102 protein-coding genes and 3 pseudogenes (2 of these 105 running past the window's edge) are annotated in these 115,343 nt (G+C 63.1%); 61 read left to right on the forward strand and 44 right to left on the reverse strand.

Translation table 11 applies throughout. The features are described 5' to 3' along the window. The 5 genes from V1288_RS14580 to V1288_RS14600 all read left to right on the forward strand — a co-directional run. On the forward strand, window positions 1-374 hold the 3' portion of the coding sequence (locus V1288_RS14580; RefSeq protein ID WP_334357691.1) for a DEAD/DEAH box helicase. The gene continues 1,498 nt to the left of window position 1, outside the view; the window shows 374 of its 1,872 coding nt (coding positions 1,499-1,872); its start codon lies off the left edge, out of view; it ends in the stop codon at window positions 372-374. A gap of 50 nt (window positions 375-424) precedes the next feature. After that, window positions 425-715, forward strand: a complete 291-nt coding sequence (locus V1288_RS14585) for a DUF1330 domain-containing protein (RefSeq protein ID WP_334357692.1) — start codon at window positions 425-427, stop codon at window positions 713-715. A 608-nt stretch (window positions 716-1,323) separates the two neighbouring features. After that, on the forward strand, window positions 1,324-1,461 hold the full coding sequence (locus V1288_RS14590; protein WP_334357693.1) for a hypothetical protein: 138 nt from the start codon (window positions 1,324-1,326) through the stop codon (window positions 1,459-1,461). A 53-nt stretch (window positions 1,462-1,514) separates the two neighbouring features. Continuing rightward, window positions 1,515-1,709: a hypothetical protein gene (locus tag V1288_RS14595; RefSeq protein ID WP_334357694.1), complete on the forward strand. Its 195-nt coding sequence runs from the start codon at window positions 1,515-1,517 to the stop codon at window positions 1,707-1,709. A gap of 62 nt (window positions 1,710-1,771) precedes the next feature. Next, complete coding sequence (locus V1288_RS14600; RefSeq protein WP_334357695.1) at window positions 1,772-3,028, forward strand: aminopeptidase; 1,257 nt, start codon at window positions 1,772-1,774, stop codon at window positions 3,026-3,028. On the opposite strand, the gene V1288_RS14605 is transcribed toward V1288_RS14600, so the two are convergent. From V1288_RS14605 to V1288_RS14615, 3 genes and pseudogenes are all read right to left on the reverse strand, one after another. Next, on the reverse strand, window positions 3,029-4,081 hold the full coding sequence (locus V1288_RS14605; protein WP_334357696.1) for an amidohydrolase family protein: 1,053 nt from the start codon (window positions 4,079-4,081) through the stop codon (window positions 3,029-3,031). A 157-nt stretch (window positions 4,082-4,238) separates the two neighbouring features. After that, window positions 4,239-4,481: pseudogene (locus V1288_RS14610) on the reverse strand (alpha/beta fold hydrolase); the annotation flags it as partial. Between the two features lie 27 nt (window positions 4,482-4,508). Continuing rightward, window positions 4,509-5,339 carry an MBL fold metallo-hydrolase gene (locus V1288_RS14615; RefSeq protein WP_334357698.1) on the reverse strand — a complete coding sequence of 277 codons (831 nt, stop codon included), beginning with the start codon at window positions 5,337-5,339 and terminating at the stop codon, window positions 4,509-4,511. A gap of 210 nt (window positions 5,340-5,549) precedes the next feature. On the opposite strand from V1288_RS14615, the gene V1288_RS14620 reads away from it, so the two are divergent. After that, window positions 5,550-6,434, forward strand: a complete 885-nt coding sequence (locus tag V1288_RS14620; protein ID WP_442894024.1) for an alpha/beta fold hydrolase — start codon at window positions 5,550-5,552, stop codon at window positions 6,432-6,434. A gap of 75 nt (window positions 6,435-6,509) precedes the next feature. On the opposite strand, the gene V1288_RS14625 is transcribed toward V1288_RS14620, so the two are convergent. Together V1288_RS14625 and V1288_RS14630 are read right to left on the reverse strand one after the other, a co-directional pair. Further along, window positions 6,510-8,033, reverse strand: coding sequence for a permease (locus tag V1288_RS14625; protein ID WP_334357700.1), 1,524 nt, complete (start codon window positions 8,031-8,033; stop codon window positions 6,510-6,512). Beyond that, entirely contained in the window at window positions 8,030-8,782 is a 753-nt protein-coding gene (locus V1288_RS14630; RefSeq protein WP_334357701.1) for an ABC transporter ATP-binding protein, read from the reverse strand. The genes V1288_RS14625 and V1288_RS14630 overlap by 4 nt, the downstream gene beginning before the upstream one ends. A gap of 289 nt (window positions 8,783-9,071) precedes the next feature. On the opposite strand from V1288_RS14630, the gene V1288_RS14635 reads away from it, so the two are divergent. The 6 genes from V1288_RS14635 to V1288_RS14660 all read left to right on the forward strand — a co-directional run bounded on the left by V1288_RS14635 (window position 9,072) and on the right by V1288_RS14660 (window position 15,944). Beyond that, a complete protein-coding gene (locus tag V1288_RS14635) occupies window positions 9,072-9,947 on the forward strand; it encodes a branched-chain amino acid ABC transporter permease (protein ID WP_334357702.1) in 876 nt (291 codons plus the stop codon). Further along, window positions 9,947-11,098: a branched-chain amino acid ABC transporter permease gene (locus V1288_RS14640; protein ID WP_334357703.1), complete on the forward strand. Its 1,152-nt coding sequence runs from the start codon at window positions 9,947-9,949 to the stop codon at window positions 11,096-11,098. Before V1288_RS14635 ends, V1288_RS14640 begins: the two co-directional genes overlap by 1 nt. Further along, complete coding sequence (locus tag V1288_RS14645) at window positions 11,095-11,853, forward strand: ABC transporter ATP-binding protein (RefSeq protein ID WP_334357704.1); 759 nt, start codon at window positions 11,095-11,097, stop codon at window positions 11,851-11,853. Before V1288_RS14640 ends, V1288_RS14645 begins: the two co-directional genes overlap by 4 nt. Before the next feature lie 10 nt (window positions 11,854-11,863). Beyond that, window positions 11,864-12,643 carry an ABC transporter ATP-binding protein gene (locus V1288_RS14650; protein WP_334357705.1) on the forward strand — a complete coding sequence of 260 codons (780 nt, stop codon included), beginning with the start codon at window positions 11,864-11,866 and terminating at the stop codon, window positions 12,641-12,643. 168 nt (window positions 12,644-12,811) lie between these two features. Continuing rightward, window positions 12,812-14,650, forward strand: a complete 1,839-nt coding sequence (locus V1288_RS14655) for an AMP-dependent synthetase/ligase (protein WP_334357706.1) — start codon at window positions 12,812-12,814, stop codon at window positions 14,648-14,650. A 94-nt stretch (window positions 14,651-14,744) separates the two neighbouring features. Next, the gene (locus V1288_RS14660; RefSeq protein WP_334357707.1) at window positions 14,745-15,944 is read left to right on the forward strand and encodes an ABC transporter substrate-binding protein; all 1,200 of its coding nucleotides are present in this window, start codon (window positions 14,745-14,747) and stop codon (window positions 15,942-15,944) included. Window positions 15,945-16,300: 356 nt separating this feature from the next. On the opposite strand, the gene V1288_RS14665 is transcribed toward V1288_RS14660, so the two are convergent. Together V1288_RS14665 and V1288_RS14670 are read right to left on the reverse strand one after the other, a co-directional pair. Then, entirely contained in the window at window positions 16,301-18,481 is a 2,181-nt protein-coding gene (locus V1288_RS14665) for a PQQ-dependent dehydrogenase, methanol/ethanol family (RefSeq protein WP_334357708.1), read from the reverse strand. Between the two features lie 243 nt (window positions 18,482-18,724). Next, entirely contained in the window at window positions 18,725-19,528 is an 804-nt protein-coding gene (locus V1288_RS14670) for a transglutaminase-like cysteine peptidase (protein ID WP_334357709.1), read from the reverse strand. Window positions 19,529-20,196: 668 nt separating this feature from the next. Here V1288_RS14670 and V1288_RS14675 point away from each other — a divergent pair. Then, entirely contained in the window at window positions 20,197-25,167 is a 4,971-nt protein-coding gene (locus V1288_RS14675; RefSeq protein ID WP_334357710.1) for a VCBS domain-containing protein, read from the forward strand. Window positions 25,168-25,259: 92 nt separating this feature from the next. Next, the gene (locus V1288_RS14680; RefSeq protein WP_334357711.1) at window positions 25,260-27,488 is read left to right on the forward strand and encodes a CHASE2 domain-containing protein; all 2,229 of its coding nucleotides are present in this window, start codon (window positions 25,260-25,262) and stop codon (window positions 27,486-27,488) included. A gap of 110 nt (window positions 27,489-27,598) precedes the next feature. Here the strand turns inward: V1288_RS14680 and V1288_RS14685 are convergent, their stop codons facing one another. Beyond that, entirely contained in the window at window positions 27,599-29,212 is a 1,614-nt protein-coding gene (locus tag V1288_RS14685) for an ABC transporter substrate-binding protein (protein ID WP_334357712.1), read from the reverse strand. Between the two features lie 208 nt (window positions 29,213-29,420). Between V1288_RS14685 and V1288_RS14690 the strand changes: the two genes are divergently transcribed. From V1288_RS14690 to V1288_RS14720, 7 genes are all read left to right on the forward strand, one after another. After that, a complete protein-coding gene (locus V1288_RS14690; RefSeq protein ID WP_334357713.1) occupies window positions 29,421-31,079 on the forward strand; it encodes an ABC transporter substrate-binding protein in 1,659 nt (552 codons plus the stop codon). 201 nt (window positions 31,080-31,280) lie between these two features. Further along, window positions 31,281-32,234, forward strand: a complete 954-nt coding sequence (locus tag V1288_RS14695) for an ABC transporter permease (protein WP_334357714.1) — start codon at window positions 31,281-31,283, stop codon at window positions 32,232-32,234. A gap of 12 nt (window positions 32,235-32,246) precedes the next feature. After that, the gene (locus V1288_RS14700; protein WP_442894025.1) at window positions 32,247-33,125 is read left to right on the forward strand and encodes an ABC transporter permease; all 879 of its coding nucleotides are present in this window, start codon (window positions 32,247-32,249) and stop codon (window positions 33,123-33,125) included. A gap of 4 nt (window positions 33,126-33,129) precedes the next feature. Beyond that, window positions 33,130-34,209, forward strand: coding sequence for an ABC transporter ATP-binding protein (locus V1288_RS14705; protein ID WP_334357716.1), 1,080 nt, complete (start codon window positions 33,130-33,132; stop codon window positions 34,207-34,209). Beyond that, window positions 34,206-34,403: a hypothetical protein gene (locus V1288_RS14710; protein ID WP_334357717.1), complete on the forward strand. Its 198-nt coding sequence runs from the start codon at window positions 34,206-34,208 to the stop codon at window positions 34,401-34,403. The genes V1288_RS14705 and V1288_RS14710 overlap by 4 nt, the downstream gene beginning before the upstream one ends. Beyond that, entirely contained in the window at window positions 34,400-35,812 is a 1,413-nt protein-coding gene (locus tag V1288_RS14715; RefSeq protein ID WP_334357718.1) for an amidase, read from the forward strand. The genes V1288_RS14710 and V1288_RS14715 overlap by 4 nt, the downstream gene beginning before the upstream one ends. Next, complete coding sequence (locus V1288_RS14720) at window positions 35,809-36,789, forward strand: ABC transporter ATP-binding protein (RefSeq protein ID WP_334357719.1); 981 nt, start codon at window positions 35,809-35,811, stop codon at window positions 36,787-36,789. Before V1288_RS14715 ends, V1288_RS14720 begins: the two co-directional genes overlap by 4 nt. 180 nt (window positions 36,790-36,969) lie before the next feature. On the opposite strand, the gene V1288_RS14725 is transcribed toward V1288_RS14720, so the two are convergent. Further along, window positions 36,970-37,185 carry a hypothetical protein gene (locus V1288_RS14725; protein ID WP_334357720.1) on the reverse strand — a complete coding sequence of 72 codons (216 nt, stop codon included), beginning with the start codon at window positions 37,183-37,185 and terminating at the stop codon, window positions 36,970-36,972. A gap of 165 nt (window positions 37,186-37,350) precedes the next feature. Here V1288_RS14725 and V1288_RS14730 point away from each other — a divergent pair, with 165 nt between their 5' ends. Next, window positions 37,351-37,620: a GlsB/YeaQ/YmgE family stress response membrane protein gene (locus V1288_RS14730; protein WP_334357721.1), complete on the forward strand. Its 270-nt coding sequence runs from the start codon at window positions 37,351-37,353 to the stop codon at window positions 37,618-37,620. An 8-nt stretch (window positions 37,621-37,628) separates the two neighbouring features. Here the strand turns inward: V1288_RS14730 and V1288_RS14735 are convergent, their stop codons facing one another. After that, entirely contained in the window at window positions 37,629-38,561 is a 933-nt protein-coding gene (locus V1288_RS14735) for a LysR substrate-binding domain-containing protein (protein ID WP_334357722.1), read from the reverse strand. Window positions 38,562-38,650: 89 nt separating this feature from the next. Between V1288_RS14735 and V1288_RS14740 the strand changes: the two genes are divergently transcribed. The 3 genes from V1288_RS14740 to V1288_RS14750 all read left to right on the forward strand — a co-directional run bounded on the left by V1288_RS14740 (window position 38,651) and on the right by V1288_RS14750 (window position 42,680). Continuing rightward, on the forward strand, window positions 38,651-39,466 hold the full coding sequence (locus tag V1288_RS14740) for a hypothetical protein (protein ID WP_334357723.1): 816 nt from the start codon (window positions 38,651-38,653) through the stop codon (window positions 39,464-39,466). A 161-nt stretch (window positions 39,467-39,627) separates the two neighbouring features. Next, on the forward strand, window positions 39,628-41,376 hold the full coding sequence (locus V1288_RS14745) for a type I secretion system permease/ATPase (RefSeq protein WP_334357724.1): 1,749 nt from the start codon (window positions 39,628-39,630) through the stop codon (window positions 41,374-41,376). Beyond that, window positions 41,373-42,680, forward strand: coding sequence for an HlyD family type I secretion periplasmic adaptor subunit (locus tag V1288_RS14750; protein WP_334357725.1), 1,308 nt, complete (start codon window positions 41,373-41,375; stop codon window positions 42,678-42,680). The genes V1288_RS14745 and V1288_RS14750 overlap by 4 nt, the downstream gene beginning before the upstream one ends. A 51-nt stretch (window positions 42,681-42,731) precedes the next feature. Here the strand turns inward: V1288_RS14750 and V1288_RS14755 are convergent, their stop codons facing one another. After that, window positions 42,732-43,214, reverse strand: a complete 483-nt coding sequence (locus V1288_RS14755; RefSeq protein WP_334357726.1) for a CinA family protein — start codon at window positions 43,212-43,214, stop codon at window positions 42,732-42,734. 131 nt (window positions 43,215-43,345) lie between these two features. On the opposite strand from V1288_RS14755, the gene V1288_RS14760 reads away from it, so the two are divergent. Genes V1288_RS14760 through V1288_RS14770 form a run of 3 tightly spaced genes read left to right on the forward strand, consistent with a single transcriptional unit; the run spans window position 43,346 to window position 45,950 of the window. Continuing rightward, a complete protein-coding gene (locus tag V1288_RS14760; RefSeq protein ID WP_334357727.1) occupies window positions 43,346-44,431 on the forward strand; it encodes an amidohydrolase family protein in 1,086 nt (361 codons plus the stop codon). After that, on the forward strand, window positions 44,428-45,537 hold the full coding sequence (locus tag V1288_RS14765; protein WP_334357728.1) for an amidohydrolase family protein: 1,110 nt from the start codon (window positions 44,428-44,430) through the stop codon (window positions 45,535-45,537). The genes V1288_RS14760 and V1288_RS14765 overlap by 4 nt, the downstream gene beginning before the upstream one ends. After that, window positions 45,537-45,950: a Rieske (2Fe-2S) protein gene (locus tag V1288_RS14770; protein WP_334357729.1), complete on the forward strand. Its 414-nt coding sequence runs from the start codon at window positions 45,537-45,539 to the stop codon at window positions 45,948-45,950. Before V1288_RS14765 ends, V1288_RS14770 begins: the two co-directional genes overlap by 1 nt. A 225-nt stretch (window positions 45,951-46,175) precedes the next feature. On the opposite strand, the gene V1288_RS34065 is transcribed toward V1288_RS14770, so the two are convergent. Then, window positions 46,176-46,418 carry a DUF1127 domain-containing protein gene (locus V1288_RS34065; RefSeq protein WP_442893951.1) on the reverse strand — a complete coding sequence of 81 codons (243 nt, stop codon included), beginning with the start codon at window positions 46,416-46,418 and terminating at the stop codon, window positions 46,176-46,178. Between the two features lie 159 nt (window positions 46,419-46,577). On the opposite strand from V1288_RS34065, the gene V1288_RS14775 reads away from it, so the two are divergent. Together V1288_RS14775 and V1288_RS14780 are read left to right on the forward strand one after the other, a co-directional pair. After that, complete coding sequence (locus V1288_RS14775; protein ID WP_334357730.1) at window positions 46,578-48,152, forward strand: winged helix-turn-helix domain-containing tetratricopeptide repeat protein; 1,575 nt, start codon at window positions 46,578-46,580, stop codon at window positions 48,150-48,152. Window positions 48,153-48,470: 318 nt separating this feature from the next. Continuing rightward, on the forward strand, window positions 48,471-49,061 hold the full coding sequence (locus V1288_RS14780) for a DedA family protein (protein WP_334357731.1): 591 nt from the start codon (window positions 48,471-48,473) through the stop codon (window positions 49,059-49,061). 277 nt (window positions 49,062-49,338) lie between these two features. Here the strand turns inward: V1288_RS14780 and V1288_RS14785 are convergent, their stop codons facing one another. The 5 genes from V1288_RS14785 to V1288_RS14805 form a co-directional block, all read right to left on the reverse strand. After that, entirely contained in the window at window positions 49,339-49,554 is a 216-nt protein-coding gene (locus tag V1288_RS14785) for a hypothetical protein (RefSeq protein ID WP_334357732.1), read from the reverse strand. A gap of 533 nt (window positions 49,555-50,087) precedes the next feature. Continuing rightward, entirely contained in the window at window positions 50,088-51,203 is a 1,116-nt protein-coding gene (gene tcuB, locus V1288_RS14790) for a tricarballylate utilization 4Fe-4S protein TcuB (RefSeq protein WP_334357733.1), read from the reverse strand. A gap of 30 nt (window positions 51,204-51,233) precedes the next feature. Beyond that, window positions 51,234-52,265 carry an esterase gene (locus V1288_RS14795; protein WP_442893952.1) on the reverse strand — a complete coding sequence of 344 codons (1,032 nt, stop codon included), beginning with the start codon at window positions 52,263-52,265 and terminating at the stop codon, window positions 51,234-51,236. A gap of 57 nt (window positions 52,266-52,322) precedes the next feature. Further along, on the reverse strand, window positions 52,323-53,723 hold the full coding sequence (tcuA, locus tag V1288_RS14800) for an FAD-dependent tricarballylate dehydrogenase TcuA (RefSeq protein ID WP_334357735.1): 1,401 nt from the start codon (window positions 53,721-53,723) through the stop codon (window positions 52,323-52,325). 186 nt (window positions 53,724-53,909) lie between these two features. Beyond that, complete coding sequence (locus tag V1288_RS14805) at window positions 53,910-54,809, reverse strand: transcriptional regulator GcvA (RefSeq protein ID WP_334357736.1); 900 nt, start codon at window positions 54,807-54,809, stop codon at window positions 53,910-53,912. Between the two features lie 115 nt (window positions 54,810-54,924). Between V1288_RS14805 and V1288_RS14810 the strand changes: the two genes are divergently transcribed. Further along, on the forward strand, window positions 54,925-55,128 hold the full coding sequence (locus V1288_RS14810; RefSeq protein ID WP_334357737.1) for a DUF1127 domain-containing protein: 204 nt from the start codon (window positions 54,925-54,927) through the stop codon (window positions 55,126-55,128). Window positions 55,129-55,195: 67 nt separating this feature from the next. Further along, the gene (locus V1288_RS14815) at window positions 55,196-55,816 is read left to right on the forward strand and encodes a GNAT family N-acetyltransferase (RefSeq protein ID WP_334357738.1); all 621 of its coding nucleotides are present in this window, start codon (window positions 55,196-55,198) and stop codon (window positions 55,814-55,816) included. A gap of 171 nt (window positions 55,817-55,987) precedes the next feature. Here the strand turns inward: V1288_RS14815 and V1288_RS14820 are convergent, their stop codons facing one another. Together V1288_RS14820 and V1288_RS14825 are read right to left on the reverse strand one after the other, a co-directional pair. Next, window positions 55,988-56,818, reverse strand: a complete 831-nt coding sequence (locus tag V1288_RS14820) for an enoyl-CoA hydratase (RefSeq protein WP_334357739.1) — start codon at window positions 56,816-56,818, stop codon at window positions 55,988-55,990. A 137-nt stretch (window positions 56,819-56,955) separates the two neighbouring features. Beyond that, window positions 56,956-57,657 carry an SDR family NAD(P)-dependent oxidoreductase gene (locus V1288_RS14825; protein ID WP_334357740.1) on the reverse strand — a complete coding sequence of 234 codons (702 nt, stop codon included), beginning with the start codon at window positions 57,655-57,657 and terminating at the stop codon, window positions 56,956-56,958. A gap of 282 nt (window positions 57,658-57,939) precedes the next feature. Between V1288_RS14825 and V1288_RS14830 the strand changes: the two genes are divergently transcribed. Both V1288_RS14830 and V1288_RS14835 read left to right on the forward strand, forming a co-directional pair. After that, on the forward strand, window positions 57,940-59,721 hold the full coding sequence (locus V1288_RS14830) for an acyl-CoA dehydrogenase family protein (protein ID WP_334357741.1): 1,782 nt from the start codon (window positions 57,940-57,942) through the stop codon (window positions 59,719-59,721). A gap of 48 nt (window positions 59,722-59,769) precedes the next feature. After that, on the forward strand, window positions 59,770-60,858 hold the full coding sequence (locus V1288_RS14835) for a Zn-dependent alcohol dehydrogenase (protein WP_334357742.1): 1,089 nt from the start codon (window positions 59,770-59,772) through the stop codon (window positions 60,856-60,858). A 111-nt stretch (window positions 60,859-60,969) separates the two neighbouring features. Here V1288_RS14835 and V1288_RS14840 read toward each other — a convergent pair whose 3' ends face one another. The 6 genes from V1288_RS14840 to V1288_RS14865 form a co-directional block, all read right to left on the reverse strand. Then, window positions 60,970-61,323: a nuclear transport factor 2 family protein gene (locus V1288_RS14840; protein ID WP_334357743.1), complete on the reverse strand. Its 354-nt coding sequence runs from the start codon at window positions 61,321-61,323 to the stop codon at window positions 60,970-60,972. 17 nt (window positions 61,324-61,340) lie between these two features. Then, window positions 61,341-62,813 (reverse strand): amidase, encoded by a 1,473-nt coding sequence (locus V1288_RS14845; protein ID WP_334357744.1) that lies wholly within the window; start codon window positions 62,811-62,813, stop codon window positions 61,341-61,343. Between the two features lie 201 nt (window positions 62,814-63,014). Beyond that, on the reverse strand, window positions 63,015-63,986 hold the full coding sequence (gene mbfA / locus V1288_RS14850) for an iron exporter MbfA (RefSeq protein WP_334357745.1): 972 nt from the start codon (window positions 63,984-63,986) through the stop codon (window positions 63,015-63,017). A 115-nt stretch (window positions 63,987-64,101) separates the two neighbouring features. Continuing rightward, window positions 64,102-65,244: an alpha/beta fold hydrolase gene (locus tag V1288_RS14855; protein ID WP_334357746.1), complete on the reverse strand. Its 1,143-nt coding sequence runs from the start codon at window positions 65,242-65,244 to the stop codon at window positions 64,102-64,104. Window positions 65,245-65,520: 276 nt separating this feature from the next. After that, window positions 65,521-67,062, reverse strand: a complete 1,542-nt coding sequence (locus V1288_RS14860; RefSeq protein WP_334357747.1) for an acyl-CoA synthetase — start codon at window positions 67,060-67,062, stop codon at window positions 65,521-65,523. Between the two features lie 177 nt (window positions 67,063-67,239). Continuing rightward, a complete protein-coding gene (locus tag V1288_RS14865) occupies window positions 67,240-68,412 on the reverse strand; it encodes an acetyl-CoA C-acetyltransferase (RefSeq protein ID WP_334357748.1) in 1,173 nt (390 codons plus the stop codon). Window positions 68,413-68,559: 147 nt separating this feature from the next. Here V1288_RS14865 and V1288_RS14870 point away from each other — a divergent pair, with 147 nt between their 5' ends. The 7 genes from V1288_RS14870 to V1288_RS14900 all read left to right on the forward strand — a co-directional run bounded on the left by V1288_RS14870 (window position 68,560) and on the right by V1288_RS14900 (window position 77,038). Then, window positions 68,560-69,231, forward strand: coding sequence for a TetR family transcriptional regulator (locus tag V1288_RS14870; RefSeq protein WP_334357749.1), 672 nt, complete (start codon window positions 68,560-68,562; stop codon window positions 69,229-69,231). Between the two features lie 85 nt (window positions 69,232-69,316). Then, window positions 69,317-70,075, forward strand: a complete 759-nt coding sequence (locus tag V1288_RS14875; RefSeq protein ID WP_334357750.1) for an SDR family NAD(P)-dependent oxidoreductase — start codon at window positions 69,317-69,319, stop codon at window positions 70,073-70,075. 327 nt (window positions 70,076-70,402) lie between these two features. After that, window positions 70,403-72,274 (forward strand): AMP-binding protein, encoded by a 1,872-nt coding sequence (locus tag V1288_RS14880; RefSeq protein ID WP_334357751.1) that lies wholly within the window; start codon window positions 70,403-70,405, stop codon window positions 72,272-72,274. A gap of 175 nt (window positions 72,275-72,449) precedes the next feature. After that, window positions 72,450-73,577 (forward strand): acyl-CoA dehydrogenase family protein, encoded by a 1,128-nt coding sequence (locus V1288_RS14885; RefSeq protein WP_334357752.1) that lies wholly within the window; start codon window positions 72,450-72,452, stop codon window positions 73,575-73,577. Window positions 73,578-73,727: 150 nt separating this feature from the next. Next, complete coding sequence (locus V1288_RS14890) at window positions 73,728-74,975, forward strand: acyl-CoA dehydrogenase (RefSeq protein WP_334357753.1); 1,248 nt, start codon at window positions 73,728-73,730, stop codon at window positions 74,973-74,975. Between the two features lie 105 nt (window positions 74,976-75,080). Further along, window positions 75,081-76,325: an acyl-CoA dehydrogenase gene (locus V1288_RS14895; RefSeq protein WP_334357754.1), complete on the forward strand. Its 1,245-nt coding sequence runs from the start codon at window positions 75,081-75,083 to the stop codon at window positions 76,323-76,325. Window positions 76,326-76,327: 2 nt separating this feature from the next. Next, window positions 76,328-77,038, forward strand: a complete 711-nt coding sequence (locus V1288_RS14900; RefSeq protein WP_334357755.1) for a nitroreductase — start codon at window positions 76,328-76,330, stop codon at window positions 77,036-77,038. Here the strand turns inward: V1288_RS14900 and V1288_RS14905 are convergent. Continuing rightward, the gene (locus V1288_RS14905; RefSeq protein ID WP_334357756.1) at window positions 77,025-78,032 is read right to left on the reverse strand and encodes a helix-turn-helix transcriptional regulator; all 1,008 of its coding nucleotides are present in this window, start codon (window positions 78,030-78,032) and stop codon (window positions 77,025-77,027) included. The genes V1288_RS14900 and V1288_RS14905 overlap by 14 nt on opposite strands. Before the next feature lie 89 nt (window positions 78,033-78,121). Here V1288_RS14905 and V1288_RS14910 point away from each other — a divergent pair, with 89 nt between their 5' ends. After that, window positions 78,122-78,763, forward strand: coding sequence for a glutathione S-transferase family protein (locus V1288_RS14910; RefSeq protein WP_334357757.1), 642 nt, complete (start codon window positions 78,122-78,124; stop codon window positions 78,761-78,763). Between the two features lie 15 nt (window positions 78,764-78,778). Next, window positions 78,779-79,213 (forward strand): DUF6157 family protein, encoded by a 435-nt coding sequence (locus tag V1288_RS14915; RefSeq protein WP_334357758.1) that lies wholly within the window; start codon window positions 78,779-78,781, stop codon window positions 79,211-79,213. Between the two features lie 18 nt (window positions 79,214-79,231). Here V1288_RS14915 and V1288_RS14920 read toward each other — a convergent pair whose 3' ends face one another. The 4 genes from V1288_RS14920 to V1288_RS14935 all read right to left on the reverse strand — a co-directional run bounded on the left by V1288_RS14920 (window position 79,232) and on the right by V1288_RS14935 (window position 83,496). Then, on the reverse strand, window positions 79,232-80,872 hold the full coding sequence (locus tag V1288_RS14920) for an ankyrin repeat domain-containing protein (RefSeq protein WP_334357759.1): 1,641 nt from the start codon (window positions 80,870-80,872) through the stop codon (window positions 79,232-79,234). 253 nt (window positions 80,873-81,125) lie between these two features. Beyond that, the gene (locus V1288_RS14925; protein ID WP_334357760.1) at window positions 81,126-81,374 is read right to left on the reverse strand and encodes a hypothetical protein; all 249 of its coding nucleotides are present in this window, start codon (window positions 81,372-81,374) and stop codon (window positions 81,126-81,128) included. Between the two features lie 193 nt (window positions 81,375-81,567). Next, window positions 81,568-82,353, reverse strand: a complete 786-nt coding sequence (locus V1288_RS14930) for an enoyl-CoA hydratase/isomerase family protein (protein ID WP_334357761.1) — start codon at window positions 82,351-82,353, stop codon at window positions 81,568-81,570. Window positions 82,354-82,383: 30 nt separating this feature from the next. After that, on the reverse strand, window positions 82,384-83,496 hold the full coding sequence (locus V1288_RS14935; protein ID WP_334357762.1) for a cyclic nucleotide-gated ion channel: 1,113 nt from the start codon (window positions 83,494-83,496) through the stop codon (window positions 82,384-82,386). Between the two features lie 316 nt (window positions 83,497-83,812). Here V1288_RS14935 and V1288_RS14940 point away from each other — a divergent pair, with 316 nt between their 5' ends. Both V1288_RS14940 and V1288_RS14945 read left to right on the forward strand, forming a co-directional pair. Further along, window positions 83,813-84,478 (forward strand): Crp/Fnr family transcriptional regulator, encoded by a 666-nt coding sequence (locus tag V1288_RS14940; RefSeq protein ID WP_334357763.1) that lies wholly within the window; start codon window positions 83,813-83,815, stop codon window positions 84,476-84,478. Between the two features lie 18 nt (window positions 84,479-84,496). Beyond that, window positions 84,497-85,375, forward strand: coding sequence for a DUF6537 domain-containing protein (locus V1288_RS14945; RefSeq protein WP_334357764.1), 879 nt, complete (start codon window positions 84,497-84,499; stop codon window positions 85,373-85,375). Between the two features lie 102 nt (window positions 85,376-85,477). Here V1288_RS14945 and V1288_RS14950 read toward each other — a convergent pair whose 3' ends face one another. Continuing rightward, on the reverse strand, window positions 85,478-86,878 hold the full coding sequence (locus tag V1288_RS14950; RefSeq protein WP_334357765.1) for a TAXI family TRAP transporter solute-binding subunit: 1,401 nt from the start codon (window positions 86,876-86,878) through the stop codon (window positions 85,478-85,480). A 420-nt stretch (window positions 86,879-87,298) separates the two neighbouring features. On the opposite strand from V1288_RS14950, the gene V1288_RS14955 reads away from it, so the two are divergent. Next, window positions 87,299-87,652: a DUF3307 domain-containing protein gene (locus V1288_RS14955; protein WP_334357766.1), complete on the forward strand. Its 354-nt coding sequence runs from the start codon at window positions 87,299-87,301 to the stop codon at window positions 87,650-87,652. Between the two features lie 196 nt (window positions 87,653-87,848). Continuing rightward, window positions 87,849-88,253 carry a hypothetical protein gene (locus V1288_RS14960; RefSeq protein WP_334357767.1) on the forward strand — a complete coding sequence of 135 codons (405 nt, stop codon included), beginning with the start codon at window positions 87,849-87,851 and terminating at the stop codon, window positions 88,251-88,253. 139 nt (window positions 88,254-88,392) lie between these two features. On the opposite strand, the gene V1288_RS14965 is transcribed toward V1288_RS14960, so the two are convergent. Both V1288_RS14965 and V1288_RS14970 read right to left on the reverse strand, forming a co-directional pair. Continuing rightward, on the reverse strand, window positions 88,393-88,707 hold the full coding sequence (locus V1288_RS14965) for a YkgJ family cysteine cluster protein (RefSeq protein WP_334357768.1): 315 nt from the start codon (window positions 88,705-88,707) through the stop codon (window positions 88,393-88,395). A 46-nt stretch (window positions 88,708-88,753) separates the two neighbouring features. Continuing rightward, window positions 88,754-89,452, reverse strand: a complete 699-nt coding sequence (locus tag V1288_RS14970) for a helix-turn-helix transcriptional regulator (protein WP_334357769.1) — start codon at window positions 89,450-89,452, stop codon at window positions 88,754-88,756. Window positions 89,453-89,572: 120 nt separating this feature from the next. Between V1288_RS14970 and V1288_RS14975 the strand changes: the two genes are divergently transcribed. The 3 genes from V1288_RS14975 to V1288_RS14985 all read left to right on the forward strand — a co-directional run bounded on the left by V1288_RS14975 (window position 89,573) and on the right by V1288_RS14985 (window position 92,046). Further along, window positions 89,573-89,818, forward strand: coding sequence for a hypothetical protein (locus V1288_RS14975; protein WP_334357770.1), 246 nt, complete (start codon window positions 89,573-89,575; stop codon window positions 89,816-89,818). 64 nt (window positions 89,819-89,882) lie between these two features. Beyond that, entirely contained in the window at window positions 89,883-90,617 is a 735-nt protein-coding gene (locus V1288_RS14980) for a glutathione S-transferase C-terminal domain-containing protein (RefSeq protein ID WP_334357771.1), read from the forward strand. 49 nt (window positions 90,618-90,666) lie between these two features. Next, window positions 90,667-92,046 (forward strand): MFS transporter, encoded by a 1,380-nt coding sequence (locus tag V1288_RS14985; RefSeq protein ID WP_334357772.1) that lies wholly within the window; start codon window positions 90,667-90,669, stop codon window positions 92,044-92,046. Between the two features lie 45 nt (window positions 92,047-92,091). Here V1288_RS14985 and V1288_RS14990 read toward each other — a convergent pair whose 3' ends face one another. After that, entirely contained in the window at window positions 92,092-92,712 is a 621-nt protein-coding gene (locus V1288_RS14990) for a pyridoxamine 5'-phosphate oxidase family protein (RefSeq protein WP_334357773.1), read from the reverse strand. Between the two features lie 132 nt (window positions 92,713-92,844). Here V1288_RS14990 and V1288_RS14995 point away from each other — a divergent pair, with 132 nt between their 5' ends. Beyond that, window positions 92,845-93,738, forward strand: coding sequence for a LysR family transcriptional regulator (locus V1288_RS14995; RefSeq protein WP_334357774.1), 894 nt, complete (start codon window positions 92,845-92,847; stop codon window positions 93,736-93,738). Here V1288_RS14995 and V1288_RS15000 read toward each other — a convergent pair. Further along, window positions 93,735-94,163, reverse strand: coding sequence for a PaaI family thioesterase (locus V1288_RS15000; protein ID WP_334357775.1), 429 nt, complete (start codon window positions 94,161-94,163; stop codon window positions 93,735-93,737). The two genes, V1288_RS14995 and V1288_RS15000, sit on opposite strands and share 4 nt — an antisense overlap. Before the next feature lie 239 nt (window positions 94,164-94,402). Beyond that, window positions 94,403-95,572, reverse strand: coding sequence for a 4-hydroxybenzoate 3-monooxygenase (pobA, locus tag V1288_RS15005; RefSeq protein ID WP_334357776.1), 1,170 nt, complete (start codon window positions 95,570-95,572; stop codon window positions 94,403-94,405). Between the two features lie 237 nt (window positions 95,573-95,809). Here pobA and V1288_RS15010 point away from each other — a divergent pair, with 237 nt between their 5' ends. The 4 genes from V1288_RS15010 (at window position 95,810) to V1288_RS15025 (ending at window position 99,203) form a co-directional block, all read left to right on the forward strand. Beyond that, window positions 95,810-96,826 carry a TRAP transporter substrate-binding protein gene (locus tag V1288_RS15010; RefSeq protein ID WP_334357777.1) on the forward strand — a complete coding sequence of 339 codons (1,017 nt, stop codon included), beginning with the start codon at window positions 95,810-95,812 and terminating at the stop codon, window positions 96,824-96,826. Window positions 96,827-96,904: 78 nt separating this feature from the next. Next, window positions 96,905-97,414, forward strand: a complete 510-nt coding sequence (locus V1288_RS15015; RefSeq protein WP_334357778.1) for a TRAP transporter small permease — start codon at window positions 96,905-96,907, stop codon at window positions 97,412-97,414. 5 nt (window positions 97,415-97,419) lie between these two features. Further along, window positions 97,420-98,736, forward strand: a complete 1,317-nt coding sequence (locus V1288_RS15020) for a TRAP transporter large permease (protein ID WP_334357779.1) — start codon at window positions 97,420-97,422, stop codon at window positions 98,734-98,736. Window positions 98,737-98,741: 5 nt separating this feature from the next. After that, window positions 98,742-99,203, forward strand: coding sequence for a DUF3237 domain-containing protein (locus V1288_RS15025; protein WP_334357780.1), 462 nt, complete (start codon window positions 98,742-98,744; stop codon window positions 99,201-99,203). Window positions 99,204-99,223: 20 nt separating this feature from the next. Here V1288_RS15025 and V1288_RS15030 read toward each other — a convergent pair whose 3' ends face one another. Next, a complete protein-coding gene (locus tag V1288_RS15030; protein WP_334357781.1) occupies window positions 99,224-99,712 on the reverse strand; it encodes a YkgJ family cysteine cluster protein in 489 nt (162 codons plus the stop codon). A gap of 399 nt (window positions 99,713-100,111) precedes the next feature. On the opposite strand from V1288_RS15030, the gene V1288_RS15035 reads away from it, so the two are divergent. From V1288_RS15035 to V1288_RS15055, 5 genes are all read left to right on the forward strand, one after another. Continuing rightward, a complete protein-coding gene (locus V1288_RS15035; RefSeq protein WP_334357782.1) occupies window positions 100,112-100,912 on the forward strand; it encodes a crotonase/enoyl-CoA hydratase family protein in 801 nt (266 codons plus the stop codon). Window position 100,913: 1 nt separating this feature from the next. Next, window positions 100,914-102,800, forward strand: a complete 1,887-nt coding sequence (locus V1288_RS15040) for a feruloyl-CoA synthase (RefSeq protein WP_334357783.1) — start codon at window positions 100,914-100,916, stop codon at window positions 102,798-102,800. Between the two features lie 36 nt (window positions 102,801-102,836). Then, window positions 102,837-103,598, forward strand: a complete 762-nt coding sequence (locus V1288_RS15045) for an SDR family NAD(P)-dependent oxidoreductase (RefSeq protein ID WP_334357784.1) — start codon at window positions 102,837-102,839, stop codon at window positions 103,596-103,598. A gap of 109 nt (window positions 103,599-103,707) precedes the next feature. After that, window positions 103,708-104,127 carry an acyl-CoA thioesterase gene (locus V1288_RS15050; protein ID WP_334357785.1) on the forward strand — a complete coding sequence of 140 codons (420 nt, stop codon included), beginning with the start codon at window positions 103,708-103,710 and terminating at the stop codon, window positions 104,125-104,127. A gap of 108 nt (window positions 104,128-104,235) precedes the next feature. After that, entirely contained in the window at window positions 104,236-105,387 is a 1,152-nt protein-coding gene (locus V1288_RS15055; RefSeq protein WP_334357786.1) for an ABC transporter substrate-binding protein, read from the forward strand. A 137-nt stretch (window positions 105,388-105,524) separates the two neighbouring features. Here the strand turns inward: V1288_RS15055 and V1288_RS15060 are convergent, their stop codons facing one another. The 6 genes and pseudogenes from V1288_RS15060 to V1288_RS15080 form a co-directional block, all read right to left on the reverse strand. Then, window positions 105,525-107,789, reverse strand: a complete 2,265-nt coding sequence (locus V1288_RS15060; protein WP_442893953.1) for an EAL domain-containing protein — start codon at window positions 107,787-107,789, stop codon at window positions 105,525-105,527. Between the two features lie 148 nt (window positions 107,790-107,937). Then, window positions 107,938-108,114 (reverse strand): annotated as a pseudogene (locus V1288_RS34070) (hypothetical protein); the annotation flags it as partial. 478 nt (window positions 108,115-108,592) lie between these two features. Next, window positions 108,593-109,261, reverse strand: a complete 669-nt coding sequence (locus V1288_RS15065) for a hypothetical protein (protein WP_334357787.1) — start codon at window positions 109,259-109,261, stop codon at window positions 108,593-108,595. A 188-nt stretch (window positions 109,262-109,449) separates the two neighbouring features. Next, window positions 109,450-110,181 (reverse strand): ABC transporter ATP-binding protein, encoded by a 732-nt coding sequence (locus V1288_RS15070; protein WP_334357788.1) that lies wholly within the window; start codon window positions 110,179-110,181, stop codon window positions 109,450-109,452. After that, window positions 110,178-111,948 (reverse strand): annotated as a pseudogene (locus V1288_RS15075) (branched-chain amino acid ABC transporter ATP-binding protein/permease). The gene V1288_RS15070 and the pseudogene V1288_RS15075 overlap by 4 nt, the downstream one beginning before the upstream one ends. Window positions 111,949-111,953: 5 nt before the next feature. Beyond that, window positions 111,954-112,994 (reverse strand): branched-chain amino acid ABC transporter permease, encoded by a 1,041-nt coding sequence (locus V1288_RS15080; protein ID WP_334357789.1) that lies wholly within the window; start codon window positions 112,992-112,994, stop codon window positions 111,954-111,956. Between the two features lie 175 nt (window positions 112,995-113,169). Here V1288_RS15080 and V1288_RS15085 point away from each other — a divergent pair, with 175 nt between their 5' ends. Further along, on the forward strand, window positions 113,170-113,700 hold the full coding sequence (locus V1288_RS15085; RefSeq protein ID WP_334357790.1) for a MarR family winged helix-turn-helix transcriptional regulator: 531 nt from the start codon (window positions 113,170-113,172) through the stop codon (window positions 113,698-113,700). A gap of 122 nt (window positions 113,701-113,822) precedes the next feature. On the opposite strand, the gene V1288_RS15090 is transcribed toward V1288_RS15085, so the two are convergent. Then, on the reverse strand, window positions 113,823-115,343 hold the 3' portion of the coding sequence (locus tag V1288_RS15090; RefSeq protein ID WP_334357791.1) for a sensor domain-containing protein. Its footprint extends 627 nt past the window's final position; the window shows 1,521 of its 2,148 coding nt (coding positions 628-2,148); its start codon lies beyond the right edge, outside the window; the stop codon is at window positions 113,823-113,825.

Consider the following 115,343-nt stretch of genomic DNA (forward strand, 5'->3'; position numbering starts at 1 on the left):
GCGGCAGCATCAAGAAGGAAGACATCGGCGCCATCCGCATTCTCGATTCGACCACCGAGTTCGAGATTTCCGGCCGTGTCGCGAGCCGCTTTGCCGCAAGAATCCGCCGCCCCGACAAGGAAGACAGCATTCGCATCGAGGCGCTCGCAGGTGCCGCGCCGCGCGAGGAGGTGCGCGAAAAAGAATGGACACCGAAGCCGCACGGCAACAACGCAAGAACCTCTGACAAGCCGCAGTTTGACAAGAAAGTGCGTTACGATACGAAGAAGCCGCATCGGGACAAGCCGGCTCACACCGGAAAGCCGCGGCACGAAAGCGGGGCGCCTGCGAAGGCTGCCTTCGGCAAGAAGAAAAAGAAGAAGTTTCGCGATTGACCGGGCGGTGGCCTGAAGGCGCCGCCTGACATGCGAGGCGAGGAGCCGTCATGAGCGTCTACATTATCGCCCAGTTGAAATTCACCCGTCGCGAACTCTACGACCGCTATCAATCGCGCTTCATGGGCGTGTTCAAGAAGTTCAAGGGCAAGCTGCTGGTGGCGGACGCGCATCCGCTGGTGCTGGAAGGCGACTGGCCGCGCGACAAGGTCGTGATCATGGAGTTTCCCGATGACGAAGCGGCGCGGGAATTCCAGAACTCGCCCGAATATCAGGAGATCTCGGTCGATCGCAAGGCAGGCGCCGACGCCATCGTGCTGACAGTGAGAGGCCTGGGCTGAGCGCAGCGGGCTGCATTTATTCCCCCTGGAATCCCTATTCGTCGTCAATCACCCTGCATCTGGACTTCGGCGGACGAGAAATGCTTCGCCCTCAGGCGGCCTCGAAGCGCTGAGTTGATCCGCGCCGGGATGACATAGGCGCGTCTCGCCTCAAGCACACGTCAAGGGTTCATCAAGCTTCCTCACATCCATTTGTCTCGCGCAACGAAGCTCCTGTGAACTATTTCACAGGCCTTCCTCGCGCTCGCTGACATCTTGCCCGCGCGAACCACACACCAGCACGCGGGGCATCAGCGATGCGTACTTCCTCCGAAGGCGAGTCCAGCCAGCGTACGACGCGCAAGGGATTCTTTACACGCCTCCTCGAAGCGCTTCACCGCTCGCGGCGTCGCGACGCGATACGGGTATTGCGCCGCTACCGTCATTTGATTGCCGGGCAGGCTCAGATTCGTCCCGCAAGGCATCTGCCAAAATCCCGACCAACCGAAAAGAGCAGCCGAACTACCCACGAAATAACGGGCCGGTCCGCGCCGACCGCAAGCCGCGCCGGGACGCCGGCACCCGGTTCGCGTGACGTGACGCCGCTCAGCCTGACGGCGCTCGCAATCATGGCCATCCTCATAATGATCCTCCATGTCGCAGGCGGCGCCATGCTCGGTCCGCAGGCGCATGCGTCGACGCCTGACGATGAAGCGAAGTGCCCGGCGGATGCAATGCTGCCGGGGCCGTCACTGCCGTTTGACTAGGGCGTTTTCCAGCGAAGTGGAGACCCGTTCGCGTCAAGAAAACGCGTCAAATCATGGCGCTGGCGCTGTTGCACGGGCATCAAAGCCTGTCTCCCAAGCTCGTGATCGACCTCGCCATCAGCCTGCCGGCGCTGTTTGCCGGTTCCGTGCTCGGCATTGTTGCATTCCGGAACATCGATGAGATCGGCTTCCGCCGGACTATTCTTGTGCTATTGCTGGTGTCAGGCGCTTCGCTCGCCTTGGCTTGATGGTGTGATCACGGCCGAAGGTTGCGAAGCCGGAAAATCTGAGAGCATTGGCCGAAAGAATCATGACCGCACTTCAGCGCAACGTTTCCGCCTCGATCGATCCCGTGAAACTCGACCGCCTCGCCGAAGTCGCGGTCAAGGTCGGCTTGCGGCTGCAGCCGGGTCAGGACCTGCTGCTGACCGCGCCCTCGGTGGCGCTGCCGCTGGTGCGCCGGATCGCCGAACATGCCTACAAGGCCGGCGCGGGTATCGTGACCCCGTTCCTGTCGGATGAGGCGATCACGCTGGCGCGCTATCGCCACGGCCACAACGAGAGTTTTGATCGCGCCGCCGGCTGGCTCTATGAGGGCATGGCGAAGGCATTTGGCGCCAACACCGCGCGGCTGGCCATCGTCGGTGACAATCCGATGCTGCTGTCGGGCGAAGACCCGACAAAGGTCGCGCGCGCCAGCAAGGCCAATTCGATGGCCTATCAGCCGGCGCTGGAAAAGATCGTCAATTTCGAAACCAACTGGAACATCATCGCCTATCCGAGCCCGTCCTGGGCGAAGCAGGTCTTCCCCGACGTCCCGGAGGATGTCGCGGTGGCGAAGCTGGCGGATGCGATCTTTGCAGCGTCCCGCGTCGATCAGGATGGTGCCGTCGCGGCCTGGGAAAAGCACAACGCCGTGCTGCGTGAGCGAACCGAATGGCTGAACGGCCAGCGCTTCCACGCGCTGAAATATTCCGGCCCGGGCACGGATCTTACGATCGGTCTCGCCGACGGCCACGAATGGGAGGGCGGCGCCTCGACCGCCAGGAACGGCATCACCTGCAACGCCAACATTCCGACCGAGGAAGTCTTCACCACGCCGCATTGCCGGCGCGTCAGCGGGCACGTCGTCTCCTCCAAGCCGCTGTCCTATCAGGGCACGCTGATCGACAACATCGCGGTGCGGTTCGAGGAAGGCCGCATCGTCGAGGCCAAAGCTTCGCGCGGCGAGGAGGTCTTGAAGAAGGTGCTCGATACCGATGAGGGCGCAGCGCGCCTCGGCGAAGTGGCGCTGGTGCCGCATTCCTCGCCGATCTCGAAGAGCGGGCTGTTGTTCTTCAACACGCTGTTCGACGAGAACGCCGCCTCGCATATCGCGCTCGGCCAGTGCTATTCGAAATGCTTCGTCGGCGGCGACAAGCTGACGCCGGAACAGATTGCGGCGCAGGGCGGCAACAAGAGCCTGATTCACATCGACTGGATGATCGGCTCGGCCGAAACCGACATCGACGGCATTCACGCCGACGGAAGCCGCGTACCAGTATTCCGCAAGGGCGAGTGGGCGTAATCAGTCCAGCTTGAGCTTGTAGAAGTCGGTCGCGGTCCCGGAGAACAGCGCCGTCTTCTCCGCTTCGCTATATGGCGCGGCCAGCCGCTTGAAGGCGTTGAAGATCACCTGATAGCTGCACTGGCCTTTGTCCGGCGGAAAATTGCTTTCGAACATGCAGCGATCGGGTCCAAACACGTCGATGCAGGTTTCGATGTAGGGACGCCACGCAGCGGCGGCCTGTTCCGAAGACGGCGGGTTCGGGCGCAGGTGGAAGTCATAGCCGAGCAGGCACATCGCGAGGCCGCCGAGCTTGACGACGACGTTTTCACATCTGGCAAGTTCCTGGATCGAGGCCTTCCACACCGGGAAGATTTCCTCGCGCCGGTTCGCGTAGCTGCCGATGCCGGCCGGGCCGCCGCAATGATCGAGCACGATCCTGGTGTCGGAAAAAGCGCGCGCGAGATCGGTGAGTTCGCCGATCTGCGGATGAAACAACCAGGCGTCGAAGCTCAGGCCCAATGGTGCGAGGCAGGCAAAGCCCTTGCGGAAAGTGCTGTCGAGCAACAGTCCTCTTGGCCGCGTCGCATACATGCCGGCGACATTGGGGTCCGCATCCCACGCGGAGGAATGCCGGATGCCGCGGAAGCGGCCGTTGCCGGCAACGATCTCCGCCTCCAGCACCGCCTTTGCGCCGTCGCCGAGCAAGAGATTGACGTGGCTGACGATGCCGGCGCAGATCGCGGCCTTGCCGTAAGCGCCGCTCGCCGCCATCGCAGCCACGCCATTGGCGAACTCGACCTCGCCGACGGGACGGAACGCTTCAGGACCGTGCGCGCGGTACATCGAGCGGCAATCGACATAGACGGTGGCGATGATGTTGTGGCCGGAGGCAATATCGGCCGCCATCTCCTCGATCATGTAGCGCAATCCGCCGCGGTCCCAGAGATGGTGATGCGGGTCGACGATCGGGCGGGCGGGATCGATGATCTCCTCGGTATGTTGCGCGAGCCAGTCCTCGCGCGGATCAGCGTAGAGCCCGCTCTTCGAGGCGGGTGCAGTGCTGGCGGCCATGGATATCGCTCCCCGGATTTTATGTTTCTCGGGGAGCGATACTAGCGCATCACGGGATCAAAGCAGCAGGCGGATCGCGAAGGCCGCTACTTCATTTCCGCGGCTTTCCGGCAACCCTTCAGTCCGGCAGACCGCGGATGAAATCGAGAAGCGCGGCATTAACTTCGCTTGGGCGCTCCTGCTGGGTCCAGTGTCCGCAACCGGGCAGATCAGGAGCGACCGCGTGGAAGCCGGCGGCGGCCAGCGCGGGGAGCTGATGGCGCCAGGAATACCAGGACTCCGGGAATCCGTGACACAGAATCACCGGCGGCCCCTTGCCCTGCTCGGCGATATTGAGGCGGATACCGTTGCTCTCGATGGTTCGCTGCACAGGTACGCTCAAGCTTCCCTCCCTTTGCATCGGCCCTGAGCGCGAGTTTCGGCTGCGTCAGACCCCTTCCAGAATGATCACCGTCGGCGTCCCCGGCAGCGTGTCGCGCGAAATCTTCAACGTCCGCTCCGTTCGCTGGTCGATGACGAATTGCTGCCCGATCAGCTGCATGAATTCGTCGAGCGGAGTGGCGAAACGGTGCATCGGCAGCACCACGGAGGCGCGCAGGCGCCTGGTGATCTCGGAGACGCCGTCGAGCGACATCGTATAGGTGCCGTCGATCGGCACCATGACGATGTCGAGCCGGCCGATCGCCGCGAAATGCGTATCGTCGAGCTTGTGATGCAGATGTCCGAGATGGCCGATGCAGAGGCCGGCGACCTCGAAGATGAAGATCGAGTTGCCGTCCTTGAGCATCGCCCCACCGGTGTCCTCGCCATAGTAGCGGCGGATGTCGGTGGGCACGTTGCGGATATAGACGTCGCCGACCCGCGTTGAGATCTGCGCGGCCTGTCCGTTCTCGCCCCAGCCATGCAGGACGTGTGGGATCTTTGGATCGGGAAACAGCGTGTAGTGCGTCGAATGCGCCCGGTTCATGGTGGCGACGTCGGGTAGCCTCCCGGTCCGATAGGCGCCGTTGAAGTCGGTCGCGATCCGCACGCCGCCGGGCGTGTCGATATAGTAGGTGGAATGGCCGACATAGGTGATCGCGACCTGTTCCTGTTTGGCTGCGACGCGCCGAAGGCTGACCGGTACTGCGAGCGGCGGGGCGCTCGCCATCGCGAGGCATTCGCTGCGCAACGGCTGTTGCTGGGCGGCCGCCGGGACGATCAGCGAACCGAGGAAGGTAAGGGCGACAGCAACGGATAAGTTAAGCGATCGCAACATGGCATGACCCATCCGCGGCAAAGGCCGCAGGCCGCACTGTATCGCCGAATTTTGGAAACGTCATGATGGCATTCGCGCACGGCGGCGCGCCGGATTTGCTTCATCGGCGGGAGCGATGCCATATTGTAGGATATGCCCAAGGAGTTCGCCGTGACTGAAAAGACCGTCGCCCCGGCCCCGCGCGCGCCGTCATCGAAACGGCTGGAGCCGTTGCGCCAGGTCGATGCCGGTGTCCTCAGCATCGCCTATTACGAGGCGGGGCCTGCCGATGGCCCGGCCGTGATGCTCATGCACGGCTTTCCCTACGACATTCATTCCTATGTCGACGTCGCACCGCAACTGGCCGCCCAGGGCTGCCGCGTCATCGTTCCCTATTTGCGCGGTTACGGTCCGACGCGGTTTCGCGACGCGGGCACGCCGCGCTCGGGCGAGCAGGCGGCGGTCGGCGCCGACATGATGGCGCTGATGGATGCGGTCGGCATCCGCCGCGCGGTGTTCGCGGGCTACGACTGGGGTGGCCGCGCGGCCTGCGTCGGCGCGGCGCTATGGCCGGAGCGCTGCACCGGGCTCGTCTGCGTCAATTCCTATCTGATCCAGGATATCGCCAACGCCATGGCGCCGCAGCGACCCGAGCGCGAGGTAGCGTTGTGGTATCAGTATTACTTCCAACTCGAGCGCGGCCGCGCGGGACTGGCCGCCAACCGGCGCGAGATCGCCAGGATATTGTGGACGCAATGGTCGCCGAACTGGCCGTTCGATGATGCCTGTTTCGAGCGCACAGCCGTCGCTCACGACAATCCCGATTACGTCGACGTGGTGATCCACAGCTATCGCCATCGGTTTGGTCTCGCCGAGGGTGATCCGCAATATGCTGATATCCAGCGCAGGCTCGCGGCGCTGCCTCCGATCACCGTGCCGACAATTACGCTGGATGGCGCCGGCGACGGCGTTGCACCCGCGACCGATGGCACCGCGAGCGCGGCAAAGTTTACCGCGCGCCGCGCCCACCGCGTCGTGCCGCGTGCCGGGCACAATCTGCCGCAGGAAGCGCCCGAGGCGTTTGCCGCGGCGGTGATGGAGCTGGCCAAGGCATAGGTCGGCTGTGCCGCTGTGAGGCAGGAAACCCAAGATTCAAGGTCAACCGGGAATGGCTTTACCTCGGGGGTGCCTTTAGTCCCGCCGTGGGCTGATTTTCCACGTCGCCGCCAGAATTGCCGCGGTCATCGCGCCGCTGATCACGGCGGCGATCGGGATGGTGACGGCGAGCGCTGCGGTCGCGGCCCAGCCGATCGAGCAGAAGGCTTCCGCGAATGTTGCCAGCCGCGACGAGGTCTGACGGCGTCGGAACTGGCTGCGTTTGGCCTGCACGCGGAACCAGAGCTGGATCGCGGCCGCCGAGACGGTTGCCACGATGACACCGAGCGCGGTGACGATCGCCTGCGCTACGGAAGCGAACGCCAGTGCTGCGATCAGCGGCGCAAAGATGGCGCCGATGGCGATCAGAACCACTTCGACCTTGGCGCGGATCACGCGCGACGGCGTCAGCGGTGCGGTCGCCACCAGGTCGGCGGCATCCTCGCCTGATATCGTCAGCCACGCCAGCCCGCCGGCAAGCTGGCCTGCCGCCATCACGATCACGGGCGTGATCAAGACAATCGCATCCGAGCTTTCGGAAAAACTTCGCCACAACATCAGGGCCGGAGGCACCAGATACAGCAGTTGCATCAGGGTTTGCGACAACAGCCATGGGTCGCGCCGCAGCAGCAGGAACTCCTTGGCGCGCAGCGCCTGTTGCCGCGAACCGCCGCGAAATGCCGTCGCGCGCGGCCCGCGACGGACAGACCGGGCGGTTGCGGCGACACTGACGACGGTGTCGGCAAATCTTGGCGAGAAGACCGCCATCACGACGCCGAGCAGCACCAGCCCGCCGGCGATCAGCCACGACAGCACGATGCCATCACCGACCGCCGCGCGCGCCGGCCACCACAGCGCACTGTCGAGCGCAGGCGCATAGGCCGCAGCGGTATCGGAGGTCAGTACCGCAAAGCGCGACAACGTACCGTAGGAAAGGATGGCTGCGACCTGGAGCGCGATGACGAAGCCGGCGCCGATGATGGCGGCCACGATCTGCGCGACGAGGCGGGTGCGGCTCGGGCCGATCAATCTGAACAGCGCGACCGTGATCGCGATCGCAACCGCCGCGGCCGAAACACCAACCGCGACGACGACGCCGAACGCTGAGAGCCATCTGATGCCGCCACCGATCACAAGAACGTCGACAAAGGGCGTCGACAGCAACAACGCCATAGCGGTGACCGAGAGCGCAATCGCTGCGATCCGCACCGAGAACACGTTGGCGAGGTTCGCCGGCGACGACATGATGAGGTCGAGATCGGCGCGGGCGTAGAACACCCGCGTCACGGATTCGATGGCCTGCGACAGCATCAATGCCCAGGCGAGAAAGATGGCCGTGGTGATGACGATCAACTCGGGCTTGCCGAGCGGGGCTTGCAGATCGGCGAAGCGGCCGATCACGGCATAGGCCGGGAGGTGCATGATGGCGACGAATACGACCAGGGCGATGATCGCGCGCTTTCGCTTGCCACGTCTGCCGCCAATCATCGCCAGCCATTCGCGCCAGGCCAGACGGATTTCGTGCCGGGCAAACCAGGAGAGCGCCGCTGTCGAGCTCATGCAGCGGCCGCCTCGGCATCGACGAGCGCGATGAACATATCTTCGAGGCTGGTGTCGTTGCGGCCGTTCTGCTGGCGCAGCTCGCTGAGCGTGCCCTCGGCCACCAGCCGGCCTGCGGCGATGACGCCGATGCGGTCGGCCATGCGCTCGGCGACTTCGAGAATATGCGTCGTCATGATCACGGTGCAGCCGGAACGGACGCGGTCCTGCAGCAATCCCTTGACGTGACGCGCCGACAGCGCATCGAGGCCGGTCAACGGCTCGTCGAGGATGATCAGCCGGGGATCGTGCACCAGCGCACCGGCCAGCGCGACTTTCTGGCGCATGCCCTTGGAAAATCCCTCGCAGCGTTCGTGCAGATGTGGCTCCAGGCCAAGCGACACCAGAAGCTTGTGCGCGGAGGGTTCCGACACGGCGGGATCGAAGCCCCAGAGGCCGGCAACGAATTCGAGATATTCCAGCGGCGTCAGCTTGTCGTAGATCATCGGCTCGTCGGAGACCCAGGCCATGATCTGCTTGGCGGCGACGGGATCGGCGAGCGCATCGATACCCAAGATGGCGACTGAGCCGGCGTCGGGCTTGAGCAGACCGGCGACCATGCGCAAGGTCGTGGTCTTGCCGGCGCCGTTGGGGCCGAGCAGGGCGTAAAACTCGCCAGCGCGAATGGTAAGGTCGAGCGCGTCGACCGCCGGGCGGTCAAAACGCTTCGTTAACCCTCGCACCTCGAGCGCCGATACATCTGACGTCATGATTTCGGGGCGATCCAGTTGTTCGCTGCGGACCATGAACCGAAGAACTTTCGGCGCGGTGAATCTTGCACGCCAAATCGCAGCGAACCCCGCAACTTCCCGGGCTGCGGCATTTCTCCGCAATTGTTAACGGCGCGACACGCAGCGCTTTGTTGACAGGGGTCGGCGCTTTGGGCTCAATGCAGCGGGACATGTGCGGCTACCGGCATCGTGGATGCCAGGCAGCGTGTAGACACAAGATGCGGAAGAGGCGATCGACAGAATCGCCCGGGCATCGGGGAGGGAAATGATGCTGGACTTCGTTCAGCAGCTGGTGAGTGGCATCGCGCTCGGCTGCGTCTATGGCCTGATCGCGCTCGGCTTTGTGCTCGTTTACAAGGCAACCGAGGTCGTCAATTTCGCCCAGGGCGATTTGATGATGCTGGGCGGGTTCTTCGCCTTCACCTTCATCGGCATGCTCGGCCTCAATTACTGGCTTGGATTCGCCGGTGCGGTCATCGCCATGGCTGCGTTCGGCATGCTGGCCGAACGCGTCGTGGTGCGGCCGATCCTCGGCTATCCGCAGTTTTCCATCATCATGGCGACGATCGGGCTCGGATATTTCCTGCGCTCCGTAGTCGGCATGATCTGGGGCACCGACGATTTCAAGATCGACACGCCGTTCAGCGACGGCGTGTTGCGGATCGGCTCGCTGGTGCTGGCGTACGACAAGCTCTCGGTGATCGCCGCAACCGTCATCCTTTGCGCGCTGCTTTATCTCTTCTTCAACCGCACCACGCTCGGCACCGCGATGCGTGCCAGCTCTGAGAACATGCTGGCCGCCTATTACATGGGCATTCCGGTCAAGCGCGTGGTGTCGATCGTGTGGGCGATCTCGGCGGCGGTCGCGACCGCCGCCGGCGTGCTGCTGGCGCCGATCACCTTCATTCACTCCAACGTCGGTCTGGTGCTGGGCCTGAAGGCATTTCCCGCCGCAGTGCTCGGCGGCTTCGGCTCGATTCCCGGCGCCGTGGTGGGCGGCGTGCTGATCGGCGTGATCGAGAGCATGGCCGGCTTCTACCTGCCGCAAGGCTGGAAGGACGTCGCGCCCTACATCGTGCTTCTGGTGGTGCTGTTGCTCAAGCCCGAAGGCCTGTTCGGTATTCATATGCGGAAGAAGGTCTAATGCGGTTCCTCTTCAAGACGGATTACGAAGACGACATCAGACTGTTTCCGCATAGCGGCTACGTCGTTTCCTACGGTATCCTGCTGGCGTTTCTGGTGATCGCGCCGTTCGTGCTGTCGAGCTATCTGGTCAGCCAACTGGTGTTCGTCTGCATCTACGCCACCGTGGGCGTCGGTTTGATGATCCTCACCGGCTTCACCGGGCAGGCCTCGCTCGGCCACGCCGCGTTTCTGGCGATCGGCGCCTATACGGCGGCCTATCTGCAGCAGTACAGCGTTCCGTTTCCGGTCTACTTCCTGGCTGGCGGCCTGTTGACCGGCGTGGTCGGTGCGCTGGTCGGATTCCCGGCGCTGCGGCTGACGGGCATCTACCTCGTCATCGCGACGATCTCCTTTGCCTTCATCGTCGAGGAAGTGCTGGCGCGCTGGGAAAGCGTGACCCACGGCAATGAGGGCATGCGCGTCAAGACCTTGAGCCTGTTCGGGCAGGCGGTGCCGCAAAACGGCCCGACCTTCTACTTCCTTTGTCTCGGCGTCTTGATCCTGACCATCGTCGGCACGCTCAATCTGTTGCGCTCGCCCACGGGGCGCGCCTTCGTCGCGATCCGCGACAGCGAAACGGCGGCGCGCAGCATGGGTGTCAACGTCTCGCTCTACAAGGTGAAATCGTTTGCAATCAGTGCAGCGATCACCGGATTGGCCGGTGTGCTGTTCGCGCACAAGCTCTCCTTCATTTCTCCAGAAATGTTCACGCTGCAGCTCTCGATCGAGTTCATCATCGTGATCCTGATCGGCGGCACCTTCAGTCTGCACGGCGCGGTGCTGGGCGCGATCTTCCTGGTCATGATCGATCCGTTCCTGACCTATCTGAAGGACGATCTGCCCGGCATCATTGCAGGGCTGGCCGCAACGTTCGGCGCGGACAGCGTGACCGCGGGGAAGGTTTATAGCAACGTCTCCGCCATTGCATCCGCCAACGGCCTCAAGGGCGCCATTTACGGGGTGATCATCGTGCTGTTCGTGCTGTTCGAGCCGCTCGGCCTGTACGGACGCTGGCTGAAGATCAAACTCTTCTTCCAGCTATTCCCGCTCTACAAGCGCGCCACCTTCAAGCGGCAGAAAATCTACGTGAAATCGGAGCGGAACCGATGAGCTATTTCCGTGCAGAAAATCTGTCCCTGCATTTCGGCGGCCTGAAGGCAGTCGATTCCGTCAGCTTCGCGGTGGAGAAGGGTGAGATACTCTCGATCATCGGCCCCAACGGCGCCGGCAAAAGTTCGATCTTCAACCTGATCTCGCGGATCTATCCGCCCACTTCAGGCAGAATCTTTTTCGAGGACCAGGACATCACCGAGCAGCCGGCCTACGACATTGCCGGCCTCGGCATTGCCCGCACCTTCCAGAACATCGAATTGTTCGAGAATGCGACCATGCTGAGCAACCTCTTGGTCGGGCGTCACAGGCACTCCACCACGCAGCTCTGGCAGGAACTGCTGTTCATGCCGAGCGTGCGCGCCGGCGAAAAGATCCACCGCCGTCGTGTCGAGCAGGTGATCGAATTCCTCGATCTCGAAGCCTATCGCGACAAGCTGATCTCGGGGCTGCCCTACGGCGTCCGCAAGGTGATTGAGCTCGCGCGTGCGCTGTGCTCTGAGCCGAAGCTGATCCTGCTGGACGAGCCGTCATCGGGGCTCAACGTCGAGGAGACCGACGACATGTCGTTCTGGATCCGCGACATGAAGAGCGAACTCGGCATCACCGTCTTGATGGTCGAACACGACATGACGCTGGTCAATCGCGTCTCCGACCGCGTGATCGCGCTCAACTACGGCCGCGTGCTCGCGATGGGCTCGCCGTCCGAGGTGCAGCGCCATCCCGACGTCGTCGCCGCCTATCTCGGCGCATGAGGATGATGCCATGAGCGCTTCCGACATCATCCTCAAGCTCAGCAATATCGAGAGCTATTACGGGCCGATCATGGCCATCAGGGGCATCAGCCTTGAGGTGCCGCGCGGCCGTATTGTCACTTTGCTCGGCGCCAACGGTGCCGGCAAGACCACCGTGCTCAAGACCATCTCCGGCATCCTCGATCCCCAGAAGGGCTCGATCGAGTTTTTGGGCAAGCCGATCCAGCGCATGGAGGCCGACAAGATCGTGCGGCTGGGCTTAAGCCACGTGCCGGAGGGACGCGAGGTGTTCCCGTTCCTCTCGGTGCGGGAAAACCTGATGATGGGGGCCTATCCGCGCAAGGACCGCGACGGTGTCGCCGATGATCTGGACCGCGTCTACGGCTATTTCCCGCGGCTGAAGGAGCGCATCAACCAGCCGGCCGGGCAGTTGTCCGGCGGCGAGCAGCAGATGCTGGCAATCGGGCGGGCGCTGATGAACCGTCCGACCCTGCTACTTTTGGATGAGCCGTCGCTCGGCCTGTCGCCGATCCTGGTGAGAGAGATTTTCACGATCATCAAGCGCGTCAACGAGGAGCAGGGCATGTCCATCCTCTTGGTCGAGCAGAACGCCAAGGTGGCGCTGGAGACCGCGCATTACGGCTATGTGCTGGAAATCGGCCGGGTGGTCATGAACGACACCTGCGAGCGGCTGATGAATTCAAAGGACATCCAGGAATTCTATCTCGGCGCCAAGGAAGAGGGCGCCCGCGGCGAGCGGCGTTGGAAAAAGAAGAAGACGTGGCGTTAGAAGACCTGACGTTAGAGGATCTGGCGTTAGAATATCTGGCGTTAACCGTCGCAGTCAAAAGCATGGCGTTAAGAACGAGTTAGAGCTAGATTCAGGCCCTGCTTCAAGAAGGCAAGACCGGTTGCCAAGACCGGCACCTGAGGCAGGCGACAGAGGGAGGAAGAGAGCATGGCCAGACCGGCAGTGCTGACGGTCGCCGACACGATCGCGAGGAGCTTTCTGAAGTCCGTGGAAACCCGCGGCGACAAGCCTGCGATCCGCGAAAAGAAGTTCGGCATCTGGCAGCCGACCAGTTGGCGCGAGTGGCTGCAGATCTCCAAGGACATCGCCTTCGGCCTGCATGCGTCAGGCTTCCGCCCCGGCGACGTCGCTTCGATCATCGCCAACGCGGTGCCGGAATGGGTCTATGCCGACATGGGCATCCTCTGCGCCGGCGGCGTCTCTTCCGGGATCTATCCGACCGACTCCTCAGTCCAGGTCGAATATCTCATCAACGATTCCTCGACCAAGGTGATCTTCGCGGAGGACGAGGAGCAACTCGACAAGATCCTGTCGTGCCGTTCGCGGTGTCCGACGCTGCAGAAGATCGTCGTGTTCGACATGGAAGGCTTGAGCGGCTTCACCGATCCGATGGTGTTGTCGCTGGCCGAGTTCATGGCGCTCGGACGCAACCACGAGCAGGGCAACGAGGCGCTGTGGGACGAGATGATCGGAAGCCGCTCAGCGTCCGATCTCGCTATCCTCGTCTACACGTCAGGCACAACGGGCCCGCCCAAGGGCGCCATGCATTCCAATCGCAGCGTGACGCATCAGATGCGCCATGCCAACGATCTGTTTCCATCGAGCGACAATGAAGAGCGGCTGGTGTTCCTGCCGCTCTGCCACGTCGCCGAGCGGGTCGGCGGCTACTACGTCTCGCTGGCGCTGGGATCGGTGATGAATTTCGCCGAGAGTCCCGAAACCGTGCCGGACAATCTGCGCGAGGTGCAGCCGACCGCCTTCCTGGCGGTGCCCAGGATCTGGGAAAAATTCTATTCCGGAATCACGATCGCGTTGAAGGATGCGACCGCGTTCCAGAACTGGATGTACCGCACCGCGCTCGCCATCGGCAACCGGGTGACCGAGTACAAGCTGCAGGGCGATACGCCGCCGCTCTCGTTGCGGCTCGCCAACCGCGCCGCCTACTGGCTGGTGTTTCGCAACATCCGCCGCATGCTCGGGCTCGACCGCTGCCGGCTGGCCTTTACCGGCGCCGCGCCGATCGCGCCGGATCTGATCCGCTGGTATCTCGCGCTCGGCCTCGAGATGCGCGAGGTCTACGGCCAGACCGAGAATTGCGGCGTCGCCACCGTGATGCCGCCCGATCGAATCAAGCTCGGCTCGGTCGGCAAGGCTGCGCCCTGGGGCGAGGTCGCGATTTCACCGCAGGGCGAAATCCTGATCCGCGGCGATTTCCTGTTCATGGGCTATCTGAACCAGCCGGAAAAGACCGCCGAGACCATTGACGCCAAGGGATGGCTGCATACCGGCGACGTCGGCTCGATCGACAATGAAGGCTTCGTCAGGATCACCGACCGGATGAAAGACATCATCATCACCTCGGGCGGCAAGAACATCACGCCGTCGGAAATCGAGAACCAGTTGAAGTTCTCGCCTTATGTCTCGGACGCCGTGGTGATCGGCGACAAGCGGCCGTACCTGACGTGCCTGGTCATGATCGACCAGGAGAATGTCGAAAAATACGCCCAGGACCACGACATTCCCTTCACCAATTACGCCAGCCTCTGCCGCGCGCCCGAAATCCAGGACCTGATCCAGCGCGAGATCGAGGCGGTCAACGTCAACTTCGCGCGCGTCGAAACCATCAAGAAGTTCTACCTGATCGAACGTCAGCTCACGCCCGAGGACGAGGAGCTAACGCCGACCATGAAGTTGAAGCGCAGTTTCGTGAACAAGCGTTATGCGGCCGAAATCAACGCCATGTATGGCGAACGGGCGGTGGCGTAGGGAAACGGAAGTTTGAAGCGAGCATCACGTAAGCGGCGAAGGACAAGAAGGCCCTACCCTTCGCTCAACACGGGCCAATAAGGAGGATATTGCAATGTCGAAATCGTTTAGGGCGTTGGGCCTTGCGGTGAGCGCCCTTGCGCTGACCCAGTTGCCGGCCGCAGCCCAGACCAAGGTTACCGATCAAGGCATCTCGGCGAGCGAGATCGTCATCGGCACCCATCAGGATCTGTCCGGCCCGATCAAGGTCTGGGGCGTGCCTGTATCCAACGGCATGAAGATGGCGGCTGAGGAAATCAATGCCGCCGGCGGCATCCACGGCCGCAAGATCAAGCTGATCCTGGAGGACAGCGGCTACGATCCGAAGCGCGCCGTGCTGGCGTCGCAGAAGATGGTCGAGCGCGACAAGGTGTTCGCCATGGTCGGCCCGATGGGCTCGCCCACCGTGCTCGCCGCGCAGGACATCCTGTTCGATGCCGGCGTCCTGCAGCTTTTCCCGCTGACGGCGGCCGAATTCACCTTCAAGTTCGATCCGGCAAAGCCGCAGGAGCGGCTGAAGTTCAACAATTTGCTGCCCTATGTCGAGAGCACGCGTGCGGCCGTCAAATACATGATCGAGGGGAAGAACTTCAAGAAGCCCTGCATCATGCATCAGGACGACGAGTACGGAAAGAACGTGCTTGACGGCTTCACCCAGCAGGTCACGGCGATGAAGCTACAGCCTGCTTCGGTCACGAGCTACAAGCGCGGCGCTTCCGACTTCAGCGCGCAGATCGCCAAGATGAAGGCCGACGGCTGCGATATGGTCGTGCTCGGCACTGTTATCCGCGAAACCATCGGCGCGATGGGCGAAGCCAAGAAGCTCGGCTGGGACGTCACCTTCCTCGGCGCCACGCCGACCAACGTGCTCGAAGTGCCGGCGCTCGGCAAGGATGCGGTCGAAGGCCTCTATGCGGCTTCGGGTTTCGAAATCCCGTACGAAGACACGGCAAAGGGCAAGGTCAAGGATTGGCTCGCCAACTACAAGAAGATGTTCGGCTCGGACGCCAATACGCAGGCGATCATCGGCTACAACGCCATGATGACTTTTGCGTTCTACGCCGAGAAGGCAGGAAAGGACCTGACCGGCCAGAAGATGATGAACTCGTTGGAGTCAGGCGAGAAATTCATGGACATCTTCAACTCGCCGCCGACCAAGTTCTCCAAGACCGACCATCTCGCCAACACCATCACCCAGGTCCAGCAGGTCAAGAATGGCCGCTGGGTGCTGGTCAAGGAAGGCCTGATGTTCTGAGGGGCGTTTCGCTTCTGCAGGCAGGAGCTTCAACGAAGGGGCTGCGCGAGACGATCGCGCGGCCCTTCTTTGTTTTGAGGTTCTGACTGCGGGCGTCACCTCGTCATTGCGAGGAGCGAAGCGACGAAGCAATCCATTCTTCCTTGTGGCACGATGGATTGCTTCGCTTCGCTAGCAATGACGGACAACCATTACGTCGTGCCAACCAAAAGAGCGCCAACGGCAAAGGGGCTGCGCAAGACAATCGCGCAGCCCTTTATTTTAGTTGTCATTCCGGGATGGTCCGAAGGACCAGACCCGGAATTCGAGATTCCGGGTTCGATGCTTCGCATCGCCCCGGAATGACGGGGCGCTCATCACTTCGGCCGGATCGCGTCCGCGGTGCCTTGGATGAAGGCTTGCAGCTTCGGGATATCCTCTTCCTTCAGCTTGCCGGTGAAATCGGGCATGCCGCGGTCGCGGAACGGGCCCTTGAACACGATGTCCTTCAGGTTGGTGATGGTTTCAGGCGCGACATAGCCGAGGTTCCTGATGTTGCCGCCGTTGTCGACGCCGGGCACGCTGTGGCAGGCGGCGCAGGCGGCGACATAGATGGCGGTGCCTTCAGGGATATCCTTCGGATCGTACTTCACGCCCTTCAGCAGTCCTTCGGTCTGATACTTCACGAAGGTCGGCAGCGGCGCCTTGCCGTCGATCGCGAATGTGTAGACCGTGCCGGGGCTCTGCAGCTCGGTGGCGCGAATCCACTGGCCGATCACGCCGCCCCAGCCGACCGCGATCGACACATATTGCTTGCCGTCGAGCATGTAGGTCGAAGCCGCCGCGACCACGCCGGTCCCGGTCGGGCTTTCCCAGAGCTTCTCGCCGGTCGTGGCGTTGTAGGCGACGAAGCGGCCGTCGGCCGTACCCTGGAACACCAGATTGCCCGCGGTGGTGAGGGTGCCGCCATTCCACGGCGCCACGTGCTCGACGCGCCAGGCTTCCTTCTGCTTGACCGGATCCCAGGCCACCAGACGCCCGAAGGCCGGGTTCTTGGGGGGCGTGGCGTTCAGCAGGAAGCCGAGGTTCCAGCCCGTCGCGCTGGCGAATTTGCCGGGCTCAACGGCATTGTGCTTGAAAGCCTTTTCCGGCGTGAGATTGGTGGGGATGCCCTGTGCCGGCACGTAAACCAGACCGGTCTGCGGATTGAACGACATCGGATGCCAGTTGTGGGCACCGGCCGGCCCCGGAATGCTGTCATAGGCTTCGTCGCCGCGCGCTTCCTTTATCTCGATCGGCCGGCCGTTGGCGTCGTAGCCGGTCGCCCAGTTCACGTCGACGAAGTTCTTTGCCGAGATGAACTTGCCGTTGGTGCGGTCGATGACGAAGAAGAAGCCGTTCTTCGGCGCGTGCAGGATCACTTTGCGCGGCGCGCCATCGAGCGTGATGTCGGCCAGGATCATCGGCTGGGTGGCGGTATAGTCCCAGTGATCGCCGGGCGTTTCCTGATAGTGCCAGGCATATTTTCCGGTATCTGCATTCAGCGCGACGATCGAGGACAGATAGAGGTTGTCGCCGCCCGAGGGGCTACGGACCTTCTGATTCCACGGCGCGCCGTTGCCGGTGCCGATATAGACGAGGTTCAAATCGGGATCGAAGGTGATGGTGTCCCACGCGGTGCCGCCACCGCCGTTGACCCAGTATTTGCCGGCGGGATCCCAGGTCTTGGCTGCGGACGCCATCGATTCATCTTCGAACGGCTTTGACGGATCGCCGGGCACGGTGAACCAGCGCCATGCCTGGTTGCCGGTCTCGGCGTCATAGGCAGTGACGTAGCCGCGCGCGCCGAATTCGGCGCCGCCGTTGCCGATCACCACCTTGCCGTTGAATACGCGCGGCGCACCGGTGATGGTGTAGGAGTGCTCCTTGCTGGCGATGGTGTCCTTTTCCCAGACCACCTTGCCGGTGGTGGCGTCGAGCGCGAACAGCCGGCCGTCATAGGCGCCGACAAAGACCTTGCCCTTCCAGAGTGCGACGCCGCGATTGACCACGTCGCAGCAGCCCTTGTAGCCCTTCTCGCGGTCGACCTTGGGATCGAAGGTCCAGAGCTGCTTGCCGGTGCGGGCGTCGATGGCATGCACCACGCTCCATGACGCGGTCTGATACATGATGCCGTCGACCACGACCGGCGTCGCCTCGACGCCTCGGGAGGATTCGAGCGGGTAGCTCCACACCAGGCCGAGTTTCTTGACGTTGTCGGTATTGATCTGGTTGAGCTTGGAAAAGCGCGTCTCGGCATAGTCGAGGCCGATGGTCGGCCAATCGTTCGAGGTCGCGGTGTTGGCCTTGATCGATGCGCCGTCGACCGCCGAGGTGACGGCCTTGATGTGCTCGGGCGATCCCTTGGCGGGGCTCTGCGCGAGTGCAGCGCTGCCGGATAGCGTCAGGCCCAGCCCGATGGCGATCGCGGCCTGCGCAAGGCGCGCCGATCGACGGGAGGTAACGGCAATTTCAGGAAATAAACGGCAAGCGGAATCAACGCGCGGCGAACGTGTCATCTCAATCCCCTCCCAGTGATCTCTAGCGGATCTGCCGGAATGCTATGCCGGTGAGAAGGATCGCGTCAATCAATGCGAGGCGCGAAATGAAAAAGAGAAAATTTGTATCGTCACGCTTTTGCCAAACGGAATACAACGCGCATCACGCCTGTACCGCACCATCGGCGCGAGACAGGGAAAATCAGGCAAGGAAAGCAGATTGTTGTCAGCCGTCGTCGCGCAACAATTGCGCGCCGTCGTTCGTCAGTCGGCGCTTTCGAATGGCCGGCCCGCGGAGGCGGCCAGTGAACTCACGACGAGCGGAGCCACAGAATTATTGCCCGAGGCATCGGCGAGCAGGGTGGAAGAATCGGCATATCGCATCACGCCGTGCTGATCGATCACGAATGTCGGCTGGTAATTTCTGACGTGGGAATCCTCGACCATCGCCATGCGGCGATTGTCGAGCATCAGCCATCGCCCGTCGAGCCGCGCGGCGGCCACCGCGTGGTCCTCGCCATGGATGGTGTCGTGCAGCACCACGATCCGGAGATCGTCGGGCGCGAGTCCGGCGCGGCGCAATGCGACGAATTTCGCAATCGCATAATCCTCGCAGTCGCCGCCGCCACGGGCGAGCGTTGCGAGCGGTGAGGTCCAGACGTCGATCTGGCCGTGATGCGCGAGGTCGCTGATTGGCCGGATAGCAAGATTGATGGCGCGGTTGATTTCGCCGAGGCGGGCGCGGCCTTCGCGCAGCCGGGCAGCGTCGACGATGTCGAGGAATTTCAGCGCGGCCGGCGACACGCAGCCGTCACGGTCGCCTTCGCACAGCGCAAGCTGCACCATTTCGTCGTCGAGCCGGCGTTGCACGCCGAGCCATTTGTCGCGCAGTCCGCCGCTCTGAAGCGTAGATGCGCCGAGCCCGAACGGCTCGGCCGATCGCTCGATCAGCTCCACCGGCGCGGGTGGCTCCGGCGTCTCCGCGCGCAGGTCCGCTGGCCCGAACCAGGCCAGGCCGCACGCGACGATGCCCGCACGCCATGCGCGCGCGTAGACTGACAACCTCATCTGACGCCCCTTGTCCGGGCATCGGCGGGCTTGTTCTGCCTGCTCGTGCACGGATCATTTCGGAACGGGCAGGATGAGCAACGGCGCTTTTGATCCGCTTAAAACGCGAGGGGACCTATCGGAAGTTTGCGAAGCAGGGTGAGGGCGGCCTTGCCGGTTTGCAGAGAATTTTATCGATCTACCTCGATCGACGCTCATCAAGGCCGCTCGGTTATCCGCGACGGGCTGCGGGAGATTTACGGTTGCGAGAGGGTCACAGGTCAGCGAATTAACCTTGCCCGCAGAATCGCTCGGCGCGATTGCAACCGTCCAGGGCGCCTTGAAGGGATGACGGCTTCGAATGGATCCGGCGAAGTGATCAGGCTTAGGCCGCTGCGGCTTGCCTCAGGAAGCGGTATTCGCCGCGCTGCAGCGACGATAAGGTATTATGACTGCTTGTCTTTATGCCTTGGGAAGGCTCCGCCCATTTTTCGGTCAGCCCGGGGTCAAGTCCGGCCTTTTCCTTGCCACACTTTCGCCCGACAGTTTTCCCGGACCTTTTCGTCCTGTTGCAGACTTACCCATATTGTGGGTGTTTGTGGCGTACCGGCTTTTGTGTTCCTTACCTGCGTGATATGTAACCTCGCAGAAAAATTTCATACTTCTTAACTATTTAGATTGGTGTTCCATTGAACTATGCCGGCAAATTCGGATCGGGTGACCTCGACCCTTTTCCCGGCGCGGACATTGGCTTTGGGCCTTTGCTGTCACCGCACGGTCATCTTTCGTCTCCCGGCAAGTTCCATGTCGACAAGGTTTCGACACATGCGCCGTCGGACGCGATAATTATTTCTGATGCCCATCTGCTGTTCCACGGCGACTTCAAGCGGTCGGGCGTCGACCTGGTCCTCTCCAGCGGCGACCGCGAGCTCGTGCTGCCCGACTATTTCAGGGGCGAGAAACGCGCCGCGCTGGCCTCGCCTGATGGTGCCCACCTCACCGGCGACATCGTCAACGCGCTGACTGGCCACACCCAGTTCGCGCAGGCTGACGGCAGCGCCAGCGTCGCGCCGCAGCTGATCGGCCACGTCACCAAGCTGACGGGTAGCGCGACCGCGATCCGCAACGGCGTGTCGATCATCCTGAACCAGGGTGACACCGTCCACAAAGGCGACGTCGTCCAGTCCGGCTCCGACTCGACGCTCGGCATGACCTTCATCGACGGCACCGTGTTCGGCCTCGCGTCGAACGCCAAGATGGTGCTGAACGAAATGGTCTACGACCCCAACGGGTCGGACAACAAATCGCTGCTCAGCCTGGTGGCTGGCACCATCTCCTTCGTCGCCGGTGCCACCGCGAAGAAGGGCGACATGAAGGTCGATACGCCGGTCGCGACCATGGGCATCCGCGGCACCGCGGTGCTGGTCGAGATCGATTTCGAGGTGCCGTCGCAGGGCGGCGCGCCGCCGGCGAAATTCCAGGTGCTGGTCGAGCCCGACGGCACCACCGGCTCCTACATCCTGTTCGACAAGACCACGCTGACGCCGATCGCAACCGTCAACCGGGCCGGCACGCAGACGATCATCAACGGCCAAGGCACGGTCAGCTTCCAGTCGTCCGTGCAACTGTCGCCCGACGCGCAGAAGATCATCAGCGACGTGTTTTCGCTGAAGTTCACCGACCTGAACAACCCGAACACCAAGCTGACGAGCAACTTTACCGACTCGATCGTTCCGGAAAACTCATTCCTGAAGCTGGCCAGCAACGACTTCGTCCCGGTGACGCTTCAGTTCGTCAACGTTCCGGACAGGCCCGCCGCCGGCCCCAGCACGGGTCCCGGTCCTCAGCTCACTCACATTCCCGGGCCGCCGGCGGCTGCCGCATCCGGCAGCTCGTTTACCGAACGCACCGCCATCACTGCCAGCGCCGCCGTGGACAGCATGTCCGGCAAAGTCGGCTATGCCGATATCAATCCGGGCGACGTTCCGAGCGTCAAAACCGAGTTTTCCTCCTTCACCTACGCGAACGCGCAGAATGCCGACGTCACCGCGACGCTGACGGCGGAGCAACTGGCCGCGATCAAGGCGGTCGAAGTGCCGCTCTCCGTGGTGCAGGACCCCAACGGCAAGAACACCGGCCAGGCCACCTGGACCTACAACATTGCCGACGGCGCCTTCGACTTTCTGGCCTCCGGCGAGACGCTGACGCTGACCTATATGGCGCGCGTCGACAACAACTACGCGCCGAGCAACGAGACGACGTTCGTGCCGTTTAAGATCGTCATCACCGGCACCAACGACAAGCCGACCATCTCCGCGACCGGTGGCGAGATCACGGAGCGGATTGGCACCGGCAATACGGCGGTCGATATCGTGACCGGCACCGTCACCTTCGCCGACGTCGACCTGACCGACCGGCCCGTCGTCAGCGCAGCGATCTCCGCGACCGATCCGTTCCGCTATTACGACGCGGAGGGCAACGACGTCACCGTGACGCTTACGCCGTCGCAACGGGCGGCGATCCTCGCCGTCGAGGTGCCGCTGAGCGTGGCGCAGGCGGCCGGCAACACCCACAACGGCTCGGCAACCTGGACTTACAGCGTTGAGGACAGCAAGTTCGACTTCATCGCCAAGGGCGAGACGTTGACGCTCAACTACGTCGCCCAGGTCGATGACGGCCATGGCGGCGTGGTCTCTACGCCGATCACCGTCTCGATCCAGGGCGCCGACGTCGTCGTCATCGGCACCAACGACGTGCCGACCATCGCTGCGACGAGCGATGCCTTTGCCGAATTTTCGAACGTCAACCAGCCGAACCCGACCGGGTCCGACGCGTTCCATGTCGCATCCGGTACGATCAGTTTCACGGACGTCGACCTGACCGACCGGCCGGTGGCGAGCGCCACCTTCACCTCGTTCAGCTACCTGAACGCCTATAGCGTCGACGTCACCTCACAGCTGACGGCCAAGCAACTCGCGGCGATCGCTGCGGTGGATGGACCGCTGACGGTGGTGCAGGCTCCCGGCAATACCAATAACGGTTCGGCGACCTGGAGTTACAGCACCGGCGACAATGCGTTCGACTTCCTTGCCGTAGGCGAGACCCTGACGCTGACCTACACCGCAACTGTCGATGACGGGCATGGCGGCGTGGTGACCAAGCCGATCACCATCACCGTTACCGGCAGCAACGACACGCCCGAAATCACCAGCGCGACGCAGGCCGCGACCATCGCGGAACGCGCCGACGCCCACGGCTCGGCGACGCCGGATACTGCAAGCGGTGCGATCGCGTTCAGCGATGTCGATCTGACCGATACGCATGAGGTCGATATCACCAGCGTCCACGCCTCCGGCGTGACGACGGGTCTTGCCAACGGCACGGTGCAGCTCAGCTGGCTATCGCTGGGGTCGTTGCATGATTCCACCGATGGCGCGCAGGGTTCGCAGAGCTGGTCGTTCTCAGCGCCGGATAGTTATTTCGATTACCTCGCCGATGGCCAGTCGGTCACGCTGACCTACACGGTAGAGGTCGATGACCACCATGGCGGCGTCACCGCGCAGGACATTGTCGTCACCGTCAACGGCAGCAACGATGCGCCCGAGATTGCCAATATCGCGCAGCAGGCCCTCACCGAGCAGACCGATACCACGCCGCTGACGACGACGATCCCTGTCACTTTCACCGATCGCGATTTGTCCGATGTCGGCCACAGCGCAACCATTACCCACGCGGCCGCGACCGGCACCACCACGGGCCTTGCGCTCGACGAGGCCGCGCTTATCGCGCTGGTGGCGCCCGGCGCGGTGACCAAAGCCGCCGGTTCCACGGCGGGAGCGGTCAACCTGTCATTCTCGGCGGCCTCGACCGCGTTCGACTATCTGGCGAAGGGCGAGGTCCTGACGCTGACCTATACGGTTTCGATCGACGATGGCGATGGCGGCGTGACGCCGCAAACCTTCATCGTCACGGTCACCGGCACCAACGATGCGCCGTCGATCGTGGGTGAAGTCGATCCTTCCGCGCAGACCGTTATTGTGGTCGCTCCGACCGGGCCGGTCGTGCTTGCTCCGGGCGTAAGCGTAAATTCGCTTGGCCTGAACACGGAGACGTTTGACGGCGTAGCGGCGGGCGCGACATCGAACAATGGCGCCGGCTCCGGCAATTTCGAAAGCGCTGCGCTCGGGGCCCATTTCTCGGCATCTGGAAATAGCGGGATCGTAGTTGGCTCGTCCTCGGTCACGGCGGCGCCGTTCGTCGGGCCGCTACCTGGAGCGCGGGACACGACCCATTATCTGAGCATCGGCAGCAATAGTACCGAAACCATCACCTTTGCTTCGGAGAAAAACACCTTCGGCCTCTACTGGGGGTCGCTCGATTCCTACAACACCATCAAATTTTACGACGGAACGACGCTTGTCGCTTCCTACACCGGCAATGATATTTTGCCGCTGTTCCCGACCGGTAACCAGGGTTCGTTCGCCTCAAACGGGTATGTGGAATTCTCCGGACTGCACTCCTTCAACAAGGTAGTGCTCGGCAGCAGTTCGAACGCATTCGAGATCGACAACATTTCTGCCGGAAATATTCCTTCGCCCGGGCTTTCAGGGCCGATCAAGGGTACGCTCAACGTTCATGATGCCGACATCGGCGACGCCTTGACGGCGTTCGTGATCGGCAACGCCACGATCGAGTACAACGGCTCGTCGTCAGTGCCGGGCAACATCGACATATCCACGTTGGTGAACGCCGCGGATGTGACGTTCGACACCGCGTCGAGCAATGGCGGAACGGTTGTCCTGAATTGGACCTATCAACCGATCAATGCCAATCTCGATTTCCTCAATGCGGGCGACATACTGAAGATCAAATTCGTCGCGGAGGTGAGCGACGGTCATGGCCATACCGGCAGTCAGCCGCTGACGATTACCCTCGTTGGTGCAGAAAATACGACGAACGCATCGCTCAGCCTCGCTACCGGACCGGTCATAGACACCGATGCGGTAAGCGTCACCGAGAATGGCGACGGAACGACCACGGTGTCGGGCTTGCATGTGTCCGACGGCGACGCCACCGCGCCGAACGACACGTTCACGGTCAGCGCGGTTGCCAGCAGTACCAGCGGCAGCGTAATCCCGCCGGCCGCTGACGGTTCGCTCTCGGCCGTCAACACCACACTGAATAGCGGCATTAATTACGACCCCGGCGACAGTCCACCGCAAACCGACATGGTGACGCTAACGGTATCAGACGGCCTCGGCCATTCCGACACCGTCCATTTCGTGTTCAACGAGGCCGGACAGGGGCCCGTCGCGTTGGTCGGCACTTCCGGCAAGGACGTTATTTTCGCGACCGGCTCCGACGATACGCTGACCGGCGGTGCGAGCGCCGATCAGTTCGTTTTTGCGCCGGGACAGAACCCGAGCGCCGACACGATTACGGATTTCACGCCGGGCCAGGACCGCATCGATCTGCGGCTGTTTTCCGAAGTGGGCTCCGACAATATCAATAGCTGGCTGTCCACCCATGCGATTCAGAGTTCGACAAACCCCGCGGATATCCTGATCACGCTCGGCAACGAAGCTCTCACGCTGAAGAACGTCACCGTCACCAGTCTGCATGCCGGCGACTTCATCGTATCGCCGCATCACGTTATCTAGTGTGGCGGCTTGCGAATTCACGCTAGCCCCGCGATATCAATGCTATCTTCTAGCTTGTCCGGCGCAGCCGATTAGACGAACAATCAGAAGCCATGAAACGACTGCGGGTATTGCGAAGGTGGTTCCAGCGGCGCTTTGGCTACGCCCGGCTGCTCTGTCTCGCGCTGCTGATCGGGCTCGCCGCGCTTCGCGTCGCCGACCCGGCGCCGGTCGAGGAAATCCGCGTCCGGACCTTTGACGCCTTCCAGCGCATCGACCCGCGCAACAAAACGGCAAGACCGGTCACCATCGTCGATATCGACGACAAGAGCCTTGAGAAGCTCGGGCAGTGGCCGTGGCCGCGCACCCGCATCGCCGATCTCATCACCGAGCTGACCCGGCTGGGCGCGGTCGTCATCGCATTCGACGCGGTTTTCTCGGAGCCCGACCGGCTCAATCCGGACTTTGTGGCCGATACCTTCCGTAATCTTGACCCGGAAACCCGCGCCAAGCTGCGGGCGCTGCCGAGCAACGACCAGATCTTCGCCGCAGCCATCAAGGCTTCGCGTGTAGTGCTCGGCGAGTCCGGCCTGCCGGAAGAGATCGCCACCCTCGACAAGACGCTGCCGGTCACCGGAATCGCGATGCTGGGCGAGGAGCCGCAGCGCTTCATGTTCGATTTCCCCGGCCTGTTGCGCAACGTGCCGGTGCTGGAGCATGCCGCCGCCGGGCGCGGCCTGTTCACGATCAAGCCCGAACGCGACGGCATCGTGCGGCGGGTGCCGATGATCATGCAGGCGCAGGGCCAGACCATGCCCTCGCTGACCTTCGAGATGCTTCGCGTCGCTACCGGGTCCGGCACCATCCTGATCAAGGCCGAAAAGGCCGGCATCAAGAGCCTCGGCATCAAGGGCGTCCAGATTCCGACCGACCACAACGGCCAGATCTGGGTTCGCTATGCCCGCAACGATGCCTCGATCTACGTCCCCGCGGTCAACGTGCTGGAGAAAAACGTCGCGCCCGACATGATCGCCGGCAAGCTGGTGCTGATCGGCACCTCGGCGGTCGGCCTCAACGACATCAAGACCACGCCGGTGTCGCACGCCATGCCCGGCGTGGAGATTCATGCCCAGGTGCTCGAGAGCACCTTGACCGGCGAGGTGATCTCGCAGCCGATCTACGGCATTGCCGTGGAGTTCGTGACTGCGCTCCTGTTCGGGCTTCTGGTGATCGTGTTTGCACCCGTGTTTGGGCCGGTCACGCTGGTCGCTCTTGGCGCAGCGTTCGCAAGCATGCTGGTCGGCATGTCGGTGTATTTCTACACGCAGAACCGTCTGCTGATCGATTTCACCTATCCCCTGATGTCGACCACGGCGATCTACCTCACGCTGATCTTTTCCAGTTTTGTGCGCGAGCAGGCCCAGCGCCGGCAGATTCGCTCGGCGTTCGGCCAGTATTTGTCGCCCGCTCTGGTCGAACAACTCGCGCAGTCGCCGGAAAAGCTGGTGCTCGGCGGCGAGGAACGTGAGATGACCATCATGTTCTCGGACATGCGCGGCTTCACCTCGATCTCGGAAACCTACAAGAACGACCCGCAGGGTCTTACTGCGCTGATGAACCGCTTCCTGACGCCGCTGACCAACGCCATCCTCAGCCGCAAGGGCACCATCGACAAATACATGGGCGACGCCATCATGGCGTTCTGGAACGCACCGCTCGACGACAAGGACCATCACCTTAATGCCTGCGAGGCGGCGCTCGACATGCTGGAGCGCGTCGACGAGCTCAACCAGGCGCGCGAGCAGGAGGCAAAGGAAGAGGGGCGGCCGTTCATCCCGCTCAATGCCGGCATCGGGCTCAATACCGGCATCTGCGTGGTCGGCAACATGGGCTCAGACCAGCGCTTCGACTATTCGGTGTTCGGCGACAGCGTCAACCTGGCCTCGCGGCTGGAGGGGCAGTCGAAGGAATACGGCTTCCCGATCATCGTCGGCTCCAAGACCGCGCTGGCGGTCAAGGACAAGTTCGCGATTCTCGAGCTCGACTTCATCATGGTGAAGGGCAAGAAGGAGCCGGAGGTGATCTATGCCATCGCCGGCCGCGAGGATACCGCGCAGTCCGGCCGCTTCCAGCGGCTGCGCAACCTGACCATCGAGATGCTCGCCTGTTATCGCAACCGCGACTGGGAAGGCGCGCTCGCGGCGATCGCGCGCGGCCGCAAGACCGACGAGGCGAATTCACTGGAGCTGCTCTACAGCCTGTACGAAGCCCGCATCCGCGGCTATCTCGAAAACCCGCCGCCGGAAGGCTGGAACGGCGCATTCGCCCTGCTGACGAAGTGACGCGGTAACCCGTCACGCGCGGGCTCGACCCGCGCATCCATCACTCTTCGGAAGAATTTTGCGAAGCAGGATGGATTGCCGGGTCAAGCCCGGCAATGACAGTAGGGGGCCTACTCCAGCCCGATCGTTGTCAAATCCTGAAACCAATGCTGCGCCTGCACGAACCTCTTCACCTTCGGCGACAGCGCATGCGGGTTGGTGTCGTGCACCACCCACACCAGCGTCGCGTCGTCGACGATCGCTGCGTGCGCCTGCGCCAATAGTTCGTCCTGTTTGGCGACGTCGAACGTCTGCTTGGCCTCGTCGATCAATGCATCGACCTTCGGGTTCTTGTAGCCGCCCCAGTTGACGCCGACCGGTGCGATCTGGCCGGAGTGGAAGAAGCGGACGATCGCGTAAAGCGGATCAGACGTGACATAGGCGATGTTGTTGGAGGTGATGTTCGCATTCATCTCGTCGGCCGCGCCCTTGCGCCACGCCGTATAGAGAGTCTCGAGCTCGACCACCTTGAAGTCGATCTCGATGCCGATTTCCTTAAAGCTCTGCTGCAGGAATTCGTTCATCGGCAGCGACAGCATCTGCCCGGTGCCGCCCTGCGCGATGATGAAGGTTGTCTTCAGCGGCTTTTCCTTCGAATATCCCGCTTCCTGCACCAGCTTCTTCGCCGCCGCGACATCGTATTTCAGTTCAAAGGACGGCTTGCCGAACCACGGGCTCGACGGGTCGACCTGACCCTTGGCGGGTTTGGCCAACCCGTTCATCAGTCCGACGACGGCTTCGCGGTCGATCGCGAGGTTGAGCGCCTTACGCAGGCGGATGTCGGTCCAGGGCGAGCCGGGCAGCACGCTCAAATGATAGTTCCAGACATGCGGCGTGACGTTGTCGACGATCTTCATGCCGGCGGATTTGAGCTGCGGTACCGCATCCGGCGCCGGCGTCTCGATCAGATCGACCTGGCCCGCCAGCAGCGCATTGGTGCGCGTCAGCGCTTCCGGCATCGGGATCAGCACGATCTTGTCGGCCTTCGGGATCCGCTTCTTGTCCCAATAGTCGGCGTTCTTCGAGAGTTCGGCCAGTTCGCGCGGGACAAGTTTGGTCAGTTTGAACGGGCCGGTGCCGGAGGGCTGGCCGGCGAACTTGTCCCAGTCCTTGCCGAGCTTTTCATATTGCGCGGGGCTCGAGACCAGAAACCAGAGCATCTGATACGGGAAGAACGAATCCACGGTTTTCGTGGTGATCTCGATCGTGCCATCGTCGATCTTGGCGTAGCTCGCGACCGAGGGCAGGCGGGTTTTCACCTGCGCGCTCTGGCGCTTGTCGAACTGCGGTGCCTTGTCATTGAGCACCTTGTCGAGATTCCAGATCACCGCGTCGGCATTGAAGTCACTGCCGTCGTGAAACTTGACGCCCTTGCGCAGGATAAAGCGCCACTTCTTCCTGTCGGTGTCGTCCACCTTCCATTCGGTGGCCAGGCCGGGCACCAGTTTGCCGGGCCTGTCGGAGACGTCCATCTCCCAGGCGACCAAGGGATCGTAGATCGTATAGGCCGAGAACTGGTAGGCGCCGGCGCCGCGGTCCGGCTGGCCAGTGGTCAGCGGGATGTCCGCCATCGAAATGCCGTAGCGCACAACGGTCTCCGCCTGCGCCGAAATCGTAGGCAAGCCAAGGGACAATCCGAGGGCAAGTGCTGTGGCAGCAAGAAGCATCGAATTTCGGGTGCGCATGAATTAAGCTCCATCGGGCCGGGGTTGGAGCCAAAAAATGCAAGCTTGGTGCCAGATGGAGCATAGAACCAGCGCGTGCATACGCATTCACAGAGAGTTGTGCGGCTAATGGCCCCTCAAGAAGCGCCTGCCTCAGCGCCTTCCTTGGCACAGGCGTTGCATACCTTTGCATAAGAATTAGTCACCCAAGTCGAGAAGGGATTGCTGCATGCGTAACGACAAATCGAAGAAGACGGCCACCGCGTGGCTGCTGGCGACCGCGCTGGTGGTGGGGCTGCCGCAACTTGCGAGCGCCGAAACGGTGCTGCGGATCGGCATGACCGCTGCCGATATTCCGCGCACGCTCGGCCAGCCCGACCAGGGCTTTGAGGGCAACCGCTTCACCGGCCTCACCATGTATGACGGCCTGACGATGTGGGACCTGTCGTCGGCCGAGAAGGCGAGCGTGATGATTCCCGGGCTCGCGACCGAATGGAAGGTCGACGAGGCCGACAAGAAGAAGTGGACCTTCAAGCTGCGTCCCGGCGTCAAATTCCATGATGGCTCGCCGTTCAATGCCGATGCCGTGGTCTGGAACGTCGAAAAAGTGCTGAAGCAGGACGCGCCGCATTTCGACGCCAGCCAGGTCGGCGTCACCGCCTCGCGCATGCCCACCTTGGCCTCGGCGCGCAAGGTCGACGACATGACGGTTGAGCTGACCACCAAGGAGCCGGACAGCTTTTTACCGATCAACCTGACCAATCTGTTTATGGCGAGCCCGACCAAGTGGCAGGCGTTCTATGACAAGGCTGAAGGCGCCGACGCCAAGGCCAAGTCGCAGGCCGCCTGGGCGGCGTTCGCCAAGGACGCCTCGGGCACCGGGCCCTGGAAGATGTCGAAGTTTACCCCGCGCGAGCGGCTCGAACTGGTGAAGAACGAGGGCTATTGGGACAAGGCGCGCGTGCCCAAGATCGACCGCATGGTGCTGCTGCCGATGCCGGAAGCCAATGCCCGCACCGCGGCCTTGTTGTCCGGTCAGGTCGATTGGGTCGAGGCGCCGGCGCCGGATGCGGTCAAGGAGATCAAGCAGCGCGGCTTCCAGCTCCAGGCCAATGAATCACCGCATGTCTGGCCGTGGCAGTTCTCGCGCGTCGAAGGCTCGCCGTGGAACGACATCCGCGTCCGCAAGGCCGCCAATCTCTGCATCGATCGCGAAGGCCTCAAGGAGGGCCTGCTCGCCGGCCTGATGGTGCCGGCCACCGGCACCTTCGAGCCCGGCCATCCCTGGCGCGGCAAGCCGACTTTCGAGATCAAGTATGACCTGAAGGGCGCCCAGAAGCTCATGCAGGAAGCAGGCTACGGCCCAAGCAAAAAGCTGACGGTGAAGACCCAGACTTCGGCGTCGGGATCGGGCCAGATGCAGCCCTTGCCGATGAACGAATATCTGCAGCAGGCGCTGGCCGAATGCTACTTCGACGTCCAGCTCGATGTCATCGAGTGGAATACGCTGTTCACCAACTGGCGCCGCGGCGCCAAGGATCCGACCGCTAACGGCGCCAATGCCACCAACGTCACCTATGCGGCGATGGATCCGTTCTTCGCGCTGGTGCGCTTCCTGCAGTCGTCGATGGCGCCGCCAACGTCGAACAATTGGGGCTACGTCAACAATCCCAAGTTCGACGAACTCGTGACCAAGGCCCGCCAGACCTTCGATCCCGCCGCGCGTGACGCGGCGCTGGCTGAACTGCACGCGGCTTCCGTCGACGATGCGGCGTTCCTTTACGTCGCCCACGACGTCTCGCCGCGCGCCATGAGCCCGAAGGTCAAGGGTTTTGTGCAGCCGAAGAGCTGGTTCGTCGACTTCTCGCCGGTGTCGATGGCGCCGTAGTCCAGGACTGCCATGTTGTACCCTCTCCCCTTGTGGGAGAGGGTGGCTTCGATGCGAAGCATCGAAGACGGGTGAGGGGTTCTCTCCGCGGACATGCCTCCCTCATCTGAAAGACTTGCTTCCGCGGATAGAACCCCTCATCCGGCGCGGACTAAAGTCCGCGCCACCTTCTCCCACAAGGGGAGAAGAAGAGAGTTGCTCGTGTTTGCTTACATCGCCCGGCGTATCGTCTACGTCATCCCGATCGTGATCAGCGTCGCGCTGGTGTGTTTCCTGCTGGTGCACATCACGCCCGGCGATCCGCTGGTGGCCGTGTTGCCGGCGGATGCGTCGCAGGAACTTGCGGCGCAACTGCGCACCGCCTATGGCTTCGACCGTCCGCTGCCGGTCCAGTTCGGGCTCTGGCTGTGGCGCGCGCTGCATGGCGATCTCGGCAGTTCGATTGCGACCGGCCGACCGGTGCTGACGGAAGTGTTGCGCGCGGTCGGCAATACCGTCACGCTTGCGATTGCCGCGGCGCTGATCGGCTTCACGCTCGGGCTATTGTTCGGACTGATCGCCGGCTATTTCCGCGATACCTGGGTCGACAAGGTCGCGACTTCGATCGCGATCGCCGGCGTCTCGGTGCCGCATTACTGGCTCGGCATGGTGATGGTCATCATTTTCTCGGTGCAGCTCAATTGGCTGCCTGCGGTCGGCGCCGGTCCCAGTGGTTCCGGCTCGTGGGGCTGGGATTGGGAGCACATGAAATATCTCATCCTGCCGGCGATCACGACCTCTGTGATTCCGATGGGCATCGTCACCCGCACCGTGCGGGCACTGACCGGCGACATCCTGAGCCAGGATTTTGTTGAAGCATTGCGCGCAAAAGGCCTGCGCGAACTCGACGTGTTCAAACACGTCATCAAGAACGCGGCGCCGACCGCGCTTGCGGTAATGGGACTGCAACTCGGTTACATGCTCGGCGGCTCGATCCTGATCGAGACCGTGTTCTCCTGGCCCGGCTCGGGACTGCTGCTCAATTCGGCGATCTTCCAGCGCGACCTGCCGCTGCTGCAGGGCACGATCTTGGTGCTGGCGCTGTTCTTCGTGGCCCTCAATCTGCTCGTCGATATTGCGCAGGCCGCGATCGATCCACGCATCAAGCGGGGCTGATTCATGACTGTGATGTCGGATACCGCCCTGCAAGCCGCCCCCATCACCAAGGCGCGCGGTTATTGGGCCACCGTCGGCCGCCGCATCTCGCGCGACAAGGTCAGCATGGCCTGTGCGTTCGTGCTGGTGCTGATCTTCGCCTCCGCGCTGCTGGCACCGTGGCTCGGCCTTGCCGATCCCTACCAGGGCTCGATGATCCGCAGGCTTCGCCATATCGGCACGCCAAATTATCCGCTCGGCACCGACGAACTCGGCCGCGACATGCTGGCACGGCTGATCTATGGCGGCCGGCTGTCGCTGATCATCGGCATTCTGCCCGTGATCTTCGCCTTCGTGATCGGAACCTCGCTCGGGCTCGTTGCCGGCTATGTCGGCGGCAGGCTCAATACCGCGATCATGCGCACCATCGACGTGTTCTACGCCTTCCCGTCGGTGCTGCTGGCAATCGCGATCTCGGGCGCGCTGGGCGCAGGCATCGTCAACTCGATTGTCTCGCTGACCATCGTGTTCGTGCCGCAGATTACCCGCGTGGCGGAAAGCGTCACCACCGGCGTGCGCAACATGGATTTCGTTGAGGCCGCGCGCGCCTCCGGCGCCCGGCCTTTGACCATCATGCGGGTGCACATGCTGGGCAATGTGCTGGGCCCGATCTTCGTCTATGCGACGGGGCTCATTTCGGTCTCGATGATCCTCGCAGCGGGCTTGTCCTTCCTCGGCCTCGGTACAAAGCCGCCGGAGCCGGAATGGGGGTTGATGCTGAACACGCTGCGCACCGCGATCTATGTCAACCCATGGGTGGCTGCGCTACCCGGCGTCATGATCTTTGCGGTGTCGATCTGTTTCAACTTGCTGAGCGACGGCATGCGCAGCGCCATGGACATCAGGAACTGACGCGATGAGTGAGACAAGCCCGTCCGTCGAACTACTGGAGCCGGTCGAAGACGTCGGCGGCGCGGCGCAGCCGCTGTTGCAGGTCACCGGCCTGACAAAACATTTCCCGGTGCGGGGCGATCTGTTCAGCTCTCGCAAAACCGTGCGCGCGGTCGATGATGTGTCCTTCTCCATCGCCAAGGGCGAAACCGTCGGCATCGTCGGCGAGTCCGGCTGCGGCAAGTCGACCACCGCGCGGCTGTTGATGCACCTGATGAAGCGCGACGCCGGCGACATCGTCTATGACGGCATGCAGGTCGGCCGCGCGCTCTCGCTGCGCGAACTGCGCCGCGGCATGCAGATGGTATTTCAGGACAGCTATGCCTCGCTGAACCCGCGCCTCACCATCGAGGAGTCGATCGCATTCGGCCCAAAGGTTCACGGCATGGCGGATGCCGCCGCGCGCACGCTGGCGCGCGAACTGCTCGGCAAGGTGGGCTTGCGGCCCGAAACTTTCGCCAACCGCTATCCGCACGAGATTTCCGGCGGCCAGCGCCAGCGCGTCAATATCGCGCGTGCGCTAGCGCTGTCGCCCCGGCTCGTGATCCTCGACGAAGCCGTGTCGGCGCTCGACAAATCGGTCGAAGCGCAGGTGCTCAACCTGCTCGCTGATCTCAAGCGCGAATTCGGCCTGACGTACCTGTTCATCAGCCACGACCTCAATGTGGTGCGCTACATCAGTGACCGCGTGCTGGTGATGTATCTTGGTGAAGTCGTCGAGCTCGGCCCGGTGGACAAGGTCTGGGATGCGCCGGCGCATCCCTATACGCGGGCACTGCTGGCCGCGATGCCGTCGTCGGACCCCGACAACCGCACCGAGACGCCGCCGATCTCGGGCGATCCGCCCAATCCGATCGATCCGCCTTCGGGGTGCCGGTTTCACACCCGATGTCCGTTTGCGGAGCCGCTCTGCGCAAATGCGACGCCAAAGCTCAGCGATGTCGATACAATGGGCCATCAGGCGGCGTGCTACATGGCCATTGCTGGTTCCGGGCACAGCCGCGCACCGGCCAAAGAAAACGACAAGGGAGCAAACGCCGCATGACAAGACCCGATCCGAAGCAGGTCAAGGTAATGACCGATGTCGCCGGGGTGCCGCAGGATTCGGAGGTTTCCGCGCGCATCGCCAATTCCATCGGCCCGGCCTTCGAGGGCTTTGCGCCGATCGCCGGCACGCTGCCGATGGATCTTGAACCTGCAAGCTTCCTGCTGGTGCAGCGCGCAAAGGTGTCGAAATGAGCGGCGAACCGGCCCTGATGTCGCTGGCGTCGGTCGCGAAAGCGATCGCCGGCAAGAAATTTTCCTCGCGCGAAGTGACGCAATCCTGTCTCGACCGGATCGAGCAATGGCAGCCGCGCGTCAACGCCTTCATGGCGATCGAGGCGGAGGAGGCGCTCGCCGCCGCTGATGCCGCCGATGCGGCGTTGGCCAGGGGCAAGAATCCGGGCCTGCTGCACGGCGTGCCGATGGCGCACAAGGATATGTACTATGAGACCGGCAAAGTCGTGACTTGCGGCTCGAAGATACGCCGCGATTACGTGGCGACCACGACCTCCACGGCATTGCAGCGGTTGAAGGACGCCGGCTCTGTCAGGCTCGGCTCGTTGCAGATGGTGGAGTTCGCCTACGGCCCGACCGGTCACAACGTCCACTACGGCGCCGTGCGCAACCCCTGGAATGTCGATCACATCACCGGCGGCTCGTCGTCCGGCTCCGGTTCTGCCGTGGCGGCGCGATTGACTTTTGCGGCGCTGGGCTCGGATACCGGCGGCTCGATCCGGATGCCCGCGCATTTTTGCGGCGTCACCGGCTTCAAGACCACGGTCGGGCTGATCAGCCGCGCCGGCGCAATGCCCTTGTCGCAGTCGCTCGATACGGTCGGCCCGCTCGCGCAAACGGTCGAGGACTGCGCGCTGCTGGTCGGGCTGATGGCGGGTGCCGACCCTGAGGATCCCACCACCTCGACGCTTCCGGTACCGAACTACATGGCCGCCACCACGGGCTCGCTCAAGGGCTTGAGGATCGGCGTGCCGACTGCGTTCTATGTCGATGATCTCGATTCCGAGGTGGCACGGGTGCTGGACGAAACGATCGCCACCTTGAAAAAAGAAGGCGCCGAGATCGTCAAGGTCGAGCTGCCGGACCAGCGTCAGCTCACCGCCGCCTGCCAGATCGTGCTCGCGACCGAAGCCGCTGCCTTCCACAAGCGCTGGATGATCGAGCGGCCGCAGGATTACGGCGCGCAGGTCCTGATGCGGCTGCAGAACGGGCTTGCGATTCCGGCCGTGACCTATCTCGAAGCGATGCGCTGGCGCGGTCCTGCGCTCGCCGCCTACCTTGCCGCGGTCACCGGAACCGATGCCGTGATCGCGCCGGTCGCGCCGATGCCGGCGGCGACCATTGCCGAGAGCGATGTCGGCAACAGCCTCGATGCGGAAGCTGTGATCCAGCGCATCACGCGCTTCACCCGGCCGATCAACTATCTCGGCCTACCGTCGCTTTCGATTCCCTCAGGTTTCACCAGGAGCGGCCTGCCGGTCGGCATGCAGTTGATCGGCCGCCCGTTCGATGAGGCCGGGCTGTCGCGGATCGGCGCGGCGTTCCAGCGCGCCACCGACTATCACCAGCAGGTACCCAAGTTGGCATGAGCAACCTCGTCGAAATCCGCGACCTTAACATCCGCTTCACCGGCGAGCGCACGGTTCACGCCGTCAACGACATCTCGCTCTCGCTCGGCGAGGGCGAGGTGCTCGGCCTGCTCGGTGAATCCGGCTCCGGCAAGAGCGTGACCTTGCGCGCGCTGATGCGGCTATTGCCGAAGAAGCGAACGCGGATTTCGGGGACTGTGAAGGTATTGGGCCACGACGTGCTGGCGATGAACGACGAGCAGCTTTCGGCGTTCCGCGGCCAGACCGTCTCCATGATCTTTCAGGAGCCCGCGCTGGCGCTCGATCCCGTCTACACGATCGGCCACCAGATCGCGGAAAGCGTGATGCGCCATGAAGGCAAGAGCCAGAAGGAAGGGATGGCCCGCGCGCTGGAAATGCTGGAGGTGGTGCGGATTCCCTCCGCCAAGCGCCGCCTCGAGGCCTATCCGCACGAAATGAGTGGTGGCATGCGGCAGCGCGCCATGATCGCGCTGGCGCTGGCCTGCAAACCGAAAATTCTTTTGGCCGACGAGCCGACCACGGCGCTGGACGCCACCGTGCAGATCCAGATCCTGCTGCTGCTGCGCGAACTGCAGCGCGAGTTCGGCATGTCCGTGATCTTTGTGACCCACGATATCGGCGTCGCCATCGAAATCTGCGATCGCGTCGCCGTCATGTATGCCGGCCAGATCGTGGAGCAGGGCCGCCTGCGCGACATCGTGCGCACGCCGGTTCATCCCTACGCCAGGGGCTTGTTGGCCTCGACCGTCCACTGCGCCAAGCGCGGCCAGCGGCTGGAGACCATCCCGGGCACCCCGCCTTCGCTCGACAAGGCGCCTGCCAGTTGCTCATTCGCGCAGCGCTGCAGTTATGCGCAGCCGCGCTGCAGCGAGCGCTTGCCGCCCAATGTGCAGGTGTCGCCGGACCGAACCGCGCGATGCGTGCTGGCGGAGCCGGTCGACGCCACTGCAAGCTAGTCGCTGCACTGGAGATGTCTGATGTGCGAGCTTGGGCCTCGCGTGGCGTCCCGGATGCTGCGCATGCGCCGCGCTTCGCGGTGCGGTGCGTTGCTGATCCGGGTCTAGAGCTCGGGGCGACAGGTCCCGGCCCTGCGGAGCAGCGTTCCACGCTGCGCCGCGTCCGGGACAAGAGGGTAGTCACCCACCCAAGCCCGGATCGGCCCAGCGCTCGATCTGCGCCGGTCCCACGACCTGCTTCGGCTGATGGGGGTTGAGCGTGCCCGCGCTGGCGGACCAGCCCTTGGCCAGGATCTGCATCGCAAACAGCTTGGCGTCGATTTCAGATTTGAAGGTACGGGTCGAGCGGGTCGTGCTCCCCGCAGTCTCGTCCGTCTTGTCCGGACCAAAAGTCACATACCAAATATCGCCATTCTTCATGGCTGCATAACGCGTGTGGCGGAAAAAAGTTTCAATGCTGCGGCAGCCGCCGCAAGCCGCAAAGTTTTTGGGTCGTCACATCGAGCAATTATAGCTATCGTTCGCCTGGACACGACGCGCCGCAACATCGGGGGGCTTCAAATGCAGATTTCCAACGAAGGCATTCTCGTCATTCTCTTCGTCGGCCTGGTGGCCGGCTGGCTGGCCGGCAAGATCGTGCGCGGCACCGGCTTCGGCATCATCGGCGACATCCTTGTCGGCATCGCCGGCGCGCTGCTCGCAAGCCTGCTGTTTCCCAAGCTCGGCATCCGCCTCGGCACCGGGCTGATATCCGAGATCGTCTACTCCACCATCGGCGCGGTCATCCTGCTGCTGGTCGTGCGGCTGGTGCGAACCGGCGGGCGGTTCTAGCGCGAGCGCTATTTCGCGCGGCCAACCGCCTCCACGATCCAGCGCCGCACCGCGGCAATCCGGCGGTCGCGCGCCTGCTCGGTGCGGGAGACGAGGTAGATCGTCTCGCTATGGCTGGCCTCGAACGCAAAGGGCGCGATTAGCTTTTTGCCAAAGCCCGGCCGCGCCTTGATCAGCGGCGACATCGCGAGCGTGACGCCAAGTCCTTGTTCGGCAGCCTCGAGCATCGCCGGCACGCTGTCGAGCCACAGATGTCCGCGCGGGGAGAGATGCTGAAGGCCGGCCTCCCTGAGCCAGGCCGGCCAGGCGCGGGGCTGCGTCGTCAGGTGAATCAGAACCTGCTGTGACAAGTCTTCCAGCCGTTTCAGTCCGCCTCTGATCAGCGCGGGCGCGCAGACCGGCAGACCCTTCACCGTGACCAGAGGTTCGAATTTCAATCCCGTGGAATGCTCGCGGCCATAGCGGATCGCGACGTCGACGCGCGAGGCGTTGAAGTCGGCATATTGGTGCGTGGCCTCGATGCGCAGCGTCAGCTGCGGATGGCGTCGCTTGAGCTCCGGTAGCGCCGGGATCAGCACGGCGCTCGTGAAGAACGGCAGCGAACTGATCCAGAGTTCAGCGTGCGCATCGCGGCGCTGCCGCAGCATGTCGCGGCTGGCGTCCTGCAGCGCCGCCAGCGCGGCCGAGACTTTTGCAAAATAGCGTTCGCCGTCGGCTGTCAGCCGCACCGAACGTGCGCCGCGCACGAACAGTTTGGTGTCGAACTGCTCCTCCAGCCCGCGGATCTGATGGCTGATCGCGGACGGGCTGAGCGAGAGGTCACGCGCCGCGCGGCGAAAGCTCATTTGTGAAGCGGCGCGCTCGAACGCCAGCAAGGCGGTCAAGGGCGGGATCGCGCGCAGCGGCGAAAGCGGGGCAGCCAAGAGTTGAATGCTATTCATCTGTGATGAGGAAATCCCTTTTGTGATTGGCTTTAGCTTCCGCCAGACTGGCCTGACGTTCAACATTCTTCATCTCGGATACCCTGACATTGGCCATCTTCGAGCCCGCCGGCCCCAATCGCTGGCAACCCACGACACTTGCCGCCGGCCCCTTCGCCGGCCTGCAGGGCGGGGCAGTCGCAAGCCTGCTGACGGCCGAAATCGAGGCGCTGGCGGATCAACGGAAATGGGGCACGGCGATCGCCTCGTCGGCCTGGTTCCTGCGGCCGACGCCGATGACAATTTTGCGAACCGGGCTGTCTGTCGTCACCGAAGGCGGCCGCGTCAGTGTGATCGACAACACGCTCTGGCCCGTGAATGAGGACCAGCCCTGCGCGACCGTGCGGGTGACGCTGTCGCGTGAGCGTGCCGTCGAGGTGCCTGGGTTCATCGACCCCGAAAGTGACGCCGCCGATCCCACCCGGTTTCCGGTCCACACGAGGCGGGCCGCGCATGGCCGGCCCTGGTTCATGGACGCCATGGAGGCCAGCCAGGGCGACGGCGTCGCCTGGTTTCGCATGAACCAGGCTATCATCGACGGCGCAGGATCCTTATCGAACGCGCCGATGTCCTCGGTGCTGGGACCGGCGGACTGGACCCATGGAATCGCCCGGCCGTTCCAGAATGTGGTGGCGGATCCGAATCCCAATCTGACGGTTCAGTTGTTCCGCCAGCCGCAAGGCGAATGGGTCGGCATTCGCGCCCAGACCAAATGGCGGCCGGCGGGCGGGGTGGGTGCCGGAAGCGGCGTCCTGCTCGATATTCACGGCGAGATCGGCCGGGTCTCGATGTCGGTGATTCTGGTGCCGTTTTCGCCCAGCCCGAAGGCCGAAGCCGCCGGGCGGCCGGCGCCGGCGTCAGATTAGCTGTCCAAAACGCCCGACTTTCCGTCTTCATCCCCCTTCATGGGGGTGAACTGGAGTGCGGTTAACGTGACTTAAGCGGTTAACGTGACTTAAATAGACGGTGTCCGAAAACATCGCTAAAACCCGCACGTACCCTTATCCATTTCAAGAGATACGGATTAATGGCAGCCGCTCCCGGCGTCCGGCGTTCCGAACTCGGTGAAGCGCTGCGCGCCTGTCGCAACGCTTTTCTCGGCGTCGGCGTCATGAGTTGCATGATCAATCTGCTGTACCTCACCGGCTCGATCTTCATGCTGGAGGTCTACGACCGCGTGCTGCCGAGCCGCAGCGTGCCGACCCTGGTTGGCTTGGTGATTCTTGCCGGCGGCCTCTACATCGCGCAAGGCGGCCTCGACTTGATCCGCGGCCGGATTCTCGGCCGCATTGGAACCGCGCTCGACGAAGCCATCAACGCCCGCGTGTTCGAAACCGTGGTGCGGTTGCCGCTGCTGGTCGGCGGGCGCAACGAGGGCCTGCAGCCGCTACGCGATCTCGACAATGTCAGGTCGTTTCTCGGCAGCATGGGGCCGGGCGCGTTCTTCGATCTGCCGTGGCTGCCGTTCTATCTCGCGATCTGCTTTGCGTTTCACTGGCTGCTCGGCGTCACCGCGCTGGTTGGCGCTATCATTCTGGTGACGCTGACCCTGATCACCGAGTTCCTGTCGCGCACGCCGGCAAAGGAGGCGATGACGCTTGCGGCGCGGCGCAACGATCTGGCCGCCACCAGCCGCCGCAATGCCGAAGTGCTGGTCGCGATGGGCATGTCGGGGCGCCTGATGAGGCGCTGGAGCGAGGCCAACGAGACCTATCTGGCGGGCAACCAGCGCGCCAGCGACATTGCCGGCGGCCTCGGCGCCGTCGCAAAGGTCCTGCGCATGATGCTGCAATCGGCGGTGCTCGCGGTCGGCGCCTACCTCGTGATCCACCAGGAAGCCACCGCCGGCATCATCATCGCGGGCTCGATCCTCAGCGCGCGCGCGCTGGCGCCGGTCGATCTCGCTATCGCCCACTGGAAGGGGTTTGTCGCCGCGCGCCAGAGCTGGCACCGCCTCACCAAACTCCTGGAGCAAATGCCGGCGCGGAACGAACAGACCCTGCTGCAGGCGCCGTCGAAGCGGCTGTCGGTCGAGGCGGTCAGCATCGTACCGCCCGGCGACCAGCGTGTCGTCGTGCAGGACGTCAATTTCGCCGTCGAGGCCGGCAGCGGCGTCGGCGTCATCGGTCCGAGCGGATCGGGCAAATCGTCGCTGGTGCGGGCGCTGGTCGGCGTCTGGACGCCGGCCCGCGGCAAGGTGCGGCTCGACGGCGCGGCGCTCGACCAATGGTCGTCGGACGTGCTCGGCCGCCACATCGGCTATCTGCCGCAGGACGTCGAATTGTTCGCCGGCACTGTGGCGCAGAACATCTGCCGTTTCGACCCCGATGCGAAATCGGAGGCGATCATCGCCGCCGCCAAGGAAGCCGGCGTGCATGAGATGATCATCAAGATGCGCGAGGGCTACGACACCCAGATAGGCGAGCAGGGCGCAGCATTGTCGGCAGGCCAGGCGCAGCGCGTGGCGCTGGCGCGCGCGCTCTACGGCAATCCGTTCCTGATTGTGCTCGACGAGCCGAACTCCAATCTCGACAGCGAGGGCGACGAGGCGCTGACGGGCGCGGTGCGCAGCGCCCGCGAGCGCGGCGCCATCGTGGTCGTGGTGGCGCATCGGCCGATCGGCATCGAGGCGGTCGACCAATTGCTGGTGTTGAAGGACGGCCGCATGCAGGCGTTCGGTGCGAAGGAAACCGTGCTCGGCCAGGTGCTGCAGCGCGTAGCACCCCCGACGCCGATCAAGATCGTGTCCGAAGCAGGAGCCGCGAAAAAATCATGACCGGTGAGCTGAAGGGCGCGCGGCGCTCGATACGGATGCATCTCATCGTCGGGCTTTCGCTGATGCTGGTTCTGGCCGGCGGATTCGGCGGCTGGGCCTCGACGGTGCAGATCTCCGGCGCGCTGATCGCGCCGGGTTCGGTAGTGGTCGATTCCAACGTCAAGAAGGTGCAGCACCCGACCGGCGGCGTGGTCGGCGAGGTCAGGGTGCGCGACGGCGATATCGTCAAGGCCGGCGACGTCGTGGTGCGGCTCGACGAGACCGTGGTCAAGGCTGGCCTCGCCATCGTCGTCAAGACGCTGAACGGATTGTGGGCGCGGGCGGCGCGGCTGGAAGCCGAGCAGCGCGGTCTCGACAAGATCAAGTTTCCCCCGCAGCTAACCGAGCGCGCCGACGACCCAGACGTCCGCGACGTCATGGCGAGCGAAACCAAGCTGTTCGAGGTGCGCGTGTTCGGGCGTGCCGGACAGAAATCGCAGTTGCGCGAGCGGGTGGCGCAGCTCAACGAGGAAATCGCAGGGCTGACGGCGCAGGAACAGGCCAAGGAAAAGGAAGTCGCGCTGGTGGAAAAGGAGCTGGTCGGCGTGCGCCAGCTCTACGAGCAGCGCCTGATCCAGATCTCGCGGCTGACGGTGCTGGAACGCGACCTCGCCCGGCTGTCGGGCGAGCGCGCGCAATACATCGCCGCGCGCGCGCAGGCGAGGGGCAAGATCACCGAAACCGAGCTGCAGATCATCCAGGTCGACAAGGACGTGGTCAGCGAGGTCTCCAAGGACCTGCGCGAGACCAACGACAAGATCGGCGAGTTCGTCGAGCGCAAGGTCACAGCCGAGGATCAATTGCGCCGCATCGACATCCGCGCGCCGCAGGACGGCGTCGTGCTGCAGTCGACGGTGCACACCGTGGGCGGCGTGATCACCGCCGGCGATGCCATCATGATGGTGGTGCCGAAGGCTGACGATCTCTCGGTCGAAGCCAAGGTCAATCCGCAGGACATCGACAAGCTGCAGATCGGCCAGAAGACGCTCTTGCGGCTGTCCGCCTTCAACCAGCGCACCACGCCGGAACTCAACGGTGTGGTGACCCGCGTCTCCGCCGACGTCACCACCGACCAGCGCACCGGCCAGAGCTACTACACCATCCGCGTCTCACTGCCGCCGGCCGAGGTCGCCCGCCTCGGCGAGGTCAAGATCATCCCGGGCATGCCGGTGGAAGCCTTCGTCCAGACCGGCGACCGCACGATGTTCTCCTATCTGATGAAGCCGTTCAGCGACCAGTTGATGCGCTCGTTCCGGGAGAGATGATTCTCTCTCGGTCGTCCCTGCGAACGCAGGGACCCATAACCTACGATCGTCTTACCTCGACAAATTCTCCAGCAGCAGATTCAACGCCGTCTTCGCAAACGCCTGCATGTTGGCCTGCCGGTCGGTGCTGCCGGTTTCAAGCGTGAATACCGATCGCGCCGGCCCCGCCACCGCCATGCAGCTATGCCCGGCAGCATCGCCATAGCGGTTGCCGGTCGGCCCCGTCGCGCCGGTTTCCGACAAGCCCCAGTCGGTCGAGAAGCGCTGACGGACCTGGCTTGCCAGCAGCTTTGCGTAAGGCTCGGACGCCGAGCGGATGCCCTGCATCGTCTCGTCAGGAATATCCATCAATAGCCGCCGAGCGTCGCGGGTATAGACCACGGCGCCGCCGAGGAAATAGGCCGATGCGCCCGGCACTGACAGCAGCGCCGCCGAGATCAGGCCGCCGGTTGAAGATTCCGCCACCGCAATCGTCTGTTTCCGCGCGATCAGTTGAGCGGCAATCTTTTCAGCTATCGTCACAAGCTCTTTCATCTCAACTCCCAAAAACTCCGCCAGTCATGTCCTCCTAGCACAGGAGGTCCACATTTGCCGAGTTGCGGGGTAGCGGTCGCCCTGATTGAATGGCTCAAACAGCCGCGCCCGCGGGCGAACGAGGAAACACCATGACGTCGCCGCTTCCCGGCGGCGTGGATTGCGACTTGCATCCCGCCGTTCCGCATCTGACCAGCCTGTTGCCCTACATGAACGATTACTGGCGCGATCAGGTGACGACGCGCGGCATGACCGATTTGGTCTCGCAATCCTATCCGACCAATTCGCCGATCTCGTCGCGGCCAGACTGGCGGCCGGCGCAGGGCAAGCCGGGCGCCGATCTCGCCGACATGCAGAAACAGGCACTCGATCGCTTTCAGGTGAGCTACGGTATCTGCAATCCGCTTTACGGCGTGCAGATGGTGTTTTCCGAAGACATGCAGGACGCATTCTGCCGCGCGCTGAACGACTGGCTGGCCAAGGAATGGCTCGACAGGGATGAACGGCTCCGCGGCTCGATCGTCATCCCCACGCAAAGCGTCGAAAAATCCGTCGCCGAAATCGAGCGCTGCGCCAAGGACAAGCGCTTTGTCCAGGTGCTGGTGCTTGTCATGGGCGACATGCCCTTGGGCAAACGCGCCTACTGGCCGATCTATGCCGCCGCCGAACGACTGGGCCTCACCATCGGCATCCATGCCGGCAGCGCCTATCACAACCCGCCGACCTCGGTCGGCTGGGGCTCCTATCACATCGAGGACTACGTCGCACAGGCCACTGCGTTCCAGACCCAGTTGACCAGCCTGATCGTGGAGGGCGTGTTCGCCCGGCATCCGAATCTGAAGATGGTGATGCTGGAAAGCGGCTTCACCTGGCTGCCGGCCTATCTGTGGCGGCTGCACAAGTTCTGGCGCGGCATACGGATGGAAACGCCGTGGGTCGATCGCGCGCCGCTGGAGATTGTGCGCAGCAACATCCGTTTCTCGCTGCAGCCGGTCGATGCGCCGCCGGATCCCGCAACCCTGAACCGCCTGTTTGACCATATGCAGTCAGACGAATTGCTCTTATTCTCGACCGACTATCCGCACTGGCAATTCGACGGCGACGAGGTGCTGCCGCCGGGGTTGTCGCCCGATCTTGTTCGCAAGATCATGATCGACAATCCGCTCGCGACCTATAGCCGCCTCGATCAGGCGGCGATGAAGGAGACGACGCCATGAATGTGCAGTTCCGCGACCGTCCGGAGCCCGCGTCACCCGTCAGCCTCAAGACCGCGATCGCCGATTGCGACATCCATCCGGCGCGCGCCACCGCGGACGAACTCTATCCGTTCCTGGAAAAACGCTGGCACGAACACCTCGAAGTCTACGGCAAGCAGGCCTATCACGGCATGATGGAAGGCCCGCCCTATCCGAAGGCGCAGCCTAATGCCTCGCGCCGCGACGCCTGGCCGCCGGAAGGCGGTCCCCAGGGCTCCTCGCTATCCTTCATGCAGAAGCAGCTTCTCGATCCCTACAACGTCGCGCTCGGCGTGCTCAATCCGCTCGCCAGCGGGCAGGGCCTGCGCAACCAGGATCTGGCCGGCGCGATCTGCACTGCGATCAACGACTGGCAGATCGAGAAATGGACAGCTAAGGATTCCCGCCTGAAGGCGTCGATCGTCGTCGCCAATGAGGATGGCCTGTCCGCCGCCGCCGAAATCCGCAGGCGCGCGGGAGACAAGAATTTCGTCCAGGTGCTGCTGCTCTCGCGCAATGTCGAGCCGCTCGGCCAGCGCCGCTACTGGCCGATCTACGAGGCGGCGCAGGAGATCGGCCTGCCGGTCGGCGTCCACGCCTTCGGCTTCGGCGGCAATCCGCTCACCCCGTCCGGGTGGCCGAGCTTCTATATCGAGGAGATGGTCGGCCATGCGCAGTGCCAGCAGACCGCGCTGGCGAGCCTCGTGCTCGAAGGCGTGTTCGAGCGATACTCCAGGCTGAAGATGGTTATGATCGAGGCCGGCTTCGGCTGGGCGCCGTCGCTGGCATGGCGGCTCGACAAAGGTTTCGAGCGACTGCACAGCGAGGTGCCGCATCTGAAACGAAAGCCTTCGGAATACATCCGCGACCACATCTGGTGGACCACGCAACCAATGGAAGATCCGGAGCGCCGCGACCATCTGTTCCAGGTGATCGAATGGATCGGCTGGGACAAGCTGTTGTTCGCCACCGATTACCCGCATTGGGATTTCGACGAGCCGTCGCGCGTGTTGCCGGCGGGCGTCAGCGACGCCAACCGCGAAGCGTTCTATCTCGGCAACGCGAAGAAGCTGTATGGTTTGAGCTGATGGCGCGACATGTGATTGCCCCGGTGGACGAGCTGCCGCCGGGTACACGAAAATTCCTCACCATCGACGAGCGTCCGATCGCGATCTTCAACATCAAGGGCGAGTTCTTCGGCCTGTTGAACCGCTGCCCGCATCAGGGCGCGGCCCTGTGCGAGGGCCCGCTGATCGGGCTCGCGCAATCCTCCGATCCCGGCGAGATCGAATACACCAAGCTCGGTGAAATCATCCGCTGCCCCTGGCACGGCTGGGAATTCGACATCCGCACCGGGCAGTCCTATTGCGACCCCAAACGCTTTCGCGCCCGCGCCTATCCGGTCAATGTCGAGCCGGGATCGGCGGTGGTGAAGGGGCCGTATGTCGCGGAGACGTTCGCCGTGTCGGTGGAGAGCGACTACGTGGTGGTGGATCTGTAGGGTCGTTGAAGCACGTCGTACGGCTGTACGACCAACCCAAACTCGCCAGTAACGCTGCCGCAAATGCTCTGAATTGAGTTCCGCTTTCGGCGACATGTCGGACATCACTGGGCTTGTCGTCGACTCGCCCCTGTCGCGAATGACCCCAATACGGAAGTCGGCCCGAGGAATAGCGTCTCGTCGTATCCAGTTCCGGCCGTCCACCCGGTGCCAGATATCAGACGTTCATCCGGCGGATCGGATGCCTCTCGGGTCGATGCCTGGGTTCGAGGCGGCGTAGTCGATCTCGCCACGCGAAATACCGATATCCATTAGCTCCCTGTCACTTAGGTCGCACAAGTTAACTAATAGCCTCTGGCGTTTGCGCCGTTCCTGAAACGCACCCCAATATCTCTTGAAAAAACTGGAGACGCGCCGGGTCGATACGGCCGTCTGTCCCAACCCTGTTGCACCATAGGTCGTGCGCATCGCGGCATCTCCTGGGTGTTGTTCTACCCAGACGAGGGTGCCAAGGCGTGACCGAGCGCGCTTGACATCCGGCTTACATTTTCCTCACCGGCGGCTTATTCTTTACGTCCAAGCGATGCTAGAGCCCCGATGATCGGAGCCACCTGAGGGATTGGCAGCTTGCGCTATCTCTTCGAGGAGTACGCGTTCGACACAGACCGGCGCGAGCTACATCGCGGGGCGGACGTCGTCTCCATTGCACCACAGGTGTTCGACCTGCTCGATTACTTGATCTGCAACAGGGAGCGCGTCGTTAGCAAAGACGACCTCATCAACGCCATTTGGGACGGGCGTATCGTCTCCGATGCAGCACTGACGACCCGCCTGAATGTCGCTCGAAGTGCTATCGGCGATTCCGGTGAGGAACAGCGCCTGATCAAGACGCTACCGCGCAAGGGTTTCCGCTTCGTTGGTGCCGTACGGGAAGCGAACAAGCTCGCAGGCGAGTCGGCCAGCGATGTTTCTGCGCAACGGCCGATACCTGCTCTCCCGCTCCCCGATAGACCTTCAGTGGCCGTTCTGCCTTTTACCAACCTGAGCTCCGATCCGGAACAGGACTACTTTGCTGATGGGATGGCCGAGGACATCATCACGGCATTGTCTCGTTTCAAGGCGCTGTTTGTCATCGCCCGCAACTCGAGTTTCACATACAAGGGGCGTGCCGTCGACGTGAAGCAGGTAGGGCGCGAGCTCGGGGTGCGCTACGTATTGGAAGGCAGCGTTCGCAAGGTTTCAAACCGTGTGCGTATCACGGGACAGCTCGCCGATACCTCCTCGGGGATCCATCTTTGGGCCGCCCGGTTCGATGGTGGGCTGGGCGACATCTTCGATTTGCAGGACCAGGTGACTGAGAGCGTCGTTGGGGCGATCGCGCCGGCGGTGGAAAAAGCCGAGATCGAACGTGCCAGGCGTAAGCCGACCGACAGTCTCGACGCCTATACCGTCTATTTGCGCGGCTTGGCCAAGTTTTATCAGGTTGCCAGCCTGCAGGCGATTGACGAGGCACTGCGCCTGTTCAACAGCGCAACCGAACTCGACCCGGATTTTGCGGCTGCGTACGGCCGTGCCGCCTCTTGTTACGCCTATGGCAGGGGCATTGGCTGGATTCCAGGTACAGCGGGCGAGATTGTCGAAGTAACGAGACTCGCCAAGCGTGCAGTCGAGTTGGGCAAAGATGATGCGATCGCGCTCACCGCCAGCGGGTGGGCGTTAGTGTATGTCGTTCGTGATTTCGAGCAAGGTGCCGCCTTGATCGATCGTGCGCTTGCGCTCAATTCCAATTTGGCCGAGGGATGGTTGTGCGGTGGTTGGATAAAAAACTGGCTCGGCGAGCCAGAGCCGGCGCTTAAATGCTTCGCGCACGCCATGCGTCTGAATCCACTTGATCCACGGATGGCTGGTATGCGAACCGGGACCGCGTATGCAAATTTCCTCTTGGGTCACTTTGCCGAAGCGGCATCATGGGCGGCAATGGCATTGCAGGACAGTCCGGAATTTCCACCTGGATTGCGCGTCGCTGCCGCGAGCAACGCAATGGCCGGACGCCCGGAGCAGGCATACAAGGCAATAGCTCGACTGCTGCAACTCGATCCTGCGCTACGTGTTTCCAAAATAAGAGACCTGGCGCCTCATCGGCGAGCTGAAGACCTCGCACGATACGAAGAAGGGTTGAGGAGAGCCGGGTTGCCCGAATGAACATCGCAGCCAGGTGCTCGCCCATGGCGACGAGGTGATCGAATAAGCGACTTCCGTTGTTTGGCACATCGCGTCATTTCGGTGCGGTGCGGAATTTGGCCGCTATCGGGGCATGGCGGACATCGATCAATCTCGATTAGTGGGTACGCATCCTAACCCGTTGCACACCCGGCCTAACTTGCAAGCACGCTCGGCGTGCAAAGCTGGCGGCCGTAGGCCTGCCGGTTGGCTTCCGCGACCTTCAGCGGAGTGCTAGCGTCGATCCCGAACCCACTCATCTGGGGGAATACTCCATCGGCGAGTTTGGGCGGGCTTACATTGCTGTTTCCGACGGATCTGACCTCGTTCCTCGACCTCATACGCCAGCACGGCGATGCGGCCTACAGTCTCATGTTTGCCTATGCGGCCTCGCATAGCCTGCTGCTTGCGCTGTTCGCGGGCTATGCGGCGCATTCGGGCGCGCTGGGTCTTGGCACGCTCATCGTGGTCTGCTGGTTCGGCAGTTTCGCCGGCGACGTCATTCGCTTCTGGATCGGGCGGCGCTATGGCGCCCGCTTGCTCGATCGCTTTCCGCGGTTCGAGCGCCCCGTGCAGACCGTCGTCCGCCTGACGGACCGTCACTATGTCTGGATGATCCTGTTTCATCGTTTCCCGCATGGCATCCGCGGGCTCGCGGGGTTTGCTTACGGGACATCGCGGCTGCCCTGGTCCACCTTCCTTGCGCTCAACTTCGTCGCGGCGGGCCTTTGGTCCGGCGCCGTCGTCTCGGCGGGCTATGCCTTCGGCCAGTTCTCGGAGACGTCCATCAACAATGCCTCCTCAAGCCTCGGCATCGTGATGCTGGTCGCGTTCCTTGGCCTGTCCTGGTTGCTCAGCAGAAAGCTCGATCAGATCGTGGAGCGATACTGAAGCACGGGCGAGCGCATGCTCATCGGCGGATAGCGATGCATCAGATGGGCACGCCACCGGGGCGCGCCAATGCGCGCCCCATGACGGGCTCCACGTGCTTACCGCGTTTTGCGCGATGACGGGCACGGCGCCAGCGCCTTGCCCTACGCTGCGTTTTGCTACTCCTCCATTGGGCCGGCAAGCGTGCGGCGGAGGCGCTGCGTTTCGCGCCACGTCTCACGAACGTCGTTCCCAAAGCGAGTGAGCTTGGTTGCTACGTGGATGATGATGAGCGTGATCATGGCTGGTGGCTCGCCTTGGCAAGCAAGCGGCTGATTTGTCGCTCGGCATCGTCAGACAGCTTTTGCATCCCGTGGGTAGCAATGTACGTCTCGACAACGCGATCAGCCCGTCGCTGATTGGATTCGACGTAAGCGCGCAATAATCGTGCGAAAAATGAGGGTTTTTTGGTCGGGGCAGAAAGCCAGGCCCCAGTGGTTAGTACGTTCGCCATAGATGGCTCCTTTTCGGAGTTGTCCTTGGGGCGAATTTCCTACCTGAATCACACATAGGTACTGGTGGGCGTTAATGCGAGATCAAATAGCGCGCATTTTGCACTAATTTTTTCCTCGCCCTGCAAAGGCATGAAGCAGTCACGTTCCGGTGAATCGAATCAATGGCGGAGGATGAACACGCGCTCTACTTGTCATTCCGGGGCGCGCGTAGCGCGAGCCCGGAATCCACTGGGCAGCAGAAGACGCGGTTCGATGGATTCCGGGTTCGCGCCAAGTGGCGCGCCCCGGAATGACGGCGGCAAAATTGCGACAAACTAGCTTGTCGGGCAAATCACCAAAAGACCTGTCCAACCCCCTTTGCAAAAATATTGGACATGCTCGTGTGCATTTTTCCTATGCGCAAATCGCACGCGAGACCGCGGGTGCAGTCGTAGGGTGGAGCGGAGCGATACCCATCATCTTCTGCGCCGGCATTGATGGGTACCGCTGCGCTCCACCCATCCAACGGACGCCTCGCAATGACGAAGAACGTCTACTCCCCCGCTCCGTGCGCCATCGCCTTTCGTTCCATCGCATAGCGCACCAGCGCGGCGAAACGATAGATGCCATGCACGAACTTGCCGTAGGGCATGGTGACGAACAGCGAAAACACCACGCCGAGATGCAGCGCCAGCAGCGGGCCCATCGCCGCTGTCTCGCGCAACAGCAACAGCGCCATGCCGGTGAGGCTGGTGAGAAACAGCATGACGATGAAGGCGATGTCCATGCCGTAGCGCGCTTCGTCGACCAGGACGGCGTCGCGCTTCCATCGCTCAGTGAGCAAGCCGATCGGCCCGATCAGCAGCCCGATGCCGCCGAGCGTGCCCAGTACCACGGGCAGGTCCCACCACGCATACGGCGCCTCGCGCGCCAAGAGATAGTGATAGAGCGTCGCGACGCAGGTGGAGGCGAAACACAGCGCAAAGCCGTAGAAGGTGAAATGGTGATAAAGCCTGCGGCGGTCGGTCGGGCGGTCGTCCTCGTTGAAGCAGCCGACGCCGCCGCCGTCGAGATAGCGCAATTCGCCGGCATCGCGGATCGCTTGCAGCAGCGCGCCGATATCGGTCTTCATGCCGACGGGCTCGCCGATATCGCGCCAGAACGCACGCACGCCCATAACCAAAGCCACGATCGCATAGAGGAACGCCGCGCCGAACAGGGCGGCCATCGCGCTATGCGGCATCAATTTGTAGAACGCGCCCGGGCCAGTGTGGGTGCCAAACAGTACCTGCCGGTCATTCAGCGCCGCGAAGCCGAAAATGAACGCGGCAACGCTGAGCGCGGCGACGAGGCTGATGACGAGCCCGTTGCGCGCGAAGGCGCCGGCAAACGCGCGGGGCCACGCATAGGCCGCGTAAGACTCGGCGCGCGCCACCGCGAGCGTCTTCGGGACGTTGACGTTGAATTCATGCGGCGGCGAGAACTGGCAGTCGGTGTAGCAGGCGCCGCAGGCGTGGCAGAGATTGGCGAGATAATTGAGGTCGCCGTCGGAGAACGCGCGGCGCATCTCCATCGCCGGAAATACCGCGCACAGCCCCTCGCAATAGCGGCAGGAATTGCAGACCGTCATCAGCCGGTCGGCCTCTTCGAGAATTCGCGTTCCGTGCATCCGTTGCTTCCTGCCCTGGTGCCGACCTGCTTACTTCGTCAGCCCCTTGCCCTCGAGCCATTTCTGGATCAAGGCCGCGACCTCGGCATTGTTCTTGTCCATCATTATCATGTGCGAATTGCCCTTGATGCCGGCCTGCGGCAGGTCGACGACATCGACGCTGCCGCCGGCGGCCTTGATGCTGTCTGCAAAGGCGATGCCGTTGGCGCGGATTTTCGGCCAGCGCGAATCCTTCTCGATATAGTCGCCATAGACGATCAGCGTCGGAATGTTTTTCAAGACATCGACCTTGGCGGGATCGCCGAGGCCGGCCGGCTCGATCGCGATCAGCGCCTTGACCTTGTCGGGCCGCGCCTGCGCCACCTTGAAGCCGAAACTGCCGGCCTGGCTGTGGAACAGGATGATGGAAGGGCCGACGCGGTCGATCTCGGCGATGTAGGCGGCGATGATCGCGTCGTCGGTCGTGGTCCAGCGTGGCACGTTCTGCTTGACGAAGTTCTCGTAGCCCTCGTTCGGGAACTGGCTGCCCGGCATCAGCTTGCGCTTGGCCGGATCCGGATTGTAGGAGCCTGCGCCGTCGCCGATGCGAAAACGCTCGAACGGATTGGCGGTGTTGAGGAACACCGGCTCGCTCTTGAAGATATCAGGATATTGCGCCCAGCCGGCGCGGCCGCGCTCGACCGCATCCGAATTGTAGACGGCCCAGCCCTTGCGCAGGAAATAGTTCAGCCAGCCCTCGCGGCCATCCGGCGTCGTCTCGTACGTTACGCCGGTGAGTCCACCGCCGTGCCACATCAAGAGCGGATAGGCACCCTTCTCGTTGGCCGGCAGAAAGTACTGCACGTACATCTGCTCGACCTGATAGGTGCCGTTGGGATCGACCTTTGCAGGCACGCCACCCGGCGTGAACGTCACTTCCTTGACCGGCTTGCCGGAAATCTCGACCAGCCGCCCGCCGAGATGGAACGAACCCATGTCGCGCAACGCGATCGGCTCAGCGGCGTTGGCCAGTGCCGTGCCCATCAAAATTACCGCAGCAGAAATAATCGTAAGCCGCATCATCAATCCTCCCGTCGTTGTCTTCTCCCTCTCCCCGCGAAGCGCGGGCGAGGTAACTCGCTAATTCCTCGCATTCTTCGCCGCTTCCCGTCCCGCGACCCGGCCGAACACGCTGCCGATGGTCATGCCGATGCCGGCCGCATAACCCTTGCCGAGCACGTTGCCGGCCATGATCTCGCCGGCCGCGAACATGTTGGCGGAAGGCTTGCCGTCCTTCATCACCATCCGCGACTGCTTGTTCACGCGGGTGCCGAGATAGGTGAAGGTGATGCCGGGCCGCACCGGATAGGCGAGGTAAGGCGGCGTCTCGATCCTGCGTGCCCAATGCGTCTTCGGCGGCGTGACGCCTTCGGTGCGGCAGTCATCGAGGATGGTGTGATCGAAGGTGCCGGGCCGCACCGCAGCGTTGAAATCGGTGACGGTCTTCTCCAGCGCCGCCGGCTCCAGCCCGAGCCTGCCGGCGAGTTCGGCAAGCGTTGCGCCCGCGATCGGCGGAAACAGCGTCGGCATGAAGCTCGTGACAACAGTCGAATCGAAAATGATGTAGGCGATCTGGTCCGGCTGCGCGGCCACCAGCCGGCCCCAGATGGCGTAACGCTTCGGCCAGATGTCCTCGCCCTCGTCATAGAAGCGCTCGGCGTGCTTGTTGACGACGATGCCGAACACCACCGAATCGTGGCGGGTGATGATGCCGCCGTCGAATTTCGGCGCGCGGGCATCGATCGCGACCGCATGGCACTGGGTGGGATCGCCGATGTCCTGCACGCCGTTGTCGAGCAGCATCTTCAGGATCGAGCCGCGGTTATAGGGCGTGCCGCGGATCAGGAAATTGTCAGCCGCCGCGCCCCAGTATTGCTTCAGCCATTCGATGTTGGCTTCAAAACCGCCGGCCGCCGCCACCAGCGCCGAGGCGCCGATTTCGCTGGCGCCATCGATCGGCTGCTTCAGCTTGGCGGAAAGAAACATGCCGTCCTCGATCTGGAGATCGGTCACTTCAGCATCGTAGACGATCTTGACGCCGAGCTTTTCGGCGGTGAGATAGAGCGCGTTCAGCATCGCGCGCCCGCCGCCGAGAAAGAACGAATTGGTGCGGCCGAGGCTCAGCGTGCCGCCGAGCGAGGGCTGCCAGCGTACGCCTTGTTCGACGATCCAGTTCAGGATGTCCTTGGACTCCTTGATCATGAACTTCGCCAGTTCCTCGTCGGTCTGCCCGCCGGTCAGGCGCAACAGATCGTCCCAGAACTCTTCCTCGGTGTAGGGGCCGGTGAGGATGTCGGTCGCGGCATCGTGCGCGCAACGCATGTTGCGGGTGTGACGGGTGTTGCCGCCGCGATAGAATTTTGGCGCGCCTTCCAGCACCAGCACGGAAGCGCCCGCGTGCCGTGCGCTGATCGCGGCGCACAGGGCGGCGTTGCCGCCGCCGATGACAAGCACATCGAATTTTTGCGTGAGATCGACCATGCGCTCTTGTTGTCGTTGTTGGCATGGAAATCAAACCGGCGCTCGGCCAGGCAAGTCCATCCGTCCCGGCGTTTTTCTAGCCTGCTGAAGCGGCCGCGTCACGCGTCTCGTGCGCGAACTTCGTCGGTCAGCGCGGCCGTATGCGACGATGTCGCATGCAACTCGCATCGCGGAATATCTGCGATGTCAGGGCTTGCTCTGCACGGAGGCAAGCAGCCATTGCCGGAAGGCCGCGAGTTTGGGTGGGTCGGTTCGCCCCGAGGGCGAGACCAGATAAAAGCCGGCGTCGACCGGAAATGCGATGTTGAAGGGAACGACCAGCCGTCCCTTGGCGATGTCTTCCTGCACATAGGCCGTGCGGCCCATGGCGACGCCGAGGCCGTCGATTGCGGCTTGCACGGTCATGAAGATCAAGTCGAAGGTGACGCCGGGCTGCTTCGAATAATCGGCCGGCAAGCCGGCGGCCGTCAGCCACAGCCGCCAGTCGTCGCTGTTGGCGTTGCTAGTGTGCAGCAGCACGTGATCCCGGAGGTCCTCCGGGCATTTCAGCGGCTTGTTGCCCTTGAGCAGCGCCGGGCTGCACACCGGGAACAGCTCGTCCGCCATCAGCCAGTCGGCGCGAACGCCCGGCCACTGGCCGCGACCGTAGCGGATCCCCGCATCGACCTTGTCGCGCTGGAAGTCGACCAGGCTGGTCGAGGTGGTGATGCGGACGTCGATGCCGTGATGGGCTTCCTGAAAGGCAGTCAGCCGCGGCAACAGCCATTTGGCCGCCAGCGAGGCCAGCGTCGAGACCGTCAGCACGTTGTCGTCGTCCTTGCGCAGCAGGCGGTCGGTCGCGAGCCTGAGATCGTTGAAGGCGGCGCGGATGCCGGGAAGGTAGTCCTGTGCTTCCGCCGTCAGCGCCAGCGCGCGGTTCTGGCGGATGAACAGGCGGACGCCGAGCTCTTCCTCCAGCCGCTTGATCTGGTGGCTGATCGCGGTTTGCGTGACGTTCAGCTCGGAGGCCGCCTGGGTGAAGCTCAAATGCCGGGCCGCGGCCTCAAACGCCCGCAATCCATTCAGCGACGGCAGCTTGGCGGTCATTCCGCGATCCCCAAATGCATGAGTTTATATCATCCGAAACGGTACAAAGTGTCGTTTGTGGAAAGCCCTGTTAGCGCAGATATTAGCCGCAACAGATTAGCTACAGGAGCCGAAAATGTCCACTTTCACGCATGAATCGATGATAAATCATCATGAACCGGGGCTTTTAAGCCAGATTGGCGAGACCCTCCATATCTGGCGGCAGCGCTACCGGACGCGCCGCGAACTGGCGAGCTGGTCCGAGCGCGAACTGCACGACATCGGCATCTCCTGGAGCGATATCGCCTACGAGACCGAAAAGCCGTTCTGGCGGGCTTGATGGCAGCCGGGCTGGCGTCGCCTCGTCAGGGGGACGCCGGCCGTTTTTTGCTCCGCGGGAGCGACCTATGACCACGATGCGTTTCGACGATTTCAGGCAATATTCCGACGTGCTGCATTCGCGGCATGGCGAGGTGGTGACCGTGCGCTTCGTCGAGCCGCGCGATGCGGAGGCGCTGCAGAACTATTTCCGCTCGCTGACGACGCGCTCCCGCTATAACCGTTTCCTCGGCGCGGCCAGCGAACTGCCGCCATCCGAGCTCGACCGCTTCATCCATGTCGGCGAGGCCGACAGGTTCAGCGTGGTCGCGACCATGCTGGTCGAGGGCCGCGAGACCATCGTCGGCGAAGCGCGCTATGCCTTTGACAGCGAGACGGCCTCGATCGAGTTCGGCCTGTCGATCGACGACCGCTGGCAGGGCCATGGCATCGGCAAGGCGCTGTTGAAAAATCTGGAATGTCGCGCGGCCTCGTTCGGCGCCACGCGCGTGTTCGGCGACACGCTGCGCTCCAATGACGCGATGATCGCGCTCGCCCGCAAGGCCGGCTACGCATTCACCAATACGCCCGGCGACTGGAAACTGACGCGCTTCCAGAAGCAGATCTATGTCGAACCGCAGGAAATCCCATGCGCCAGTTGGCGGCTCGCCGCCGTCTCCCCCAGCGCAATGTCCTCGCTTGCGGTCTGACCACTGAGCCCGGTTCTGGCTACCCCAGAACCGGGCTATTTTTCTCCCGACAGAGCCACGTCTCGTAGCCACGTCTCGTAGCCCGGATCGAGCGCAGCGCAATCCGGCGGCGGTGTTGCCGCATGTGGGAGCGGTCCCGGATTGCGCTCCCCTTCCGGGCTACGGCAACACTCAACTTCCCCTGAACACCGGCTTGCGCTTGTCGATGAAGGCCTGCACGGCCTCCTTGTGATCGGCTGTCCCCTGGGCGCGGATCATGCGCTCGGCCTCATGATCGCGCGCGGTGGCGAAATCGAACATCAAGGCTTCGTCCAGATTGTCCTTCATGTAACGAAGCGCGATCGTCGGTCCTTCCGCGATCGATTTAGCGAGCGCGAAGGCCTCCGCCTGCAGCCTGTCGTCGGGGACCACGCGGTTCACCAGGCCGATCGCCTCGCACCTGGCCGCATCGACCCTGTCGCAGGTGAACATCAATTCCCGTGCCCGCGAAGTGCCGACCAACCGCGTCAGGAGCCAGGCGATGCCATAATCGCCGCTCAGGCCCACCTTGAGGTAACCGGTGGAAAGGAATGCCGATTGCGCGGCGATGCGGATGTCGCAGGCCATCGCCAGAGCAAGGCCGGCGCCGACTGCGGGGCCGGGCAGGGCGGAAATGGTCGGCTTGCGCACTGAGACCAGCGCGCCGGTCAGGAGACGCTGCCGCTCCTGCAGATCGGCGACGCGCTCGTCATGGGACATTGCGAGCTTCGTCTTGTCGCGATTCGCGCCCATGCCCTTGACGTTGCCGCCGGCGCAGAACGCGGTGCCGGCGCCGGTCAGCAATAGCACGCCGACATCGGGATTCTCGCCGCAGGCCTTGATCATGTTGCGCAAGGCCGGGGTCAGATTATCCGACATCGCGTTGCGGGCCTCTGGGCGGTTCAGTGTGATAATGGCGACGCGGTCACGGATCACGCAGAGCAGTTCGTCGGTGCCGGTGTCGATCTTGGTTTCGGTGGTCATGGGTCCCCTTGTTGTTGTCCCCGTCATTCCGGGGAGCCGTAGGGTGGGCAAAGCGAAGCGTGCCCACCATTCAAGCCGTGCCTGGCGATAGATGGTGGGCACGGCGCAAGTGCGCCTTTGCCCACCCTACGACCGTATCAAAACTTCTCCACCCATGGGCGCAGTTCGACTTCCCAGGTCCAGGCGCTGCGCGGCTGTTGCAGGACGTTCCAGTAACTCAACGCAATCGCGTCGGGATCGAGCATCGAGTCCGGCTTGTCGGCCGGCTCGCTGCGCGCCGCGCTGCGGATCCCGCCGTCGATGACGAAATGCGCGACATGGATGCCTTGCGGCGACAATTCGCGCGCCATGCTCTGGGCGAGCCCGCGCAGCGCGAACTTGCCCATAGCGAACGGCGCCGATTGCGGATAGCCTTTCACGCTGGCGGATGCCCCGGTGAACAGGATTGCACCGTGTTTGTTGGGCAGCATGCGCTGCGCCGCCTGCTGTGCCACCAGAAAGCCGCCGAACGCCGAGACTGCGATCGCATTCGCGACATCCGCAGCCACCAGATCGGTAAAGGCACCGCGCGCCCGTCCGCTGGCGTTGTAGACGACGATATCGGGCGTACCGATCTCGCGCTCGACCATTCCGAACAGACGCTCGACCTCTTCGGCTTCGGTCGCATTGCAGGCAAAGGCGCGGGCGCCGGTCTCGGCGCAGAGTGCGCCGAGTTTTTCGATTTTGCGCGCGGCGAGGGCGACCTTGATGCCTTCGCGCGCAAACAGCCGCGCCAGCGATGCGCTCAGCCCCTCACCGGCGCCGACGATCAGGGCAATCTTGTAGTTGGGAATTTCCATGAGCGCTCTCCAGAGAAGACCGGGACTTGGTATCTAGGCGCGCAATCCCGCAAGGCAACCCGCAGTGGCTGAGATCATGCATTGGTACGGAATTCCCTTGTACCGGAAATAGCAGCGTACCGGAAATAGCAGCGGACCTTGACGGCGCGGGGCGGCATCCCGGCGCCGATGATGCGATATCTGTCCGCCATGGGGCGGCCCTCCAATGATGCTTGTTGACGGGGCGATCGCCTGCGTTATCGGTAGATGATCAATATCTGAAGGAACGAACAAGGGTCAAAAATGCATCCACTCATGCATGATCGCGCGACAGGTTCGGCCAATCAGCCGGGATTGCTCGCGCCCGATACGACGGGAATGAATTTCTACCGGGCCGATCCGGCGCTGACCGATCTGCTGCGGCTGCACCTTCCCGATGCGCTGTTCTGCCATATCGAGCCGCATCTCGACCGCCTCGGTGAATTGGCTGGGGGCTATCTCGACGAATGCGCCCGGCTGGCCGACCGCCACACGCCGGTGCTGCACCAGCGCGACAAGTTCGGCCGCGATGCGCAGTACATCGAATATCACCCCGCCTATCGCGAACTGGAGAAGGCCGCGTTCGGCGAGTTCGGCATTCACGCGATGTCGATCCGCAAGGGCATCATGGGCTGGCCGGACAAATACCCCGTTGTGGCCAAGCACGCGTTCACGTTCCTGTTCAATCAGACCGAGTTCGGCATGGGCTGTCCGATCAACGTCACGGATGGTTGCGCAAAGCTGCTCAACAATTTCGGCAGCGAGGCGTTGAAGGCGAAATATCTCGACGGCCTGACCCAGACCGACATGAGCAAGCTGACGCAAGGCGGCCAGTTCATGACCGAGAAGGAGGGCGGCTCCGACGTCGGCACGCTGACGACAAGAGCCGTCCAGGAAGGCGACCACTGGCGGCTCTATGGCGAAAAGTGGTTCTGCTCCAATGCCGACGCCAGGGTGGTGATGCTGCTGGCGCGTCCCGAGGGAGCAGGTCCCGGCACGCGCGGCGTCGGGCTATTCCTGATGCCGCGGCATCTCGACGACGGATCGCAAAATTACTACCGGATCGTTCGCCTGAAGGACAAGCTCGGCACCCGCTCGATGGCCTCGGGTGAAATCAAGCTCGAGGGCGCGATTGCGTACGCGGTCGGCAAGCTCGACCGCGGCTTCGTGCAGATGGCCGAGATGGTCAATTCGTCGCGGCTTAGTAACGGCGTCAAGTCGACCGCGCTGATGCGGCGTGCGCATCACGACGCGATGACGGTGGCGCGCAACCGCCTGGTGTTCGGCCAACGAATCATCGACCTGCCGCTGGCGCGGCGGCAATTGATGAAGATCATGCTGCCGACCGAGCAGGCGCTGTCGATGAGCTTTCTCACGGCGGACGCGCTCGATCGTGCGGAAGCCGGCAGCCAGGATGCCGCGGCGCTGCTCCGGATCCTGACCCCGACCCTGAAATTCCGCGCGACGCGCGATGCGCGCAAGGTCTGCGGCGACGCATTGGAGATGCGTGGTGGCATCGGCTACATCGAGGAATTTGCAACCGCGCGACTGCTGCGCGACGCCCATCTCGGCTCGATCTGGGAAGGCACCGGCAACATCGTCGCGATCGATGCGCTGACGCGCGCGGTCGGCCGCCACGGCGCAGATGCGGCGCTCGCCGCCGACCTGCATGCCCGTCTCGACGACAGCGCCAACGTGCCGCAGGCCTGGCGCGATCGCCTGCGCGAATTGGCCGACCGCGCCGTCGGCTTCGCGCGCGAAGTGGCCAGCCGGAGCGACAATGAGGGCGATGCGCGGCGCGCCACCAGCCTGCTCTATCATGTCGCGAGTGCGGTCGCGCTGGCCTGGGAGGGCGGGCGCATCCACGAGATGCGCGGCGACGCCAGGCGGCTCCTGCTCTCGCGCATGGTAGTCGACCATCGCGTTTCGGCGGGCGATCCGTTCCGGCTTGCGGAAAATGCCACCCAGCGCGCCATCACCGATCATTTGCTCGGTGAGCGCAACGTCGGCATGGCCGAGGTTGGCGAACTGCTTGTCGCAGCGTAGGCTGCTGTTAGTTCTGGTTCAAAAAACATAAATGACAGGGAGTCCCCGATGAAGGCCGCCGTCCTGCATGAAGTCAACCAGCCGCTGGTGATCGAGGATGTCACCGTGCCGAATCCCGGCCCGCGCGAAGTCCTGATCCGCACCCGCGTCGCCGGCCTCTGTCATTCCGACCTGCACTTCATGGAGGGGCTCTACCCGCATCCGCTGCCGGCGGTGCTCGGCCATGAATCGGCCGGCGTGGTCGAAAAAGTCGGCTCCGACGTCACCTATGTAAAACCCGGCGATCACGTCGTGACCTGCCTCTCGGTGTTCTGCGGCACCTGCGACAACTGCACCACCGGCCGCACCGTGCTCTGCACCGACACGACCGTGAAGATGCTGCCTGGCCAGTCCAACCGCCTGTCCTGGGCGCGCGCCGAGAAGCTCAATCAGTTCCTCAATCTATCGTCATTCGCCGAGCAGATGCTGGTGCACGAAAACGCCATCGTCAAAATCCGCAAGGACATGCCGCTGGAACTGGCGGCATTGATCGGTTGCGGCGTCATCACCGGCTACGGCGCGGTGGTGAACACCGCCAAGGTCCAGGCCGGCGAGACCGTCGCGGTGATCGGCTGCGGCGGCGTCGGCATGGCGGCGATCAATGGGGCCGCGATCGCGGGCGCCGGCCGTATCATCGCGATCGATACCAACCCGGCCAAGCTGCAGTTGGCCACCAAGCTCGGTGCCACCGACATCGTCGATCCCGCCAGGGGCGACGTGGTGCAGCAGGTGCGTGAACTCACCGGCGGCGGCGTGCATCACTCCTTCGAGGTGCTGGGCCGCAAGGAAACCGCGGAGCAGTCCTTTGCGATGCTGGCGGCGGGCGGTACGGCGACCATCGTCGGCATGATCCCGTTCGGCCAGAAGATCGAGCTGCACGGCTTCGATTTCCTGCGCGAGCGCCGCATTCAAGGCTCGTCGATGGGCTCCAACCATTTCCGCGTCGACATGCCCCGCCTCGTCGAATTCTACATGCGCGGCAAGCTGCACCTGGAGGACTGGATTTCGGCGAAGCTGAAGCTCTCCGAAATCAACGAGGGTTTTGCCAACATGAAGGCCGGCAAGACGCTGCGCAGCGTGATCATGTTTGATAGCTGAGATGCACTCTCGTCATGCCCGGGCTTGACCCGGGCATCCATCGATCTTCAAAGAAGGCCTGTTTCGAAGTGGATGGATTGCCGGGTCAAGCCCGGCAATGACGGCATTAGCCTACCGCGACACATGCGCCGAGACCGCCAGCCACTTCCCGTTCTGCTTCGCCCAGCAATCGGTATAGCGCCCATGCGCCTGCTGGCCATCGGCCGTGGTGTAGCTGGTGGCGGCGTGGATGATGGCGAAGTCGCCCAACACGCGAATCTTCACATCGTGGGCCGTTAGATTCTTGATCGTCACTGGTATTGCCGTCTGTTTCAGAAACCCGGCGCGGTCGACCAGCGACTTGTCGGGATTGGAGCAGTAGAAATCCGGCGCAAGAATCTCGTCGAAACGCTTGACGTCGGAGTTCTGCACCGAGTCGACGTAGTCGCGATTGAGCGCGGTCAGCTCTTCGATGTCGTTGCTCATGGTGTTCCCTTCAGTCCTCAATCATCAAACATCGGCGGCGGCCTGAAGCCGCCGAACTCGCGCTCGATCAGTTCCGCCAGCTTCAGCGGCGTGCGATCCTCCAGCCAGGGCCCGACGATCTGCACGCCGACCGGCAGTCCATCCGGCGAAAAGCCGGTCGGGATCGCGGTGGAGGGCAGGCCGGGCAGAGTGGCGATGCCAGGCCAGGAGAGCTGGTCGGGATAGACGTAGTCCTTGCCATCGATCCTGATGCGGCGCTTCTCCTGGTCGTCGGAATGATCGTGCGGATAGGCGGGCGTCGGCATGATCGGGCAGATCACGGCGTCAAAGCTCTTGAACAATTCGCGCCATTGCGCGCGCAGCCGCCCGCGCGCGACATCGTCCATCAGCCAGTTGCGGTGGCTTTGCGCTATGCCGCGCAGGCGTTCGGCGCGGAGGCTCAGGTCGCTCGCCGGCAGCGTGGCGACGGCGGCCTGCGCGCCGGCATAAGCTTCCGGCGGGAAGGAGGCGGCGAGGAACGCCATCAGCATCCGCATGTAGAGCCGGGATGTTGCGGCAAAGTCCGGCAGCAGCGGGCTGTCGCGCTCGACCTTGGCGCCAACCTTTTCGAGATTGGAGGCGAGGTCGCCGATCGTGCCGCGCACCACGTTGTCGGTCGGCATCACCGGGTCGGTATCGATTACCAGCACGCGAAAGTCCTTCAGCGCGCCGTGGCGCGACGCCAGCAGTGCGAGCTTGTAGCCCTTGCCGGCCTCCAGTGGATCGGGGCCTGCGATGCTGTCGAGCAGCAGCGAAAGATCGGCGGCGCTGCGCGCCATCGGACCGATCACGGCCAGGTCGCGGTCAAGCGGCAACGGTTGGAATGGCGGCGGGGTATGGCCGCGCCCTGGCACCAGCCCAAACGTCGGCTTGTGCGCATAGACGCCGCAGTGAAATGCGGGCACGCGCAGCGATCCGCCGATATCTGAGCCGAGCGACAGCGGTCCATAGCCCGCCGCGAGCGCCGCCGACGATCCGCCGGAAGAGCCGCCCGGTGTGCGACCGAGATCGAACGGGTTGTTGGTGGTGCCGTAAATCTCGTTGTAGCTCTGCCAGTCGCCGAGCCCGAGCGGCACGTTGGTCTTGCCAAGGATCACGCCGCCGGCATCCTTGACGCGCGTGATCGAGAGTGCGTCCTCGGTCGGCGTAAAATCCTTCTGCGCCGGAATGCCCCAGGTCGTCGGCAGGCCTGCGATATTGTAGGATTCCTTTACCGTCACAGGAAGACCGAGCAGCGGCTTCTTCACGCCGCGCGCCAGCTCGGCGTCGGCGGTGCGGGCCGCCGCGAGGCCGCGCTCGAAGTCGCGAACACAGATTGCGTTGATCTTCGCATCGTGCCGCTCGATCCGGGCGATTGCGTCCTCTGCCAATTCGACCGCTGAAACCTTCCTGTCTGCGAGGGCTGCCGACAATTCAACGGCGGTCCTGAAGCTCCACTGCGACTTGGCCAAGGCGTACTCCCGCTCTGTTTGTTCGACGCGGCGCGGATGATGCTCAGTTTGCGTGCATGCCGCAAGAGCAATGGCTGTACAGTGGCGGGCTGATCGAAATGTTACGCGACCAGCGCACGTCGAAGCTCGTCAGGAGAGGTGGTTAGGAAAGAAACGCGATGTAGAAATGGCTGCCGGTACATCCTGAGGATTCGACCGCCCTTAAGCTGCGCCGATCAATATCCCGACCGCGAGCACGATGGCTCCGCCGAGCACGATCTGGAACACCGCCTGCAGGAACGGCGTGTCCATGTAGCGCGCGCGGATGAAGGCGATCGCCCATAGTTCGAAGAACACCACGACACAGGCGATAGCAGTCGCGATCCAGAACGCGTTCGGCCAGGAATCCGGCACCAGATAGGGAAGGGTGTGGCCGAGGCCGCCGAGCGTGGTCATCAACCCGCAGGTGATGCCGCGCAGCCAGGGCGAGCCGCGCCCGCTCAGCGCGCCGTCGTCGGACAGCGCTTCGGCAAAGCCCATGCTGATGCCGGCGCCGATCGAAGCGGCTAGTCCGACCAGAAACGTCTGCCAGTTCTGATGCGTGGCAAAGGCGGCGGCGAACAATGGCGCCAGCGTCGAGACCGAGCCGTCCATCAATCCGGCGAGTCCCGGCTGCACATATTGCAGCACGAACATGCGCCGCTGCGTCTTGTCCTCCTCGGCGCGCACATCGGGGTTGAGAAACTCGCCAGTCAGCTTCACCGCGAGCTTCTCGTGGCCCTTTTCTTCCTCGGCGAGGTCGCCGAGCAAGCGACGCACGCCGACATCGTCGGCTTGCTCTGCGGCCTTGATGTAAAATTGCTCGGCCTGGAGTTCCATCGTCTCGACCTCCTTGCGGATGGTGTCGAGCGACAGGTTCTTGGTCAGCCAGATCGGGCGCCTTCGCAAAAATCCCTTGACGTCCTCGCGGCGGATCGGCGGCAGATGCGCCCCGAAGCGCTTCTCATAGAGTTCGAGCAGCCGATGGCGGTGGCCGCGTTCCTCCTCGGCCATCTCCTCGAACACCTTGGCTGAGTCGGGATAGCGTCCGGCGAGGTCTTCCGCGAAGGTCATGTAGATACGGCTGTCCTCCTCCTCGGAAGAGATCGCAACGGCCAGCACTTCGCGCTCGGTCAGATCGGCGAAATTCTTCACGGGACGGCGCCTACTCTTAGTTTAGAATTGTTCTAAATAGTTATAGAGCGCCGCGTATTCCCGGTCAATTCGCTTGGCCGCTTGTTTCGCTAGCCCGCCGTCGGCTTGTTGTTCGCTAGCGTCCCCCACGCAAGAATTGCACCAGCGACCAACTCACCTCGTTAGCCTGCTCCTGCTGCACCCAGTGGCCCGCGCCATCGACGAGATGGCAGCCGATCATGCGGGTGCAGGCCTTCGACTGCATGGCTTCGTATACGCCGGGGCGTTGATACGTGCCCCAGTCCTGCTTGCCCGAGATGAAGGCAGAGCGCACGTCGATGGTGCGGCCCGACCAGGTCTGCAGCTCCGGCAAAAATGCGCCCGAGGTGCCGCACCGGTACCATTGCAGGCCGCCCTGAAATCCAGTGCGTTCGTACTCCGCGCTGTAGAAGGCCAACTCGCTGTCGGGCAGCCATTTGCTGCCAGCGATTTCCGCGGCCGACGGCATTTCTGCCGCAACCGTCGCGGCCATGTCCTTGGCGAGGTCCATCACATAATAGGTCGGCAGTTTTGCGATCTCGTCAGCCGACCATGATTTGAGCGGATAGGGCCGGTTGTCTTTCCAGTCCGCGCTCTTGTGATGGTAGTAGGCGCGCAGGAAATCATGCACGCCCTGCGGCGCGCGATGCATGTCGGCATTCGCCTCGCGCGTCGAGTAGTACCATTGGTAATGTTTGCGCGGCCGCGGCAGCGCCGCCAGGTCGCGGTGAATGGGATCATCGGCGGGCTTGGCCGGTTCGTTCGCGGTGTTGAAGGGCAGCGACGGCGGGCCGCCGAACGGCGCGCTCATCATGACGACCGAGCGAAATACGTCGGGCCGGATCAGCGCGCACCACGCGGCGACCGAACTGCCGAAATCGTGCCCGATCACGGCGTCGACGCTGCGATAGCCGAACGCCGATATCAGTCCGAGCGCGTCGCGCACCAGGTTCGTGAGGCGGAACGAGGCGAGATCGCCGTCGTAGTCCGGGTCCCATCCGGTGGTGCGGCCATAACCGCGCTGGTCCGGTGCGATCACGTGATAGCCGGCTTCCGCCAGTACCGGCATCACCTTGCGCCAGGAGAAGGCGAGTTCCGGAAAGCCGTGCAACAGCAGCACGCAGGGCCGGCCGCGCGTCTCGAAACCGGCTTCCAGAACGTGCATGCGGAGGCCGTTGATGTTGTCGACGTATCGCGAGCGGATCGAGGAGGGGAGCGGGATCTCGGGGAGGGTGGTCATTGTTTGCGCCTCTCTTCCCCTCTCCTCCTGTGGGAGAGGGTGGATCGAATGAGCGGCAGCTCATTCGAGACGGGTAAGGGGTCCGTCTACGCGGATAGAGACCCCTCATCCGCCTTCCCTTCGGGAAGGCACCTTCTCCCACAAGGGGAGAAGGGAAGCAAAGTGCTACGCTTCCAGCCCGGATGGGGTGGGCAAAGCGCAGCGTGCCCACCATCACGAGCGGGGCGCTATTGGTGGGCACGGCGCGAAGGCGCGCCTTTGCCCACCCTACGATCCCTACGCCTTCGCCGCGGGCTTCGGCCAATAGCGATCCCGCAGATGCCGTTTTACCAGCTTGCCAGTCGGGGTGCGCGGCAATTCGGCCTCGAAGTCGATGCTCTTCGGGCATTTGATCGGCGATAGATGCTTGCGGCAGAACGCGATCAGTTCGGCTTCGAGTTCCTTCCCGGCCTTCGCCATGTCGTGCGGCTGCACTACCGCCTTGACCTCTTCGCCCATCTCCTCGTTCGGCACGCCGAATACCGCGACGTCGGAGACGGCGGGATGGGTGATCAGGACGTCCTCGGTTTCCTGCGGGTAGATGTTCACGCCGCCCGAGATGATCATGTAGCTCTTGCGGTCGGTGAGATAGAGAAAGCCTTCCGCGTCGAGATAGCCGACGTCGCCGAGCGTCGACCAGCCCTTGTCGTTGTAGGCCTTCTTCGTCTTCTCGGGGTCATTGTGATAGGTGAAAACAGGCGCATCGGCGAAATAGACCGTTCCGATTTCCCCTGTCGGCCTTTCCTCGTCGTTCTCGTCCAGAATCTTCACCTTGCCGACCACGGCGCGGCCGACGGTGCCGCGATGGGTCAGCCATTGCTGCGAGGTCGACACCGTGACGCCGTTGCCCTCGGAGCCGGCGTAATATTCGATCAGGATCGGTCCCCACCATTCGATCATCCTGGCTTTGACATCGACCGGACAGGGCGCGGCGGCGTGGATCGCGCCTTTCAGCGACGAGACGTCGTAAGCTGCGCGCACCTGGTCCGGCAGCTTCAGCATGCGCACGAACATGGTCGGCACCAACTGCGACTGCGTGGCCCTGTATTTCTCGACCAGCTTCAGAAATTCCTCGGCGTCGAAATGCTCCATGATGATGGAGGTGCCGCCGAGCGTGATCGCCATCATGTTGAAGCGCAAAGGAGCCGCGTGATAGAGCGGCGCCGGCGACAGATAGATGCTGTCGGACGACATGCCGCACATGTCGGCGCAGAGAATTCTCAGGAGCGGGTTCGGCACATCGATCGCCTTGCCCTCGAATTCCTTCTTGATGCCCTTGGGCCGTCCGGTGGTGCCTGACGAATACAGCATGTCGTAGCCGGCCACTTCATCCGCGATCGGCGTGGCCGGCTGCGCGGCGGCTTCCCTGTCAAAGGAACGGAAGCCCGGCTCTGGCTCGTCCATCATGTAGAGCAGCGGTCCATCCGGCTGGCCGACGAGGCCGCTGATCTGTTCGGCGCATTTCGGCGTGGTGATGAAGACTTTTGCGCCGCAGTCTTTCACGATGTAGGCGATCTCGTCCTGTGTCAGATAGCGGCTGATCGCGGTGTAATAGAGCCCTGCGCGCTGTGCCGCCCAGCAGATTTCCATGAAGGCGAGGCGGTTTTCCATCAACAGCGCGATGTGGTCGCCGGCCTTCAGCCCAAGCGAGCGGAACAGTTGCGCGCCCTGGTTCGAGAGCTCGTCGAGCTCGCGATAGGTGATGGACTTGCCAGTCCCGGCCATCTGGTAGGCGATCTTGTTCGGCCGGGTGCGGGCGTGGATGGAGGGGTGGGTCATTCATAATCCCGAAACAACGTGGTCGCCCCTGCGAACGCAGGGGCCCAAAACCATCGCTCTGAATATTGAAACGAGCTGGAGCTCCAGCGACGTATAACCACAAACACTTGTGGTTATGGGTCCCTGCGTTCTCGCAGGGACGACACCTTTGTTGTTGTGGCGCCTGTGGGCGCTTTCTTACAGCCTTTCCACGATCGTCACGTTGGCCATGCCGCCGCCTTCGCACATGGTCTGGAGGCCGTAACGCTTGTTGTTCTGCTTGAGGGCATTGACCAGCGTGGTCATCAGCTTGGTGCCGGAGCCGCCGAGCGGATGGCCGAGCGCGATCGCGCCGCCATTGACGTTAAGCCGTTCCGGATCGGCGCCCGTCGTCTTCAGCCACGCCACCGGCACGGCCGCGAAAGCCTCGTTGACCTCAAACAGGTCGATGTCGTTGATCGACATGCCGGCCTTTTCCAGCGCCCGCTTGGTGGCGTGCAGCGGGGCATCCAGCATGATCACGGGATCGCCGCCCATCATGGTCATGTGATGGATGCGCGCGAGCGGCTTGACGCCGAGCGATTTGAGGCCGCGTTCGTTGACCACCATGACGCCGGACGCGCCGTCGCAGATCTGGCTGGCGCTGGCGGCGGTATGCTTGCCGTTCTCGGCGATCAGCTTGACGCCCCTGATGCCATCGAGGCTGGCGTCAAAGCGGATGCCTTCATCGATATGGTGGGTATCGGTCGAGTTGTCGGCCCGGGTGATCTCAAGCGGAACGATCTCGTCCCTGAACTTGCCGGCTTGCGTTGCGGCAATCGCGCGCTGGTGGCTGTTGTAGGAATATTCGTCGAGCTGGTCCTTGGAGAGCCCGTATTTCTCGGCCATCATTTCCGCGCCGGTGAACTGGCTGAACACGATATTCGGGTATTTCGCCTCGAGGCCGGGGCTCTTGTAATGGCCAAAACCGTTCTTGGCGGGGAGCTGCGAGGCGAGGCCCATCGGCACCCGCGTCATCGATTCCACGCCGGCGGCGATCACGATGTCCATCGAGCCGGCCATCACGGCTTGCGCCGCGAAATGCAGCGCCTGCTGCGACGAGCCGCATTGGCGGTCGACCGAAGTGGCGGGCACGCTCTCGGGAAGTTTCGAGGCCATCACCGCGTTGCGGGCGATGTTGTTGGACTGCTCGCCGGCCTGCATCACGCAGCCCATGATCACGTCCTCGATCTGGGCGGGATCGACCTTGGTGCGATCGACCAGCGAATTCAGCACGGAAGCGGCGAGATCGGCCGGGTGCCAGCCTGCGAGACGTCCGCCCTTGCGGCCGCCCGCGGTCCGTGCGGTGGCGACGATATAGGCCTCGGCCATGTCTGTTCTCCCTGATTGTTCTGATGGTGTTTTGAAAGTTGGGCCGGATTTAAGGGGCGCTGCGGGATTTAGTCAATCAATCAATTAACTCTTGAGTGCAGCCGCGGCATGCGCTTATGTGCGGACCGGATTTCCGGCGGGTGAGGAATGGCGTCGCAATTGAATACCAGCGTACCGGCCAGGCTTCCGAGCGGCAGAAATGCCACCGCCGAGAAGCTGCTTGTCGCGGCGAGCGAGCTGATGATCGAGCGCGCCTCGATCGAGGTGTCGCTGTCCGACATCGCACAGAAGTCGGGCGTCAACGCTGCGCTGGTGAAATACCATTTCGGCAACAAGGACGGGCTGTTGCTGGCGCTTCTGGCACGCGACGCCGCGACCGAGATGTCGGGGCTCGAATATCTGATCCGCCAGCCGATCACGCCGACCGCGAAACTGCGCCTGCATATCGGCGGCATCATCCGTGCCTATCACCAGTTCCCCTATATGAACCGGCTGATCCACTATCTCCTGCACGAGAGCACGGCAGAGGCCGCAGACGAGGTATCGAAGTTTTTTGTTGCGCCGCTGCTCGAATTCCATCGCCGGCTGCTTGCGGAAGGCGTCAAGGCCGGCGAGTTCCGCAACATCGATCCGGTGCTGTTCTACACCAGCCTGATCGGCGCCTGCGATCACCTGTTCTTCGGCCGCCACGCGATGTCGCGGGCGACCGGTGTCGGTCCGGTCACCGACGAGGTCTGCCGCGAATATATCAAGCATATGGAAGCGCTGATTTGCGGCGGGATGTTGAATGGGAATGGGCGAATGGTGAGTAGCGAATAGCGAATGGGCCCTGATCCATTCGCTACTCTCTATTCGCCATTCGCCATCTAGAGAAGAAACGCCCAAGGAAGGAAAGGTAGTTACAATGCAGTTGCAAGACGTAGCCGTTCTCATCACCGGCGGTGGCTCCGGCCTCGGCGCCGCTACCGCCCGCGCCATGGCCGCCAAGGGCGCGAAAATCGGCGTGATCGACCAGAACAGGGAAAACGCCGAAAAGGTCGCCGCCGAAGTGAAGGGCGTTGCCCTGCATGCCGACGTGACCGACGAAGAGGCGATCAAGGCGGCGATTGCCAAAGCCGAAGCCGCGCACGGCATCGCGCGCGTCTTGATGAACTGCGCCGGCATCGGCGGCTCGCAGCGCACCGTCGGCAAGGACGGCGTCTATCCGCTGGCAAAGTTTGTCCGCATCATCAATGTCAACCTCATCGGCACCTTCAACGTGCTGCGCCTGTTCGCGGAGCGGCTTGCGACAGCGCCGCCGATCGGCGAGGAGCGCGGCGTTGCCATCAACACCGCCTCCGTCGCAGCCTATGAAGGTCAGATCGGTCAGATCGCCTATTCGGCCTCGAAGGGCGGCGTCGTCGGCCTCACGCTGCCGGCCGCGCGCGACCTCGCCAGCCTCAAGATCCGCGTTAACACCATCGCACCCGGCCTGTTCCTGACGCCCTTGCTGATGGGCCTCAACGAAGAGGCCCGCAAGAGCCTCGGCGCCCAGGTGCCGCATCCGGCCCGCCTCGGCGATGCCTCGGAGTACGGCAACCTCGCGGTTCACATCGTCGAGAACCCGATGCTCAACGGCGAGACCATCCGCCTCGACGGCGCCATCCGCATGGCGCCGCGGTAGCGCAAACTCGGTCGTTGTCCCCGCCTGGTGCGCAATTGCGTACGGGGCGCGGGGACCCCGTACGCCGCGGCCGCTCTTGTTACAGAAGGTCTCTGCCACCGTGCCTCATCGATACGGCACGTCGTATGGGTCCCGGCTCGTGCTTCGCTTGGCCGGGACGACGATGGATGGAAGATCGGCGTGACTCAACCGCTGCTGATCGAAAAAGATAACGGAGTCGATTGGGCCACACGCGACCGGCCCGCCTTTCTCGAAAAGCGAAAGCCTGTCTATATCAAGCGATAGAACTTGAAGATCCGCAAAGGACCGAATTCCGGGAGACGCAATATGAGTGGGAGTGCTGCCGCAGTGTTGACCAAGCCGGCCTTTCGCAAGATCGAATGGCTGGCGCGCGACATCGCGGTCGAGCGTCGCCCGGACGGCGTCATCGTCCTGAAGTCCCGTATCCCGCTGCAGCCTTACGAGAAGCATATTCCAGCATCGCTGGCGAAATGGGCGAAGCAGGCGCCCGAGCGCATCTGGCTGGCGCAACGCGGCGGTGCCGATCGGCAATGGCGCAAAGTCTCCTACGGCGAAGCCAAGCGCATCGCTGACGGGCTGACGCAGGGCCTGCTCGATCTCGGCCTTACTGAAGGCCGTCCCGTTGCGATCCTGTCGGGCAATTCGATCGAGCACGCGCTGATGACGCAGGCCGCGATGCAGGCGCGCCTGCCGGCCGCGCCGGTATCGCCGGCCTATTCGCTGATGAGCCAGGATCATCTCAAGCTCAAATACCTCTTTGATCTGATCAGGCCTGCCGTCGTGATGGTGCAGGACGGACCGACTTTTGAGAAAGCGTTGAAGGCGCTCGATCTCACCGGCGTTACGGTCGTTCACGTCGCGCGTGCCTGTCGGGGGATCAAGAGCGTGTCCTTTGCCGATCTCGCGGCAACGCCGGTGTCAAAAGCGGTCGAGGACTCGATTGCTAAAATTACGCCGAAGACTGTCGGCAAGCTGCTGTTCACGTCGGGCTCGACCGGGATGCCGAAGGCCGTCATCAACACGCAGGAGATGATGTGCGCCAATGCGGCGATGATGATGCAGGTGCGGCCGCGCGATCCGAACGGGCCGCTCGCTACGGTGCTGGACTGGATGCCGTGGAATCACACCATGGGCGGCAACGCCGCGTTCCATCCGATCCTGGTCGATGGCGGCACGCTGTATATCGACGACGGCCGGCCGATGCCCGGCCAGTTCGAAGAGACCATCCGTAACCTGCGCGAGGTGTCTCCGACCTATTATGCCAACGTGCCCGCGGGTTACGCGGCGCTGGCGGCCGCGATGGAAAAGGACGACGCGCTGTGCCGCAGCTTCTTCAAAAACCTGAGCATCATGGCCTATGGCGGCGCGCGGCTGCCGGATGATCTCTACGACCGCATGCAGGCGCTGGCGGTGAAGACCACAGGCGAGCGCATCGTGTTCTATACGGGGTGGGGCTCGACCGAGACCGCGCCGACGTCGACCGGCACCTATTGGGACACCGAGCGCGTCGGCCTGATCGGCCTGCCGTTCCCCGGTGTCGAACTGAAGCTGGTGCCGTGCGGCTCGAAATACGAGCTGCGCCTGCGCGGCATCAACGTCACGCCCGGCTATTTCGGCCAGCCCGATCTGACCAGGAAGATGTTCGACGAGGAAGGCTTCTACTGCATCGGCGATGCCGGTGTGTTCGTCGATGACAACGATCCGCTGCAGGGCATTATCTTCGCCGGCCGCGTGGTCGAGGACTTCAAGCTCACGACCGGCACCTTCGTTCATGTCGGCTCGCTGCGCACCGATGCGATCGCAGCAGCAACGCCTGTGGTGCACGACGCGCTGGTCACGGGACAGGATCGTCCGTTCATCGGGCTGCTCGCCTGGCCCAACCTGCACGCCTGCCGGCAGATCGTCGGTAATCCCGATGCGACGTTTGAGGACGTGATCAGGCATCCCGAAGTGATCGCCTGCCTGAAGCGCGGGCTGGAAGCGCACAATGCATCCGCCACCGGCAGCAGCCTGCGGATCGCGCGGGCCATGCTGATGGCCGAGCCGCCCTCGATCGACGGCAACGAACTCACCGACAAAGGCTACATCAACCAGCGCGCCGGCCTCGAACGCCGCGCTAGGCTGGTGGAGAAGCTCTATGCCGAGAAGCCGGGAGAGGACGTGATTGTGCTGCGATGAGAACCACCCTTCATCGTCGTCCCCGCGAACGCGGGGACCCATACGCCGAGGCCTATCAATGTCAGGTTGGAGCTAATTCCGGATAAAACACAAACGCCGGTGGTTATAGGTCCCCGCGTTCGCGGGGACGACGAGCTAAAGAGATACACCTCACACAAAACCCGAGTGAACCGCCATGAACTTCGATTTCTCCGACGAACAAAAACAGATGCGCGACGAGGCGAGGAAGTTTCTTGCCGAAAAGTGTCCGCCGAAGGCCGTGCGCGAGGTGCTCGACGGCAAGGCGCCGTACGACAAGGCGCTGTGGCGGGGGCTCGCCGAGATGGGGTTCCTCGGCGTCGCCATCCCGGAAGAATTCGGCGGCGCGGGCGCCGGGCATCTCGAACTCTGCGTGATCGCGGAGGAGATGGGCCGCGCGAATGCGCCGGTACCGTTCTCATCCACCGTCTATCTCGCCGCCGAAGCGCTGCTGCTGGCCGGCTCCGACGCACAGAAGCAGAAATGGCTGCCGAAGATCGCAAGCGGCGAGGCGATCGGCACGCTGGCGCTGTTCGAGGGCAAGGGCAATCCGTCGCCAAAGGCGATCAGGCTGCAAGCCACTGGCGGTACGCTCAACGGCGTCAAGAAGCCGGTGCCGGACGGTGCGATCGCCGATTTCGCCGTTGTCGCCGCGTGCACCGGCTCGACCGGGCGCGATTCCGATATCTCGCTGTTCCTGGTCGATCTGAAGGCCGGCGGCGTCGAAGCAAAGTCGCTGACCAATGTCGATCCGACCCGTGGCCAGGCCGAACTCACCTTCAAGAACGCCAGGGCCGAGCCGCTGGGAGCGGCCGGCGACGGCTGGAGCATCCTGACCCAGGTGCTCGACCGCGCCGCCGTGTTGCTGGCGTTCGAACAGGTCGGCGGCTCCGATCGTGCGCTGGAAATGGGCCGTGACTACGCGCTGGATCGCATTGCCTTCGGCCGGCCGATCGGTTCATTCCAGGCGGTGAAGCACATCCTCGCCGACATGTATGTCTCGGCGACGCTGGCGCGCTCGAATTGCTATTACGGCGCCTGGGCGCTCTCGACCAACGCGTCGGAATTGCCGGAAGCGGCGGCGGCCGCGCGCATCAGTGCGACGCAGGCGTTCCAGCACTGCTCCAAGAACAACATCCAGGTACATGGCGGCATGGGTTTCACCTGGGAGTTCGACTGCCACATGTACTACCGCCGCGCCAACGCGTCAGCGCTGACGCTCGGCAGCCTGTCGTACTGGGAAGATCAGTTGATCGACCGCATGCGCAAGAAGAACGCGGCGTAGGGCAACGTTGTCGTTCCCGCGAAAGCGGGGACCCATACGCCGCGGCCCGTCGATTGAATGAAGTTGCGAGAGACACGACCAACTATTTGCGCCGGTGGTTATGGTCCCTGCGTTCGCAGGGACGACAGCACAATTTGAAGGACCACGCGAATGAACTTCGATGACACCCCGCAGGAAGCCGCGTTCCGCGCCGAAGCCAAGGCGTGGATATCAGCCAACGCGCCGAAGCAGTACGAGGAAGAGCTTCGCAAGTCCTCGCTCGGCCGTACCGTGCTGAAGGACGCCAACATTCTGGAGGTCGCAAAAGCCTGGCAGAAGAAGAAGGCCGATGCCGGCTGGGCTTGCCTGCACTGGCCGAAGGAATATGGCGGCCGCGGCTCGTCGCCGATCGAGCGCGTGATCTGGCAGCAGGAAGAGGGCCCGTTCGGCAAACTCTCCGGCATGTTTATCATCGGCCATGGCATGTGCGGCCCGACCATGATGGCGTTCGCCGGCGAGGAGCAGAAGCGCAAATACCTGCCGCCGCTGGCCTCGGGCGAAAAGGTCTGGTGCCAGTTGTTCTCCGAACCTGCCGGCGGTTCGGACGTTGCGGGCTTGCGCACCCGCGCCGAGAAGAAGGGCGACGACTGGATCATCAACGGCCAGAAGATCTGGACCTCGGGCGCGCACTATTCGGATTACGGCATCCTGCTGACGCGAACCGATCCGACCGTGCCCAAGCACAAGGGCCTCACCATGTTCTTCCTGGACATGAAGAGCCCGGGCGTCGAAGTGCGGCCGATCAAGCAGGCCAGCGGCCAGTCCGACTTCAACGAGGTCTACTTTACCGATGTGAAGATTCCGGATTCGCAGCGGCTGGGCGCCGTCAATGACGGCTGGAACGTCTCGCTGACCACGCTGATGAACGAGCGCATGTCGATCGGCGCCGGCGTTTCGACCGGCTTCCCCGAATTGTTCGACTTCTGCAACAGCCTGATGCTGGAGGACGGCCCCGCGATCGAGGACCGCAGCGTTCGATCGAGACTTGCGAACTATGCGGTGAAGGCCAGCGGACTCAGATACACCAGCATGCGCGCGATCTCGGCGCTGTCGAAAGGCGAGCGTCCCGGTCCGGAAAATTCCATCGGCAAGCTGGTCGCGGGATCGATGGTCCAGGAAGTCGCGATGTATGCACTCGACCTGCAGGGCGCCGCCGGCGTGCTGAGCGGGCCTGAAGACGCCGAGGTCGCCGGCAAGTTCCAGGCGATGCTGCTGCGTGCGCCGGGCACCCGCGTCGAAGGCGGCACCGACGAGATCATGCGCAACATCATCGCCGAGCGCGTGCTTGGTTTGCCGGGTGATATCCGGGTCGACAAGGATGTGCCTTTCAACAAAATCCCGACCAAGGGCCGGGCATAAACAGATTCGTAGGGTGGGCATCGCGCAAGCGTTGCCCACCGCGTTACACTCAGATGGTGGGCACGCTTCGCTTTGCCCACCCTACGCAGAAAAAGAGGAAGCGCCATGAACTTCGACGATACCCGGCAGGAAGCGGAATTTCGCGCTACCGCCCGCAAATGGATCGCCGCCAACGCGCCGAAGCAATACGAGACGGAGCTGTCAAAATCCTCGCTCGGGCGTATCCGGCTGGAGAAGGAGGAGATCGTCGATGTCGGCAAGGCCTGGCAGAAGAAGAAGGCCGAAGGCGGCTGGGCCTGCCTGCACTGGCCAAAGGAATATGGCGGCCGCGGCGCGACCCCGATCGAGAAGGTGATCTGGCAGCAGGAAGAGGGCGTCTATGGCAAGCTGACGCAGCCGTTCCAGATCGGCGAGGGCATGTGTGGCCCGACCGTGATGGCGTTCGGCAGCGAGGAGCACAAACGTCATTATTTGCCGAAGCTCGCCTCGGGCGAACACATCTGGTGCCAGCTCTTCTCCGAGCCTGCCGGCGGCTCCGACGTTGCGGGCCTGCGCACGCGGGCGGAGAAGAAGGGCGACAACTGGATCGTCAACGGCCAGAAGATCTGGACCTCGGGCGCGCATTATTCCGACTACGGCCTTCTGATCACGCGCACCGATCCCAACGTGCCCAAGCACAAGGGCCTGACGATGTTCTTTCTCGACATGAAGAGCAAGGGCGTCGAGGTACGGCCGATCAAGCAGGCCAACGGCATGCAGGAGTTCAACGAAGTCTATTTCACCGACGTGGTGATCCCGGACAGCCAGCGCCTTGGCGCGGTCGGTGACGGCTGGAACGTCTCGCTGACCACGCTGATGAACGAGCGCATGTCGATCGGATCGCGGCTTGCAACAGGCTTTCCCGAGATGTTCGAATTCTGCTCGAACTTGATGACGGATGACGGGCCCGCTATCGACGATCCCGCGACGCGTTCGAAGCTCGCAAGCTGGGCGGTAAAGGCGAGCGGCCTGAAATACACCAGCTACCGCGCGATCTCCTCGCTGTCGAAGGGCGAGCGGCCGGGTCCGGAAAATTCCATCGGCAAGCTGGTCTCGGGCTCGATGCTGCAGGACATCGCGACTTACGCGATGGATCTGCAGGGTGCGGCCGGCGTGCTCACCGGCACGGACGAAGAAGAGGCGAGCGGCCAGTTCCAGCAGATGCTGCTGTCTTCACCTTCGATGCGCATCGCCGGCGGTACCGATGAAATCCTGCGCAACATCATCGCCGAGCGCGTGCTCGGCCTGCCCGGCGATATCCGCGTCGACAAGGACGTGCCCTTCAACAAGATCCCGACCAAGGGGCGCTGACCATGGACGCTGCGGCAAAGGCGCGTTACGAGACGGAAGATCGCATCGGCGTGCTCGAAGAATTACTGAACGAGCGCTACTCGGTGCGCGCCTTCCTGCCGCAGGAGGTGCCGCGCGAGACCATCGAGCACATTCTGAGCGTGGCGCAACGCACGGCGTCCTGGTGCAACAGCCAGCCCTGGCAGGTGCTGATCGCGAGCGGCGAGGCCAAGGAGCGCTTTCGCAAGGCGATCTATGCCGAGGCCGCGTCCGGCGCCAAGGACGACCATGATTTCACGCCGCCGCGCGAATATCTCGGCGTCTATCTCGAACGCCGCCGCGAGAGCGGCTTTCAGCTCTACAACACGCTCGGCATCACCAGAGGCGACAAGATGGCCTATGCGAAGCAGGCGCTGGAGAACTACAATTTCTTCGGCGCCCCGCATGTCGCTGTCATTCACACCGACGAGCCGCTCGGCATCTATGGCGCGGTCGATTGCGGCGCCTATGTCGGAAACTTCATGCTGGCAGCGCAGGCGCTCGGTCTCGGCACGATTCCGCAGGCCGCGCTGGCGCGGCATTCCGGGCTGATCCGGCGTCACTTCAATCTCGCCGACGATCGCAAGGTCGTTTGCGGCATTTCGTTCGGCTACGCCGACCACGCCCACAAGGTCAACAGCTATCGCACCTCGCGGGCGAGCGTTGCCGACACCGTGACGTTCATCGATGAATAGCGAGATCAGATAGGTCGCGGACTGCCTCCGGTTGATACCGCACCGCCATCGCCTGCGCGATCTCGGCCATCTTGTCGCGCAGCTCCGCCGGCGCCAGCACCTCGGCCTCTGCGCCGAGCCGCAGCAACTCGGCGGCGGCGTGCCACACGGATTTTCCAATTGGTACCTCCGCGATCCGCCAGCCCGCCGCATCAGGTGCTTCCTCGAATCGCGTGCGCATCTTCACGTAAGGCTGGCTGAGCGCGTTGAGCAGCTTGATGCCAAATGGCGACAGCCGCACGGTGGCGCGGTTTGGATGCAGTTCGGCTTCGAGGCGCTCCGTCGCGCGCTGCCAATAGGCGGCAAGATCGAAATCGGCGGGCCGGACGAAGGTCTTTTCCAGCACCGAGCAATCGAGGATGCGCGCGACGCGATAGGTGCGCACGCTGCCATCGACACTGCCGGCGAGATACCAACTGCCAGCCTTCAGCACGAGGCCGAGCGGCGCAACGCGGCGGCGCCTCTCTGCCTTCCAGCTTCGATAGCGGATCTCGATCAGGCTCTCGCGCAGCAGTGCGCCGGCAATGGCGCGCAGATGCTCGGGCTGTTCCGTCTCTCCGAACCAGCCAGGCGCATCCAGATGAAAGCGTCCCAGCATCCGCGCGGCGCTCGGGCGCAGATTGGCCGGCAGCGCCGCCATCACCTTGGTTTGGGCCGCCATCATGGCCGTGTCCAGGCCAAGCGCGGCGGCAGGGCCCGGTAGTCCCGCCATGAACAGCGCCTCCGCTTCGGGCGGCGACAGTCCGTTCAACCGCACCCGGTAGCCGTCGAGCAGGCGATAGCCGCCTTCCGCGCCGCGCTCCGCATAGACGGGGATTCCGGCCGCCGAAAGCGCGTCGATGTCGCGATAGATGGTGCGCACCGAGACCTCACAGGCCTCAGCGAGTTCGGGCGCGGTGATCCGCCCCCGGGCCTGCAGGGCGGTGAGGATGGAAAGCAAACGGCTCGCGCGCATGGCTTCTTAAAGCATACCTGACAGAAGATGTCAGGTATGGGGGTTCATAGAGAGGCCATGTCCCCAGCCCGCATCAGGAGACCTGCCAAATGACCGATCATCCCCGCATCACCCTGTATTATTCGCCGCAGAGCCGGGCGACCGGCGCGCGGATCCTGTTGGAGGAGTTGGGCGCGCCTTACGATCTCCATGTCCTCAACATGAAAGCAGGCGAGCAGCGCCAGCCGGCCTTTCTCGCTGTCAATCCGCTCGGCAAGGTGCCGGCGATCCGTCACGGCGAGGCACTGGTGACCGAGCAGGTCGCGATCTACATCTATCTGGCCGACTTGTTTCCCCAAGCCGGCCTTGCGCCTGCCCTCAACGATCCGCTCCGCGGCCCCTATCTGCGCTGGATCGCCTACTATGGCGCCTCGTTCGAGCCTGCCGTGATCGACAAATTCATGAAGCGCGAGCCGGCGCCGGTAACGCAATCGCCATATTCCGATTACGACTCGATGCTCGGTGCCCTAGAAGCGCAGCTATCGAAGGGCCCATATTTGCTCGGCGAACGGATGACGGCGGCCGATATCCTCTGGGGCGTCGCCTTTAGCTGGACCATGATGTTCGGCCTCGTGCCCAAAAAGGACGTGTTCGTTCGCTACGCCGAGCGCATCACGCAGCGCCCGGCATTTCAGCGGATCAGCGCCGCGGACGATGAGATGGCCGCCCGGCACGCTGAGGCAGCCGGATAAAGGATGCAACCACCCATGACAAAGACGATGCACACGACCAATTGCTTCAATACCTTCATCCGGGTCGCGGAAGATTGTCCGGCGCAAACCGGCGAGGAGCCGCCGCTCCGCGGCGGTAATCCGACCGTGGCAGGCCTGCAATATCAGATGATCGCGCAGGCACCCTACAAATACACCTCCGACGACGTGGTTTTCGCAACCTCTGCTGCCGGCCGGCAACTCGATGCGAAGACGACGAGGAAGGCGCGCGATCTGGCCCGTAGCGAATTCTTCTTCAAGGGGCAAGCGTGTCTGCGGGCATCCGGTCTCGGCAAACGCTTCGGCTGGGGCATTCACGCCGATGCCGAAGGCCGCGTCGCCCTCTACGCCGTCGACAGCACGCGATACCAGGCGCTTGCAAAGGATCCGAACCTCATCCAGACGCGCGCGATGCGGACCAAGCGCGCCTGAGTGATGGTGGCACGCGCGTCAAGCGCGTGCCGACAGCAACTCCTCGGTAACCTCGTCGGAAAATTGTTTTCGCTTGCCGGCAATCAGCACCCATTCGGGATCATCAGCAATCGCCGTCGCGCCCGGCATGCCGTGATCGAGCAATGCGCGCGCACAAGCAACCCAGTCGCCGCCTTCGACCGGCTCGTTAAGGGACGCCCATGACAGCGTACCGCAGGCATTGTCGCCGTGGCCGTGCTGCTCCGTCCATTTCGCGCCGTGTTCGAGCAGGAAGCGCGTCAAGGCCGCGTTGCCGCTGAACACCGCGAGATTAAGCGCAGAGGCATCCCAGTCGCCGCCGCGTACCGCGATCGGCCAGCCCAGCCTGACCATCAGCATGACGATGTCGTCGGCGCCAGCCGCGGCCATATCGGGCAACAGTCGCAATTGCGCCGGCGACAGCGCGGCCGGCAGATCGGGCCGCAGTGCCCCGATCCTTCGCGCCCCGGCTTCATCACCGCGCGCGCATGCGGCGATGAAGCGTTCGTCGTCGGGGATGTCGGGCATGTCGATCCGCGCGCGCAGCGAATCCGCAACATCCGATAGCCCGAACCGCAGTGCCATTCGGTATGGGCTGACGCCATCCGGAGTGGTGCGCGACGGATCGGCGCCGGCGACCAGCAGGGCATTCGCATGATGGGGCCGCCGGCGGTAGATGGCCCACAAGAGTGGCGAATCCCAATCGGTCAACGGCGCATTTCGCGCGGGCTCGTTCGGGTCGCCGCCGTGTTCCAGCAGCAATTTCAGCGCGGTGTCGTCCTCAAGGTCGATCGAGCGATAGATCGCATTGCTTTCTGCGATGTGCGCGCCGTGCTCCAGCAGCAGGCGGATGCAGGCGGGATTTTCGAGGGAGTGATAAAGCGATTCACCATCATTCGGATCGGCGCCTGCGTCGAGCAGCAGTCTCGTCAGCGCAAGGTCATGGTTGGCTCCCGCAGCGCCGTAGAGCGTTGAGAGCGGATAGCGCATGTCGGGCTTTTCAAGCGACGCCGGCGGCCAGCGGCTGTAGATGCGCTGATTGAGGTCGGCACCGGCCGTGATCAGCAATTGCGCGCAGCGATAAAGACGCTCGCGAAATTCCTCGACGCGCAGCAGACCCGAATGCGCGACCGCAAAAAGCGGCGGCATCTGCAGCGGTCCGCCGGGCCGGTTGACCCATAACGGATCGGCTTGCGTCGCATGTCGCAGCAGGTTTTCGTCGCCGATGGCGCAGGCAAGGTAGGGGTCGCCGGCGACCAGTCCGGGATCCTCCGCCAGCATCCGCAAGCCGACCCGCAGATTGGTGCGGCCGGAGGTGTTGCTGACATCGCCGCGATAGATCAATTGCAGCCAGTGCAGGACGCGATCGGCGCGCTGCTTCTGCGCGGCGGCCTGCACCTCGACATTGCGCTTAAGGTCGGACCAGGAGGCAAAACGGTGCTCGCGGGCGAGGCAGGATTGCGCGTCGTGCAGGCGAAGTTGCAGCGATGCAACGGCCTCATCGCTCCGGCCCGCCGCAGCCGGCAATGCGCTGCGAAACCGCGCCATCGCCGCCGGATCGCGGCTTCGATAGAGGCGGATCAATTCCTTGGCTTGCTTCTTCAGATGATCGAGATTCAATCGATCGGGGAGCGGGTTCATCAGACACCTCCGTGCATGACATCGCCGACGGCCCGCAATACCGGCTGCACAAAGGCTCTAGATGTCGCTCGAAAGCTGCAAGTGGGTTCAACCCTTCCCGCGGGCCCGGGAGCGGCTTGCACCGCATGCGCTACAATATGGCGGGTGCACGCAATGGTCAACGTGGCCGGAGGCACGGCTCCAGAACAGGAAAATCGGCAGGAAAATCCCGGCCGCGTGCCGCGGCCGGGGTGCATGTTGCAGGGACGTTCGATCAGTAAGCGCAGACGTTCACGGTGCGCAGGCGCATGCCGCGGCGGGTTTCGACCCAGCGCTGCTGCAGGCAGCCGTTCAAGCCGGTGTCGACATAGACGCCGCCGAATCCGACGCCGACAGCAGGGCCCCAGCCCCAGCCATGGCCCCAGTGATGGCCGTGGTAAAAGCCGCCGGCGGAAGCCGGCGCCGTAGCGGCAAAGGTGAGCGAGGCGACGGCGATCAATCCGAGGGTAACCTTGCGAAGCATCGTATTCTCCAGTTGGTTGGCACGAGGGGCCTTGTTGCGTCCCTGCCCATCAGTCGGGCGGACGGCGTCCTGCGTTCACGTGCGAAGGGGAGAATCGTGTTTCAGGAGTGTTTCGTGGGCGGCATTTCCGAGCTGCGCAGATATCAACCGCCATCCCTTAGGATGAGGTCTGGAGCATTTTGAGACAGGACCGTCAGAACCGTGGCGGGCGCTTTTCCGCAAACGCCTTGATGCCTTCCTTGATCTCCTCGCCGCGCATGCTTTCGCGGTGGCGCTGGTCGGCGGCTTCCTCATCGAGCTTGCCGCGCGCAAACTCGTTGATGGCGCGCTTCATGCCGCGCATCGCCAGCGGCGCGTTGCCGGCCAGGATGGTGGCGAGACGGTCGACTTCCTCGTCGAGCGATTCCGGTGGCACCATGGAAGTGAGGTAGCCGATCCGCAGCATCTCGGGCGCGGTGATCCTCTGCGCGGTGAGAAACAGCATTTTGGCGTTGTCGACGCCGAGCCGCGACACGTAGCGGGCGATGCCGCCCTTGTAATAGTGCAGGCCGAGCCGTGCCGCCGGCATGAACATTTCAGCCGTATCGACGCCGATGCGGAAATCGCAGGCCAGCGCCAGGTCGGTCGAGCCGCCATAGACGCCGCCATTGAGTCGACAGATCGTCGGCACGCCGAGATCTTCCAGGCGGTCGACCACCGCTTCGAACGCCGAACCCGCGCTCGGTTGCGCGGTCTCGCTGGTTGCTCGATCGGCCACCGAATTGAGATCATAGCCGGCGCTGAAGGCGCGGCCGGTGCCGGTCAGCACCAGCACGCGGATAGCGGGATCGGCCTCGATCCGGTCGAACAGCTTTACGAGATCGCCGAGATCCTCGCTCTGCAGCCGGTTCAGATGTTTCGGCCGGTTGAGGCGGATGGTGGCGCGGGCGCCGCTGATCTCGAGGATGGGCACGCTTGCCGCCTCGGCTGCTTCACGCATGCTGTTCTCCATTGTTCTTGCTTGTTTGAACTATTTGTTCTCTTGCGCGCGGCGTTTGGCCTCGACGTCGATGGTCTCGGCCAGATCAGGATGCCGCGCCATCAGCAGGCGAAAATCCACGAGGTCGAGCACCAGCAGCCGCGTCACCTTGGTGGTCGTGACATTAGCGCCGCGCACATTGTTGCCGAGCAGGGCCATCTCGCCGAAGAACGCGCCTTCGCCGAGCGCTACCTTCTTGCCGGGCAATTCGACCTCGGCCTCGCCGGCGGCGATGAAATACATGCAGTCGCCCTGCTGGCCCTTGCGGATGATCATGGTGCGCGCCGGCAGGTCCATCGTGCGCAGCATGTGCGTGACGTCGGCGATCGCGGCCGGGCCGAGGGTAGCGAAGAACGGCACCTTGCTGACGGTCTCCCACGTCTTCAGGAAATTGTCGCGGCGGGTCTCGGCGGCAAAGCCGGTCGCCAGAATACCGGTCCAGAGCCCGAACACGCCGAGGCCGGAGATCATCACCAACGCCGCAACCATGCGACCGAGCGGCGTGATCGGCACCACGTCGCCATAGCCGGTGGTGGTCAGCGTCACCACCGCCCACCACAGCGCCGCCGGCACGCTGCCAAAGGTCGCCGGCTGCACGTCGCGCTCCAGGAAATATTCCGCAACCGATGCCAGGAACACCACCATCAGGAAGATCACGAGCACGCTGAACAACGGCCCTGATTCCAGCACCAGCACACGCCGGAGCTGCCGCAGCCCCGGGATGCCCGGAACGACCTTGAGCACCCAGAGGATGCTGAGCAGCCACGCCGTCCTGGGCTCGATGCCCACGAGGAGAGCAACTGGCACGGCCAGGGCACCGATCGCGTCGACGACCCCGCTGCTGGAGCGCGCGTAGAGCGACAGCCGCCCCTGCCGCGCCATGTGGCGCAGCCGCACCAGCCATTCGAACACGAAATAGACGAGGCACGTCCACAGCACCGCGTCGACCCAATGGTGCGCCGCCTCATAGGCCGGGGCCGCGGTGAGCACTACCATCGCCGCGACGCCGGCGGCCACCGCGGCATAGGCCGCTGTGGTCATGTTGCGGCCGGCCGTCTTGGCGGTGAACTGAGCCAGTGCCGAGAGAACGAGCCGCTTGGTCATCGGATGAGGAGGGGCCTGATGGGTGCAATAAAGCTGGGTGACGGCCAAGCCGCAGCGTGACCAATGTCCGCAACGTGCCCGCCAGCAGCGAGGCCGTCAACGACGGCCTTCACAGCGCGCTACGCGTCCCCGGGCCGACGGTCCGGGCGGCGGTCGGGGGCCGGGTTGAGGGCCGAATTTTACCCGGGAATCGTGAGAATCCCGACAAATCGTCGTTCTTTCCTCGTATATCAAAATGGCCCCGCGGACATTACGATAGCGGGCGGTGCAACAGAATCGTGAAAACGCACGCGTTTTAGATATTGGTTGGTTTCCGATGGATACGTCTCATCTGGCACAACACGCAGGAACCGCGGGCGCGCTGTTCGCGTCGATTTTCGTGGTCGCCACCACCACGATGAAGACCATGATCCCGTTGCGGGTCTTCGGCATCCTCGCCAACGTCGTCCTGATCGTGACCGCGATCCCGACCCACAACTACCTGGTCATGGGCGTTCAGGCGGTGATGCTGTTCGTCAACTCCTATCGCCTGCACCAGATGCTGCAACTGGTGCGCGACGTGAAGAAGTCCGTCAACAGCGACCTCTCGATGGAATGGCTGAAGCCGTTCATGACCGAGCGCCAATGCGCGGCCGGCGAGATACTGTTCTACAAGGACGAGAAGGCCGAGGACATGCTCTATATCGTCAGCGGCAAGTTCAAGCTGGTCGAGTCGGGTATCGTGCTTCCGGTCGGCGCCATCGTCGGCGAACTCGGCATGCTGTCGCCGTCGAACATGCGAACCCAGACGCTGGAATGCGTGGAAGCCGGGCTCGTCCTCAGCGTCAGCTACACCAAGGTCGAGGAGCTCTACGTGCAGAACCCGGCGTTCGGCTTCTACTTCCTTCGCCTGTCCAGCGCCCGGCTGTTTCAGAACCTCGAGACGCTGCAGCAGCAGTTGAACCAGCAAACGGCATCCGCCGCCGCGCCGAAGCCCGCATAGAGGCCGGGAGCCAAGGGAGTGTCAGACCGCGGTATCCTGTCGTCGTTGCGTTATCTGTTCGCGGATTTCATCGGCGAGGATGACGACACGCCGCCGTTTTTGCCCGAGGGATTGCCGGAGCCGGTGATGGCGGTAGCGAGCGAGGGCATCCATCTTCTGATCGATTATCAGGGGCCGAGCTACGCCCACCTCTATGTCGACCGGTTGCGCCGGTTCGTCGGCAAGCAGGGCGTCGACGACGCGATGCTGACCGAAATTGCGCGGCTGATGGCGATGCGCATGAGCTACGAAGACCCGATCCGGATCGCGCAGCTCAAGCTTACCGAACTCGACAGCCGGCCCGGCGCACCGGCCGGATCAGTCGACGTCAAGAAATTCCGGTTAGAAGAATTGGTCGGCGCGCTCCCCGCGGTCATCGCCGAGTATCTGCTCGATGCACTCGAATGGGCAGGCTGGCTGAACAAGCGGGTCTCGATCCGCTTCAGCACGGCCAGCCGGTTCGGCATCCGCCGCCTCAAGATAGAGGCGGGGCTGCGGCGATGGCGGCTGCTTTCGGTGCGCTATGCCAAAGAGCGGGTCTGGGTCGAGCGCTGGCTGCACATGATCGACCGCAGCCTGACCAAACAGCCCGCGGCCGCGCCCGCGATTATCCAGACCGCGACCATGATCGAGGGATATGGCGACGTCTACCGGCAGGGCATGGCGGACTGGAATGCGATCATCGACGGGCTTGCCAAGCCGACCTTCGACGGCGTGCTGGCACTGCCGGATCTTGCCGGCGCCGTGACTGAGGCGCGCGCCGCCGCATTGCCCGACCCGCGGCAGGCGGCGCTCAAGCGCAAGATCGCCGAAATCCGCGCGCGGGTGCCCGCCGGTTCGAACGCGGCAGTTCATTGAATGTAGGGTGGGCAAAGGAGCGCAAGCGACGTGCCCGCCATCTATCCGTGCGGAAGGTCCTGATAGTGGGCACGCTTCGCTTTGCCCACCCTACGTCTAATCTTACGCGCTTTGCGCGGTTTTCACCGCCACCACCTTGTCGTCCTGGGATGGCGGGTGCCGCTTGAGATGCTCGCGGCGCAAGCCGATCTCGTCGCGCACGAATTCATAGCCGAGCTTGAAGGTGTCTAGCCCGTCGCTGCTGATGGTTCCGTCGCGCAATCCGATCACCACGCCGCGCAGGACCGCTTCCAGCTCGATCTGCAGCTCGTCCACGGCGTCCAGCGAGTTGGCGTATTCCATGCGCTCGCCGATATCGAGAATGGCGGTTGCGAGCTGGCTGGCCTTCTCCGGCGCAATCCGGGTGACCTTGGTATAGATGGCGGCAAAGATCGAGCCGATGATGCTGAGCGCGGCCAGCGCAACATACATCAGGTCGCTGTAGCGCTCGACAAAGGACTTGATTTCATCATTGATGTATTCGGCAGCGCCCGGATGCGCCACGATGAAGGCATCCTTATCGGTTGCGGCCGGCTCGATCTTGGAGGCGAAGCCGTCGGTGAGCGAGAGCTCGGCCTTGTTCTCGTAGATGATCCGCGCGAGGTCACTCACGGTCGTAGTCGAGAGCTTGGATTGGGCGACCAACAGCCATTCGAGCCCAATCGTGTCGACGTCTTCCGCCGGGACAGCGGGCGAGGCGGATAGCATGCCGGTTGCCACCGTCTCCTCCGATAGCGCCGGGTATTTCCTGGCGATCGCTTTCGCCGAATCGATCGCATTCAGGGTGAAGCCGCCGCGCCGGGTATATTGCTCGTAGCTCTTGTCCTTCACGATCTGCGAGGCGTGCGCGATCTTGACCACGGCGCCAAATCCTGCGGCGAAGAGCTGGTCGAAGGTCGCGCCCGGCGGCGCCATCTGGACCCGCGCTGCCGCATCCGGGGTGTCGGAGAGTTCGAGAATATTGCGCACCAGCGTAGCCCCGCTCTCGCCGTCGGCTATGACCGCGATCTTCCTTTTCTTCAGCTCGGCGATGGATTTGATCTTCTTGCCGTTCGGGCTGATCAGCAGGAGCAGGTCGTGCTCGAGAATCGCCAGCGCGCGGGCGCGGGGCGGAATCCTGGCGTCGGTGCGCAGTACCGCAAGGTTGGCTTCCTTGCGGTCGAACTGCGACAACGCCTTTGCATTGTCGCCGTTGGGCACGATCTTGAGCCGCAGCCGCGAGGAATTGTTTTTCAGCACCGTCGCCAGCCGGGCGGCAAAGCGCGCCTCGGGGCCGTTGGCCTCGCCGACGGCAAACACCAGCGTCTCCGAATTGCGCACCCAGGTCCGGCCACCCCACACCACGGCGGCGGTCAGGATCAGGGTCAGGATGGAAAACAGCAGGATTTGGGTCCGGTTGCTCTTGACGACCCGTGCACGGCGACGCGGCATTTCCGGATGCGGCGTTGGGGCTTCAGCACTCATGGCTCGTACCCGGAAGGTCAGGGACGTGTCGCCGCCGAGCAGGCTGCAGGCCGTCCGAATGAATTCGTAAATACCTAGAAAAGAACGATAATTTAGCCCGCCGGCCAATGATAGCCCGCTCCTGTGGGATTGCAAACCGCGCCCGCCCGGTAACGTTACCCGCAGACCACGCTGCGCGCCCGTGCCGCAGTATCGCAGTTCCGCCACACCGTGCGATTTTCAGACTACCCACAGGTGCATTCCGGCGCAGGAGATGTCATAAATAAAGGCAACGTTCGAACAGTCCGGGTTTGACAACAACATTGCGCTGACAGCCTAGGTCCCGGTTTTTCGCCACCTCTCCAGTCCCAGCAAAGGGCGCCAGCTTTGTTGTTTCCTTCGATGTCGTCCTCGGTCCCGGTAGGTGCGCTGATAGGATGGATGCTGCTTCTCACCGTGAAGCACGTCATTGCCGACTTCATGCTGCAAACTTCCTGGATGGCGTTCGGCAAGGATCAAAAGACAGGCTGGGCCTTGCCGCTATTGGCGCATTGCCTCGTCCACCTCGCGGTAGGGATGGCGCTGATCCTGATCGTCGCGCCGCGATTCTGGTTCGTCGCCTTCATCGACTTCGCGATTCACATCACCGTCGACCGTCTCAAGGGGATCATCGCTTCCCGCTACGGCGTGACGCAGGAGAACGAGCATCCGTGGTTCTGGACGCTGATCGGCGTCGATCAGGCGTTGCACCATCTCACCGGCTTCGGCCTGTCGATCTTCATGGCGGCGAACTGATCCCGTTTCCGCCGCTACCGGCCGCCTTGTTCAATCCTCCTCCCGTATCGGAAGGCTAAGTATCCGCTCCGGCCACGAATCATGTGCCGGTTCAAATTCAGGAATGACTGGCAAGCCCCCCGGAACACTACTGATGCGGGTGGTTAACCTTTCATTAGAGTATTGCACTGCATCTTCCGCAAAGGGAGAACCCGCAATGTTTTCAAGCCGCGACGCCTTCGAGAACGATTTCTGTCCGGTCCGAGACGAGTTGCTCGGCGAGATGTATCGCGCCAATGCAAACGGCCTGGCGTTGCTGGTCGAAAGCGTTTCATCCGAGGTCCGCGCCATGCTGGCGCTATTCTGCTACCGCCGCAGCCATCTGCATGCGCTGGCCGTTGCGATTGCAGCAAGCTGCACCGAACGCGAGCTGATCCATTTCGGCGGCCGTGTCGGTTCCACGCTCTATGCGCTGTCGCGCGAACCCGCCGCGCGTTCCGCCTCGTCGTCATCCCACGGCGGCCGCAAGCCGATCACGCTTTCAACCAAGCCGCTCTCGACGTTCAAGCCGATCGAGGACGAGATCGACGACGAAGATTTTGCCGAAGCGGTGACGGCGTAATCTCTCCGCCCGTCGTCACTGCGAACGCAGCGACCCATACGCCGCGGCCGTGGTTATTGGGCACGCGGGTCGACGTCCTTCTTCAACAACGTAACCCTGTGGTTATGGGTCCCTGCGTTCGCAGGGACGACAACTCATATCACGCCAGCACCGGCAAGCCGTGCCGCTTCCGCGCCATCGCGCATTCGACATCGCCGGGCATGCAGGTGCGGCAGACTTCGGGTCGCACCGCATAGATCAGACACGACGTCGCCTCGCCGACCTTGCCTGACAGCGCCGAACAGCGATCGCCGGCGCAGCGCATTCCCGACAGTCTTTCGTTGACGAATTTTTCCGGGATCAGGTCGAGCGCCGCATCGTCCTCGGTGGTGAAGCGCGGCCAGTTTCGCGAGTAGCTGCAGCAGGCGCCGCAGGTCTGGCAGGGGCTTTCGTTTTCGGCGGCGATTCGATGCATGGTTTGCGTTTAGCCTCAAATGGCGGCCACGGCCAGCGGACCGGCGTCAGGTATCTTTCGGCGCCTCCCAGACCAGGCTCCGCCGCCATTTCGCGCGCAGGATGTCGCGCCGTTCCGGATATTTCTCGTCGTGATAGACCGCCTCGACGACCCGGTCGGTGCGGAAACTGCGGAAATCCTTCCGCAGTTCGCACCACGCTGCCAGTATCCGCACCGCCTCGTGATAGCCGACCGCGATCGGCCAGATCGTCCGCTGGCTGTCGCGGCCGTGCTCGTCGCGATAGTTCAGGGTAATCTTTTTGCCCTCGTGGATTTGCGTCCGCGTCCGCACCATGTCGATACGGTCCGGCTCCCGGTTCCAGGCCGACCGGGCGCGGCTGGCCGGCTCCAGCACGAAGGGCCGCAGCCGTTCCGGCACGGTTTCGGCGACCTTGGCCATCAGGTCCTGGGCTGCGCGTGCCAGCGCCGGATCGGCGTGGCCGACCACCCATTGCGCGCCGAGCACGCAGGCCTCGATCTCGTCAGGCGTGAGCATCAAGGGCGGCAGGTCGAATCCCTTTTCCAGGATATAGCCCACGCCCGCTTCGCCGCGGATCGGCACCCGTTGTTCGATCAACGTCGTTATATCGCGGTAGATGGTTCGCTTCGAAGTCTCCAGCTCGGCCGCAATCGCGTCCGCCGTCAAAGGCTTCCGGGTGCGCCGAAGCACCTGAATGATCTGGAACAGCCGGTCGGCCCGTCGCATGGCTCGTTCTCTTTTCCAAAAGGCACTCTTTTCCAAGAGGCGTCTGCCCGATGCTGACAGCATGTTGGCAGCAGGGGTTCGGTATACCGGGACAACACCTCAAGTGAAGGGAATTTGTCCATGACGATTTTCAGCGAATTCGGCTTCCGGAGAAGCCGCGGACCCCTCGTGAATGCCCAGGCATTTGCATTGGAACTGGTTTCCATCCAGTGCGTCACCACCGACCTGCGCTGGGCGATGGTTGAGCTGGCGTGGCGCTCATTCACCGCAATGTGCGCCTTTGCGCAAGGGCAGCTTGGCTCGTGGGTGCGCAAGACCCGCACGCCGCGGGCCGAAGAGGGCCGCGGCGGGCATTGCTGCTGCTGACACCATGGTGGCAGCAGGGGGCCGCTAGCCTCGGGGCACGTTTTAAGGATATCGGGAGATCCACATGATTACCCTCTACGGCTTCGGGGCCGGGTTCGGCCTGCCGGAGATTAGCCCGTTTGTGACCAAGACCGAGGTCCAGCTAAAGATGGCCGGTCTTGCCTATCGCAAGGAGAAGGCCAAGCCCCCGGCCTCGCCGAAGGGACAGTTGCCCTACATCGTCGATGACGCCGAGACGATTGCCGATTCCACCTTCATTCGCGCTCATCTGGAGGCCAAATACGGTTTCGATTTCGACGCGCCGCTCAGTCTGCAGGCGCGCGCGCAGGCCTGGGCGTTCGAGCGGACGATCGAGCACCACGTCTATTGGGCGCTGGTCGGCGCGCGCTGGGTCGATGGCGACAATTTTGCCAAGGGCCCTGCGCATTTCTTCGACAGCGCGCCGTTGCATTTGCGCGAAAAGATGCGCGAGGACGCGCAGTTCCGGGTCGCCGAGAACTACCTGCTCAGCGGCCTCGGCCGCCACGCCCCCGAAGAGGATATCGATCTTGCCGTCCGCTCGCTGTTTGCATTGTCGGTCCAGCTTGGCGACAGGCCGTTTCTGATGGGCGAAACGCCATGCGGCATGGATGCCACCGCCTTCGGCGCACTCGCCGGAATCCTGACGCCGTTCTTTGAGTCAGCCCTGCGGCAGCGGACCGAACAGTTCGCGAACCTCACCGCCTATGTCGACCGGATGATGCTGCTGTACTATCCGGAATTCGCCTGGGTGCCAGTGCAGCAAGAGCAAGCCGCCTGATCGGGGTTTCGACTCACGCGCGACGGCGGCGGTGGGGGCAGGAGGCCGCGTGGCCAACCGCACATCAGACAAGGGCATCGGACAGCGGCGTTCTTTCCTTATCACGCTCGCGCTTGGCACCGGCAGCTTCCTGACGCAGTTCGACGTGACGGCGGTCGTGATCGCGATGCCCGCCATCGCGAAGGACCTCGGCTTCGGAATAGCCGGCTTCGCCTGGATCATTGACGCCTACAGCCTTGCGTTCACCGGCGCGCTTCTTGCGGCCGGAGCGCTTGCAGATCGCTTCGGCCGTCGGCGGAGCATGTTGGGCGGCAACGCCGTGTTCCTGCTTGCTTCAATCGGATGTGGCATCGCCACGAGCGGGCTGACGCTTTTCGCGGCGCGCGTCCTGCAGGGAGTAGGCGCCGCGTTCCTGGTCACTGGTGCACTCGCACTTGTCGCCAGTTCATTTCCGGGCGCCGGTCAGCGGGCCCGCGCGTTTGGCGTCCTGGGTGTGATCTCCGGTGTCGCCATGGCTTTGGGCCCGACGCTCGGCAGCTTCCTGGCTTTATGGTTCGGGTGGCGTTGGATATTCTTCGCCAACATCCCCTTCTGCGTCGCCCTGGCTCTGACTGTGCCACGGCTCGTCGCCGAGACCAGAGATCCCAAGGGGCGGCCGTTAGACCCTGTCGGTGTCGCGCTGCTTACGATGTCGCTTGGCTTGGCGATCGATACGCTTCTGGGGCACGATGGGCGCCTCGTCACGACAGCCGCCGGCCTGGTGGGGAGCGCAACGGCGGCCATACTTTTTGGTTGGCAGCAATGGCGGAGGCCGCGTCCACTGCTCGATCCCCGTGTATTCGCAACGTCCGCCATGGCCGGGGTGGGCGCGCTGCTGACCGCCATCCAGTTCGGCTACTGGGCTGTGCTGGTATATCTGCCGCTGTTCCTGAATGCCGGGCTTCGCATGAGCATGGAGTTCGCAGGCGTGGTGCTGCTTGCGGCGACCTTGCCGATGTTGCTGGTACCGCCGATTGGCGGGCGCCTTGCGGCGCAGCAGGGATGGAAGCTTCTCTTCACGATTGCTTTCGGCACCATGATCGTTGGCGACGCATCGCTCGTGATCTGCGCCCTCTCCGAGACTCCCGCAATACGCGTCGTCGCCACGGTCGTGGGAATGCTCGCGATCGGCGTTGGTGCAGCGCTCGCAAATCCGCAGTTGTCGGCTGTTGCGATAGCTCTCGCGCCGCCTGCGCAGGCGGCCATGGCCTCGGCGGTGATGATGATCGTGCGCCAAAGCGGCTTCGCCATCAGCATTGCGGTCCTGGGAGCTCTGCTTGGTACCGCCAACGATGTGGCGGCGTTCGCGAAACCTTTCACGCTGGCCGCGCTCGCAGCCTTGCTCGGCATGACAGCCGCCCTGGTGCTACTTCCCTCGAGATCAACGTAACGAGCCGCACGGTGTTGAACCCTTTCGGTGCTCGCCCATCTCGATTTATGCGGACTGGCCGTGCAATGCGGCCAGTTGCGCCTCGAGCTCGGCGATACAGGCGTCGCGCACGGCCAGCGCCTGCGCGACATCGGCGGCATCGAACTTCTGCGGGATATGCTGCGGGCAATTGGTGTCCCACGCGGCGATCCGGAACAGGATGACCTGCTCGGGGCGCGCCTTGTAGCCCTGCGGCATCAGCGCAGTGGTCAAGGCCGGATCGTCTTCAACCACGCGCGCCTCGCCCCAGATCTTCACGCGTCGGCGATGGGTGTAGTCCATCACGAAAATATGCGCTCTTGGATTCTCCGACAGGTTGCCTTGAGTGATGTACTGCCGGTTGCCGCTATAGTCGGCAAACGCGATGGTGTTCTTGTCGAGGATTTTGACAAAGCCCTTCGGCCCGCCGCGGTGCTGAATATAGGGCTGGCCGTCCGCCGCGGCCGTCGCGAGATAGAAGCTGGTGGCCTCGGCGAGGAAGCCGGCGAGGTTTTCGTCGATCTCGGTACGCCAGCCGCCGCGCGCCTCGACATGGGCATAGGCCTCGCGTGAGCCCTTGCGGGTCTGGATCACCTTCACTGCCGGGGTGAAGGCGACGTCGCTGGAATAGGTGTGAACTTCGGGCATCTGAGTTTCTCCCGTGAGTCCCCTTTCATGGGGCGCCAAAACGGTCGTCTTTCGGCTACAAGATGGATGTTCCCATAACTAAAACAATCTCGACGATTGACACTTCACTATTGCAAAATATGCAATAGTTCGATGGACCGAATCGATGCCATGCAGGCCTTTGTCGCCGTGGCCGACCTCCGGGGCTTTGCCCCCGCGGCCCGCAAGCTCCGCCTGTCGCCCTCGGGCGTCACGCGGCTGATTGCGGCGCTGGAGGAGCGGCTAGGCGCGCGGTTGCTGCAGCGGACCACACGGCAGGTGACGCTGACCGACGCCGGCTCGCGTTACCTGGAGCGCGCGCGGCGGATCTTGGCCGATATCGAGGAGGCGGAGGGGGCCGTCGAGGGTGAGCGCACGCGGCCGGAGGGGCAGCTCGTCATCTCGGCGCCGGTCGGATTCGGCCGGCTGCATGTCAGCGGAATCGTGACCGCGTACCTGAAGCGCTATCCCGACGTCGGTGTCGACCTCCGTTTGTCGGACCGTATGGTCAACCTCGTCGAGGATGGCGTCGATCTTGCGGTCCGGATCGGCCATCTGCCCGACTCGACGCTGGTGGCGTGCCATGTCGGCGAGATGCGGCGGATCGTGGTGGCCTCGCCCGGATATCTCAAAGCGCGCGGCGAGCCGCGGCGGCCGGGAGAGATTTCCGCCCATGACACCATCCAGTTCGGCGCCATGACGGCAGCGCTCGACTGGCGCTTCGTCGAGGGCGGCCGCGAGATCCGCGTCGCCAGCACGCCGCGATTCGCCACCAACAGTTCGGATGCCGCCATCCAATATGCGGAAGCGGACGGCGGGCTGACGCGGGTGATGGCCTATCAGGCTGCCGAATCGCTCAAAGCGGGACGGCTTAGAATCGTATTGGCCTCGTTCGAACAGCCGGCCATGCCGATCCAGATCGTCTATCCGACGTCGCGGCTATTGTCGGCCAAGGTGCGCACCTTCATCGATCTCGTCACCGAAATGGCCGACTGGCATTTCGGCTAGGACACAGGCGCCTTCTTCGGTACCACGCGAAACGTCGCGTTGGCCCGTGCGATCACGACGTCATCGGCCTTGATGAGACTTCGCGCAAAGCAGATCGTCTTGCCAGTCTTGACGACATCGCTCTCGACCGCCAGCCATTGTCCGACCTCGGCAGTGCCGACGAAATCGACCGCAAGCCCGATCGTGACCAGCGAGGACACCCCGCCCATCACATGGGCGCAGCTATGGCCCATGGCGTTGTCGGCCAACGCTGCAATCAGCCCGCCATGAATCAGGCCGCGGCCGTTGGTGTGCGGTTTTGCCAGCCGCAGCCCGATGATCACCGCCTTGTCGGTTCGCTTCGAATACAGCGGCTCCCAGGGATCGGTCAGCGGGCTCCTGCGGGTGTGGCGTTCAAAGCCTTCAGGAATGTCGGTGGCTGTCATGTGCAACTCGCGTCGTGACGATCTCTTCCGTCATTGAACGCAACGTGCCCACGAAGTCACCGCCTACAAAGTTTTAAACGGGATTTGGCGGAGTGTTTGAAATGAGATGATGATGGAGCGCCAAGCGGGCAGGACCTCGTAGGTGGGCAAAGCGCAGCGTGCCCACCATTCTTGCGAAGCGCCTGATGGTGGGCACGGCGCGAAGAGCGCCTTTGCCCACCCTACCGCTCCAACATATCTTAAAACGGCAGCCCCACATAATTCTCCGACAGCGAGGCCGAAGCCGCCTTCGAACTGACTAGATATTCCAGCTCCGCGAGCTGAATGCGCGCGCCGAATTCGCCCTCGTCGGGGAATTTGTGCAGCATCGAGGTCATCCACCAGGAGAAGCGCACCGCCTTCCAGACCCGCGCCAGCGCTTTTGCGGAATAGCCGTCGATGCCAGCGGCGGATTTCTCGTCGTAGTATTCGCGGAATGCATGCGAGAGGTAATGCACGTCGCTGGCGGCCAGATTCAGCCCCTTGGCGCCGGTCGGCGGCACGATGTGGGAGGCGTCGCCAGCCAAAAACATCCGGCCGAATCGCATCGGTTCGGCGACGAAGCTGCGCAGCGGCGCGATGCTCTTTTCGATCGAGGGGCCGGTGACGAGTTCGTCCGCCGCCTTCTGGTCGATCCGGCGCTTCAGTTCGTCCCAGAACCGCTCGTCCGGCCATTGCGCGATGTCGTCGTCGAGCGGGCATTGCACGTAGTAGCGGCTGCGGCGGGTCGAGCGCATGGTGCAGAGCGCAAATCCGCGCGCATGGTTGGAATAGATCAGCTCGGGGCTGACCGGCGGGGTTTCCGACAGGATGCCGAGCCAGCCGAACGGATAGATCCGCTCATAGGTCTGGATCGCCGACGGTTTTACGCTGGCGCGGCTGACGCCGTGAAAGCCGTCGCAGCCGGCGATGAAATCGCATTCGATCTCGTGCGTGAGGCTGTCCTTGACATAGGTGACGCGCGGGCGGTCGGTATCGAAATCGAGCGGTTTGACGTCGGCGGCCTGATAGACCGTGGCGAGGCCGGCCGCCTTGCGGGCGTTCATCAGGTCGAGCGTCACCTCGGTCTGGCCGTAGATCATGACGGTCTTGCCGGTGGCGCCGTACATGTCGATGCGGTGGCGCGCGGCGCCGAACGCGAGCTCGACGCCATGGTGGACCAGCCCCTCGTGATGGGCGCGCGCGCCGGCGCCGACCTCGTCGAGCAGCGCCACCGTGCCTTCCTCGAGCAGGCCGGCGCGGATGCGGCCGAGCACATATTCCGGTGTCTGGCGCTCGAGAATGATGTTTTCGATGCCATAAAGGTGTAATAGTTGCCCAAGCAACAATCCTGCCGGACCTGCACCTATGATTGCTACTTTTGTCCTCAATCCTGGCTCCCCGATTGCTGTAGTCTGCAGGTCGGTAGCCCGCGGACTTGCCGTAATGATTATATCATATAACAGTCTTGGCAAAGCGTTGGCGCAAAAACTGTGAAGCCAAGTTCGCCGCACCGCAAAAACGATGCGGCTGGATGTCCGCCTTGAAAATGCGGGCGGGCTAGATAACATGTTAACTAACGGGGCCGCGACTTAAGAAGGCCTGTCATGCCAGGGGAGAGAATGTCCATGAGAAAAGCGTTGTTGGCGCTGCTGCTTGCAGCCGGTGTGACGCCTGCGTTGGCGCAGGAAAAAACCTTCGAGCTGAAACTGTCGCACTGGGTGCCGGCCTCGCATCCGCTGCAGAAGGCGCTGGAGGAATGGGGCGCGGCGGTGGAGAAGGACTCCGGCGGCACCATCAAGTCCAAGGTGTTCCCGGCCCAGCAGCTCGGCAAGGCGTTCGACCATTACGACATGGCGCGCGACGGCATTGCCGACGTCACCTATGTCAACCCCGGCTACCAGCCCGGCCGTTTTCCGATCATCGGCGCCGGCGAGCTGCCGTTCCTGATGTCGGACGCCAAGGGCGGCTCGATGGCGCTCGACGCCTGGTACCGGAAATATGCCGACAAGGAGATGAAGGACGTCAAGTTCTGCCTCGCCTTCATCCATTCCCCGTCGACATTCCACTCCCGCACCAAGAAGATCGTCACGCCCGAGGACGTCAAGGGCATGAAGATCCGTCCTGCCCACGCCACCATGGCGAATTTCGTCACCCAGCTCGGCGGCACCAACGTGCAGTCATCGGCGCCGGAAGTTCGTGACATTATCGAGCGCGGCGTCGCCGATGCTGTCACATTCCCGTGGGGATCGGTGGTGCTGTTCGGCATCGACAAGGTGACGAAGTATCACATCGAAGCGCCGATCTACGTCACGACCTTTGCCTTCGTGATGAACAAGGACAAATACAACCAGATGTCCGACAAGCAGAAGAAGGCGATCGACAATAACTGCAACACCGAGGCTGCCGGTCGTGTCGGCGAACCGTGGGGCAAGTACGAGGACGGCGGCGTCGAAAAGATCAAGGCGATGTCGGGTCACGAGGTCTACAAGCTGACGCCCGAGCAGACCGCGTCGTGGAAGAAGGCGGCCGAGCCGCTGGTCAAGACCTGGGGCGAGGGCGTCAGGAAGAACGGCGGCGATCCGGACGCGGCGTTGGCCGAACTCAAGGCTTCGCTCACCAAGTACAACGCGCTCGCGCAGTAGAAACGCAAACGCTGTTGACGGCGGCAGGAATTCTCCTGCCGCCGTCTTCTCAGCCATTGCCAGCCGTTCGGAGCGGACATGAATCGCGCGTGGATGGATCGTTTCATCGACACCATCGAATGGATCGCCGCCGGCTTTGTCGGCATCGTGGCGCTCAACATCTTCATCAGCGTCCTGCTGCGCAACACGCTCAATTATGCGATCCCGGATTCGTTCGACATCGGCCGCATGCTGCTCGGCATCCTGATCTTCTGGGGCATCGCCGCCACCAGCTACCGCGGCGGCCACATCACCGTCGACCTGATCTGGGCCAATGTCGGTCCAAAGTACCAGCGGATGATCGATGTGTTCGCAACTCTGGTGCTGCTGTTCGTGGTGACGGTGCAGACCTATACATTGTTCGACAAGGTGCGCGGCACCTATAACGACAACGTGCTCACCTTCGACATGCACATGCCGACCTGGCCGTTCTTCGCCATCGCCTGGGCCGGTGACGGCGCCGCGGTGCTCTTGATCGCGATCCGTACCTATCGGCTGATCTTCCATCCGGAAGATATCCATGATGCCAAGGTAAAGACGGTGGAGTAGGCGACATGACCACAGACGCCGTCGCCGTCCTTGGATTTGTCGCGCTGTTTGCGCTGATGCTCTTGCGTGTGCCCGTCGGTATGGCGATGGGCCTCGTCGGCGTCTGCGGCTTCGGCTATCTGGTCGGCTTCGCGCCGGCGCTGAAGCTGGTCGGCCAGACCTCGATGCGCACGGTGACCGACTACACCTTCGGCGTGATTCCGATGTTCCTCCTGATGGGAACGTTCGTCAGCAATTCCGGCATGAGCCGCGAACTGTTCCGCGCCGCCAACGGCTTTGTCGGCCATCTGCGCGGCGGGCTCGGCATTGCCACCGTCGCGGCCTGCGGCGGCTTTGCCGCGATCTGCGGCTCGTCGGTGGCGACCGCCGCAACCTTCTCTGCGGTCGCCTATCCGGAAATGCGCCGCTTCGGTTATCCGCAATCGTTCGCCACCGGCGTGATCGCGGCCGGCGGCACGCTGGGCGCCATGCTGCCGCCGTCGACCGTGCTCGCGGTCTACGGCATCATCACCGAGCAGGACATCGGAAAACTGTTCATTGCCGGCATCATTCCGGGCCTGCTCGCGATGACCATGTACATGATCACCATCGCGCTGATCGGTTGGTTCCGCCCGAACTTCCTGCCGACGGGTAAGCAAACCACCTGGCACGAACGCTTTGCCGGGTTGAAGGACATCTGGGCGCCGGTGCTGCTGTTCATCTTCGTGATCGGCGGGCTCTACGGGCTGCCATTCCTGCCGCGCTTTACGCCGACCGAGGCCGGCGGCGTCGGCGCCACCGGCGCGTTCCTGATCGGCGTGCTCACCGGGCGGCTCGACAAGGAAAAAATCCTGAACTCGCTGCTGCAGGCGACCCGCACCGCGGCCGCGGTGTTCACGGTGCTGATCGGCGCGCTGATCTTCGGCTACTTCCTGACGGTGACGCAGACCCCGCAGAAGGTCACGGAATTGCTCACCGGCCTCGGGCTCGGACCCTACGGCATCCTCGCTCTGATCATGGTGATGTATCTGGTGCTGGGCTGCCTGATGGATGCGATGGCCATGATCATCCTCACGGTGCCGATCATCTTCCCGGTCATCATGCATCTGGGTTTTGATCCGATCTGGTTCGGCGTGATCATCGTGATGACGGTCGAGCTCGGCCTGATCCATCCGCCGGTCGGCATGAACGTGTTCGTGATCAAGAGCGTGGTGAAGGACGTCTCGTTCTCGACCATCTTCCGCGGCGTGATCCCGTTCGTGGCGACCGACCTGATCCGGCTGGTGATCCTGATCGCATTTCCGATCCTGGCGCTGTGGTTGCCGCAACGGATGGCCGGATAGGGCAGATGACTCCGCAGCTCTCGACCAGATATGTCTTCACCATCACCGCCCGGATCGGCGAGGTGACGTCGGCCGGCGAGATCGGCACCGGCGTGCGCCGGATCATTCCGATCATCGGCGGCGAGGTGAGGGGCGAGAAGGTCAACGGCAAGGTCTGCCCGTTCGGCGCCGACTTCCAGATCATCCGGCCCAACGAGCTGATCGAGCTCGAGGCGAAATACGCCTTCGAAACCGACGACGGCGCGGTGGTCTATGTCGAGAACAAGGGCCTGCGCTTCGGCCCGGTCGACCTGCTGCAAAAACTCAAGCGCGGCGAGCCGGTCGATCCCAAACTGATCTATTTCCGCACCGTGCCGCGGTTCGAGACCGGCAGTGAAAAGTATCGCTGGCTGATGGAAAACCTGTTCATCGCCTCCGCCGCCCGCCACGCCGACCGCGTGGTGATCGACGTGCATCAGGTGCTGTAAGCAGGTGTCGTTAGTCGCCGCTATTGCGGGTCCTGACCGCTGCGCGCCACGCGCTCCGCGATGTAATCCTTCCCTTTGGCCGTGAATGTTTCGCGGATGGCAAAGCCATCCTCCGGCGACATCGGGCCAATCGGGACGGCGCCGGTCGGCAGGATCAGGGTCGCATTGCCATTGACGAAAACGAGAAGGTGACGCCGGTCCTGGAGCAGGCGTTCCGCCATGGCCTTTAGCCCCGACAGGTACGGTTCCTTGCGCCAGGCAAACGGTGTCCCCGGATCGACTTGGACGTAGATAAAGCCCGTCGTCGGGTAAATGGAGAGCACCATTTTCGATATTTCCGGCTTCCACTCCGGCGGTATCGTCTCATCCTGCAACCACAGGCAACTGAATGAGCGGCACTGCTCGGGCCGATCCTCGTAGATGCGGCAGCCGGAGCCGATTGCACAATGTGTGCACCATTTTCCTTCCCGCTTGTTCAGAGCCGGAATGCTGTAGACCTTGCAGCACATTGTGCAGGTCCCGCAGGTTCGTTCATTTACAGTCGACATTACCGAACCGGTCGGACGGATTTATCTGGTGGTGGCTTACGACGAGAATGCGTTCAGAAGCAAATTCAAAGTAGCCGCGCCGCCATTGGAAGAGATCCGTGGCGTGTTGGATACCCCGCCTGCGCGGTGTATGACGGCCTTATGGCACTTCACATTCACCCTTGTTGCGAGCGAAGCGAACTCATCCGCATAGCTTGGCGAAGGCGGAAGTAATCCACCATGCCGCCGCCGGCGCTCCCTTGCGCCAACGGTCGCGTTTGCTGCACGACGATGACGCGTGGGGAAGCGGGACAGCCGCCTTGACTCCTCCCAAGATCGTTATAAAATATAACTATTCTGCACAGGAAGTAATACAGACCCATGGGAAACGCCTCCACCGCCGCTGCGGGTTCATCTGACCTGCTCAAGGTCGAGCAGAAGGGCGCGGTGCTGATCGTGGGCCTCAACCGCCCGGCCAAGCGCAACGCGCTGAACGACGGCATCATCCTTGCGATCCAGGATTGCTTCTCCAAGCTCCCCGAGGGGACAGGCGCCGTGGTCATCCATGGCGTCGGCGACCATTTCTCCTCCGGCCTCGATCTGTCCGAACTGACCGAGCACGACGCCACCGAGGGCCTGCGCCACTCCCAGATGTGGCACCGGGTGTTCGATCGCATCCAGTATAGCCGCGTTCCCGTGATCGCGGCGCTGAAGGGTGCGGTGATCGGCGGCGGGCTGGAACTGGCGTGCGCGGCGCATATCCGCGTCGCCGAACCGTCAGCCTATTTCGCGCTGCCCGAGGGCCAGCGCGGCATTTTCGTCGGCGGCGGCGGATCGGTGCGGCTGCCGCGGCTGATCGGGGTAGCACGGATGATCGACATGATGCTCACCGGCCGGGTCTATTCGGCCACCGAAGGCTCGGCCTATGGCTTCTCGCAGTACCTCACCGAGGCCGATGGCGCGCTGCCGAAGGCGTTGGAGCTCGCGGAGCGCGTGGCTGCGAACGCGCCGCTGACCAATTTCGCCGTGCTGCAGGCGTTGCCGATGATCGCGGAGGCCAATCCGCAGACCGGCCTTTTGATGGAATCCCTGATGGCAACCGTGGCGCAGAGCGACAAAGAAGCGAAGCGCCGCATTCGCGCGTTTCTCGACCACAAGACCGCCAAGGTGAAGCCGACCTGACATGAGCGCCACGCCCAGCACGTCCGTCTCGACCGCCGCCGCCGCGCGCGGGGACCATCCGCTGCGTCCGATCTCGTTTGGCACGCCCGCGGTGGATGTCGAGCGCCGCGACGACGGCACCATCTACCTGCGCCCGAAGGCGCAACTGCGCGACTATCCGGTGCGCATCACCGACCGCCTGCATCATTGGGCCGCGGCCGCGCCCGATCGGGTCTTCATGGCGGAACGGAACGCCGCACGCGGCTGGCGGCAGATCACCTATGCGGAGCTGCTCGCCTCCTCACGCCACATCGCGTCCGCGCTGCTGGCGCGCGGCCTTTCGGCTGAAAAGCCGGTCGTCATTCTCTCGGGCAATTCAGTCGATCATGCATTGATCGCATTCGGCGCGCTCTATGCCGGCATTCCCTTCTGCCCGGTATCGCCGGCCTATTCGCTGGTGTCGCGGGACTACGGCAAGCTCGGCTATCTAATGAAGCTGTTGACGCCGGGCCTCGTGTTCGCCGACGACGCCACGAAATTCGCCGATGCGCTGGCCGCCAACGTGTCCTTCGGCACCGAAATCGCGGCGTCGCGCGGCGCCGTGCCCGGCCGCGACGTGACCACGCTGGCGGACCTGATGGCGACGCCACTGCATCCGCACCTCGACGCGGTGCACGAGGCGATCGGCCCGGATACGATCGCCAAATTCCTGCTGACATCGGGTTCGACCGGCAACCCGAAGGCCGTCATCAACACCCAGCGCATGATCTGCGCCAACCAGGTGATGCTGCGCGAAACGCTGGCGTTCCTGAAGGACGAGCCGCCGGTCATCGTCGACTGGTTGCCGTGGAATCACACCTTTGGCGGCAATCACAATATCGGGCTGACGCTGTACAATGGCGGCTCGATGTATCTCGACGAGGGCAAGCCGATGCCTGGCGGCATCGAAGAGACCGTGCGCAACCTGCAGGAAATTTCGCCGACGGTCTATTTCAACGTGCCCAAGGGCTATGAATCGCTGCTGCCCTATCTGCGCGACGATTCCGCCTTGCGGAAGAAGTTCTTCACCCGCTTGCACGCGATGTTCTTCTCGGGCGCCGCGCTGTCGGCCTTTGTGTGGAATAGCCTCGACGAGCTTTCCGTTCAGGAAACCGGCTATCGCGTGCCGATGCTGACCGGGCTCGGCGCCACCGAGACCGCGCCATTCTTCATGTCGGTCAATCCGATGACGAGCCGCTCCGGCCATGTTGGCCTGCCGGTGCTGGGCAATGATGCGAAACTTGTGCCCAACAATGGCAAGCTGGAGGTTCGCGCCAAGGGGCCGAACGTGATGCCGGGCTACTGGCGCCAGCCGGACATGACTGCGAAGGCCTTCGACGAAGAAGGCTTCTACAAAATGGGCGATGCGCTGAAGCCGGCCGACCCCAATGATTTCGACGCCGGGTTCGATTTCGACGGACGCACCGGCGAGGATTTCAAGCTCGCCAGTGGTACCTGGGTCAGCGTCGGCCCCTTGCGCGCGCGCTTCGTTGCGGCCTGCGCACCCCTGGTGCGTGACGTCGTCATTGCCGGAATCAACCGCGACGAAATATCGGCGCTGGTGGTGCTCGACCTCGACGGTTGCCGCCTGATCAATCCGACGCTTCCGCTGGACGATCTCGCCGCTGCTGCGTCCGACCCGCTGATCGTTGCCGCCTTCCGCGAGCGCTTCCAGAAGCTGGTGGCTGGCGCCACGGGCTCGTCGACCCGGATCACGCGCGCGGTGTTGCTCGATACGCCGCTGTCGATCGATCGCGGCGAGGTCACCGACAAGGGCTCGATCAACCAGCGCGCGGTACTGGATAATCGCAGCGCGCTGATTGAAGAAATTTATTCGCCCGCGCCACCGGCGCAGGTGATTTCGCTGTAGCCGAACTTCGCACAAGAGTTTGTCAGGGAGAGCACCATGCAGTTGAAGGACCAGGCCGCCATCGTCACGGGCGGCGCGTCGGGATTGGGCGCAGCGACCGCGCGCCGGCTCGCGGCACAGGGCGCCAAGGTCGCGATCTGCGATCTCAACGCCAACCTTGCTGAAGCCGTCGCGGCCGAGATCGGCGGCGTCGCCGTGATCTGCGACGTGTCCGACGCTGCCTCGGCGGAGGCCGCGATCGCCAAGGCCGCGGCGGCCCATGGGCCGGCGCGCGTGCTGGTCAACTGCGCCGGCATCGGCGTCGCCAAGCGGGTGATCGGCAAGGACGGGCCGATGGCGCTCGGCGATTTCGACAAGGTGATCAAGGTCAATTTGATCGGCTCGTTCAACATGCTGCGACTGGCGACGGCCCCGATGTCGAAACTGGAGCCGCTTGCGACCGGCGAACGTGGCGTGGTGATTTCAACCGCCTCGGTCGCGGCCTATGACGGCCAGATCGGCCAGTCCGCCTATTCGGCTTCCAAGGGCGGCATCGTCGCCATGACGCTGCCGATCGCACGCGAATTGGCGCAGTTTGGCATTCGCGTGCTGACGATCGCGCCGGGCCTGTTCCTGACGCCGCTGCTCGCCAATTTGCCGCAGGAAGCGCAGGACTCGCTTGCCGCTTCGATCCCGTTCCCGCGCCGGCTCGGTCAGGCCGATGAGTTTGCCTCGCTCGCACTGCACATGATCGACAACCCTTATCTGAACGGCGAAGTGGTGCGGCTCGATGCCGCGCTTCGCATGGCGCCGCGCTAGAGCATGATCCGGAAAAGTGCGAAGCGGTTTTCCAAGAAGGTCGTGCTCCAACAAGGAATGAGATCATGATGCGCTTCTACTGAAGCGCACCGTGATCGAGGGATATCCGATGTTTATCAACCGGCGCGACGTACAGATCCAGTGGGGCGACTGCGACCCCGCCAACATCGTTTACTACCCGCGCTATTTCGCGATGTTCGACGATTCGACGTCGATCATGTTCGAAGCGGCCGGTTATTCGAAGCAGGACCTCATCCACAAATATGGCCTGGTCGGCATCCCCATGGTGGACACGCGGGCAAAATTCCACATTCCTTCGACCCATGGCGACTGGATCAGAATCGAAAGCCGGATCGAGAGCTTCAAGCGATCTTCCTTCGAGGTGATCCACAACGTATTCAAGGGCGAGGCACTGGCGATTGAGGCGTTCGAGACCCGTGTGCTGGTCGGCAAGCATCCGGACGATCCGGCAAGGCTGAAATCGGCGCCGATGCCGACGGAGATCATCGAGCGATTCATGCGGGGCTGACTCGGCCTCATCGGGGCTGACTCAGTCCCCCGCATGACCTAAAGAAGGGGCTGAATAGCCCACGAGATTTTGCTTAAAGCGATAAATAGATAATCCAGGGAGGAATGAATGAAGAAGGCTTTTCTGTCCGCTGCTTCCGTCGCGGTGGCGCTTGCTCTGACGGGCCTGCCGGCGACGGCGCAAACCAACGAGATCACGGTCGGCATTTCCATCACCACCACCGGCCCTGCAGCGGCGCTCGGCATTCCCGAGCGCAACTCGCTCGATTTTGTGCCGAAGGAAATCGGCGGCGTGCCGATCAAGATCATCACGCTCGACGACGGCGGCGATCCGACCACGGCGACGACCAACACGCGGCGCTTCGTCACCGAGTCCAAGGCCGACATCATCATGGGCTCCTCGACGACGCCTTCGACGGTCGCGGTCGCGACGGTGGCGAATGAGGCGGGCATTCCGCATATCGGTCTCGCACCGTTCCCGATCAACGAAGCGCGCATCAAGTGGTCGGTCGCCATGCCGCAGCCGATCCCGATCATGGGCAAGGTGCTCTACGAGCACATGAAGGCGCACGGCATCAAGTCGGTGGGCTATATCGGCTACTCTGATTCCTACGGCGATCTCTGGTTCAACGACTTCAAGGCCCAGGCGATCCCGATGGGAATGACGCTTGCAACCGAAGAACGTTTTGCGCGCCCAGACACCTCGGTCGCAGGCCAGGTGCTGAAGCTCCTCGCCGCCAATCCCGATGCGATCCTGGTCGGCGCCTCCGGCACCGCCGCGGCGCTGCCGCAGACCACGCTGCGCGAGCGCGGCTACAAGGGCCTGATCTACCAGACCCACGGTGCCGCCAGCATGGACTTCATACGTATCGCCGGTGCGGCGGCCGAAGGCGTGATCATGGCGTCGGGTCCGGTGATGTCGCCGGAGACGCAACCCGACACCGCGCTGACCAAGAAGCCGGGGCTGGCGCTCAACACCGCCTATGAAGCCAAGTATGGCGCCAACAGCCGCAGCCAGTTCGCCGGCCATTCCTACGACGCCTTCGAAGTGTTGAAGCGCGTGGTGCCGGTGGCGCTGAAGACGGCCAAGCCCGGAACGCCGGAATTCCGCGAAGCGATCCGTCTGGCGCTGATGTCCGAAAAGGAAATCGCGGCCAGCCAGGGCGTCTACAACTTCACCGAAAAAGACCGCTACGGCCTCGACGACCGCTCGCGCATCATCCTGACCGTGAAAGACGGAAAGTACGTCCCGGCGAAGTGAGAATCTCAGCCTATAAATAGTCTGTAGGGTGGGCAAAGCGTAGCGTGCCCACCCTAGAGCGGCAAACATGAAAGATGGTGGGCACGGCGCAAGTGCGCCTTTGCCCGCCCTACTTTTTGCGGAATCAGCTTCAGCTTCTATCCACCCGTGGACGCGATCAGCAATGACGGCGTCGGCGTCAAACGGGCCTCCTCGACGCTCCTGCGCATCACCCGTGCCTGTTCGGCGACATGGTCGATCAGCCAACGCTCGAACGCTTCGGGCGACATCGCAGGCGCGCAGAGATATCCCTGCACGACGTCGCAGCCGAGTTCGGCCAATAGCTTGCGTTGTCCCTCGGTTTCGACGCCCTCGGCGACGACGGCCATTTTCAAGCTCTGGCCGACACGGACGACGGCGGTCGCAATCGCGAGCGCGCTGGCGTCGCGCTCGATGTTGCGCATGAAGCTGCGATCGATCTTCAATTCGCGGATCGGCAAATGCGCCAGCCGGCTCAGACTCGAATAGCCAGTCCCGAAATCGTCCAGCGACAGGCCGACACCGAGCTTTCGTATCGCATTCATGGTGTCGATCGCGGCCGAACGCTCGTTCACAAGCACGCCTTCGGTGATCTCGAGCATCAATGTCTGGGGCGGAAGGCCGTTTGCCGCGATGGTCTCCGCCACCATTGCGGCAAGCTTCGCATTCTGGAAGTTGAGCGGCGACAGGTTGACCGCCACGCAGGGGACGTCGAGCCCGGCACGGCGCCACGCCGCCATTTGCCGGCATGCCTCGCGGATCGACCATAGACCGATCTGCTCGATCAGGCCGACTTCCTCGGCCAACGGGATGAATTTCGAAGGCGGGACATCGCCGAGCTCGGGATCGCGCCAGCGCGACAGCGCTTCGACGCCGTAGAGGGCACCGTCGACGGTTCGGGTTTGCGGTTGATAGACCAGCTTCAACCCGTCATTTGCGATGGCCCGGCGGAGCGCCGCGCTGAAGACGAGCCGCTGCTCGGCGAGCCGGTTCATGTCGGCGCTGAAAAAGCGGTGGGTGGAGCGGCCCGCCTGCTTGGCTTTGTACATCGCCGCATCGGCCTGCTGTATCAGCGTATCGATATCGGTGGCGTTGTCGGGATAGATGCTGATGCCCATGCTGGCGGAAATCGGCACCTGCCTGTTGTCGATCCATAGCGGCGATGTCAGCGCTTCGGTGATGTTGGAGGCGACCAGCGAGGCGCGCGCCGGATCGCAATTCGGCAGCGCGATGACGAATTCGTCGCCGCTCAGGCGTCCGAGCAGGTCGGACGGCTGGATGCGGGCGCGCAGCCGTTTTGTGAACTCGACCAGCAGCGCATCGCCCGCCGAATGTCCGAGGGTGTCGTTGACGTCCTTGAAGTGATCGAGGTCGAGGAACACCAACGCGAGCTGCTTCTCCGCCGGGCAGTCTTCGATGGCCTGGTTGATCAGCTCACGCAACTGCGCGCGGTTCGGCAGCCCGGTCAGCATGTCGTGGTAGGCGAGCCGGGCGATCTGGGTCCGCGCCTCCTTGCGCTCGATCGCCAGCGCACCGAGGTGAACGCAGGCGTCGACGATCCGCTGATGCCAGCGGCTCGGTGCGCGGCATTCCCTGAAATAGAAGGCGAAGGTTCCGATCACGCGGCCGTCCTTGGCCTTGATCGGCGTCGACCAGCAGGCCTTCAGGCCGACCTCGAGCGGCCGCTGCTTGTACGGCTGCCAGCGCGGATCGGTATCGAGATCTTCGGCCAATACGGCCTTGCCGTAATACGCCGCCGACCCGCACGAGCCGACGTCGGGACCGATGGCGATGCCCTCGAGCGCGCTGGAATAGTCGTCAGGCAGGCTGGGTCCGCCGAGCGGGTGCACCAGCCCGTCGGAATCGACATGCAGCACCAAAGCGACGACATCGGTGCAATGGCTTCGACGCGCCGGCAAAGCTGGTCGGAAATCTCGGTGATCGGAAGTTCGTCGGCGAGGGCCGCCATGATCAGTTGCTGCAGCGACCTTAGCTGCTTGCTCTCGCTGATATCGCTCAGCAGCGCGAACACATATTTGATGCGCCCGCGACCGTTGCGGAACGCCTTGACCGTGGCCGAGAGCCAGATCTCGTCGCCGTCGTAGACGAGGACTTCCTCCCCGTCGCCGCGTCCATCGCAGATCCGGCGGCGCAGCCTGAGCGCGGTCGGTAAATCGCCCGGCGAGCAACTGGTTGGCCTGCCGTCCCTGCGCTTCCTCAGCCGCGTATCCGAACATGCCGGAGAACGCCGCGTTGGTATAGACGACACGCAGGTTGCGATCGGTGACGACGACGGCGCGGGTGGTCTTGTCGGCCACCAGGTTCAAGAGCGCGATCTGCTCGCGCCGTTCGACCTCGGCGGTTATGTCGCGAACAAAGACCATGTAGCTGCTTCGACCGCCGATCTCGACGCAGCAAGGCCGATACGGACGCCCGAAGCCGGCTGCCATCGGCGCGCCGGATGGTGATTTCGGAGCTCGGCTGGAGGTCGGTGAGCCCGAGACAGCTCGCATCGAGACCAAGAATGTCCTCGCGGGCGACGCCCCAGATCGATTCCGCCGCAGCGTTGAAATGGCTTACACGTAGCTCGCCGTCGATGATGACGACCGCCTCGCTCGCCCGCTCAAGCGCCGCCAGCAGGAATTCTGTCGTGTCGACCGCAGGGCAATCGGAGGCATGCATCGTCTGACCTTGTAACCCGGCAGCCATCGTCGACGCCCGGCGTCGGACGGAAAGTGACTGCAGTACCGCAAGGTTAGGAGCCCGCGTGTGTTCGGGAAGTTGTGCACCTCACGCGGAACCGGCGGAACTCATATCATGCTTAAGATTTCGTTGAGAATGAACCGAAGCGGATATCTCGTAAAACAGCAATTTAAGTCCACCGCTGCAGCCATCAAGATTCGGTCGACTTACGCCGCCGGTGAATGACCGGTTCGCCTTTCAGCGGAGCACAAGAACTTTTCTCCGCTTCTTCCCGGGTCGATTCGGAGCTTGTCCACACCTGCTGGACACCGTTGAAGAACAGATAGCGGCAGTGCTTCTTGTAGAATGGCACCGGATAATCGGCACTTAGTCGTGCAGCTATTATCTCAGATCCCACCAAGATGCCGCGATTGAGAAAGTAGACAGCCGACAAGAGCACTGCCAAACCCAACAAAGCCCAACGCGTTGGCGATAATCGCATCCGCTAGTCCTCCATACATTTAAGAATGAAGGCTGTGCGGTCTCTGGGCAAAACACCCTCGTGAACAGCCTGCTGCCGGCATTTGAGCTGTTCCACGTGCGCGGCGAGTGTCCTGGTACGCTCGTCCTCAACAACTGAATCGGCTACCCTTATCATCCTCACCTTGATCGGCGATCCATCCGACACGAACTGGAATTCGTATTTCCGTCCATTTCCGTCGGCGGCATTACAGGAGATGCTGGATACCTGCTGTGCAGCAAAATTCCCGATCTGCTTGCACGTTCCAGTCGACAACTCGACGGACGGCGTCGGCAAACCGTCGACCTTTGGCCTGTCCTTTGATTTCAACAGCATTCGGTCGATCGATAGCTCGTATAGGTTTTCCTGCTCTCTCTTACTTTTCTCACCTGAAAACGTAACGATGTGACTATCGTCGTCCGGATCGTTCAAAGGGATGGTGAAACCGGATCGGCCCCCAGGACTGTGGGAAAAGGCCACGGTGGTACATGAAAAGGCGCGCTCCGCAATTTTCAGCGTGCTGCACTTGCCGCTCATTGACGCGAACATGTCGATCTCAGGACGGTGCCGACCGGTCTCGTCAGCAAAAACTGCGACTGAGCTAACCGAAAAGGACATGAACGCGACGGCGGCAACCCGCCAACAGATGCGCATGAAAATATCCCCAAGCCATAATCCAGTTTAATCTGCGTTTTTTAATATGAAAGCGCAATGGACTCGCCCGGCCGGCTTGACGGGTCACGCAACGCATCCAACCTAAGTCCGGAAGGCGCATCAGGGTAGACGTCCACCAACCACTCTGAACCTACCACCAACCACTCTGAACTTATGGGGCCGTCCCCCTAAATGCCGCTCGCGCCCTCGTGCTGGAAGCCGAGATAGCTCGCCGCGACGCGTTGGTTGCTGGCGATATCCTTGGCCGATCCGCTCAGGATGAATTCGCCGAGTTCCATGACATAGGCGCGGTCGGCGATCTGCAGGGCGGCTTGCGCGTTCTGCTCGACCAGCAGCACCGACACGCCGGCGGCGCGCAGTTCGCCAATGGTGCGGAAGATGTCGGCGACGATGATCGGGGCCAGCCCGAGGCTCGGTTCGTCGAGCATCAACAGTTTTGGCGCGCCCATCAGGGCGCGGCCCATCGCCAGCATCTGCTGCTCGCCGCCCGAGAGCGTGCCGGCCAGTTGCTTGCGCCGTTCCTTCAGCCGCGGAAACAGCGCGTAGACCCGCTCGAACGATTTTGCTGCCGTTGTCTTCGGAATCCGGAAGGCGCCGAGCTCCAGATTGTCCTCGACATTCATGGTGCCGAACAATTCGCGGTGCTCGGGCACCAGGCACAGGCCCGCCGCGACGCGGTCCTCGATGTCGAGCGCGGCCATGTCCAAGCCTGCAAAGGCGGTGGCGCCCCTGAGTGGCAGCACGCCCATGATGGCGTTCAGCAGCGTGGTCTTGCCGGCGCCGTTGGCGCCGATGATGGTGACGATCTCGTTGTCGGCGACGTCCACCGAAACCGAGCGCACGGCTTCGACCTTGCCGTAGGAGACATGCGCGTCGGAGACCGATAACAGCGCACTCATGCAGTAGCTCCGAGATAGGCCTTGATCACATCGGGATTGGTCTTGATCGCAGCCGGGGTGCCCTCGGCGATCTTGGTGCCGAAATCGAGCACCACGACGCGGTCGGCAAGATCCATGACGAATCCCATGTCGTGCTCGACCAGCAGCACCGACATGCCGCCGTCGCGCAATTGACGGAGGAGGGCCGCGAGCCGCTGCTTTTCCATGTGGCGCAGGCCGGCGGCCGGCTCGTCGAGCAGCAGCAGCAGCGGGTCGACGCACAGCGCGCGTGCAATCTCGACGATGCGCTGCTGGCCCAGCGACAGGCTTCCCGCCAGCTGGTCGATCTGGTCGCCGAGGCCGACGCGTTCGATCTGGCGCGCGGCTTCCGCCAGCAGTTTCGCCTCGTCGGCGCGGTCGAGCCGGAACATGCTTGATATCGCGCCGGAAGACCCGCGCAGATGCGCGCCGATCGCGACGTTCTCCAGCACGGTCATGTCGGGCACCAGCTTGACGTGCTGGAAGGTGCGGGCGACGCCGAGTTTTACCACTTCCTGCGGAGGAGCATTGTCGACCTTGTTGCCGAGCACCGAGATGGTGCCACCGGTCGTGGTCAGGACGCCCGTGATCAGGTTGAAGGTCGTGCTCTTGCCGGCGCCGTTGGGCCCAATCAGGGCGACGATCTCGCGGGCCTGCACGTCGAACGAGACGTCGTTGACGGCGATCACGCCGCCGAACTGCTTGCGCGCTTTCTCGATCTGCAGCAGCGCGGCGGCAGAAGCCGGCGCGCGCTCGCGCTTGGCGAGGGGAAGCGACGCATCGGGCGCCTTGCGGCCGGGCTTGAGCGGTAACCTTGCCATCAGCCATGGCCAGACACCGGTCGGCGCCAACTGCAGCAGCACGACGAGCAGGATGCCGAACACGATTGTTTCGAGCTGGCTCTGGCCGCCGAACACCAGCGGCAGATAGCTCTGCAGGATTTCTTTGAGGATCACGACGATGCCGGCGCCGAGCACCGCGCCCCAGACATGGCCGGCGCCGCCGACCACCGCGATGAACAGATATTCGATGCCGGCCTGCGCGCCGAACGGCGTCGGATTGGCGGCGCGCTGGAAATGCGCATAGAGCCAGCCGGACAGGCCCGCGAGAACCGCCGCATAGATGAACACCAGAAGCTTGGCGCGCGGCGTCTGCACGCCGAATGCTTCGCCGGCGATATGCCCGCGCCGTAGCGCACGGATCGCGCGGCCGGTGCGGGAATCCAGCAGGTTCATGGTCAGCAATGCCGAGATCAGTACTCCGATCCAGATCGCGAAATAGATCGTGCCGGGATCGAGCATCCGGAAGCTGCCGATCGAGAGCGGCGGGATGCCGGAGATGCCATCGTTGCGGCCGAGGAATTCCAGCTTGCTGAACAGATAGAATAGACCGATGCCCCAGGCGATAGTGCCAAGCGGCAGATAGTGGCCGGACAGCCGCACCGTGACGATGCCGAGCAGGACGGCGGCAACGCCGCTGACCAGCAGCGAGAGCGGCAGCGTCAGCCACGGCGAAAAACCGTAGGCAGTCGTCAGAACCGCCGTGGTATAGGCGCCGAAGCCGCAGAAAGCGGCCTGGCCGAACGAGGTGAGGCCCGCCGACGCCGGTCAAAAGTACCAGTCCCATCGCCACCAGCGCGGCGAGGCCGATATTGTTGAGCAGCACGATCCAGAATGGCGGGACACCCGGAATGAACGGGATCGCCGCCATGATAGCTGCGAAGACGATGAGAGGGGTTCGCTGATTCATCTCCGTCAGTCCTTCTCTTCCTCGACCGCGGGCGCTGCGAGTGAGCGCAGCACCAGCACGGGAAGGATCAGCGTAAAGACGATGACCTCCTTGTAATTGCTGGCGTAGAACGAGGAGAACGCCTCGACGCTGCCGACGATCAACGCCGCCACTGCGGTCAGCGGATAGCTGACGAGCCCGCCGATGATCGCGGCGATAAAGCCTTTCAGGCCGATCAGGAATCCGGTGTCGTAATAGAGCGTGGTGATCGGCACGATCAGGATGCCTGAAATCGCGCCGATCAGGGAGGCCAGCAGGAAGGCGATCTGTCCCGACAGCGTGGTGCGGATGCCGACGAGGCGAGCCCCGAGCCGGTTGACCGCTGTGGCGCGCAGCGCCTTGCCCATCAGCGTGAAGCCGAAGAACAGCCACAGTGCGATGATGAAGGCGATCGTCAGCCCGTAGACCGCGAGGCTCTGGCCGGTGAAGCGCAACGGGCCGATCGTGAGCGCGGTATTCGACAGCGCCGGCCCGCGCAGGCCTTCGGCGCCAAAGAACACCAGGCCCAAGCCCTGCAAGGCGAGATGGCAGCCGACGGACGCGATCAGCAGCACCAGCACCGAGGTATGGGCGATCGGCTGAAACGCGATGCGGTAGAGGAACAGCCCGATCGCCGAGACGATCAAAAGCGACAGCGCGATGTTGACCGCGATCGGCGTCTTGGGCCCGGCAAGGCCATAGGTCAGGGCCAGGATGACGGCGGGCAGCACGATGTTGAACGCAAAGGCGCGCAACAGCCGCTTGACCCGCAGCGATCGCCGTGCGTCGAACAGGTCGAGGCCGAAGGCGACCACGCCCATCGCGGCTGCAAGCTTTGCGGTGCCCGGCACCTGGCCGGTTGCCAGCATGGCGTAGCTTAGCGCGCCGAACGTGACGAATTCGCCCTGCGGAATCAGGATCACGCGCGTGACGGCAAACACCAGCACCAGCGCCAGCCCGAGCAGCGCATAGATCGCGCCATTGGTGATGCCGTCCTGCAGCAGGAACAGCATGATCGTCGTATTCAAGACTGGCGCTCCCCCTAAAAGCGTCGCCGGTCCTGACCTCGCGCGGTCCGCCGGCCGTCCGATATCTCGGCAGTTGAAAGGCGCCGATATTTGATATATTCAATAACAATTATCAAATATAACATCAAGGCCCCGGCCGCCGGCCAGGTCCTTTTTCGGGTGCGAGCCTCACGCCATGACAGTTTCCAAGGCAGCGACCGATCCCGTCAAGCCGTCGCGCGGCAATGGCAAGGAAATTGCGGGCGGCGCTGCGGATGGCGCCGCTGAAAATGCCGGGCTGCAACTGGGCGAATTGGCCGAACTGCTCGGCTATTCGCTCAAGCGCGCCCAGCTCAAGGTGTTCGAGGACTTCCTGCGCTGTGTCGCGCCGCTGCAACTGACGCCGGCGCAATTCTCGGTGCTGCTGCTGCTCGACCGCAACCCCGGGCGCAACCAGACCGAAATCGCCAACACGCTCGGCATCCTCCGGCCGAATTTCGTGTCGATGCTGGATGCGCTGGAGAGCCGCGGCCTTTGCGCGCGGATGCGCTCGACCAACGACCGCCGCTCCCACATCCTGGTTCTGACTGACAAGGGGAAAGCGGTGCTGGCGCGTGCCAAGAAGCTCGTTGCCAGCAAGCACGAAGCGCGTCTCAACGAATTGCTGGGTCCCGTCAACCGCGTCGCCCTGCTCGAAATGCTCTCGAAGATCGCCGCGGAGTTTTGATTGATGTCCGTCATTCCGGGATGGTCCGAAGGACCAGACCCGGAATCTCGAGATTCTCCGATGCGCAATTGCGCATCGTAGTTCGATGCTTCGCATCGCCCCGGAATGACCGTGCAGCCCGATCACGCCGCGACGATGCGGCCTTGAAGGTCGCGCGGGCCGCGGCCCGACAGGAATTGCCGCTTGATCTCGGCGGCGGGGAGCGGCCGAGAGAACAGAAAGCCCTGCATCTCGGTGCATCCTTCGGAGGCGATGCTGTGGAGCTGCTCCGCGGTTTCCACGCCCTCGGCGGTAGCCGTCATGCCCATCCCATTGGCGAGCGCGGCAACCGCCCGCACGATGTTGAGCGAGCTCGCATCCTCGGTGATGTTCTTGACGAACGAACGGTCGATCTTGATCTTGTCGAACGGAAAGCTCTGTAAATAAGTCAGCGATGAATATCCAGTGCCGAAATCGTCCATCGCGATCCGGATTCCGAGCGCCCGTAACTGATGCAGCACCGCGAGCGTCGCCTCCTTGCTGTGGAGCAGCACGCTCTCGGTGATTTCGATCTCCAGCCGGGTCGGCGCCAGACCGGAGGCCGCGAGCGCGCCGACGATCACCTGCATCAGGCCGGGGCTGCGAAACTGGATCGCCGAAATATTGACGGCGACGTGAAGGTTGTCGGGCCATTGCGCCGCGGTGGCGCAGGCCTGCCGGACGACCCACTCGCCCATCGGGACGATAAAGCCGATCTCCTCGGCCAGCGGGATGAAGGTGGCGGGCGAGATCAACCCCTTGGCCGGATGGTTCCAGCGTATCAAAGCTTCAAAGCCGCTGATTTCCTTGCTCGCCAGGTTGACGACCGGCTGGTAGTGCAGCTCGAACTCACCGGCCGGCAGCGCCTTGCGCAGGTCCTGCTCCATGACGCGGCGGGTCTGCATCTGCAGGTCCATCGCGGGCTCGAAGAAACGGAACGTGCCGCGGCCGTCGCTCTTGGCGCGGTAGAGCGCCAAGTCGGCGTTGCGTAACAATTTGTCGGGATTCGATCCGTCGCCGGGACCGACCGAAATACCGATGCTGACGCCGATCACGGCCTGTTGGCCGTCGATGTCATAGGGCTCGCTCAGCGCATCGATGACGCCCTGCGCCAGCGAAGTGGCCTCGGCGGGATCTGCGATCGTGGCCTGCACGATCACGAATTCATCGCCTCCCATCCGCGCGATCGTGTCGGCCTCGCCAACGAGGGAGCGCAGCCGTTCGGCGACGATCCTGAGCAGCTTGTCGCCGCAGGGATGGCCGAACGTATCGTTGACGGCCTTGAACTGATCGAGGTCGAGATGATGGACGGCCACCATTTCCTCGTGCTGAACCCGGCCGAGCGCGTGTTCAAGCCGGTCGTTCAGCAGCACCCGGTTGGCCAAATCGGTCAGCGCATCGTGGTGCGCCATGTATTCGATCTTGACCTCGGACTGGCGCTGCTCGGTGATGTCCTCATGCGTCGCCACCCAGCCGCCGCCGGGCATCGGCCGGTGACGGATCTTGAAGGTGCGCCCGTTCATCAATTCGACGATGCTGTCTTTTGCTTCGTTGGAAACCGCCACGTTGGTGCGCCAACGCAGATATTCATCTCGCGTCATGGCGGGAAAGCTGCCCGCTTCGAA

This window comes from Bradyrhizobium sp. AZCC 2176, assembly GCF_036924645.1.
Taxonomy (GTDB): Bacteria; Pseudomonadota; Alphaproteobacteria; order Rhizobiales; family Xanthobacteraceae; genus Bradyrhizobium.

Coding starts and splice junctions, on each gene's coding strand:
- V1288_RS15050 (WP_334357785.1), top strand. CDS start 103,708: ATGTTTATCAACCGGCGCGACGTACAGATCCAGTGGGGCGACTGCGAC.
- V1288_RS14930 (WP_334357761.1), bottom strand. CDS start 82,353: ATGCGTGAAGCAGCCGAGGCGGCAAGCGTGCCCATCCTCGAGATCAGC.
- V1288_RS15055 (WP_334357786.1), top strand. CDS start 104,236: ATGAAGAAGGCTTTTCTGTCCGCTGCTTCCGTCGCGGTGGCGCTTGCT.
- V1288_RS15030 (WP_334357781.1), bottom strand. CDS start 99,712: ATGTGCTGCAAGGTCTACAGCATTCCGGCTCTGAACAAGCGGGAAGGA.
- V1288_RS15070 (WP_334357788.1), bottom strand. CDS start 110,181: ATGAGTGCGCTGTTATCGGTCTCCGACGCGCATGTCTCCTACGGCAAG.
- V1288_RS14785 (WP_334357732.1), bottom strand. CDS start 49,554: ATGGCGAACGTACTAACCACTGGGGCCTGGCTTTCTGCCCCGACCAAA.
- V1288_RS15025 (WP_334357780.1), top strand. CDS start 98,742: ATGACTCCGCAGCTCTCGACCAGATATGTCTTCACCATCACCGCCCGG.
- V1288_RS14825 (WP_334357740.1), bottom strand. CDS start 57,657: ATGGAAATTCCCAACTACAAGATTGCCCTGATCGTCGGCGCCGGTGAG.
- V1288_RS14770 (WP_334357729.1), top strand. CDS start 45,537: ATGGCGCGACATGTGATTGCCCCGGTGGACGAGCTGCCGCCGGGTACA.
- V1288_RS14720 (WP_334357719.1), top strand. CDS start 35,809: ATGAGCAACCTCGTCGAAATCCGCGACCTTAACATCCGCTTCACCGGC.
- V1288_RS14875 (WP_334357750.1), top strand. CDS start 69,317: ATGCAGTTGCAAGACGTAGCCGTTCTCATCACCGGCGGTGGCTCCGGC.
- V1288_RS14810 (WP_334357737.1), top strand. CDS start 54,925: ATGTCCACTTTCACGCATGAATCGATGATAAATCATCATGAACCGGGG.
- V1288_RS14880 (WP_334357751.1), top strand. CDS start 70,403: ATGAGTGGGAGTGCTGCCGCAGTGTTGACCAAGCCGGCCTTTCGCAAG.
- V1288_RS14595 (WP_334357694.1), top strand. CDS start 1,515: ATGGCGCTGGCGCTGTTGCACGGGCATCAAAGCCTGTCTCCCAAGCTC.
- V1288_RS14665 (WP_334357708.1), bottom strand. CDS start 18,481: ATGACACGTTCGCCGCGCGTTGATTCCGCTTGCCGTTTATTTCCTGAA.
- V1288_RS14615 (WP_334357698.1), bottom strand. CDS start 5,339: ATGTTGCGATCGCTTAACTTATCCGTTGCTGTCGCCCTTACCTTCCTC.
- V1288_RS15010 (WP_334357777.1), top strand. CDS start 95,810: ATGAGAAAAGCGTTGTTGGCGCTGCTGCTTGCAGCCGGTGTGACGCCT.
- V1288_RS14970 (WP_334357769.1), bottom strand. CDS start 89,452: ATGCGACGGGCCGACCGGCTGTTCCAGATCATTCAGGTGCTTCGGCGC.
- V1288_RS14900 (WP_334357755.1), top strand. CDS start 76,328: ATGGACGCTGCGGCAAAGGCGCGTTACGAGACGGAAGATCGCATCGGC.
- tcuB (WP_334357733.1), bottom strand. CDS start 51,203: ATGCACGGAACGCGAATTCTCGAAGAGGCCGACCGGCTGATGACGGTC.
- V1288_RS14840 (WP_334357743.1), bottom strand. CDS start 61,323: ATGAGCAACGACATCGAAGAGCTGACCGCGCTCAATCGCGACTACGTC.
- V1288_RS14700 (WP_442894025.1), top strand. CDS start 32,247: ATGTCGGATACCGCCCTGCAAGCCGCCCCCATCACCAAGGCGCGCGGT.
- V1288_RS14855 (WP_334357746.1), bottom strand. CDS start 65,244: ATGACCACCCTCCCCGAGATCCCGCTCCCCTCCTCGATCCGCTCGCGA.
- V1288_RS14805 (WP_334357736.1), bottom strand. CDS start 54,809: ATGACCGCCAAGCTGCCGTCGCTGAATGGATTGCGGGCGTTTGAGGCC.
- V1288_RS14965 (WP_334357768.1), bottom strand. CDS start 88,707: ATGCATCGAATCGCCGCCGAAAACGAAAGCCCCTGCCAGACCTGCGGC.
- V1288_RS14890 (WP_334357753.1), top strand. CDS start 73,728: ATGAACTTCGATGACACCCCGCAGGAAGCCGCGTTCCGCGCCGAAGCC.
- V1288_RS14605 (WP_334357696.1), bottom strand. CDS start 4,081: ATGGCCGCCAGCACTGCACCCGCCTCGAAGAGCGGGCTCTACGCTGAT.
- V1288_RS14830 (WP_334357741.1), top strand. CDS start 57,940: ATGCATCCACTCATGCATGATCGCGCGACAGGTTCGGCCAATCAGCCG.
- V1288_RS14960 (WP_334357767.1), top strand. CDS start 87,849: ATGTTTTCAAGCCGCGACGCCTTCGAGAACGATTTCTGTCCGGTCCGA.
- V1288_RS14950 (WP_334357765.1), bottom strand. CDS start 86,878: ATGAGTGCTGAAGCCCCAACGCCGCATCCGGAAATGCCGCGTCGCCGT.
- V1288_RS15035 (WP_334357782.1), top strand. CDS start 100,112: ATGGGAAACGCCTCCACCGCCGCTGCGGGTTCATCTGACCTGCTCAAG.
- V1288_RS14955 (WP_334357766.1), top strand. CDS start 87,299: ATGCTGCTTCTCACCGTGAAGCACGTCATTGCCGACTTCATGCTGCAA.
- V1288_RS14730 (WP_334357721.1), top strand. CDS start 37,351: ATGCAGATTTCCAACGAAGGCATTCTCGTCATTCTCTTCGTCGGCCTG.
- V1288_RS14735 (WP_334357722.1), bottom strand. CDS start 38,561: ATGAATAGCATTCAACTCTTGGCTGCCCCGCTTTCGCCGCTGCGCGCG.
- V1288_RS14690 (WP_334357713.1), top strand. CDS start 29,421: ATGCGTAACGACAAATCGAAGAAGACGGCCACCGCGTGGCTGCTGGCG.
- V1288_RS14925 (WP_334357760.1), bottom strand. CDS start 81,374: ATGCTTCGCAAGGTTACCCTCGGATTGATCGCCGTCGCCTCGCTCACC.
- V1288_RS15065 (WP_334357787.1), bottom strand. CDS start 109,261: ATGCGCATCTGTTGGCGGGTTGCCGCCGTCGCGTTCATGTCCTTTTCG.
- V1288_RS15045 (WP_334357784.1), top strand. CDS start 102,837: ATGCAGTTGAAGGACCAGGCCGCCATCGTCACGGGCGGCGCGTCGGGA.
- V1288_RS14630 (WP_334357701.1), bottom strand. CDS start 8,782: ATGACGTCAGATGTATCGGCGCTCGAGGTGCGAGGGTTAACGAAGCGT.
- tcuA (WP_334357735.1), bottom strand. CDS start 53,723: ATGGTCGATCTCACGCAAAAATTCGATGTGCTTGTCATCGGCGGCGGC.
- V1288_RS14935 (WP_334357762.1), bottom strand. CDS start 83,496: ATGACCAAGCGGCTCGTTCTCTCGGCACTGGCTCAGTTCACCGCCAAG.
- V1288_RS14905 (WP_334357756.1), bottom strand. CDS start 78,032: ATGCGCGCGAGCCGTTTGCTTTCCATCCTCACCGCCCTGCAGGCCCGG.
- V1288_RS14585 (WP_334357692.1), top strand. CDS start 425: ATGAGCGTCTACATTATCGCCCAGTTGAAATTCACCCGTCGCGAACTC.
- V1288_RS14645 (WP_334357704.1), top strand. CDS start 11,095: ATGAGCTATTTCCGTGCAGAAAATCTGTCCCTGCATTTCGGCGGCCTG.
- V1288_RS14990 (WP_334357773.1), bottom strand. CDS start 92,712: ATGCCCGAAGTTCACACCTATTCCAGCGACGTCGCCTTCACCCCGGCA.
- V1288_RS15015 (WP_334357778.1), top strand. CDS start 96,905: ATGAATCGCGCGTGGATGGATCGTTTCATCGACACCATCGAATGGATC.
- V1288_RS14920 (WP_334357759.1), bottom strand. CDS start 80,872: ATGAACCCGCTCCCCGATCGATTGAATCTCGATCATCTGAAGAAGCAA.
- V1288_RS14795 (WP_442893952.1), bottom strand. CDS start 52,265: ATGATGCGGCTTACGATTATTTCTGCTGCGGTAATTTTGATGGGCACG.
- V1288_RS14680 (WP_334357711.1), top strand. CDS start 25,260: ATGAAACGACTGCGGGTATTGCGAAGGTGGTTCCAGCGGCGCTTTGGC.
- V1288_RS15085 (WP_334357790.1), top strand. CDS start 113,170: ATGACAGTTTCCAAGGCAGCGACCGATCCCGTCAAGCCGTCGCGCGGC.
- V1288_RS15020 (WP_334357779.1), top strand. CDS start 97,420: ATGACCACAGACGCCGTCGCCGTCCTTGGATTTGTCGCGCTGTTTGCG.
- V1288_RS14685 (WP_334357712.1), bottom strand. CDS start 29,212: ATGCGCACCCGAAATTCGATGCTTCTTGCTGCCACAGCACTTGCCCTC.
- V1288_RS14705 (WP_334357716.1), top strand. CDS start 33,130: ATGAGTGAGACAAGCCCGTCCGTCGAACTACTGGAGCCGGTCGAAGAC.
- V1288_RS14760 (WP_334357727.1), top strand. CDS start 43,346: ATGACGTCGCCGCTTCCCGGCGGCGTGGATTGCGACTTGCATCCCGCC.
- V1288_RS14660 (WP_334357707.1), top strand. CDS start 14,745: ATGTCGAAATCGTTTAGGGCGTTGGGCCTTGCGGTGAGCGCCCTTGCG.
- V1288_RS14895 (WP_334357754.1), top strand. CDS start 75,081: ATGAACTTCGACGATACCCGGCAGGAAGCGGAATTTCGCGCTACCGCC.
- V1288_RS14755 (WP_334357726.1), bottom strand. CDS start 43,214: ATGAAAGAGCTTGTGACGATAGCTGAAAAGATTGCCGCTCAACTGATC.
- V1288_RS14995 (WP_334357774.1), top strand. CDS start 92,845: ATGGACCGAATCGATGCCATGCAGGCCTTTGTCGCCGTGGCCGACCTC.
- V1288_RS14765 (WP_334357728.1), top strand. CDS start 44,428: ATGAATGTGCAGTTCCGCGACCGTCCGGAGCCCGCGTCACCCGTCAGC.
- V1288_RS14715 (WP_334357718.1), top strand. CDS start 34,400: ATGAGCGGCGAACCGGCCCTGATGTCGCTGGCGTCGGTCGCGAAAGCG.
- V1288_RS14640 (WP_334357703.1), top strand. CDS start 9,947: ATGCGGTTCCTCTTCAAGACGGATTACGAAGACGACATCAGACTGTTT.
- V1288_RS14940 (WP_334357763.1), top strand. CDS start 83,813: ATGGATACGTCTCATCTGGCACAACACGCAGGAACCGCGGGCGCGCTG.
- V1288_RS14710 (WP_334357717.1), top strand. CDS start 34,206: ATGACAAGACCCGATCCGAAGCAGGTCAAGGTAATGACCGATGTCGCC.
- V1288_RS15000 (WP_334357775.1), bottom strand. CDS start 94,163: ATGACAGCCACCGACATTCCTGAAGGCTTTGAACGCCACACCCGCAGG.
- V1288_RS14835 (WP_334357742.1), top strand. CDS start 59,770: ATGAAGGCCGCCGTCCTGCATGAAGTCAACCAGCCGCTGGTGATCGAG.
- V1288_RS14865 (WP_334357748.1), bottom strand. CDS start 68,412: ATGGCCGAGGCCTATATCGTCGCCACCGCACGGACCGCGGGCGGCCGC.
- V1288_RS15040 (WP_334357783.1), top strand. CDS start 100,914: ATGAGCGCCACGCCCAGCACGTCCGTCTCGACCGCCGCCGCCGCGCGC.
- V1288_RS14650 (WP_334357705.1), top strand. CDS start 11,864: ATGAGCGCTTCCGACATCATCCTCAAGCTCAGCAATATCGAGAGCTAT.
- V1288_RS34065 (WP_442893951.1), bottom strand. CDS start 46,418: ATGCGCACGACCTATGGTGCAACAGGGTTGGGACAGACGGCCGTATCG.
- V1288_RS14815 (WP_334357738.1), top strand. CDS start 55,196: ATGACCACGATGCGTTTCGACGATTTCAGGCAATATTCCGACGTGCTG.
- V1288_RS14980 (WP_334357771.1), top strand. CDS start 89,883: ATGATTACCCTCTACGGCTTCGGGGCCGGGTTCGGCCTGCCGGAGATT.
- V1288_RS14600 (WP_334357695.1), top strand. CDS start 1,772: ATGACCGCACTTCAGCGCAACGTTTCCGCCTCGATCGATCCCGTGAAA.
- V1288_RS14750 (WP_334357725.1), top strand. CDS start 41,373: ATGACCGGTGAGCTGAAGGGCGCGCGGCGCTCGATACGGATGCATCTC.
- V1288_RS14860 (WP_334357747.1), bottom strand. CDS start 67,062: ATGACCCACCCCTCCATCCACGCCCGCACCCGGCCGAACAAGATCGCC.
- V1288_RS14820 (WP_334357739.1), bottom strand. CDS start 56,818: ATGACCACCGAAACCAAGATCGACACCGGCACCGACGAACTGCTCTGC.
- V1288_RS14975 (WP_334357770.1), top strand. CDS start 89,573: ATGACGATTTTCAGCGAATTCGGCTTCCGGAGAAGCCGCGGACCCCTC.
- V1288_RS14590 (WP_334357693.1), top strand. CDS start 1,324: ATGGCCATCCTCATAATGATCCTCCATGTCGCAGGCGGCGCCATGCTC.
- V1288_RS14670 (WP_334357709.1), bottom strand. CDS start 19,528: ATGAGGTTGTCAGTCTACGCGCGCGCATGGCGTGCGGGCATCGTCGCG.
- V1288_RS14625 (WP_334357700.1), bottom strand. CDS start 8,033: ATGAGCTCGACAGCGGCGCTCTCCTGGTTTGCCCGGCACGAAATCCGT.
- V1288_RS15060 (WP_442893953.1), bottom strand. CDS start 107,789: ATGGTCTTTGTTCGCGACATAACCGCCGAGGTCGAACGGCGCGAGCAG.
- V1288_RS14885 (WP_334357752.1), top strand. CDS start 72,450: ATGAACTTCGATTTCTCCGACGAACAAAAACAGATGCGCGACGAGGCG.
- V1288_RS14745 (WP_334357724.1), top strand. CDS start 39,628: ATGGCAGCCGCTCCCGGCGTCCGGCGTTCCGAACTCGGTGAAGCGCTG.
- V1288_RS14635 (WP_334357702.1), top strand. CDS start 9,072: ATGCTGGACTTCGTTCAGCAGCTGGTGAGTGGCATCGCGCTCGGCTGC.
- V1288_RS14655 (WP_334357706.1), top strand. CDS start 12,812: ATGGCCAGACCGGCAGTGCTGACGGTCGCCGACACGATCGCGAGGAGC.
- V1288_RS14910 (WP_334357757.1), top strand. CDS start 78,122: ATGACCGATCATCCCCGCATCACCCTGTATTATTCGCCGCAGAGCCGG.
- V1288_RS14915 (WP_334357758.1), top strand. CDS start 78,779: ATGACAAAGACGATGCACACGACCAATTGCTTCAATACCTTCATCCGG.
- V1288_RS14870 (WP_334357749.1), top strand. CDS start 68,560: ATGGCGTCGCAATTGAATACCAGCGTACCGGCCAGGCTTCCGAGCGGC.